Consider the following 93,085-nt stretch of genomic DNA (forward strand, 5'->3'; position numbering starts at 1 on the left):
CAATAAATCAGATTTGGGTGGCGGAGACGGAGGGATTCGAACCCTCGGTACCGGATTTACCAGTACGACGGTTTAGCAAACCGTTGGTTTCAGCCACTCACCCACGTCTCCGGATCGCAGCGGCGAGGGCGCGCTATAGCGAGGGGCGGGGGGTCGGCAAGCGCCCTCGGCGGTCCCCGCGCGCAGCGGTTTGGAATCGGTTCACCGCAAAACGGACTCGGATCATCGCCGGTTCATTGCGAGGGGGGCAGGCATCGATTCTCTTGACGGATGGGTGCGCTCGGCGGGGATCGCCGGGTGCCACACAGGGACGGGAATCGTATTATGGGGATTTCGAGAACGGCACGCGGATTGCTGCTCGCGGGCGTGGTGGCGCTGACCTTGAGTTCCGCCGGATCGGCGCAATCGCTCCAGCCCATCGACCCGAACCAAGGCCTGAACAGCGACATCGCGGCCCCCGCGCAGTCCGCGGCCGCGGCGCCGGGCGCCGACTATGCAACGCCGGTCGGCAGCGAGGCGGGAACAATTCCCGCATTGCCTGCCGAGTCGCCGCCGTCGTCGCCCGCCTCGCCTGCGTCCCCCGCAACGCAGGTTCAGGGCGCGACCTATCACAAGGACGACGTCATCGGCGCCGCCGAGGGGGTTTTCGGCAAGGGCGCCGAGGGCCTAGCGCGGATGATAGAGGACCTGCTCAAGAAGCAGGGCGAGCCCAACGGCTATATTGTCGGGCGCGAGGCGGGCGGCGCGTTCGTAGTCGGCCTGCGTTACGGCTCGGGGACACTATATCACAAAGTCGAGGGCCAAAAGCCGGTCTACTGGACCGGGCCGTCGGTCGGGTTCGACGCAGGAGCCAATGCGGGCAAGACTTTCGTGCTGGTTTACAACCTCTACGACAGCCAGGACCTTTACAAGCGGTTCCCGGCGGGCGAGGGGCAAGCGTATGTCGTCGGCGGGCTCAACGCCAGTTACATGCGCCAGGGCGACGTAGTCCTGATCCCGATCCGCATGGGAGTTGGCCTGCGGCTTGGAGTCAACGCAGGCTACATGAAGTTCAGCAAAACCGCCAAGTGGATGCCATTCTAACGACCGTCACAGCGGACGGTATCGTTCGCTAGGGTCGCAAGGTGCGTCGGACGGGTTCGCGTGGCGGATAACCTTTCGCAATATACAACCACCCGGTTGTCGCGGCGCGGTATGGGGGCTATGCGCGCGCCGCCATGCTCGACACCCTGACCCAGCAACCGCCCGACGCGCTGCTCGCGCTGATCAAGCTCCACAACGCCGATCCGCGGACCGACAAGATCGATCTGGGCGTCGGAGTCTATCGCACCGGGCAGGGCGACACCCCGGTGTTCGCCGCGATCAAGGCGGCCGAGGCGCGGCTGCTCGAGACGCAGGACACCAAGGCCTACCTTGGGCCAGAGGGCGACATGGGCTTCGTCCATGCGCTGATGCCCTACATTTTCGGTGGTGACGATCCGACACTCGGTGGCCGGATTGAGGGGATGCAGACCCCTGGCGGTACCGGCGGGGTGCGGCTGGCGCTGGGTTTGGCCAAGAAGGCGGGCGTCGGCAGAGTATGGATGGGCACGCCGAGCTGGCCCAACCACGCACAGATTCTCGCCGATCTGGGCCTCGAACTGAAGCCATTCGCGCACTCCGGGTCCGATGGCGCGGTCGATATGGATGGTCTGCGTGGCGCCATTGTGGCAGCCGAGCCGGGCGATGCAATCCTGCTCCACGGTTGCTGCCACAACCCGACCGGGATCGACTATATCCCCGCGCAATGGGACGAGATCGCTGGGCTGCTGGCCGACAAGGCGCTGCTCCCGGTGCTCGACCTCGCCTACCAAGGTCTCGGCCACGGGATGGACGAGGATGCCTATGGCGTTCGCCGGGTGTTGACCGCGGTGCCCGAGGCGCTGGTCGCCTACAGCTGCGACAAGAATTTCGGGCTGTATCGAGACCGGGTTGGCGCATTCTATATCATGACCGCGGCGGACGGGCAGATGAGCGCTGCGCTCTCGAATGGTCACGCGCTGGCCCGCGCCAACTGGTCGATGCCGCCTGATCACGGCGCCGCCGCGGTGCGGATGGTACTGGAAGACACCGCGATGACCGAGCAGTGGCAGGACGAACTCGACACGATGCGCGCCCGGATGCGCCAGGTGCGCGCGCGGTTGGCCGAATCCGGCATCGTCGGCGGGATCGACTTGCGTCCGGTAGGGAGCCAGAACGGGCTGTTTTCGGTGCTCAAGCTCAACGCCGAGCAGATCATGCGGCTGAGGACCGATCACGGCATCTACATGGCCGGATCGGGCCGGATCAACATCGCCGGACTGACCATGGGCAACATCGACGCGTTCGTCGTCGCACTGGCGGCGGTAACCGCTTAGTATGGACCGGCAGCCGACGCTCGAAGGGGAGCGGCTGCTGCTTAGGCCGTTGCGTGCGGACGATTGGGAGGCGCTGTTCGCAGTCGCGTCGGACCCGCTGGTGTGGGAAGTACACCCAGCGCGTGATCGCTGGAAGGAGCCGACATTCCGCGCGTTCTTCGCTGACGCGCTGGCCAAGGGCGGGGCGCTAGTGGTGATCGACAAGACGAGTGGCGCGATCATCGGCTCCTCGCGGTTTCAGAGCCACAATGAGGAGCAAGGCGGATCGGTCGAGATCGGCTGGACGTTCCTGGCGCGCGCGTACTGGGGCGGTGACTATAACCGCGAGATGAAGCGGCTGATGCTGGCGCACGCGCTCGCGGCGGTCGAGCGGGTCCATTTCATCGTCGGCGAAGACAACATCCGCTCACGCCAGGCGATGACCAAGATCGGCGGCGTGCTCGACGACTGGACCGAAACCCGCGAAATGGCCGGCGGCCCGGTGCGGCACGTGCGGTTTACGATCGATCGGGCCGCGTTCGCGGACGGGCCACTCAACGTCCGCCACACCGACTGACTTCCACGTCCGCTCATGTCGAGCGAAGTCGAGACACGTGAAGTCGGCGCGTGATGTCTCGACTTCGCTCGACATGAGCGGCGCTGGGAGAAGTGACTGGCGTCAAACCGCCCGCAAGCTCTCCATGCGCTTTAAATAGCGTGCCAGCACGTCGATCTCGAGGTTGACCTTGCTCCCTTTGGTCAGCCCGCCGAGTGTGGTGACTTCGCCGGTGTGCGGGATCAGGTTGAGCGCGAAATGGCAGGTGCCGTCCGCTTGGTCGGCCACTTCGTTGACCGTCAGCGATACCCCGTCGACGGTGATCGAGCCCTTGGCGGCGAGATAGGGCGCAAGCTCGGCGGGGGCGGAAATGCCGACTTTGATCGAGTCGCCCGCCGGGCAGGTGCCGAACACTTCGCCGACGCCGTCGACGTGGCCGGTGACGATGTGCCCGCCCAGCTCGTCGCCCAGCCTGAGCGCCTGTTCAAGGTTGAGCCTGGCCCCCGCGTGCCAGCGCGGCGCTGTGCGGGACACGCTCTCGTCCGAGACATCGACCGCGAACCAAGCGTCTCCGGCCGTGCCGCCGCGGTCGACCACGGTTAGGCACACGCCCGAGCAGGCGATCGAAGCGCCGATCGCGATCTGCGCGGGATCGTAGGGGCAAGCGACCGTCAGGCGCAGGTCGCCGCGCTGCTCGACGCTGGCGACGGTGCCGATCGCGGTGACTATGCCGGTGAACATGCGCTTTCTCTTAGATGGCCAGCGGCCCCGAGCGCTCGTAGACTTCGAGCGTGTCGTTGCCAAGGCGGCGGATGTCGGTCTGCCTCCAGTCGGCTGCGTCGGCGAGCGCCGTCGCCGCCAGATCGGGCAGGGCGGGCCCGTCGCCGCCTACCACAAGCTGCGCCCGGTAGAGCATCAGCCGGTCTGCCAGCCCCGCGTCGAGGAACGCGCGCGCGGTGGCCGCGCCGCCCTCGACCATCAGCCACTGCGCATTGGTGCCGCCAATCGCGGCGGGCGAGGCTACCGCGCGCCAGCCATCCCGCGCCGAGTCACGCGTCAACAGCCAGCGTTCGGGGCTGCGATCCTCGATCCCCGGCAGACGGACGTCGAGCCGCGGCGCGTCGGCGCGCAGGGTGCCGCCGCCGACCAGGATCGCATCCATCTTCGCGCGCCAGGCGTGGACGTGGGCGCGTGCGATCTCGCCGGTCAACCATTGGCCTTGGAGGGGGGTAAGGCGGCAGTCTTCGGACAACGCGAGCTTGAGCGAGACGTGAGGGCGGCCGTGCCGGGTGCGGGTCAAGTATCCGGCGAGGCTATCGCGGCACGCCGGGGAATCGATCGTAGCGACCGCGATCCCCGCCGCCGCGATCCGCGCGAGGCCTTGCCCCTGGGTGCGGGGGTCGGGGTCGCCGCAGCCGATCACCGCCCGCGCCACACCCGCTGCCGCGACAAGGTCGGCGCAGGCCGGTCCGCGCGGGCTGTCGTGCGCGCACGGCTCGAGGGTGACGTAGAGCGTCGCGCCACGCGCGGCTTCGCCCGCCATGGCCAGCGCCACCGCTTCCGCATGGGGCCGTCCGCCCGGCTGAGTGCAGCCGCGTCCGACCACGCGGCCATCCTTGACCACGATCGCCCCTACCGCGGGATTGGGCCGGCTTAGCGGCCTGCCGCGTTCGGCCAAGCGGGCGGCGGCGGCGAGCCAGTCGCGGTCGGATTTCTGTTCGGTCACACCCCCTCAAACCGCTCTCCCCGAGCGATGTCGAGGGTTTATTCAAGCGTGATGCAATACTGCGACGGGCGCGTCCGCGCCGATGTCCCGCCCGATCCCTCGACTTCGCGCTGGATCATCGGAAAAGGAGTTGTGCCGCGCTAATCGTTGATGCGCGCCACCCGCGCCTTGGGCATGCCATTGCCCGCGGCTTTGGCCGCCGCTTCCGCTTCGCGCTCCGCCTTGGCCTCGGCCTCAATCTTATCGACGTCCATCCCCGAGACCCGGCCCAGCGTTTTGTACATCTGGCGGATGCGTTCTTGGCTGGCGGCTTCCTCAGCCTCCGCGGCGCGCGAGGCGTTGGTCGCGGCGATGTTGCCGGCGACTATCTCGGCCTCGCTGCGGTTGGGATCGAAGCTTTGCACATAGGTGATCTGCGGCGGGCGCGGCAGCCCCGCGCCCCCCTTCCTGCCACATCACCGAGAACAGCCCTATGGTGACCATCGCCGCGACCGCCATGATCTTGAAGCGGTGCGGGTGGGGCCTGGCCAATTCCCTGCTGAGATCGCCCAGCGCGGCGAGGGGGTTGATGCGGCGGAGGATGCGGTGGAACAGCGACATGGCGCCAAGATAGGGGCTGGCGGCTGTGCGCGCCAGATGCCGTGTCAGCCGAACGGGGCGTAGAGGTTGCGGCCTTCGCGCTTGAGCCAGCGGTTGGCGGCAGGCAGGTCGCCGTCGTAGATCGCGTCGAGAAATGCGTGGAAACCAGATCCATGGTCGAAATGGACCAAGTGAGCGACCTCGTGCGCGACGACCGAGCGGCGGACGAAATCGGGGGCCATGACCAACCGCCAGTTGAGCCTGACCACTCCCCCACTGGTGCAACTCCCCCAGCGCCGCCGGGCGCGGGAGAGCAGCACGCGCGGGGCGGCGACATCCGCGGCGGCCGCGAACGCGGCGACGTCTTCGCCGAACAGCCGCAGCGCCTCCGCCTCGAGCCACCGCTGCAAGCGTCGCTGGAGCGACTCTTGCGGGCCTCCGAGCAGGATCGCGCCGTCATCGAGCACCGGACGGCGCGGCGCCCCGGACGACCAGGCGACGGTCAGGCGCTCACCCCGATAGGCCAGGGCTTCGCCCACCTCCGGCGCGGTTCGCGGAGGAACAGCGGCAAGCTGGCGCGCGAGCCAGTCGCTGCGCTCGCGAGCGAAAGCGAGTGCCTCGCCGCTGCGGCCCCACGGCGGCATCGTGATCCGCGCCTCGCTGCCGTCGGGGGCGATCCGCAGCGTCATCCGCCGCGCGGTGCGCAAGGTGCGGATTTTCACCGGCAGTTCGCGCCCGGCGATAGTCAGACTGCGCCGTTCGGAAGGGGCAACAGGGCGCGGCTTGCCCCCGCGGCGCAGCCAATCGATCATCCGACCGGCTCGGTCGATACGATGTGGTCTTCGAGCGGCCCGGCCACCACTTCGCTCACCGCGCGGCCGCGCACGGAAATGCCTTCGCGGTGAACCGCCTCGCGATCCCCACATTCAAGGTAATGCCACGCTGGCAGCGGCTGGTCCTCCGCGCGCAGGCGATAGGCGCAAGTCTTAGGCAGCCAAGGCACCTCTAGCACCAGCCGCGGGGTCAGGCGCAGGCAATCCGGGACTTGCGCCTTGCGGTGGCGGTAGTCGGAACAGCCGCCTGTCTTGAGATCGAGCAGGCGGCAAGCGACGTTGGTGCGATAGATCGCGCCCGTGTCCTCGTCCTCCAGCTTGTGCAGGCAACACTGGCCGCAGCCGTCGCACAGCGCTTCCCACTGGGCGCGGGTCAGGCGGTCGAGCGGCTTGTCCCAGAAGCGCGGTTCCTTCATTTCGTCCATTTGGCGATGCTTTCGGCGACGGCGTCCGGGGTCTGATCGATCGGCAACAGCGCCAGTGGCTTGCCCTGCGGGTCCATCAGGTAGGCGACGCGCGAATGATCCATCAGGTAGCCGCCGTCTTTGGTCGGTTCGCCCTTGCTGTAGAACGCCTTGAACATCTTCGCGGCCTCGGCGACCTGCGTCTCACTGCCGGTCAGGCCGATCAGCTGGGGCGAGAACGCCGCGGCGAATTCGCCCACCGCCGCCGGGGTGTCGCGGGCCGGATCGATGCTGACGAACAGCGGCTGGACTCGTGCCGCGACCTCGGGCTCGGCCTTGGCGAATTTGGCGTAGCCCTGCATCAGCTTCTGCACGTCCAGCGGGCAGGCGTCGGGGCAAAAAGTGTAGCCGAAATACACGATCCGGTATTTGCCCGCGAAATCGTGAAAGCGGACCGGCTTGGCGGCCTTGTCGACCAGCGCGAAGTCGCCGCCGATTGCCGCGCCTTCGAGAGGCGGTGGCTCGGATTGGCCGGGGGAGCAGGCGGCGAGGGCGCAGAGCAGCGCAGCGGCAAGGGCGGCAAGGGGGCGAAGCATGGCGCGGCGGTTCATGCTCTGCTAACGGCGGCTGGGCAAGGGACGACTCCCTTTGCGGCTGGGCATTTTCAGGAGGTTGGGGTGCAATTGCGGTGGCGAATCGCGGCTTTGGCGCTGGCATTCGGGGGCTTTTCGCTCGCGCTTCCCGCGCACGCGCAATTTTCGACGGGCTACAAGTTCCTGGAGGCAGTGCGCAAGAAAGATGGCCAGGAAGTCACTGACATGCTCGCCACCCCTGGCAGCACCCTGGTCAACACCAAGGACATTTCGACTGGAGACAGCGCGTTGCACATCGTTGTGGCGCGCCGCGACCTGACTTGGGTGCAGTTCCTCGCGGCCAAGGGCGCTAACGTCAATGCGCGTAACAACAAGGGGGAAACCCCCCTTCAGCTCGCCAGTAACCTGGGGTTTTCCGAAGGCGTAGAGTTGTTGCTCAAGCTTGGCGCGCGTGTGGATGAACCCAACAGCACCGGCGAAACGCCGCTGATCGCGGCAACCCATCGCCGCGACGGGGCTCTGGCGCGGGTGTTGCTGAAGGCAGGGGCGAGCCCCTCGCGCAACGACAACTCCGGGCGCTCGGCGCTCGATTATGCCACGCTCGACGGCCGTAGCAATCCGGTGCTGGCGGAGATCGAGAACGCCGCCAAGGCCGCTGCTGGCAAGCCCAAGGGGTCTGCTTACGGACCGAAATTCTAGCGTGGCGATTTCAGCCGATCTCACGCTCGACGAATTGCGGATAGCTCTGGCTCCCGCCATCGCGGATGCCGCAGTGTTCGACGGATGGACGCCGCTGGCGGTGGCCAATGCGGCCGAGAGCGAAGGGGTCGACGCGGAAGTCGCCAAGTTCGCGTTCAAGGCCGATGGCTCATCATCGGCGATGGTGCTGATCGGGGCGTGGATCGCGGCGATCGACCGGGCGATGGCCGAAGCGCTCCCGCTCGAAACGCTGGCGCCGCTCAAGATCCGCGAGCGCATCCGCCGCCTGGTCCAGTTTCGGCTCGACGCGGTGGCGGGGCAGCAGGAAGCGCTGCGCCGCGCGCTGGCAATCATGGCGATGCCGCAGAACGCAGCGCGGGCGCTGCGGCTGGGCTGGAAGAGCGCCGACGCGATGTGGCGCCTGGCGGGCGATACCGCGACCGACTACAACCACTACACCAAGCGCATGACCCTGGGTGCGCTCTATGCTTCGACCTTGACGGTGTTCGCGCAGGACGAGAGCGAGGGGTTCGCCGACACCAAGGCGTTCCTCGATCGCCGGATCGACAACGTCATGCAGTTCGAGAAGGTAAAAGCACAGGTGCTGCGGCCCGACGCAGAACGGTTCAGCCCGGCGCGGCTGCTCGGGCGGTTGCGGTACCCTGCGCGGTGATCGTGCTTCTCCCGTAAGGGGAGAGGGGTACCTTGACTCCTTGGTCACCAGTTAATGAGAACCAGTTGCAATTAGCCTTGCCATCTGCCACGCGTGGCGCGTGCAGCTCGATGAACTCCCCCTCGGCCAGCCGGCGCGGATTACCGCGGTGGATTGGGCGCAGCTGGTACCCGAAGAGGGGCAGCGGCTGCGTGCGCTGGGAATCGACAGCGGGGCTAAAGTCACGCTGGCCTATCGCGGAGTGTTCGCGGGGCGCGATCCGCTGGCGCTGGAGATCGGGCGGATGACGGTGGCTTTGCGCCGGATTCATGCGCACGCGATGACCGTCGAAGCCGTCTGACCTCGTGACCCGCGCCATCCGCACCGCCGCGCTGGTCGGCAACCCCAACGCCGGTAAGAGCGCACTGTTCAACGCACTGACCGGCGCGCGGCAGAAGATCGCCAACTATCCGGGCGTCACCGTCGAACGCAAAGCGGGGCGGATGCTGCTGCCTTCGGGCGAGCCGGTCGAACTGGTCGATCTGCCGGGCAGCTATGGTCTAGATGCCACCAGCCCAGACGAGGAAGTGACGAGGCGGGTCATCCTCGGCGAGATGGTGGGGCAGGCCCGGCCCGATGCGCTGATCGTCGTGCTCGATGCCTCGAACCTCGAGCAGCACCTCGTCCTCGCGCAAGAGGTTATCGCGCTGGGGTTGCCGACGGTGGTCGCACTCAACATGATTGACCTCGCCGAGCGCGACGGACTGGTGCTTGATCCCGCTGCGCTCGAAACCGCGTTGGGGGTGTCAGTGATCCCGACCGTCGCGGTGCGCCGCCGCGGCCTGACCGAACTCGCTGCCGCGATCGCCGAGGCCGAGCGCCGGGCGACCGAGCCCCTCCACCCGCGCCCGCACCTCGATCTCACCGAGCGACGGATGGAGGCGCATGCCATCGCCGAGGGTGCGATCCTTTCGGAGACCCGCCGCCATCGGCTGCATTCGCGTATGGACCGGGTGCTGCTCCACCCGTGGCTGGGGCCGATCATCCTGTTCGCACTGCTGTTCGTGATGTTCCAGGCGGTGTTCGCCGGGGCGACTCCGTTCGCCGACGCTCTGGAGGCCGGGGTCGCCTGGATTTCCGGTCAGGTGCGCGCGGTAATTCCGCCGGGTCTGGCGCGCGACCTGCTGACCGACGGAGTGCTTTCGGGCGTCGGTTCGGTGATCGTCTTTTTGCCGCAGATCCTGATCCTGTTTTTCTTTATCCTGGTGCTCGAGGCGACCGGCTATATGGCTCGCGCGGCATTCCTGATGGACCGGCTGATGGCCGGCGTCGGCCTCTCGGGCCGCAGCTTCATCCCGCTGCTGTCGAGCTTCGCTTGCGCGATTCCGGGGATCATGGCGACGCGAAGCATAGCCGATCCGAGGGACCGGCTGACCACGATCCTGATCGCTCCGCTGATGACTTGTTCGGCGCGGTTGCCGGTCTATGCGGTGATTATCGCGGCGTTCATTCCCAATCGCTCGGTCGGGGCTGGGGTCGGACTGCAAGGCTTGGTACTGTTCGCGCTTTACGTGATCGGGATCGTCGGCGCGATGGCGGTGGCGCTGGTGCTGCGCCGTTCGGTGACCAAGGGCGCAGCGAGCGGCTTCATCATGGAGCTGCCCAAGTACCAGCTGCCCACGGTCAAGGACCTCGTCCTCGGGTTGTGGCAGCGTGCGTGGATCTTCCTGCGCCGCGCGGGAACGATCATCTTCACCGTCACCGTGGTGCTGTGGCTGCTGCTCAACTTCCCCCGCGCCGCGCCGGGCGAGGATCAGGTCGATGCCAGCTTGGCGGGCCATCTCGCCAACGGTCTCGCGGTGGTGGTCGAACCGATCGGCTTCAACCGCGACATCGCGCTCGCGCTGATTCCGGCGATGGCCGCGCGCGAGGTGGCGGTGTCCTCGCTCGCTACGACTTACGCCGTCGCCGCGAGCGACGAGGCGCAGACCGCGCAGAAGCTGGGCGACCAGCTCAAAGCCCGCTGGACCCTCCCGACCGCGCTCGCCTTCCTCGCCTGGTTCGTCTTCGCGCCGCAGTGCATGAGCACGATCGCGGTAACCCGGCGGGAAACGAATGGGTGGAAGTGGCCCGCCTTCATGTTGGCATACCTGTTCGGGCTGGCTTACGTTTTTGCCGGCCTGACATACTGGACCGCGGTGGCAATCGGTCTGTGATCCCCGTGCAAAACGTGGCGCTACCGGTTGGCGGAAGGCCGGCAGGGGCCTACATCGCGGCGGGAATCACTAACTGGAGCGCGGTCGCGCTCGGACTTTAGGAGCGCGAGCAATGGCGGGCAGTCTGAACAAGGTCATGCTGATCGGCAACCTCGGCGCGGACCCCGAGGTCAAGAGCTTCCAGAACGGCGGCCGCATCGCCAACTTGCGCATCGCCACCTCCGAGAACTGGAAGGACAAGGCCACCGGCGAGCGCAAGGAACGCACCGAGTGGCACAGCGTGGTGCTCCAATCCGACGGGCTGGTCGGGGTCGCCGAACGCTATCTGCGCAAGGGATCGAAGGTTTACATCGAAGGTCAGCTACGCACCCGCAAGTGGCAGGACGCCTCGGGCAACGACCGCTATTCGACCGAAGTTTCGGTCGGCGGGATCGGTGGGGTGATGACCATGCTCGACGGCGCGCAAGGCGGTGCAGGAGGCGGCGGTGGCGGCAAGTCGGGCGGCGACTGGGGTGGCGGCGGATCGTCAGTCGGTTCGCGCGGCGGCAGTGGCGGCTGGGGTAACGAGAGCGGCGGCGGTTCGTCGGGCGGCGGCTCGCGAGGCGGCGGTGGCGGTTTCGCGGACGATCTCGACGACGATATTCCGTTCTGAGGGCACAACTCGGCTATATACCCAACGCCGCTCGACACGTGCGGGGAGGTTAGTTGGTGTCGCGCTTGAGCGCAGCCAGCGCCGCGAACGGCCCGCTGCTGGCCTCGTCGGCCAACCCCGCGTCCTGGCGCACCCGATCCGCATTCGGGCCGGTCGCGTAGGGATCGATCGCCAGCGCCAGCGTTTGCGCCAGTTCCTCGCCGAGATCGAACCGAGTGCCTTCGTAAGAAATCTCGTCACAGGCGTCGGAGTCGATCTCCAACTCGACTTCCGGTTCCATCGAGCCCGTTTCGGGAACGAAGCGCAAGGTAACCGGCTCGTCCACCCGGGTCGCGAAGGGTTCATTCGAAATCGCGCACATTTGCGTGATGTCGGCGGTGATCCGCCCTGCCACGTCGATCGTGGGCCCGTCGCGTTGCATTTCGATCTCGGCCTCGAACCGTTCGATCGATTCGATTCCGATGCGCTTGGCCAGCGCGACGCGCTCGGCGGGATCGGCTTCGAGTCTGAGCGAACCATGCGGCAGCCCGCGGATGTCCACCCATCGCGAAAACTCGGGCGTCATGCGGTCAGCGTTCCTTCGAGCAGCGCCTCGTATGGTATGCGCTCGACCACAGCGTGAAAGCGCAGCAATTCTGCGGCCAGCGGCTCGGCATCGGCACCCTCGACCAAGGTAACGTTCCGCCCCACGGCCTCGGGCAGCGCCGCGCCGCCCACCGGCAGTGCGTCACGCAAGGCCCCAATCCGTCCGCCCAGCGTGGCCATGAGCTTGCCGACGTGTTTGCCGACCATCAGGTCGCCCACGCCCGACTGACGCAGTTGCGAGTCCATGTCCTCGATGAACAATTCGGTCAATGCGACCGAACTGGCGTTGTCGCCCTCGCGCTCGATGCGCAGCAGGACGATCGCCAGCACCAGCGTGATCATGTCGAACCGGCCCTCGATCGTGTCGGCGACGCTGCAATCGCGGTACCAGCGCTTGTCGCGCGCCTCGGTGACCACTGCGTGCCACAGCGCCAGGCGTGGCGGCAGGATGGGGGCAGGGCGGAACAGGCGTTGGAGCAGGTTCATGGCATTCCCGTGGAGCGCGATCATTCAGCGCCAATTCAACCGCCATGCGGCCTTGTCGTAACAGGGCCGAACCCCTAAAGGTCGCCCGCAGAACGATATAGGGTCGCGTTCGCCTCACGCCAAGCTGCGTGGCGGGCGGTCCCAGCGGAGATTTCGATGCGCCTTTCAGGCCGACTTGTTTTGGGAACCGGCGTGCTTGCGCTCGCGTCCGCTTTCACTGGCGGCTGCGCCAGCATCAAGGATCATCGCGGCTATTATGCCGATGCAACGCTGATCGCTTCGGTCCAGCCGGGCGTCGACAACAAGCAGTCCGTCGAGAAGACGCTCGGCCGCCCGACCTTCACCAGCGAGTTTGGCACGCCTTCGTGGTACTATGTCGCAACGAATACCTCGCAGGCTCCGTTCGGCCGTCCGCGGACCACCGAACAGTCGATCCTGAAGGTAAACTTCGATCCCGCGGGCAACGTCAGCGCGGTCAATCTGACCGGTAAGGAAAAGGTCGTCCGGCTCAGCCCCGATGGCGACAAGACCCCCACGTTGGGCCGCGAACGCAGCTTCTTCGAGGATCTCTTCGGCAATATCGGCGCGGTCGGCGCGGGCGGCGGCGCGCCACAAGGCGGCGTCGACGGCGGCGGACCGAACGGGAGCTGATTTGGCGGGTGGCTTGAAAAGGCGCGCCCTCAACTCCCATATCCGCCCCCATGGACGGAAACCGGGCGAGCCACGGCCTCGAACAGTGGCACGGCACCACCATCATCGGGGTCAAGATCGGCGAGCGCACCGTGATCGCGGGCGATGGTCAGGTCTCGATGGGCAATACCGTTATGAAGCCCAACGCCCGCAAGGTGCGGCGGCTGCATGACGGCAGCGTGATCGGCGGGTTCGCCGGCGCGACCGCCGATGCGTTCACCTTGTTCGAGCGGCTCGAGAAGAAGCTGGAAGCGCATCGCGGCCAACTGATGCGCGCTGCGGTCGAGCTGGCCAAGGACTGGCGGACGGACAAGTACCTGCGCAACCTCGAGGCGCTGATGATCGTTGCCGACAAGGACGTGCTGTTGATCCTCACCGGCAACGGCGACGTGCTCGAACCCGAAGGCGGAATAGCGGCGATCGGCAGCGGCGGTAACTACGCACTGTCGGCCGCGCGGGCGCTTGTCGAGTACGAAACGGATCCCGAAAAGCTCGCCCGCCGGGCGATGCGGGTGGCGAGCGAGGTGTGCGTCTTCACCAACGATCGGGTGACGCTGGAAGAGATTTCCTGACCCGAGCTATCGAATTATTCCCGCTCATGTCGAGCGAAGTCGAGACACGCCGCGTGACATCCCTCGACTTCGCTCGGAATGAGCGGGCCTTTTGGACGACGAAATGAAAGACAACCTCACCCCCAAAGCCATCGTCGCCGCGCTCGACGAGCATATCGTCGGGCAGGCGGACGCCAAGCGCGCGGTCGCGGTGGCGTTGCGCAACCGCTGGCGGCGCCAGAAGCTGAGCCCCGAGCTGCGCGACGAGGTGACGCCGAAGAACATCCTGATGATCGGCCCCACCGGCTGCGGCAAGACCGAGATCAGCCGCCGCCTGGCCAAGCTGGCCGAAGCGCCGTTCGTCAAGGTCGAGGCGACCAAGTTCACCGAGGTCGGCTACGTCGGGCGCGATGTCGAGCAGATCGCCCGCGATCTGGTCGAGGAAGCGATCCGGCTCGAAAAGGAGCGCCGCCGCGAGGCGGTGCGCGAGGCCGCTTCGAGTGCGGCGATGGACCGCCTGCTCAAGGCGCTGGTTGGCGACGGCGCTTCGGAGGCGACGCGCGAGGCTTTCCGCCAGCGCATCGTCGAGAACGCGATGAACGACACCGAGGTCGAGATCGAGGTCGAGGACGCGCCATCGATGCCGTTCGACGTGCCCGGGATGGGCGGCAACGTTGGCATGATCAACCTGTCCGACATGATGGCCAAGGCGATGGGCAAGAACAGCACCAAGCGCCGCAAGCTGCGCGTGCCCGAGGCGTGGGACAAGCTGGTCGACGAGGAAGCCGAAAAGCGCATGGACCAGGACGACGTCGCTCGCGTCGCGCTGGCCAACGCCGAGACCAACGGGATCGTCTTCCTCGACGAGATTGACAAGATCGCAGTGTCCGACGTGCGCGGCGGATCGGTCAGCCGCGAGGGAGTCCAGCGCGATCTGCTGCCGCTGATCGAGGGCACAACGGTGGCGACCAAGTACGGCCCGATGAAGACCGACCATGTGCTGTTCATCGCCAGCGGCGCGTTCCACGTCGCCAAGCCCAGCGACCTGCTGCCCGAACTGCAAGGGCGGCTGCCGATCCGGGTTGAGCTCGCCGCGCTCACCGAAGAGGACTTCGTCCGCATCCTCTCTTCAACCCGTGCCAACCTGGTCGAACAATACCGTGCGCTGCTCGCTACCGAGAACGTTGCGCTGGCGATCGGCGAAGACGCGATCCGCGAGGTCGCCGCGATTGCCGCGCAAGTAAACGAGGCGGTCGAAAACATCGGCGCGCGGCGCTTGCAGACGGTAATGGAGAAACTGCTCGAGCAAGTCAGTTTCGAGGCCGAGGATCGTCAGGGCGAAACCGTGACGGTCGATCAGGCCTATGTCCGCGAGCGCCTCGCGGTGCTCGCCAAAGACAGCGATTTGAGCCGCTATATCCTGTGAGTCGCTACGCCTAGTCCGCGATCTCCTTAGCCAGTTCGAGCACTTGTGCGGCCCACTCGGGACGGCAGATCAAAAGGTCGGGGATATAGGTGTCGGGCCGGTTGTAGACGAGTGGGCTGCCGTCGACCCGGCTGACGTGGAGGCCGCAAGCCGTCGCCACGGCGGCGGGCGCGCATGAATCCCATTCGTGCTGGCCGCCGGTGTGGAAGTAGATCTCGGCTTCGCCGCGCACGATCGCCATCGCCTTGGCCCCGGCGCTGCCCATCGGCAGCAGCTGCGCGCCGAGTGCGTCGGCAATCGCCAGCGCCGCGCTCGGGGGGCGGGTGCGGCTGACGACCATGCGCGGCACGGGGGAAGCGGCAGGCAATTGCGGCGGCCGGTCGGTGCTTAGGAGCAAGCCCAGGCCGGGTAACGCCACTGCGCCGACCGCCGGCGCACCTTCGATCGCCAGGGCGACGTGGACCGCCCAGTCGCTCCGGCCTTCGCCATACTCGCGCGTGCCGTCCACCGGGTCGATGATCCACACCCGTGGGTTAGCCAGCCGCTCCAGGTTGTCCTTTTCCTCCTCCGAGAGCAGCCCGTCGGCGGGGCGCTGCTCGCGGATCGCGTGGACCAGGAACTGGTTGGCGGTCTGGTCCCCGGCCTTGCCCAGCGCCTTGGCCGAGAGCGTCCCCGACTTGCGCACTTCTAGCAGCAGCTTGCCTGCAACATCGGCGAGATGCGCCGCGAGTTCGGCATCAGTCATTGCAAACTACCCCCCAACCGCTCGCGTCGAGCTCGTCTACGCCGCTCGACACGAGAGGACGGTGGGTTGCAAGATTCACTTCAGCGGCATGATCTGGCGGACGATGAAATCGGCGGCTTCTTGCGGGGTCATTGCCACCGTGTTCACCGTAATCTCCGGAGCTTCCGGCGCCTCATAAGGGCTATCGATCCCGGTGAAGTTCTTGAGCGCTCCCGAGCGGGCCTTTTTGTAAAGTCCCTTCACGTCGCGAGATTCGGCCACTTCCAGCGGGGTGTCGACGAAAATCTCAATGAATTCGCCCGCGGGCAACATCTTGCGGACCATCTCGCGTTCGGCTCGGAACGGGCTGATGAACGCGGTCAGTACGATCAGTCCGGCGTCGGCCATCAGCTTGGCGACCTCACCCACGCGACGGATATTCTCGATGCGGTCGGCCTCGGTGAACCCCAGGTCCTTGTTGAGTCCGTGGCGGACGTTGTCGCCATCGAGCAGGAAGGTGTGGCGGTTCATCAGGGCGAGGCGTTTCTCGACCTCGTTGGCGATGGTCGATTTGCCCGATCCCGAAAGCCCGGTGAACCACAAGACGCGCGGCTTCTGGTTCTTGAGATCGGCGTGCGCATCGCGCCCGATGTCGGTGGCCTGCCAGTGGACGTTTTGCGCCCGGCGCAAGGCAAAGTTGAGCATCCCCGCGCCGACGGTGCGGTTGGTGATCTTGTCGATCAGGATGAACCCGCCGAGCGTGCGGCTGTCGACGTAAGGCTCGAAGACCACCGGCTTGTCGGTCGCAAGCTCGACCACGCCGATCGCGTTGAGCTCGAGCGTCTTGGCGGCGAGGTGCTCCAACGTGTTGACGTTGATAACGTATTTCGGCGCCTGCACTGTCGCCGAAACCATCTGGGTACCCAGCTTGATCCAATAGCCCCGCCCGACGTGCATCGCCGCGTCGTCCATCCATACCAGCGTCGCCTCGAACTGGTCGGAGACTTCGGGCGGGGCGTCGGCGGCGGCGATGACGTCGCCGCGCGAGCAATCGACCTCGTCGGCAAAGCACACCGTGACCGATTGCCCGGCGACAGCCTCGTCGAGATCGCCGTCCAGCGTCACCACCCGCGTGATTGTGCTGGTCTTGCCCGAAGGCAGCACCCGCACCGCATCGCCGGGCTTGACCGAACCGCTCGGGATCAGCCCCGAAAAGCCGCGGAAGTCGAGGTTGGGGCGGTTGACCCACTGCACCGCCAGCCGGAACGGCTTGCGCTGGTCGGCCTCGTTGTCGAGTTCGACCGTCTCGAGATGCTCGATCAGCGGCTTGCCGCAGTACCACGGGGTGTTGGGTGAGGGGGCGGTGATATTGTCGCCCTTGAAGCCCGAGATCGGCATCGCGACGAAGCCGGCGAGGCCGATGTCGCGCGCGAACGCGGCGTAGTCGGCGACGATCGCCTCGTACCTTGCCTGGTCGTAGTCGATCAGGTCCATCTTGTTGACCGCCAGCACCACGTGCCTGATGCCGAGCAGCTTGGCCAGATAGCTGTGCCGCCGAGTCTGGACGAGCACCCCCTTGCGCGCATCGATCAGGATCACCGCGAGATCGGCGGTCGAGGCGCCGGTGACCATGTTGCGGGTATACTGCTCGTGCCCGGGGCAGTCGGCGACGATGAACTTGCGCTTCTCTGTCGCGAAAAAGCGATAGGCGACGTCGATGGTGATGCCCTGCTCACGCTCGGCAGCGAGCCCATCGACAAGCAGCGCGAAATCGATCTCCTGACCCTGCGTGCCGACGCGCTTGGAGTCGGCGGTGAGCGCCTCGAGCTGGTCCTCGAAGATCATCTTGGAATCGTACAGCAGCCGCCCGATCAGGGTGGACTTGCCGTCATCGACGCTGCCGCAGGTGATGAAACGTAGCAGCGACTTGTGCTGGTGCGTTTCGAGATAGGCGTCGATGTCCTCGGCGATGAGCGCATCGGTGCGATAGACGGTCTCACCATCGGCCATCAGAAGTAGCCCTCCTGCTTCTTCTTCTCCATCGACGCGTCGCCGCCGTCCTTGTCGATGATCCGGCCCTGGCGTTCGGACGTGGTGGTCAGCAGCATTTCCTGGATGACTTCGGGCAAGGTCGCCGCTTCGCTCTCGACCGCGCCGGTCAGCGGGTAGCAGCCCAGCGTGCGGAAGCGGATCGAGCGTTCGACCGGGACTTCACCGGGCCGCAGCGGGAAGCGGTCATCGTCGATCATCAACAGCATCCCGTCGCGCTCCACGGTCGGACGCTTCGCGCTGAAATAGAGCGGGACGATCGGAATCTCCTCGAGGTGGATATATTGCCAGATGTCGAGCTCAGTCCAGTTCGAGATCGGAAACACCCGGATGCTCTCGCCCTTGGCCTTGCGGGCGTTGTAGAGATTCCACAGTTCGGGGCGCTGGTTCTTGGGGTCCCAGCCGTGGTTAGCGGTGCGGAAGCTGAAGATGCGCTCCTTGGCGCGGCTCTTCTCCTCGTCCCGGCGGGCTCCGCCGAACGCCGCATCGAACCCGTACTTATCGAGCGCCTGCTTGAGTCCCTCGGTCTTCCACATGTCGGTGTGGAGCGGGCCGTGATCGAAAGGGTTGATCCCACGCTCACGCGCCTCGGGGTTCTGGTAGACGAGGAGCTCCATGCCGGACTCCTTCGCCATCCGGTCGCGCAGTTTGTACATCTCCTGGAACTTCCACGTGGTGTCGACGTGGAGCAGTGGAAACGGCGGCGGCGAGGGGTAGAACGCCTTGCGCGCCAGGTGCAGCATCACCGCCGAATCCTTGCCGACCGAGTACAGCATCACCGGATTCTCGGCCTCGGCCACCACCTCGCGCAGGATGTGGATACTTTCGGCCTCAAGCCGCTCGAGATGGGTCAGGGTGCGGGTCATGCCGGGGGCTCCTGTCAAAGCGCGGCGCGACCTGCAAACAAGACATTGTTGGGCCAGGCCAGTCTCAGCCTTGGACCCGCGGCACATTGACAGGACCGCCGGACGCCGCGCATTGGCCAGAAGCCGCGTCCAGCCGAGGGTTTTGCATGTTCAACGCAATCGTGATCGACAAGACCGGGGACGAGCAATCGGTCAGCCTGACCCAAGTCGACGAATCCCGCCTGCCTGAAGGCAACGTAACCATCGACGTCGCTTGGTCGACGCTCAACTACAAAGACGGCCTGGCGATCACCGGCAGCTCTCCGGTGGTGCGCAAGTTTCCCATGGTGCCTGGAATCGATTTGGCGGGGACGGTTCGATCGTCGGATCATCCCGAATGGAAGTCGGGCGACAAGGTCGTGCTCAACGGCTGGGGAGTGGGCGAGGTCCACTGGGGCGGACTGGCCCAGGTCGCGCGATTGAACGGCGACTGGCTGGTGCCACTGCCCGAAGCATTTTCGGCCAGGCAGGCGATGGCGATCGGCACCGCCGGCTATACCGCCGCGCTGTGCGTCGATGCCCTGGTCCAGGCGGGGGTGACGCCGGGTCATGGCGAAATCCTGGTGACCGGCGCGACCGGCGGGGTCGGCAGCGTCGCCGTCGCCTTGCTCAAGCGCGCGGGCTACGCCGTCGCCGGATCGACCGGCAAGGCAAGCGAAAGCGACTATCTGAAGCAACTCGGCGCCGATAGCGTCATCGACCGCGCGGAGTTGTCCGAACCCGGCCGCGCCCTGGGCAAGGAACGCTGGGCCGGGGCGATCGACTCGGTCGGCAGCCACACCCTCGCCAACGTCTGCGCCCAGATCCGCTACGGCGGCGCGGTCGCGGCGTGCGGGCTGGCGCAAGGGGCGGACTTCAAGGCGACGGTCATGCCCTTCATCCTGCGCGGGGTGCGTCTGCACGGCGTGGACAGCGTGATGGCGCCCAGGCCCTTGCGGCTTGCAGCATGGGCGCGGCTGGCGCGCGATCTCGACCCGGCACTGATCGAGGTGATCGCGCACGAGATCGGGCTGGCCGAGGCGATTGCCGCCGCCGCAGATCTGCTGGCCGGAAAGGTCCGCGGGCGGGTCGTCGTCGACGTCAACCGCTAGCGAGGCGACCGATATGTCCGACGCCGTTCTCTACGAGTTGCGCGAAGCGGGGATCGCGGTGCTGACGATCAACCGCCCCGAGCAGCGCAACGCCCTGTCGCGCGAGGTTCGCGAGGGCCTGCGCGCGGCGTGGGCGCGATTCGAGAGCGATCCCGCCGCGCGGATCGCGATCCTGACCGGCAGCGGCGACAAGGCGTTCTGCGCGGGCGGCGATCTCAAGGAAATGGTCGAGACGAGACTCAAGATTCCCCCGCGCGACATGTTTCCGGTGCCGTACGAAAACCTGACCCTGAGCAAGCCGACCATCGCCGCGGTCAACGGCGTGGCCTTCGCCGGCGGCTGGATGATCGCGCAGGCCTGCGATCTGTGCGTGGCCAGCACCACGGCCAAATTCGCGATCACCGAGGTCAAGGTCGGACGCGGCAGCCCGTGGGCCGCGCCGCTGATCCATATGATCCCGCAGCGCATCTTCATGGAGATAGTGCTCACCGGAAAGCCGATCACCGCCCAGCGCGCCTACGAGGTCGGGCTGGTCAACCGCCTGGCGGAACCCGCCGAGTTGATGAATGCCGCCCTGGAACTCGCGCGCGAGGTGATCGAAGGCGCGCCGCTCTCGGTTGCCGCGGCGCGCGCCACCGTGATGCTCGCCACCGAAATGGGCCGCGCCGAGGCGCTCGAGGCGGCATGGGCGGCGCACGCAACCGCCTACAACAGTGCAGACGCCCAGGAAGGCCCGCGCGCCTTCGCCGAAAAGCGCAAGCCCGAGTGGCAGGGCCGCTGATCCGGAAATCGCCACGGGTCTGACAGGGCGCATAAGCGTGCCCGAATATTTTTTCTAAACTTCCTTTTCGTCAGCCCGATCCTGCTCGTGCTGGGGGTGGTTCCCCCGGTTCTCCGTGACCTACTACGGCTAAGGCCAATCAATTCACGCGATAGCGGACCTGTATCGAAAACTTGCCCGCCCCCGCGAAGCTACCGGCCGGACGGACGCGGAAGTGGGTGATTGCCGCATCGCAGCCGTCGCTGTCGAGCGTGGGCACGTAGGTCCAGGTCACCGCATTGTCGCGCGAGAATTCTAGGCTGTCGCCGGCATCGCCTAGCGCGACGTACCCGTAAGTCAGTGTCGAAGCGGGATTGCCTTCGACAAAACGAACGGGCCCGCCGCCGGGCGGAGCGATGTCGGTCAGGCACAGCTTGGTGTTCACCGGGGTCTGATCCGATACCAGGACGCTGTTCGCATCCATCGTGATCGCATTCGGATTGGTGACCGCGATCGTGTACTGCGCGATCGAGCCGGGGATGGCGAACGGGTTGACGGTGCCATTGACCGGATCGCTGTAGATCACGCTGGCCTTGGTCGCAGCGAGCGGGATGAGCGCAGCTTGATTGTAAGTTGCGGTGGCGACGGGAGTCGTCGCCTGTCCGAAGTGCGCCTGGGCCGTGTTGGCATACGAGCCCGCGGCTGCCGGCCGGTTGGCGGTATAGATCAGCGTGACCGAGCCGCCCGCCGGAATGGCATAGCTCTGACCGAGCTTGCCAATGAAGGTCAGGGTGCCGGTAGCGCCCGCGGCGGGCAGGCTGCTCGAGTTGGCGGTAGTCACAGTACCTCCGGTCGATAGCGCCGCGAAGCTGATCCCCGCCGGAAGGACATCGACGATCTTGTCGATCACGCTGGCATATGGTGAGGGATTGCTGACCGTAACCGTATAAGTCAGCGGGCCGGTGCTGCCGTTGATTCCAAGGGCTGGTGAGACCGACTTGGTGATCGTGAAGGGGTTGGTCGCACCCGGATAGCTGACCGAGATGCTGCCGGTGCCATCATAGTTCCCTGTGTACTTGATATTGGTATTGCCCGAGGTCTGCACCGCATAGGGCCGCGCGACCGTGCTGGTGTTGGCGCATCGATATTGAAAGCTGAACCGAACGGTGATGCGATAGCCATTGCCGGTCTGCGCGATCGGTTGAGTAAAATAGAGCCGATCCTTGGTCCCGACCGGCGCGCCTGCCACATTGGACACGAGAACCTCGGATCCGACGAGGCGGAAGCAGGCGGCGTTGAAGGCCTGTCCACCCGCGGGCTGGAGGAAGTACTCGTCGAGCGCCGACGTTCCGCCAAAATCGTAGGCGGCATCGAAATACACCGTCTGTCCCACCACGGCGCCGGGACCCAGAGTCGAGGACAGCACGTTGCCTCCCGCGTTCGCGCTGATCGCCTTGCGCAGCGTGAGCAGCAGCGGGGTCGATTGGGTTCCGAGGCTCGAGCTGATCTGCACGCTCGGCGTCGCCGTGGCATTCTCGGTACAGCCGTAACCGGTAAACCAGTAGACCCCGATGCTCTCGCCCGGTCCGAGCGCGCCAAGCGCCTGGCTCGATGCCTGGCCTCCCGCCAGGTAAACGTTTGCGTTCAGCCCGGAGAGGGTCGCGGTGACCGAACCGACCGTGCTCCCCCCGGTATTGGTGATCACTCCCCCGACGTACATCGAGGTCGGCCCTTTGGCCGGGCACTGGTTCGAATCGAATATCATCGATTGCGAATTGGTCAGCGCGTTGCCGGTCCGCAGATCGAAGGTCAGCGCGGCGTGCGCGGGGTTCGCGGAGGTGAGGGCAAGCAGCCCGAGCATCGCTGCGACAACGCGCCGCGCCAAGGTCGGCCCGCTCATCGGCCCAGCCCCAGGAAGTCGAGGCTGTTGGAGTCCAACTTGAGTTTCATCGTGGCGAACAGGCCCTTCCCGGTGCTCCGCGAGGCGCCGAAGTCGCGGTCGCGAAAGCCGCGGGAGTTGTAGCCGACCGCGAACAGCATGTCCTTGGCCGGGACGAAGCCGATCTGCGGGCCGAAGGCAAAGCTGGTCGTATGGTCGGCAAGGCTGGCGCGGACCGTGGCGCTGCCGCCGATCTCGAAGCGCTCGCCTAGACCGATCCGCGCATCGAGCCCGCCGAGCAGCGAGGTGCCCTCCAGCGCGAAGCCCTGGTATGTGTCCAAGTTGTGCCGCACGCCCAGGAACAGGCCGAATTCGGAGCGCTGGATCCGCGCGTCACGATCCCGGCCATAGGGAGTCCAGTTGGTCGAGAGGCTGCCGATCAGGCGGCGCGAACGGGCATCGCCACTGACAGTCAGCGCGGTGCGTCCGGCGGGGCCGATCCCACCTGCCAGCGCACCGACGACCTCGTCGCTGCGATATTCCACCTTGGCGAGGACCGCGAATTGCGCGTCCGCCGGGCGGTGGGCCGCGCTGATCGCGCCGTCGAACACGGTGGTCTCCGCGCCCCCGGTGGCTTCGGCATGGGTGTAGGTAAAGCCGGTTCCGACGACGCTGCCTTCGCCGAGTTGGCGGATCGCCCCGAAGGTGACGCCCGTGCGATCGGCCGTGTCGGCGTCGCGGTATTCGGCGCGCGCGGTCGCGCTCCACAGTCCGGCGCGATAGGTCGCGCCCACCGTGATCGCGGTGAAGTTCTCGGTCAGGATGCCGCCTTCGCCCAAGTAGCCGCCGCTGACGACCGGATGCCCGGGGTTGAGCACCCTGCTCGCATCGAACCCGCCAAGCACGCGGTTGCCGTCGAGCGAGGCGTCGACCTTCAACCGCGTGGTTACTGGCAGCGATTGGGCCAGGCCGAACGCGGCGAAGCTGCGCCGTCCCTGCTCGGCGATGGCCTGTTGGCCCAGCGTCGAGACGAACCGTGCGCCGTCCCATGGGGCGATCTCGAGCCCGACCCTTGCGGTGCGGGCATCGATCGCGTCGCCCTCGGCGATCTCGTAGGTGCCGATCAGCTTCATGTCGCGCCGCACCTTGTAGCGCGCGCCGATGCGGTGGCGGGTGGGTAGGTCGATCGAATTGGTATCGCTCAGTGCGATCGAAGTTGTCGCGTCGATTTCCAGTCTGTTGTCGAGCAGGCGCTGGGTTCCGCCGGCTTCGAGCACGGTCGAGGCGGCATGGGCGCCGTCGGCGAGGCGATCGCTGAAGTGGCTCGCGCCGAGGTGGACGTCGGTGCGGCCGCGGCGATAGTCGGCCCGCAGCGCCACCGCCTGGCGATGCGCGGCGTCGGTCAGGCTATCGTCGTACCAGGCGCTGCCGGTTACCGACAGGGGCTCGCCCAAGCTGACGCGTGCATCTGCACCCAGCTTGCGGCGGCCGCGCTCGGCGCCGTTCTGCTGGCCCAGGCCGAAATCGGCATCGAGCGAACGGGCGTAGGCAAGGATGTCGACTTGGCCGGTGTGGTGCTCGGCCTCGATCAGCCAGGCCATTGCGCTTGTTCCCGCCGAGCGGCTGGCGGAGAGCTCGGCGCGCAGTTCGGTGGTGGCGGTGATCCGGGCTCTGACGTCAGCGGCGACGAGGTCGGTGCGCGGGCCGTCGCCTCTGTCGGTGATGGCCGTGGCGCCGACCCGCACGGTGCCACCGGGCGTGGTGTAGTCGGCGCGCAGCCCGGCATTGGTCTTGCCACCGGCCAAGTCGTCGATCTCGTAGTCGATCACGATGAATTGCGGGTTCAGGTCGCCGTCGCGGCTCAGCACCGGTTCACTGAAGCGAATAGTGCCCGAAGGCAGGTCGATGTCGTAGTCGACGAAGCGAGTCAGCACGCGCTGATCGATCACCCGTTCCGAGCGGAAGCGATCGCGGCGCTCGATCGAGACGATCTCGCTGTTGGCAATGATCGCGCGGCTCGACAGGCGATAGGGACCGGACAGCCCATTGCCCTGGATCTCGTCGCGGCGATGACGCGAGGCGACTTTGGCCGCAAAGGCGGCGGCATGGACCCCGCCGCGCTCGCCCTCCGCCTTCACCCCCGTGACGGTGCGCTGGTAACGGGCAAGCTGGGTCTGGTCGAAGCCGGTGTCGAAATCGCCATACAATGCATAGAACGCACGCGCCTCGATCCGGACATACAGCTTGTGGCGCGAAGCGGCATCGAACCGGCGGTCCGAACCGTCGGCGAACACTGTATAATACGCCGACGGGTCGATCGTGCCGAGCAGGCGCTGGTCGGCGCGGTCCTTGGCGCTGTCGTAGGCGACCGTCAGCAGCACGCTGCCCAGCACGCGGCCCTTGGCGTAGAACGCAACCCGCGCGTTCTTACCCAGGTCGCTGTCGAAATGGCCTTTGCGCTCCATCCGGTCGGCGACGGTCTGCGAACCCAGCGCGCCCTCGGCCAGCCCCACCAGCATCCATTTCTGGTCGCCCGGCGTCACCCAGGTCTCGAGCGTCTCGCGGCGTCGGACTTCGCCGTCGGTAAAGTTGAATTCGATCTTGAGCGCGCCGCTGACCATCGTCGGCGCAAGTTCGATCAGTGCGATCCCGTCGTCGCCCTTGACTGTCCAGTGCGGTGCGGCGCGGTCGAGTCCGGAAAGCTGGCGCGACTGCATGGCGTCGAGCGCCTGTGCACTTTCGTAGGGCGCGGCGATGGAAAAGTCGCCCGAGATGCCGGCGTGGACCGGGCGGCCGTGGCGATCGAGCATCCGCACCGCGAGCACCGGACGTGTCGCGCCGTCGGCGATGAGTTTGGAGGCCGCGGCGACGATTTCGGCGCGGGCGGGGGTCGCGGTGAAGTGGACGTCTCGGGAGAGCGTCGCGACGATCGCGCCGCTGGAGTCCTTGATCCGCGCGGTCAGGAGGGTGCTGTCACCTTCGAGCGGGATGCCGCGCCAGATGCTGACGGCGTAAGTGTTGCTCGGCGAGGATTTGGTGCCGTCGAACAACAATTTCTCCGCGGGCTTGCCGTCGACGCTCAGCTCGACCGTGTGGCCCGCGCGATGACGGATCGCGACGCGAATCGCAGGGGCGCGTGGATTGTAATCGGGCGCGGGGAAGATGAAATCGTCGGGGCCATCGCCGAGGCCGACGAAATCGATCTCGGCGCCAGCGGCTACCGGATCGGAAACCAATTTTTCCACTGTAACATATGATTTTAAGATCCTATCTTCATCCAATACTGCAGCAAAATCCGCGACGACGAGGCTACCGCCTCCTCCGGTGACAAAACGCGAGCTGGCGGAGCCCGCGCTGCGGCTCGAGCGGGTGCAATCGACTAAGCGGCTGGCTTTGCCGGGTAGGGTTAATTCTTGGGCCTGTGCGACGTGGGTACCTGGGGGTAGACCTTCGAAGTGATAGCGACCATCGGCATCGGTGACCGCGAAGCTACCATCCTCGAGGACCACGCGGACCCCGGCGATGCCTTCGCGCGGTCCATCAAGCGAGCAGGCGCCGCGGGTGATCCGCCCGATCAGGGTCACGCGCCCGGCGATCGTTTCGCGCTCGATCAACAAATTGGCACTGGCGGTGGCCTGGTTGCCCCGCGCGTCGGTGGCGACCGCGCGATTGAGCGCCTGGCCAGGAGGCGCATCGCCTCGCACGCTCATCGCGTAGGTAACAGTGCGCGTCGCGCCGGGACCCAAATCGCCGAGCGCGACCGTCAGGCTGCCGCCATCGGCGGTTATCTGGACCGCGGCAGGCGCTGCCGCGCCGTCGATGCGAATCGAATCGCGCCTCAGCCGCAACCAGCGCGATGGCGTATCGACCAGCGAAACCGCTCGCTTGGTGCGTTGGCCGTCCGTGTTCGTGGCGACAAGCGTGTAGAACACCGGGTCGCCCGGTTGGGCGCGAGACCGTGACGCGGTCTTGCTTAGCGTCGCGGCATGCCCGGGCCGATCGACCGGCACGTCGATCCGCACGGGCGCCGGCGACGCCAGCGCAAAGCTGCCGCCGAACGAGCCGTCGACGATGAGCAGTGGTTGCCCGCCAGGGCGGGTCAGCCCTGAAAGTTGCGCACGGGTTGCGGTCGATGGTGCCGTGTAGGGCGCTAGCGGTTCGGCAACCAGGCGATACGTTCCGAGGGGGAGCGAGCGGAAAGCGATACTCGCCGGGGGCCATGGCGTATGAATTGCCCGCGGCGTCGCGCACCGGTTGGCCCGTGACAACGCTCGCGGGCCACGGTGTCACCCCGTCCTCGGCAAACACGGTCGCCGGGGCACCGGTAACGGTGTCGATCAGGGTCACCCGAACGCCATCGACCGGGGAACCGTCCTCGCTGTCGAACACCAGCCCGAACGGATCGGCGAGGACGTCGACCGTTGCGGTTGCGATGGGCCGAATTCCGCCCGCAAGCGTTGCATCGATCGAAATCGTGTCGCCGCCGCTCAAGCCGAGAAGGCAATCGCCGCTCGGGGATCGCGTGGCAATGGTCGGTATCGAGCCGGTGAAAATTCCGCTGTCGGCTGCGGTCTCGAAGACGGTGAGCACTTCGCGATCGCCGTTGCTGGCGGTCACGCCCGCCAAGATCGTCTCGATCGCCGACGAATCGCGATTTCCGGCGGGTGCGGCGAGGCGGAAGATCACCTGCTCGCCGGCGCGGATCGAGGTGGTCGCTTCAACCGTGACGAGTTGGCTGGGTCCTGCCCGCGCAGCGAGCGGCGAGAGCGCGGTCCCGCGGCACAGGGGAGCGGCGAAGCGCGTCGCAGCGCCCGCCCCCGGCACGATATGAAGCGTTTCGATCGCCGCCGACACCGGGCGGACGGCGATGCTTACAGTATTGGAATTGCTCGACCTTGCCTGGCCCGCGCTGATGTAGGTCGCGTTCGCTGTGTTATCGATCGTCTGCGCTTGCGCCAGCCCCGCGGCCACGAACAAAAGCGCCCCGGAGAGCGCTGTCAGGATCGTGCGGAAGATCGAGACCGGCGCCATCGTCGTGCAGGCCTGCAGCCGAGAAGCAAACCCCTCGGTCGCGGGCCGGTGCCGGCTTAGTTGATCGTCGCGCGAAACAGCACGGTGCGGGTCGCGCTGGCGGCAACGGTTGGGATCGTCCCGCTAACCGTTGTGCCGGCGAACGAGCCCGCGACCGCTCCGTCGGCGAGACACACGTTCGAGCCATTGACGGTGCCATCGACCTTGATCCCGAAGCTGCTTAGGTAGGTCACCTCGGACGGCAGCGCATCGGATATCCCCACGTTGGTCGCCGAAGCGTTGCCTGCGGCGTTCGCTACGGTGATGCAGTATTCGATGACTGCACCGGGAATGTACTTGGGATTTGTCGTGCCATTCAGCGGGTCGCTGACCAGCGTACTGCGTTTGGTGATGGTCAGCGCAGCGGCGCTGACGGTGTAGTCGTCCTTGGCCGAATACGCAGCGTCCCGCGTCGCGTCGCTAGCGCCCGCACCGTCGGCGAAGACGGTGTCCATGCCCCCGGTGTTGCCCGTCGTGGTCTCGGTCAACGCCGCACCCTGCGCGGCGGCGGTACCGCTCTCGCGACCAGTTGCGGTCAGCGTGACCGCGGCGACGGCGCCGGTGGTCTGTCCCAACGGAATGTCGCTGACGACGAACACCGTCTTGCTCGCGTCGGCGGCCAGTTCGTCGAGGTAGGTGACCAGGATGTCGCCAGCGTTGAAAGTGCCCGAGCTGTCGGTATCGACATAGATCCTGACGTTCGTGGCATCGAAGCTATCGGTGTTTCCGTGTGCACCGGCGCCGCCGGTTTGCTGCGCCACGGCAAGCGCGAAGTCGAGCGTGGCGTTGGACAGGTTGGTGACCTGGAACGTGGTCACGGCGGCTGCTTGACCGGGGCTGACGGTCGTCGTCGTGGTCCCGACCTCGGCGACCGTCACGTTGACCTTGCGATCGACGGTGAAGGTGTCCGACGCGGTTTGGGCGGTCTGCGAAACGCCCCCGACCTGGTAGTTGACTGTGACCGTGTTGGTCACCGAAAGGCCCGCGGCCGTGCCCGCGGCGAGCGCCGGACTTGCCCCCAACAGCAACGATAGCGTCGCCGCGCTGCCAAGCAGTTTCGTATTATTATTCATGGCTTGTTGCCCTTTTGTAACACGATCTAAAAGGTTGATCGCTTCCCCCCGGGCCGCGAGCTATTCGACGATGGCGTGATAGGCGACGGCACCGCTCGATCCGGGTGCGATCGTCGCCAATGTCCAGCGAACGTGAGTGACATCGGCCGCCTGGGCCGCGCGGGCGACGCCTTTGGCGTTCTTGACGGTCAGCGCCGCGAGCTTGCCCCACGATTTACCGCCATCGACCGAGACGGTCAGGCGCGCGGCATCGGACGCGGAGACCGCGATTCCTTCGGGCACCGGATTGGTGACCACGAAGTTCTGGACCGGAGACCCGCTATCGTTGCGATAGCTCGTCGAGAAGACCAGACGATTGCCGGGCACGACCACCTTCGGCAGTGCCAGCACGGTTTTCTCGACCCCGTTGACGACCGTCGTCGTTTCAACCTTCACATCGCCCGTGAGCACCATCGCACCAGCCGCGGCAAGGGCGGCCGCGGATGATGCGGTCACGATCGCGCCTGAGACGAAGAAGGCAAGCGAAAGCTTTGTCATCGTTCAGTTCCTCAGTTTATCCGGACTTTGAAGGCGACCGTCTTCGCGGAGCCTCCCGCCAGCGTGCCGATGCCCACCGCGATGCCCGCGGGCGATGCCTGTCCGGCGTCGCCGTCGGTGGAATCGCTTAGGGGCGCGCCGTCGAGAGTGAGCGTGCCGGGCTGATAGGTGGTGCCTGCCGGGATGGCGTCGGTGACATTGAGGTTGCCCGCGGCCCCCGCGCCACTGACCGTGGCCAGCAGCGAATAGGTAACTACCGCGCCCGGCACCGGCTGTTGGGTGCCATAGGGATCGAGGATCGTCGCCGACTTGGTCAGGTTGACCGTCGCAAGCCGCGCGATCTCGGTCGCCAGCGCGTCGTCGAGCGCGGTCGAGGTGCCGACCACCGCATCTCCGCCGCCGTCGCCCTGGCCGGAAAAAACCGTACCGGGAGTGCCGCTGCCGGTTTTGGCGGTCGCGCTGAGCCGTACCTGGCCGGTCTGGCCATCGGTGGCACTACCCGGCAGGGTGGTCAGGACAAAGACGGTCAGCGAGGTGTCGGGGGCGAGCGCCGCTGTCGGCGCGCCCGTGGCCAGAATGACGTCGGTGCCCGCGTCGTAGACCCCATTGCCGTTGGTATCGTAGGCGATCGATTGGACGCCTGGATCGAAGCCGTTGCCCGAAATCGCCGGATCTGCCCCGAGATCGAAGGCTTCAGGGCCATTACCAGTATTGGTCACGCGGTAGGTCAGCACCGTGGTGCCGGCCGCCGCGGCTGTCGGGTTCGCGCTTAGCGAAGTGACCGCGACGTTGAGCAGCTCGTCGACGCGGACGGTGACGGTGTTCGACTGGATCGAGACGCTGGCCGCGCCGCTGTCGTAAGTGGCGGTTGCGGTGTTGGCGATCTGGGTTCCGGCGACCACTCCGGCCGCATGCGCGGCGGAAGCTCCCATGGAAGCTGCGAGCAGGAGGGATGCGGCGGTCAGCCGAAAGGGCGCGGTTGTCATGCCGCGTTAAATGACAGGTAATGGTTAGGACAGCGTAAACGATACTTCGCACGCGGAGTCGCGACGCTTCGCATCGACACGCGCCAAAAGGCGGATTCAATCCTGTTCAAGCAAGCGAGAAAACTGCAATGGAGACTTAAGCATTCGTCCTTTCGGAACTTTATGACCAAACTGCTGGATCGTTGACAGCCGCTTTGTAGCTTTGCGCGCTTAAGCCGTCGTTCTCGCGCGCATACGTAATTTCCCTCACGTTCCGTTCCGCGGTCCTCCCGAAGCCGGACGGCCGCCCCGGCGGGTCACCATTTCTCCGCAAACGGCCGGATTTCCTGCTCGAACGTCCAGGCGTCGACCGGTTGCCGGTGGAGCGACCAGTAGGCTTCTGCGACCGCCTCGGGCCGCATCAACTGGCCCGGCTCGAGCGCGGCTACCGCCTCGTCTCCGGCACGCTCGCGCAGGCGCTCGCGGACCCATGCGGTGTCGACCCCGGCGTCGATGATCAAATGGGCGACGTGGATGCCCAGCGGCCCAAGCTCGCGTGCCGCGGCCTGAGCGACCGCGCGCAGGCCGAATTTTGCGCTGGCGAAGGCGGCATAGCCCACGCCGCCGCGCAGGCCGGCGGTGGCACCAGTGAAGAAGATCGAACCGGCCTTGCGCGCGAGCATGTGCCGGGCCGCTTCCCGGCCAGCCAGGAATCCGCCGAAACAGGCCATTTCCCATACCTTGCGGAACACGCGTGAGGTGGTCTCGAGCAGAGGGAAATTGACGTTCGCGCCGACGTTGAAGATGCACACCTCGAGTGGGGCGGTTTCTTCGGCCGCGGCGAGGAATGCGACAACTTGCACCTCGTCGCGGGCATCCAGCGCAGCGGTGACGATTCGGCCTCCGCCGGTCTCGATCTCCTGGCGCAGCGGCTCCAGCTTGTCGCCGTTGCGGCGTCCGGCGAACACGATATAGCCCTCGGCGGCGAAGCGCCGAACGATGGCCGCGCCGATGTAGTCGCCCGCGCCGATGACCGCGACACTGGCGTTGCGTGGAGCCGTCACCCCGTCAGTCCGCCCGGCCCAGCGCTATGAAGCGTGTCAGGTGGTAATCCTCGTCGCCCAACTGGTGATTGATCAACACCAGCCGCTTGGCGAAGTGGGTCATCGCCAGTTCCCAGGTCATCCCGATTCCGCCGTGGAGCTGGATCGCCTCTTCGGCGACGAACGTGCCGGTCTTGCCGACGGTATACTTCGCCGCGGAGAGCACGCGTTCGCGATCCGCACCGTTGCGGTCCAGCGCGGCGGCGGCGTTGATCACCGCCGAGCGGGCCTGCTCGATCTCGAGCAAGACCGTCGCCATGCGATGCTGGAGCGCCTGATTGCGCCCGATCGGCTCGCCGAACTGGACGCGCGTGCGCAAGTATTCGACCGTTGCATCGCGGATCACCTCCATCAGGCCGATTCCCTCGGCGCACAGCGCGACCGTGCCAGCCGCCAGCGCTTCGCCGATCAGCGCGCCGCCAGCGCCTTCGTCGCCGACCAGCGCCGAGGCGGGCAGGGCGACGCCGGCCAGCGCGATCTCCGCCGCGCGGCCGCCATCGACGCAAGGGTAGGGGCTGAGGGTCAGCCCATTGGCATCGGCGGGCACCAGGAACAGCGAGACCCCGGCGGGATCGTCGTCCGCGCCCGACGTGCGCGCGGAGACGAGCAGGGCGGCCCCTTCGGCATCGCGGACGACGCTCTTGGCGCCGTTGAGCACCCAACCGTCGCCGTCGCGCACGGCGCGGGTCGTGACATGGGCGCGATCGTACCCGGCGTCCGCTTCGTCATGAGTGAAGGCGACGACCTGCGCGCCGGTCACGACCGCTTCCAGCTCTTCGCCGCGCCCTGCGACCGCGAGCGCACGTCCGCTCATCAGCGCGCTCAGAACCGGTGCGGGAACCAGTCCCCGGCCCAGCGCTTCGAACACCACCATGATGTCGAACCCGCTGCCCCCGAAACCGCCATGCTCCTCGCCGAACAACGCCCCGATGGCGCCCAGTTCGGCGAATTCGGACCACACCGCGGGGTCGTAGCCTGGCGCGGTCTCAGCGAGCCGCGAACGGCTTAGGGGATCGATCCGATCGGCGATGAACCGGGCCAGTGTGTCGGCCAGCATCCGGCGCTCGTCGGAATACGAAAAATCCATTTCATCAGACCTTTACAGCTGAAGAATCATCTTCGATATGATGTTCTTCTGGATCTCGTTCGAGCCGCCGAAGATTGAAAGCTTGCGCAAGTTGAAGTATTGTGGGGTCACCGCCGCCGCACCTTCGGGGCCGACTGCTTCGCCGTTGAAGCCCTCCTCAAGCGCCTCGGGCATGAACGGCTGCGCGTGGGGACCCAACGCGCGGCGGGTCAGCGCGCTGATCTCCTGGCGCAGTTCGGTGCCCTTGATCTTGAGCATCGAGCTTTCCGCTCCCGGTGCGCCACCGCCTGCAACCGCGGCGACGACGCGCAGTGCGGTGGTTGAAAGATTGGCCAACTCGATCTCGGCGCGCGCGATCCTGGCGGCAAATAGCGGATCGTCGAGCAGAGGTTGGCCATTGCGCCGCGCCTTCCCGGCGATCGAGCGCAGCCAGTTCAGCGCAGCGGTCGAAGCCCCGACCGAGGCCATCCCGGTGCGCTCGTAGGTCAGCAGATACTTGGCGTAAGTCCAGCCACGGTTCTCCTCGCCGACCAAATTGGCCACTGGCACTCGGACGTCGCTGAAGAACACCTCGTTGACCTCGTGCCCGCCATCGAGCGTGATGATCGGGCGGACTTCGATGCCGGGGCTGGCCATGTCGATCAGCAGGAACGAGATGCCCTCCTGCCGCCGCTCGCTCTGCCCGGTGCGGACCAGCGCGAACATCATCGTCGCGTGCTGGCCCAGCGTGGTCCAGGTCTTCTGGCCGTTTACGACGTAGTGGTCGCCGTCTCGAATTGCGCGTGTTTTCAACGCGGCAAGGTCGGAACCTGCGCCGGGTTCCGAATAACCTTGGCACCACCAGTCCGACCCGTCCTTGATCCGTGGCAACCAGTGCGCCTTCTGCCCCTCGCTGCCGTACTTGAGCAGCACCGGTGCGAGCATGTTGATCCCGAACGCCAGCGTGCGCGGGGCGTTTGCGAGTGAGGATTCTGAGTTCGACGATATAGCGTTCGACCACCGACCAACCGGTCCCGCCCCATTCGACCGGCCAGTGCGGCACCAGCCAGCCTTTGCGGTTCAGGATCGCGTGCCATTCCTCCTGCTCGGCCTTGTCCAGGTGCTGGCCGAGGCGGATCTTCCGCGCGAACGCGGCGGGCAACTCGGTTGCGTAGAAATCGCGCACTTCGCTGCGGAAGGCCTCTTCGGCGGGGGTGAATTCCAGGTCCATCGTCGCTCTCCCTGGCACTACCGTAGTGGCTGAAATGCCGGTTGCAATGCGCAACGCTTGCCGCCCATGGTGCGAGTCTTGATCCGGAGAGAGCCTGTGGTGAGCGTCCAGTTCCTGTTCGATTTCGGCAGTCCCAACGCTTTCCTCGTCCACCGGGTGATCCCGGCGATCGCGCAGCGGACCGGAGGGAAGTTCGACTACGTCCCGATCCTGCTCGGCGGGCTGTTCAAGCTCACCGGCAACCAGTCGCCCGCGACCGCCTTTGCGGGGATCAAGAACAAGCCCGAATACAACCAGTTGGAGATGCGACGCTTCATTTCGCGCCACGGCATCGCCGATTTCGTTTTCAACCCGTACTTCCCGATCAACACCCTGCAACTCATGCGCGGCGCCGTGGCAGCCCAGGAACTCGGTCTCGCCCAGCGCTATGGCGATGCAATCTTCGACGCGATGTGGACCAAGGGCCTCGACATGGGCCAGCCCGAAATCGTCGCGGCCGAGTTGGCCGGGGCGGGGCTTCCCGTCGAGCAACTGTTGAGCCTGTCGCAGACGCCCGAGGTGAAACAGCGCCTGCTCGACAACACCCAGGCCGCGTTCGCCAGCGGCGCTTTCGGCAGCCCGAGTTTCCTGGTCGGCGACGAACTGTATTTCGGCAAGGACCGCCTGGGCGAGGTCGAAGAGGAAATCGTCCGGGTATCGGCGCAGGGCTGATGGTGCCGGCTGCAGGAATAGAACTCGCGTCCAGCCACGTAAATTGGTGTCTATAGGAGTCCATAAAAGGCACGCAATATCGTGCATTTCTGGGTAAGCGGTCCATACACGTCTATTGACAGCTAGCGAAAGGACGCCGATTGTGTGGGAACTGACGTGGGTTCCGGCGGAGACGATCTATGGGCAAGCTTACCGATCTGAAGGTCAAAAGCGCGAAGCCCGGCGTTCACGGCGATGGCGCGGGACTCTACTTGAGGGTCAAGCCTAGCAACGCGAAGAGCTGGGTCCTTAGGGTTCAACACATGGGTCGGCGGGAGGACATTGGGCTTGGCGGATACCCAGCCGACCTGTCCTTGGGCGAGGCTCGCGAGAAGGCTGCCCGGTTGCGAAAGCTGGCACGGGCGGGCGTCGATGCGCGGGCCGAACGTGACCGCGCGAAAGTGCGCATCCCCACCTTTGCCGAGGCGATGCTCGAAGCCCATGCCGAATTGTCAAAGGGGTCAGGCTGGTCGTCGAAGACCGCTGTGGATTTCAAGAAATCCCTCAACGATCATGTCGTGCCGCGGATTGGAAATACCCGCATCGATTTCGTGCATTCCGATCAGATCATTGCCGCGCTCTCTCCAGTTTGGACGGTCAAGCCTGAGCTGGCCAAGAAGCTTCGCATCCGAATTATGCAGGTGCTCCAGTTCGCCAAGGCAAAGCGCTGGCGAACCGACGCCCTACCGCTGCCGAGGGAAATCAGCGGCGGTCTCGCGAAGCAAGCCCCCGGCAAAAATTACGCGGCGATGCCGTTCGCCGATGTTCCCAGCTTCGTCTCGGGCGAACTCTCCAAACAAGAGACGCCCGGTCGGCTGGCTCTCCTCTTCACGATACTGACTGCCGCTCGCAGCGGCGAAGTCAGGTTCGCTCGCTGGGATCACATCAACGTCGACGCTCACACGTGGACACGCCCGGCAGACCTCATGAAAATGAAGACTGCGCATGTCGTGACGTTGTCAGAGGCCGCCGTGGCGGTACTAGGCCGCGCTGCCGAACTTTATGGCCGCGAAGGCCTGATCTTTCCCGGCGCGACCAAGGGCAAGCCCCTGAGCGATATGACGCTTACGCGCGCCATGCGGCTCGCCGATCGCCAGGAGACAGTGCACGGTTTCCGCAGTGCCTTCCGCGACTGGGCCGCGGAGAAGATGCCGACCGTCCCGGCCATGGTCGCCGAGATGGCGCTGGCGCATAAGGTCGGCACGGCGACCGAGCAGGCTTACCTTCGCTCCGATCTTCGCGACATGCGGCTCTCCCTGATGAACGCTTGGGGTCGCTTCGTTGCTCCATCGCTATCGCCGGGCGGGAGCAACGTGGTCGAGATGTCGTCTGCCGCGGCGGCCTAGGGCCGGAGTTCTTACTGCGAGCAGATCAGGGTCGCCCCAGATCTAAGGAGCGGTGGCATGAAATGGAACTGGATGGTGGCCGGCACTGCATGGGCGGGCATCGTCGCGCTAGCGTGGTGGCTCGCTGATCGGCGGATTGAGCGCGACTTATTCGGCAACGCCGAAAGCGTGGCTCAAGTCGCGACCCGCGATAACGTGCTGATATGGGGAGGCTCGATCCCGCTGGCGCTGTTCGTCCTGCTCACTATCGCGGGGCGCGCTCGGATGATCCAGCCCGGCCTTCGCTGGCCGCGGCGCCGTTCCGCCAGCCGGGGGCTATTGCCGTTGGAACGCACAAAGACCTAGGTACTTAAAGCGAGTCGGGGCAGAGTCCTCCAAATGGCAGGGCGGAGCTCGCCCTAGCCTGCAACTCTTCGTCGGGCGCGTGCCGGCCACGCCAGTACAATTTTGGCGACACGGCGGAGGCTTCAGCCCCCGACCCACTGATATGCAAATACGGAGCGGATGGCCCCGTCCGTGATACAGGATTTGCGCGCATGACAGTATCTGGGCCGATGCATCGGTATTCTGTACCGCCTGACTAGGCCGCGATCGTGTAGGCGGGTCAACACGCGGTTTGCCGATGAAATGGGAATGCAACCGGTGCAAACGAAGTCTCGCAGCACGAGGACGCATTCCGCTTCGACCAGCATCTTGATCACGACGTCTTGCACGTAGGGCTCGTTCAGCCAGCCCGATAAGTTGGCGGCCTTACCGTGCACTGCCGCCTCTGAACCACCGCATTAGGCGCGCCAGGCGGGCGCACAACCAAGTCCAAGGCGTTGCGAGCGCCTGGCGCCAGCTTTCCTCCCTTGCGGCTCGCTCTGCCGCCAGGATCGCGCCACAGACCTTTAGGGAGCGGGGCTCCACGGAGCGTCGGGTAGGCTTGGCCGGCGGTAGATAATAGAACGCGCCGGGCAGGGCGTCGGCCCCGTCATCTCCGTGAACCGGCGTCGCGATTGCCGCGTAGGGGTCGCTCATTGTCGCACCCGGGGGGCGCCATCCATGCCCACGAAGCGAGCGCCGACCGGAAGCCGAGCGGCTTCCTCAACCGACAGCCGATTGCCGCTCGCTGCACTGCGCGCGGCCTCCTGCTTTTGCCACGCCCCGCGTTGCTTGTGGGCCTTGATCGAATTGGCCACCGCATCGACGGCGTTGCCGGAACGCTGAAAATTGTATGCCGCGCCGGCGCGAATGCTGGTCTTCATTGCATCGGTCGGATTGAGCCCCGACACCTCGAGCTGGTTCTTGACCTCTTCATCGACCATATCCTGCTCTTTGGATGTCATCCGCTTCGGCGGCTTGTCTGCTGCCGCGGCGGCAGCGCCACCCTTGCCGGGCTTCGCGGGAGCGACCGTGTTCTGGAGCGAAAAGTGCCAGCCGCCCAACGGCTTGCCGTTCGGGCCGCGCTTGCCGCGCTCGTCCCGCGCGTCGATGACGCGGATGCCGGGGTGGTCGCGCTCATACTTGGCGGCCGCCTGCTCGACAGTGCATCCTGGGATTGGGTCGAAGTCGTAGCCCTGCACGCCCGGCTTGTTGCCAAGGTGGTCGGAATTCTCGACGCCGCCGACTGCGCGATTGTGCTCGACCGAGCGCCACCCGCTGTTCATCTTCGTGCCAGGGAACGACTGCGCGATCGTGTCGAACGACGGCGCAGGCCCGACGCTCTTGGCGTCGACGGCATAGCGGCGATCGCCCGACGTGGTGACGGTGCGGAAGTTGCTGGCACGCGCGCTGCTGTCCGCCGCGTAGCGGCTAGAGCCCGCCTGGATATTGGCGACCGGGACGTCGTCGCGGTTGTTGATGGTGGCGACACCGAGCGCGGTCTTATTCTTGGCGTCGTAGCCCTGCGCGGCAATCTCGTCGGCACGCTCGGGGGTGATCGCGAAAGCCGCGCCTGGCGTGTTCCCCTGCGCGATAAGCCCGCGCCGCGCCATCTCGTCACCGCCGAAGAAGCTGGCGAGCGATCCGACGATCTTGGTCGGGTCGACCTTGTCGCCGTTCATCTGCGCCATCGACGCGATCAGCGGGCCGAGATTGCTGCGGAACTGCTCGTCGTCGGTCGGGACCGGCGGGCGCGTCCCGACGCCATCGAGAAACGTCGGATCGTCCAGCGACGGCACGGCCTGCGGCGGCGCCTGAAGCCGGGCGATCAATTCCGGCAAGCCCTGCTGCGCGGCGTTCGCGGTGTCGAGCACGGTGGCCTGACTGCCATAAACGCGCGCGTGGGCGCGGTTCTCCTCCGCCTGCGCGGCAAGAGCGTCAGCCTTCGCGCGTTCCTGCGCTTGCTGCGCGGCAGCCTGCGGATCGCCGAAGATCGCGCGGACCAGGCTCGAGCCGATGGCCGCGGTGGGATCCTGGTAGTGGAAGTTCGGGGCGCGGGGCATCGGCAGTCTCCTATGGGCGAGGCAACGGACAGGTGAGGTCGATCGTGGGTGTTGCCGGCGCGGCTTGCTCCTTGCCGCGCCGACCCAGGTCGCCCGCTACCGGATAAGGATAAGTCCGCGTCGTCCGGTCGTCTTTTCCCAACGTCGCCGCGCATCCCACAGACCCTCTCCTTGGCGCAGGTGCACGGTGTGGTTGGAAACGTAGTCGGGGCTGATCGATAATTTTCTGGTCATGGTTGCTCCACCGGCGGTCGATCGCTGTTAAGTAAGAGACGACGGGCTGGAAGCCGTCTTCTCTCTTAAGCGGCAACGGCAATGGCAATTGCATTGATTTCAATGGTTTAGCCTGCCTGCCGCATCCGACGTTGCCGCCGCCTCTGGCAACGCCAAATCTCCTTAAGTCGTTGAATTTCCGCGACCCGCGATCCCTGCTCCCGCCGGTTGCCGCATTGCCAAAATGGGGGCTGGCAACGCTGCAACTGCTTGGGGGGTTAGCTCTAGTTGGCACCTTGCTCGTCCTCAGGGGGCGCGATAATCTGCAACCCGTCCGGCCCATCGCAAATCCGGCCAGAGGCTATGAGTGCGGCCACCGCGTTTCGGATTGCGCCGCGGGAAAGATCTGCCAGCTCCGGAAGTTTCGCTTCCCACAGTTCCGACTTGCCAGTCCTGCGGACGATTTGCCCATGCGCGACGCGGGTTCTCAGAACCCCCAACACCCGCGCAGCGTCAGCTTCCATCGAACGGGACACGGGGGCCGGCGACTCGCTGGCGATAGGCTCAAGCCGCAAAGTAGCCGAGTTCCTCTTGAACAACTTACCTTGTTTCACGGGCGCCCAGAGCGCTTGAGATGGCGGAAAATTCTGTTTGACGATCCCGACCATGGTCGTTTCGAGACCACGATCGAGCATGCCAATCACAATTCTCGCTCGATCGATGCTGGCGCCGCCGCCCCGCGTCGCCCAGTCGAAGTCTCCCAAGGAGGTAAGCTTCCGTTTTGATTTAACGACGTGGTGCGCGAGCAGTACCCCGCATCCCTTGCGAACAATGAAGTCATTGAACCTATTGTAGAAGCTCGATAAATCTGAGTTGTCGGTCTCGCGCCCTTCGAGAAACACTGTCACTGGCTCGACAATAAGGAGAGCGATTTCCGGTATCCGCTCAATGATTTTGAATACGTAATCGAGTGTCTTACCGCGAGCGTCGATGACGAACCCACAAGCCGGGCCGTGTTCTTCCTCGAAATAAGACTCGCGGTCACTGATGATGCTCTCGGCGTCTTCGCCGCTCACGGTTACCACCACTCCACGTGCCGAGACCGCAGTACCGAGAAACATGCGTGGCGCGTCGCTTTCGCTATCAATCACAGCCGCCAGCTCGGTCAGGAGCGTAGATTTTCCGGTCTCGTGCTCAGCTACCAGGAGTCCTAGCGCTCCTTTGGGGACCAGGCCCGGCACGAGCCACTCAATCGGCTGATTGCCGGTCGTGCGCTCTTCGGCGGAACCAACCATGCCGAACAGCTCAATATCGCCGCCGGATCGGGTCCATCGCTTCATAATTCTCGCGAGTGTCGAGCCCGGAAGGCACCGTCGGGCCAGCCAATCGTCGCGCTCCTCGGCCGGCAACGGCGCCAGCTCGCTGTTGACCTCGTCGCACCACAGACCAGGCGCGATGCCTTGGCGAGCAGCGTTGAAAAGTATTGTCGCATTGATGGGCCGGACGAAGGGGCGAACTGTTAGCTCCTTGCCGGGCATCGCGGCGAGCTTGACGGTGAATTCCGGGAAATCCCCGAGAGCGACAAGATCTTCGGGGGCGTCGTCCTTACGGTGCACGACGTAGAATTCGGGGCCGCCTCCGAAGTCGTCGCGCTGGCCGTCCAATAGGCTCTCCGCGAGGTTTCCGGCGCACATGAGCCCCAGGCTCGCATAGTGGGAAACCCACGGTCTGAGCGCGGCCAGGGCTTCCAACTCTACCTGCTTGATCAAGAGGGCGTTCGTTTCGTCGTCGTCGTGCAGGTCCCAACCCTGCGGATCGTGCCAGCTTTCGATTTCGCCAGAGCCGTCTTCAAAATTGATCCCAATGCCCAGCACATGGAAGTCCTCGTCGGGCTCCGCGAGGGCTGCCTCCGCGGCGACGAAGCGCTCCATGTCGAAGGCACCCCGCGTTGTCGGGCCAACATCGTCCCTCACGCCGCAATCGCCTTGATTGGCAGCGCCGCCAGCCACCGATCTTGCTCGACCCGCGCGATGAGGGTGCGGCGCCCGGCCTTGCGGGCGACCAGCCGACCGGCCGCAAGCTCGACGTAGAGTTGCGCCCGGCATATTCCGAGCCGCTTGGCGGCCGCGGCCGGATCGTCCGCAATAGGCTCTACCAAGTCCAAGTTCATCGCTGTCACGCTCCAGCCACTGTGTGTGGCAACGCATAGGCAACGTTGGAATGAATGAGAATACGATGTCGGAACTAACGTAGTGGTCGTAACTTCCTAAGTCTTGGAAGATCGCCAGATATTTATTTTCGTTACGCTCCACGAAATCTCGTCATATATCCAGAGCGGGATGATAGTTACTACAACTTGGGGGAAATAGGGTTCGGCGCCAGAAAATTAGAGCGGGACGCCGGGATCGAAAATGGCGGTGCGCTCGCGGGTGGGGTCGGGGGGTGGGCCGGGCCGCGCGGTGACAGCAGCCACCCTGCCAGGCCAGCCGCCCCGCCACCTCGGGAGCGCGCGGCGCCTGTGCTCCGTCGCGCCACGCGCCCCTACCGTCCTCACCGCCCCTCTAGCCATGCCGGGGGGCGAAACGGCCTGGCAAGCGCACCATGAAAATAAATGTCGTACCGCTCCGGGCAGATAGTTGGCCGCTTCTTCCGATGTGTCGGACGGTCCTCGCGCGACGGCCTCTGCCCAGCCTCAGTAGGTTCCGATAGGCTCCGCTTTGTTGGCTGGCGTCGGTCGGCATAGCCAGGTTTGACAGACGATCTGTAACCGCTTCACCGTCCGCCTGGCGCCGACCTACGGCGCGCAGGAGCACCGACATGACCGCAACCATCATCCAATTTCCGACCTACGAAGAGCGCGACGCCACCGAGTTCGAGCGCTTTGGTACGTCCAGTTACACACGGGCCAACGACGAAGGCCGCGCGCTCTTGTGTGAAGCGTGGGCGTCGAAGGATCGCTCGCCGTTGGGGGTGCGTGTTGCTGCGTTCACCGGGTTGGTCGAGCGGCTGGCGATCGGCAGGCCAGAGATGGTCGAAGAGTTCGTCGTGATCGATGGCGTGGGCAAGTTCGAGCTGCGCGCCATCCCGCCGCTGCTGGCGGCGATGCTCGCGGCGGCATAGCGTTAGGAGCGGAGCCCCGCCCCAAGCCGGGCTGGGCGCACCCGTGGCTTCGCGTCGCGCCGCGCGGGCGGAGGCCGGCTTCTGGATGGTCCTATCTTAGGAGCCAGCAGTTGTTTTTATATAACTGAAACGATGCAGTTTTTACGATGGATCAGTTGCTGGCTCCCACAGAAGCGCCCACTTCATTGCATCTATAAGGGCGCCAAGCAATCTGGCTGCTCAAAGAGATTGCTGCCGAGACGGTCGGTGCGCGGCTAAGGGGCCCCAAAATTCCCGGTTGCCGAGTGGACCGGCAGTGACGAAGAACGCGAAGCGCGGTTACAAAGGCACGCAATAGGCAGAGAGCGCGCCAGACCCGTGAATGGACCCGTCCGGTCCAATGGTGACTTGATTTTGCCGAGCGATTGCTTGCCGGGCTCGCTCGCACTGGGCTGCGTTCGGATAGTTAATCCGTGTCATGTTGCGTGGGCCCGTGATGATCAGCGTGTAGGCCGCTTTGAGCCGGTGCTTCGTTACCGACTCCCGCTCCGCCACGGGGGTGAGTGCAACCGCCAGGGCAAGCACCATGCTCATTCATCACCTCGTCGTCCGCCAACGGCCGCGCGATCCTGATTGAGTGCAAACAGCCTGGCAAGGATTTCATCATCGGAAAGCGGCCCAGCGCGCCAGTCATCACCCCAGCCGTAGGCATCGGCAACCGCCTGGTCGAGCGCGGCGTGGGCGTTGGCGAGCCACTGCGGGCGGGCGTTGTAGAGGTTGGTCAGGGTGCGCTTCTTCAGCTCCTTCGCCGCCGCATCGCCCACCGGCACGATGCGGTCCGGATAGCCGGGGACGAAGTCGGGCACACGCACGATCAGGTCCGCTGGGTTGAGCCAGGCTTCCCGTAGCTCGTTCAGCCGCACCGCCGCGGCTGCGATGGCCTGCGCGCGCGGATCAGCGGCATAGGCGGCGGCGGGGAGGTCAGGGGTGAGGCCCTTGGGGAAGGGGAAGGTCTCGAAGGTCGTCGAGGGTGTATAGCGCGGGCGGTCTTCGAGCGATGTACCCATGCGCAGCGCCCAGAGTTCGTGAAATCGCGAATGCAGAATGCCGAAGCTGGTGTCGTCGTCCCGCGCGATGGCGATAACTGTTTGATGCGGCTGAACCGTCGGCGCCAGCCAAACAAAGATCCTGTGCTTCGCCACTTGTGACGTGGCTATATAGCGTGACAGCGGATCGATCGCGCCGAAGAAGGCTGCGCCGCTCCGACCGAGCCGCCACCACTTTTCGCGCCTTTGGCGGTCGTTAGATCGAAGTCGCTCAGGTTTGACCGTCTTCAAGACATACTCAAATGGAGCTTCGAACAAACTGGCTTCCGCCTCTGACGCGTCTCGAAAATTGATGACCCACTTGTTACGTGGTCTGGTCGTTAAATCCTGACCATTGCGGAGCGGCAGCAAGACAGCCGCATTGGTTCGTCCGTTTGGGTTCTGTGGCCTGCGAAGCCAGTCTCCTGCAAGACTCTCGTCTATGTCGAAGTTGCCCACGAGGACGGGTCCTTGAAAGCTAATTCCTAAGTTTGATGGAATGCGCGCGGCACTGGATGCATCTACATCTGCGGCGTCACTCCGCAGTGAGGCAGAAATCCGATGGCTAAATTGACCATCAAGCCTGCCAAATTCCTCGATCTGCAAGTCGAAGCAAACCAGCGACACCCGCACCGCTGCCCCTTCAACGGTCCACCCCTCGTCGCTCCACGCATCGAATATCCGGCCATCCTCGACAATCGGCTTGAGCACTTCGCGGTTCGCGCCGCCACGAATGCTGTTGGTGGCGACCAGCCCGGCTCGCTGCAACTTCCCTGCCACGATCATCGCCCAAGCCTTCGCGAACCAGTAGCAAACCAGATCGACGCCGCCGGGAACTTCGGGCCAAGCATTGCGCAGCGCGCGGGTGTAATCCTCGCCCAACTCGCCGATCATCTTCTTGTTGCCCAAAAACGGCGGGTTGCCGATCACCACATCGGCGCTCGGCCATTCCGCGCGCGTGCCATCGTCGTTCAGCACCGCGTCCCTGCACTCGATCGTCTCCAGCGGACGCAGGATCGGGTTCTTCGCCACGGGAAAGCCGTTGCGGTTCATCCATTGGATTTCGCCGATCCACACCGAAACCCGCGCCAGTTCCGCGGCGTAGGGGTTGAGTTCGATCCCGAGAACGCACTCCGGCCCCACCCGCGGGAAGCCGCGTGGCAGGCCTAGCGCCTCAGCATCGAGGTTGGCGCGGTGCTCGATGTCCTTGAGCGCGCGCAGCGCGACGTAAAGGAAGTTGCCTGAGCCGCATGCCGGATCGAGCACGAGGAAGTTGGCCAGACGCTCGACGAACGCGCTGTGGACCGCCTCAGCCTCGGCCAGCGCCTTGGTCCGCTTCGCCAACTCGGCCCCGCGCAGCAGCTTGTCCTTGGTCTGGCGCGGCGCGCTTTCGACCAGTGCAGTCATCCGTGCCAGAGCCTCGGCCCACTCGGCTTCCAGCGGGTCGATGATCACCGGCTGGACGATCAGCATGATCTTGGCACGGTCGGTATAGTGCGCGCCCAATTGGCTGCGCTTGGCCGGGTCGAGCCCGCGCTCGAACAACGTGCCAAGGATCGAAGGATCGATTTGCGACCAGTCACGCCGGGCCGCTTTGAGCAGTTGCTCGATGTCGTCGCCACTGACCGGCAGGACATGGTCGTCCTCGAACAGCCCGCCGTTGAACCAGTCAATCGCGGTGAAGCCGACCTTTCCGCCCTTGCTGGCCATCGCCCCAAACAGCGTCCGCGCGTTCCCGGCGAACTCATCCCGATCGCGGCGGCTGACTTCGAGCATCTTCGTGAACAGCTTGTCGGGCAGCAGGCCGACGTCTTCGGCGAACATGCAGAACACCAGCCGGTTGACGAAGTGCGCCACCTGATGGGCATCATGGCCGCGCTCGCGGAGCCGCTGGGCGAGTCCGGCGAACTCGGCGGCAGTTTCCTCGGTCAGCTCTTGGCGGGTCTTCTTTGGCTTGAACTCGTCGGGATCGGTGAATGCCGCCTTCAGCCGCTCGCGCTGCGCGGCGTCGAGCAGGTCGTCGAGCGTGAATTCGTGGACCTCCTGCACCGTGTTGGTGAAATTGGTGTGGATGCGGATGCGGTCCATGTCCGACACGATCAGCAACGGCGGGTTCTCTAGCGCGACGCTGTATTGCAGAAGCTGGTTGAACGCCGCCTTCAGGTCCTTGCGCGGCCCCTTGTATTCCCAGGCGAAGCAGCCCCGCCGCCAGACATCGGCCCAGCCGTCGCCACCGCTGGTCTTGTTCGCCCCCTTCTCGAATGCAAACCATTCGCCCAACGGATCGGCGGAGATCGGGTCCAACACACCCAGCAGCGCACACAGGTCGTTGAAGTGGCTTTGCGACGCGCTGCGCTCTTTGAGTTCGTTGCCGCGCCATTTGGCGGTGAAGGCATGCGGAGTCATCACCGAGGCTGATAGCCGCTGGACATGCGGGAGCCGAGCCCAAACCGCTTGTTGGCTTTATCCGCCTTGTTTGACGACTGAGCCCACCAGTGACCCGGGCCGAATTCAACCAAGGCGATCACACAGGCTCCGACCCCACGTCATCTGCATCCCCTTCATTGACCAAGTCATCTCCGGCCGGCAGACCGGGCTCTTCAATGTCTATGCCATAAGAGCGTATCTTCTTGGCACGCATCGGCGACTTTGCGGCGATTTTTCGGAGTGCCTTAAGAGAGGCCTCGTCGATCAACTTGCTCCCCTCGTGATGGGAGTGGGCTAGTACGCGAATTGTCTCAATTGAGCGCCGCACTTCTTTGCCCTTCAAGCTTTCAAACAAACGCTCGAAATCCTCGGGGCTTTGTTTAGCCATAAGAGCCACGTCAGCGTCGTTCCAACCGCGCCCTTCTCCGATTGACCGGAGCACGTCGAGCGGGTTTCGCTCGTCGACATAAGCTGCACGGCGCTTCTCAAAAGCTTGCCGCAGCGCCGGATCGAGCCTGTCATCTGCGCTAAAGTGATGATTTCCTATATTGAAGAACTCCGGTTTTGCATCATTATGAGCGGACACATATGCCGCTATGATCTCATCCGCCTGCTGTTCTCGGCCTTCCTCTCGAAGCACCCTGATCGCACTATTAATATTTACGGGAGTTATCGAATCAGCTTCTGAGATAGAGCTCGTATAAAGAGCGTCAAGAAATTCCCCATCGTCGACGGAAAGAGAACCGTGATACATATCCTGCCATACGCGGGTAAACTCGCTGTCGCGGGCATGAGCTTTGTGTTCAGCCGCCAGGACCAATGCCGCTTTTTTTAATTCTTCATCTTGAAAGTACCCTGCTTCAGCACCGTCTATGATTATCTCGTCGATTGAACTCACAAATGAGAATGGATAGTCAGCAACTATCTTGCGGAAGCGCTCAGTTTCCTCGTCCAGGGGTTCGCGTCCTGCCCGCATCGTCAAGCTGAGCTCATTGTAACCACGGATCAATGCCAAATTCGGAGCAATTTTTGGCTGCTGCACAGCCCAGCTGGCTAACGCCAAGGTTGCAACTGCCTCGTTCACTAGAGTATCTTCGTGGTCTGAGAGAATGTCTATTAAACGGGTTGCAAGCCGTTCTATTTTCTTAATGACTCGAATGTTGGTTATGCCGAGGTGTATAATGAGCGGGGCGAGCACTTCGGCCGTGCGGGTGGCGGTTGATAGCGCAATGCGGACGGCCTCTTCGCGCGATGGATCGAAAAGCAGCGTTGTGTCAGCAACCTTCTCTAGCTGGCGATTGAACTCATCGCGATCGTCAAGCTCCTCGTCATTGAGAAGGAGTACCACCTTGCAGGCCCGCTCCTCCTTCAGAAATGATGCGATGCCGAGGAATTCGCGGGCTCCAAGGCCAGAACCAGCGCGTTCGAGATCGTCGAGGCACACGATTTGTCGCCGCACCAGCAGGAATGCAGACTTCGCTAATAAATCAGTGACGCCCCTTCGATTGAAAGCCGCAGCGGTCCACTCGACTAACTTCCCCAACTTTCGAACCGAGTCGAGTTCTTGAACTAGATCGCGAAACGTATTTTCGTTGGCGTCCTTTCCGATATTTGCACCAGATACTGTTTTCTCGAAAACTGCATAGCGGAGGTCGTCAAGAGAGTTAAGGCCGAAGAGAGAGACATAGGCGTACCGGTCTAATTTAAGTGTCTCGGCTTGGACCGCGGAACTAAGGAATGCGCGCCAGCCATAAGTTTTGCCAACGCCCCACTTCCCCTTGATACACAGCACCTCCGGAGCATCGGTAGACAGGAACCGGCGAATTTCGTTTTCGATATGCGCTAGCGACAACCTCGTACCCCTCGATCCTGTCGCCGGCCGCGTGGACGGCTGGTACACCTTGGGCCAAATAGAAGTCAGCAGGAACAGGCAAGAGGTATCACCTAGAAACGTCGGATGCAGATTTGAGCCACGAAGCGACGGGCGACCGCCTCACGAGCAGCCAGAATGGGCACAAACTATCGCAAGACTAGGGCTCAAGTGTGGGAGCCATGCTAGTTCACCGCGAAAAACGCGTTCACTTTCAATAAGTTGATGTTCGGCAATGGTGCCGGCTGCAGGAATCGAACCCGCGACCCCCTGATTACAAATCAGGTGCTCTACCAACTGAGCTAAGCCGGCGCTTGTCGCCCCATGCGTCAGCGCGCGCCGAAGGTCCAGCCTTCGGTGTGGCGGACCGCGTCGAGACCGGGTGGGTTCCACAGCGCGGGATCGTGCGCGACGGCGCGCAGCCACGCGGCGGTAAGGATCGCGTCGGTGCTGTGATCGTCGTAGCGCGCCAGCGGAGCGTGCGGATGGCTTCCCAGTCGCACCAGTGTGGCATCAAGACTCACGCCATCGCGCAGCTTGCTGCGTCCCTTTCGCACCCCGGCGGCGCGTGCGGCGATCGAGGTGTAGATTTCGACGATCAGCGGGCCCCGTTCGGGCACCGGATCGAACGGCCACACGGGAACCCGTCCGGCGAGTCGATGGAGCACGCGCATCCCCGTCAGGCTCGACTTGCCGACTTGCGCCGCGCCAACGAGGTTGAAGCAACTGACCGGCGAGACCCCGCACAGGCGTTGGCGATGCTCGACCGCGCGAAAGCGTCCCGCGCCTCCGCCAAACCATGCTCCCTCGCGACCGCCGTGACGACGGAAATGCGGTGCGAAGTCAACGTGATCGGCGAAGGTGCTGGCACCGAGGTGAGGTTCTCCGGCGCAGGTATCGTCGACTAGCTTCCACAGGTTTCGAGCATCGCGCGGTTGAGCCACCGAGCCGGGAAAATATGCATCGGTGTCGGCGAATGGCAGCGCGGGCGAAAGGTCGAGGCCGACGATCATGTCGGTTCCGGTCTCGCCGTGCTCGATCAGCCACTCGAGGATCGCTTCGCGCGACCAGCCCCCGCCCGGCACGATGAGCGTGGGCGCGTTTTTGCCGATCTCGCACCACGCCACGGCGAGCCCCTTGGGTCGCGCCACCGCCTGTCCCGACCAGTCGACGCACGCGAACCGGCTGAACCTACGCACGCTCGCGCCGCAATTTGTCCCAGTACGCTATCCGCTCCGCGACCTGGCGCTCGAACCCGCGTTCGACCGGGCGGTAATAGGTCTGCGGCTCCATCTCCGCGGGCCAGTAGCTCGCGCCCGAAAATCCGTCGTCGGCATCGTGGTCGTAGGCGTAGCCCTGGCCGTAGCCGATGTCCTTCATCAGCTTGGTCGGCGCGTTGAGGATGTTGGCGGGGGGCATCAGGCTGCCGGTTTCCTTCGCGCTGCGCCACGCCGCCCTCTGCGCCATGTAGGCCGCGTTCGATTTGGGCGCGGTGGCGAGGTAGAGGCAGGCCTGGACGATCGCCAGCTCGCCCTCGGGCGAGCCGAGGAACTCGTAGGCGTCCTTGGCGGCCAGGCACTGGACCAACGCTTGCGGATCGGCGAGGCCGACGTCCTCGACCGCGGCGCGGGTCAGACGGCGCAGCACGAACAGCGGCTCCTCGCCGGCGACGAGCATCCGCGCGAGGTAATAGAGGCTGGCCTGCGGATCCGAGCCGCGCAGCGCCTTGTGCAGCGCCGAGATCAGATTGTAGTGGCCCTCGCGGTCCTTGTCGTAGACCGCGACGCGGCGCTGGAGGAACTGCGACAGCCCCGCCGTATCGAGCGGTTGGTCCAATCCAATGTCGAACAGCGTCGCCGCCTGGTTGAGCAGGAAGCGCCCGTCGCCATCGGCTGCGGCGACCAGCGCATCGCGCGCGGCGGCGGTCACCGGCAGCGGCTTGCCGACGTTGGCCTCGGCCTTTTCCAGCAACTGGCACAGCGCCTTGTGATCGAGCCTGTGGAGGATCAGCACCTGCGCGCGGCTGAGCAGCGCGGCGTTGAGCTCGAAGCTGGGATTCTCGGTGGTCGCGCCAATCAGGGTGACGGTGCCGTTCTCGACGAACGGCAGGAAACCGTCCTGCTGGGCGCGGTTGAAGCGGTGAATCTCGTCCACCAGCAGCAGCGTGCGCTGCCCGGCCTTGGCCATCGTCTCGGCCTCAGCGAACGCCTTCTTGAGGTCGGCAACGCCCGAGAAGACCGCCGAAAGCGAGACGAAGCGCATCCCGACGGCATCCGCGAGCAGCCGGGCGATGCTGGTCTTGCCGGTGCCCGGCGGTCCCCACAGGATCATGGACGAGAGCTTGCCCGCCGCAACCATACGCCCGATCGCGCCTTCGGGGCCGGTCAGGTGCTCCTGCCCGACGACCTCGGCCAGGGTCTGTGGGCGCAAACGGTCGGCCAATGGCGCGTCTTTGGACGGCCTATCGGCGGGCTGGTGCGGCAAATCGGCGGCAAACAGGTCGGCCATCGCGGCCCAAGATAGGCGCGATGGAAAAAATTGCATCGGGGCTTGCAGGGCGCCAATAAAGATATATCTTAGTGACATCTTAGATGCATAACGAAAGGAACGCGCAAATGCGCATGCACGGATGTTACGAAGGCCGCCGCGGACGCGGTCCGGGCTGGCCGATGCTGGCGATGATGATGGGCGGACGTGGCCGGGGTCGCGGAGGGTCCTGGGAATGGAGCTTTGGCGATGGCGCCAATGACTTTGGGCCACGCCAGCGCAGCGGCGGCCGGGGCGGGCCGCGTGGGCGGATGTTCGCCGGGGGCGAACTCCGCCTGCTGTTGCTCAAGCTCATCGGTGACGAAACCCGCCACGGCTACGAACTGATCAAGGCGATCGAGGAGCTGACCGGGGGCAACTACGCGCCGAGCCCCGGGGTGGTCTATCCTACGCTCAGCCTGTTGCTCGACGAAGGGATGATCGCGGAGAAGGCCGACGATACCCCGCGCAAGGCCTTCACGATCACCCCGGAAGGTCAGACCGAACTTTCTGACCGAGTGGACGAGGCTGAAGCGCTGGTCGCTCGGCTCATCGCGCTCAACGAGGACGACGACGCGCACCGCGCCCCACCGATCGGACGCGCGGTCGGCAACCTGTTCGCCGCGTTGCGCGGGCGCGCCCAGAGCGGGTTCGATGCCGAGACGGTCCACCAGGTCGCTGAAATCCTCGACGAAGCCGCGCGCAAGATCGAGCGGCTGTAAGCACGGCTTTCCTCGCAAGCCGGTCGCGGCGCGGGCCGACGCGATTCGCGTTGCCCGCGCCGTAGTGGTATCATGGCGCACGTGGTCGCCTGGGGAGGGGAAGCATGGCCGATTTGCTCGAAGACGGAGCGCTGCTCGAAGAAGACGGCGATCGACCCGCGGCCCCTTGGCATTTCTGGGCGGTCGCCGCGGTCGGACTGTTGTGGAACAGCTTCGGCGCGATCGACTACACCATGACCCAGCTTCGCAATCCGGCGTGGATCGGTCAGATCGACGCCGAGATGCTGGCGAAGATCGACGCCGCGCCGGTGTGGGCGACGTCGTGCTGGGCGTTGGGTGTGTGGGGTTCGTTCGCGGGGGCGGTTTTGCTTCTGGTCCGCTCGCGCCACGCCGCCGCCGCCTTCGCCGTATCTTTCGTCGCGGCTCTCGTCAGCTTCGCCTGGCAATATTCTGCGGGACTGGTGGCTAGTCCGATCCTGCCGATGGTGATCCTGGCCGCGGTGGCGTTTTTCTGGTGGTACGCCGGCAAGATGCGCACCGATGGCGTGCTGACTTAATTCAAGGCGCCGAGGCGGCCGCGCTGGGGGTGGTCACCGGCGCGCCGCTGCCGTCGTTGAGGTCGCGCGGCTCGAGGATCGCGGCGGTTTCGATCAGATCCAGCGCGCGCTGGGCGCGGACGTAGCGCTCGGCAAGCGCCAGCCAGTTGCCCGCGGCGTCATGGCCCGGCATCCGCCGGACTTCGTCGATCGCGGCTTCGGCGCGCCCGGTTTCCAGAAAGGTCCGCGCGCGCCCATAGCGCTGCTCGGGCGCGGGCGAGGGCGCGCTGGCGCGGCGGATCACGAACAGGCTCGCCAGCTCCGTCCGGACCCGCGTAACCACGTTGACGTCGCGTGGCGGCGCGACCAGCGTCGGCTCCAACGCCGCCAGTCCCTGTTCGAGCGCGTCAAGCGTCACCGGGCTGCGCGATACCTCGACCAGGGTGGTGACCGCGTTGGGTTGGGCGTTGCCGAAGCGCAATTTGAGCTGGTCTTCGAGAAATCCTAACGGTGCTCCTCGCTCGACCGCGCGTCTGGCCGCGGCGGCAATCAGGAGCCCTTCGGCACGCGCGGCATTGCCCGATGCAGCTTCGGCTTCGAGGTTGAGGCGGGTCATGCGCTGTTCGAGCTCGGCCATCCGCACGCCCAGCGCAGTTTGCGCGGATTCAAGATCCGCCGCGCTCGGGGCGGGCGTTGGGGAGGCGAACGGCGCGGTAACCGTCGCGCCGGTAGCCGGTTTGGAGGTGAATTCGATCCAGCCCAGGCGGCTCGCCGCCCAAAGGCCGCCCGCACCGCCCAGCGCGACCGCGCAAATCAGCGCTAGCACGAGCAATCTCCCGCTCGTCCGGCCTCGCGCCGCAGCGCGCGACGGCTGGTTCAGATAATCATCCAGCATTCCGTTTTTTTGCGTCCGTTTCCCCGAAGCGCGCAGTCTGACACATCCGTGCGGCCAAGGCCAGCAGTGCGCCGTCGTCCGGCCGTGCCGCGCTCGCGACGGACGCCCACCCGGAACCTGCCGCCTCCGCGATTCGTGGGCCGAGGCAGGCGAGATCGATGTTGTCGCACGCGATCCGCAAACGCCCGCACTCGGAAGCGAAATGGCGGGCTGCGGCAGCGGAGTGGAGCAGAACCACAGCGCCTTCGCCCAGCAACCTGGCGCCAGCCTCGCTCAGCGCAAGCGGCTCGGCTTGGTACACGACCACCGTCTCGACGACCGTGCCTGGCTCTGGAGACAGGGGGACATGCTCGTCTCCGGCGAGGCGGAGAACGCGGCGGCGTCCATCGCGTGCGAGCTGGGCGGTCAGATTCTGCAACCCGCCGCTGCCGATTGCCTTGACCTGGAAACCGCCATGGCGTGCGGCATCGGCAGTCGCTTCGCCCACGACGTAGGCCGGCAGCGAGGCATATGCGCCAAGTTTGGCCCCGCCGTGCCGCAAAACATTGGCGCTGCCGATCAACAGCGCATCGAAGCCGGTTGCCGCCGGACCTTCCCATGCCCTGGGAACGATCCGGAACAGCGGTTCGCCATAAGCGGGAAGCGCCAAGGCCTTGGCCGCGGCCAACGTTGCGGCGTTGCCAGGCTCCGGGCGAAAGACCAGCAGCGGCCTGGGCTTCACCCTCCCGGTCCCGCGAACAGGCGGACGATCTCGGGATCGGCGGCGGACAGCATCTCGCGGGCTAGCCGCGCCGGACCGTCCGCATCATCCGGCGCAAACCGCACCGATCGTTCGATCCGCGCCGCGCCGTCTTCGCTGAACAGCGCGGCGCGCATGTCGATTCCGTCGTCGCCATGGCGGCACAGCACCGCCACCGGGCTGTGGCAATTGCCGCCCAAAGCGGCGAGCAGCGCGCGCTCGGCCATTACTTCGGCGCGGCTCGGGGGATGATCGATCGCGCTGAGCCAAGCGTGTACCTGTAAATCCCGGTCATCCTGTGCTTTTCCAAGGATGGCGCGGCATTCAATCCCAATCGCGCCTTGCGCGGGGGCGGGCATCCAGTCGTCGCACTCTAGCGGCGTGCCGACCCCGTTCTCGCCCAGCCGCGCCAGCCCCGCGGCGGCGAGCAGGGTGACGTCGGCCTCGCCCGCGGCCAGCTTGGCGATCCGCGTGGCGACGTTGCCGCGGAAGGTCAGGACCGTCACGTCGGGCCGGGCATGAAGCATCTGAGCGGCGCGGCGCGGGGCGCTGGTGCCGACCCGCGCACCGGCCGGAATCGCGGCGATCGAGGCAGCGCCGACCAGCACGTCGCGTACGTCCTCGCGCGGCAGGATCGCGGCGATCGTAAGGAAAGCGGGACGCACGGTCTCGACGTCCTTCATCGAATGCACCGCGGCATCGATCCGGCGCTCGTCGAGCCAGGCGTCGAGTTCCTTGGTCCACAGCGCCTTGCCGCCGATCTCCGACAGGGGGCGATCCTGCACCCGGTCGCCGCTGGCGATCACCGTTACCAGCTCGACCGCGCTCTCGGGCCAGCCGTGCGCGGCGCACAACCTTGCCCGGGTTTCCTCCGCCTGAGCGAGCGCGAGCGGGGAGCGGCGGGTGCCGAGGCGGAGCGGGCGGTCGGACGAAGGGGTCATGCGCGGGTTGTGCTAATGGCCATTTCCGTTCAGGGAAAGGGCGCAATGGCGCTGATCCTCGGGATAGAATCGAGCTGCGACGAGACTGCGGCGGCGATCGTCGATACGTCCGCGCCGACGCTTGAACACCGCATCCTTGCCCAGCACATTGCCTCGCAGGACGAGGCGCACCGCCCCTATGGCGGGGTGGTTCCCGAAATCGCAGCGCGGGCGCATGTCGAGAAGCTCGCTCCGTTGATCGCGGCGACGCTGGCCGATGCAGGGCTCGACCTGTCCGACATGGACGCCATCGCGGCGACCGCAGGGCCGGGGCTGATCGGCGGGGTGATGGTCGGGCTGGTCACGGCCAAGGCGCTGGCAATGGCTGGAGACAAGCCGCTGCTCGCGGTCAACCATCTCGAAGGCCACGCCCTGTCGCCGCGGCTGGCCGATCCGGCGCTCGCCTATCCCTATTGTCTGCTGCTGGTTTCGGGCGGGCATTGCCAAGTGCTCGAGGTCCGTGGGGTGGGAGACTATCGCAGGTTGGCGACCACGATCGACGATGCCCTGGGAGAAGCGTTCGACAAGACCGCCAAGCTGCTGGGCCTTGGCTATCCCGGCGGGCCGGCGGTGGAGAAGCTGGCGAGGCAAGGGAACCCTCGCGCGATCAGATTTCCCCGGCCACTGGTGGGCTCGGGCGACGCCAACTTCTCGTTCGCCGGGCTCAAGAGCGCTGTGGCGCGGATCGTGCAGGGCGGTGGAGAGGACCCTGCCGACGTCGCCGCCTCGTTCCAGCAGGCCGCAATCGATTGCGTGGTGGATCGCACGCGCATCGCGCTGGGCGGCCTTTCCGGGATGAGCGCGCTGGTCGTCGCCGGCGGGGTCGCCGCCAATGCTGCCATCCGCGTCGCGCTCGAAGGGCTCGCGGCGGAGCACGGCCTGCGATTCGTCGCACCGCCGCCCGCCCTGTGCACCGACAACGCGGCGATGATCGCCTGGGCTGGGGGCGAGCGGCTGGCAGCGGGATACGCCGATCCGCTCGACGCCATGGCTCGCCCGCGCTGGCCGCTCGACCCGACCGCCGAGGCGGTGCGCGGCGCAGGGGTCAAGGCATGAGTGCGGCCCTGGGGGTCGTCGGAGCGGGAGCGTGGGGCACGGCGCTGGCACAGATGCTCGCGCAAGACGGCACCGATGTGCTGCTCTGGGCGCGCGAGCCCGAGGTGGTCGCGGCGATCAATGCCGAGCACCGCAATCCCGTGTTCCTGCCAAGCGCGAGCCTGTCGCGAAGCATCGTCGCGACGGGCAATCTGGGCGACCTCGCCGATACCCCGACCGTTCTGTTGGTGACCCCCGCGCAACATCTCGGCCGCATCCTCGCCGAGCTGCCGCGCACGGAGGAATGCGACCTGGTGCTGTGCTCGAAGGGGATCGAAGCGGGCAGCGGACGCCTGATGGCCCAGGTTGCGCACGATGCCGCGCCCGATTGCCGCCTGGCAGTGCTCTCCGGCCCGACTTTCGCGCACGAAGTCGCCGCCGGGCTACCGACTGCGGTGACGCTGGCCTGTGCGGGAGGCGAGGAGCAGTGGGGGCGGCTGTCGGTCGCCATGGCCCGGCCCTCGTTCCGGCTCTATTATTCCGATGACGTCACCGGCGCGGAGATCGGCGGCGCGGTCAAGAACGTGCTGGCGATCGCCTGCGGGGTGGTGGACGGGCTCCAGCTCGGCCAGAACGCGCGCGCGGCGCTGATCAGCCGCGGCTTTGCCGAAATGCTGCGTTTCGGGCTGGTTTTGGGGGCGCGGGCGGAGACGCTTTCGGGGTTGAGCGGGCTGGGCGATCTGGTTCTGACCTGCTCGTCGACCGCGAGCCGCAACTATTCGCTGGGCAAGGCGCTGGGCGAGGGCGCGGCGACGGCCGACGTCCTGGCCAACCGCAGCACGGTGGCCGAGGGCGCGCACACCGCGCCGGTGCTCGCCGGAATCGCCGTCGATCGGGGGATCGACATGCCGATCGTCGCCGGGGTCTGCGCGCTGCTCAAGGGTGAAGCACCCGCGCGCGAGGTCGTGGCCCGCCTGCTCGCCCGTCCGTTGCGCGCCGAACGGGGCGATTGAGCTTGGTCGAGACGCCCCAGGCTTCCGGTCCGCCTGTCCCCGGTTCCACCGACATCGCCGCGCTGGCCAAGGGTGGGCGCACGAACTTCCTCGGCTTCCTGTTGCGCCTGGCGGCGCGCCTGCCGTTCCTGTTCATCGCCGGGCGGCTCTACGGCAAGGAAAACCTCGGCCGTTTTGCATCAGCGGTCGTCGCAGTGGAAATCGCCGCGCAGATCGCCACCCTTGGCCAGAAACGTGGGTTGGCCCAGCTGCTTCAGAAGGACGATCGCGCGGCCGCCTGCATCGTCGCTGACGGACTGTTCGTGAGCCTGGGCGTCTCACTTGCACTGGCCGCGCTGCTTTACGCCTTTCCGGTGGTGCTGTTTCCCAGCGGTACGGTCGATCCGATCGAGCGGCTGCTGCCGCTGGTGATCTTCCCGATCGCGGCCGGCGACATTGCGCTGGCCGCGCTGGCGTTCCGCTATGACATCGCCACTACCGTCCGCGCGCGTTCGTTGGTCGAGCCGTGGGTGCTGTCGATCGCGGCGGGGACCTTGTGGTTTGTGATCCCGCAAACCGGGATGGTCGCGGCCTATTTCCTGTCGATCACCGCGGCGATGCTGGTGGCGATGGTCGCGCTGGTCAAAAGCTATGGCATGCCCCGCGACTGGCAGCCGCATCCGCTTATCCTCGGCCGCCAGGCGCTGCTCAACTTGCCGATCGCCGGGGCCGATCTGGTCGAATCCGGAACCCGCAAGATCGACATCCTGTTGCTCGGCATGCTGACCAACCCGTCGATCGTCGGGGTCTATTGGGCCGCGCAGCAGGTCGCCAGCCTGCCGCAGAAGCTCAAGACGAGTTTCGAGCCGATCCTGGGGCCGGTGATCACCAGCAGCCTGAAGACCAAGGATTACGGGGCCATCGCAAAGCAGGTTTGCCAGGTAGGTTTCTGGATCACCGCCGCGCAGGCGGGAATCGCCCTGGCCTTGGGAATCCCCGGCGTGGGCGTGATGGGCCTCGTCGGTCGGGATTTCGTCGGCGGGACCGGCGCGCTCAACCTGCTGCTCGCGGCCGAAGTGGCCGCAGCCACCGCGGTGGTTGCCGAAGCCGCGCTGATCTATGTCGCGCCCGTCCGCAATCTGGCAATCTCGATCATAGCCATCGTGATCCAGGCGGGCCTGACCGTGCTGCTGATCGACGCCGCCGAACTTTGGTCGCTGCCCCCCGTTGTACAAGGCCGCCGCGGCCGCAGGTGCGTTGTTCGTCGCGCTGGCGTTCTCGTCGGTCGCCAAGGCCTTGTTGTTGCGCGGCATTCTCCAACACTCGATCACCAACTGGCGCTGGGCGCTGATCTGGGCGACGGTCCCGGCGGTGCTGGTCGGTTGGGTCGTTACGCGCCTGCCCGAGTGGGCCGAGCTCATTTTCGGCATCCCCGCGATCCTGTTGGCCTATGGCGTGGTGATCTGGCGGCGCGGCTTCGGTCCCGAGGACCGGGTGCTGTTCAAGCGCGCCAAGGGCTGAACCGCGCAACGGTTCGTCGCGGCTGAGCACCATTCAGTCGGCATTCACGGGCAAAACCGTGTCTTCCCGTTCGTCACGTTCGGGAAGGGACAGACCGATGCGAATCGCGCCAATCGTATCCACCACCCTGCTTGCCGTTATCCTGGCGAGCTGCGCCACGCGATCGTCGAACAACGACAGGATCGTCATGACCGGAGACAAGGCGGGCGAGGGCGAGGTGGCCGGCAACGAGCCACTGCCGCCGCTCCCATCGCCGGCACCTCCCCCTCCGCCAGTCTACGCCGCCGATGCGAGTGCGAACATGGTCGTCTCCGGGCAGGCGCAGGTCCAGCCGAACCTGCAATCCGCCCCGGTTACAGTCACCGCGCAGAAAGTCGCGCGCGATTTCCGCGCCGAGCGCGGCAGCAAGCTGGCCCTGCCCACTCCCGCCTATGTTCCCTCGGTCGTCGTTCCGGCCAACCCTGGCCGAGAGCGCTATGACGGCAGGACGGTGTCGCCGGTCCATCTCGCCGCTTCCGATCCGGTTTCGACTTTCTCCGTCGATGTCGATACCGGCGCCTACGCCAACAGCCGCCGCTTCCTCAGCCAGGGTCAGCTGCCCCCGGCGGACGCGGTGCGCACTGAGGAACTGGTCAACTACTTCCGCTACGATTATCCGCTGCCCGCCACGCGCGAGACGCCGTTCAGCGTGACCACCGATGTCGCTGCAACGCCGTGGAACCCGGCCACCCGGCTGCTGCGCATCGGCCTTCGCGGGTATGACCTGCCGCGCAGTGCGCGTCCGCCCGCCAACCTCGTGTTCCTGGTCGATGTCTCGGGATCGATGGGCGAGCCCGAGAAGTTGCCGCTGGTCAAGACCGCGCTGGCTGGGCTTGCCGACCAGATCGGTCCGCAAGACAAGGTCTCGATCGTCGTTTACGCGGGGGCGGCCGGACTGGTGCTCCCGGCGACCGGTGACAAGCGCGAGATCGTTTCCGCGCTCGACCGGCTCTCGGCGGGCGGATCGACCGCTGGCGGGGCCGGGCTTCAGCTCGCCTACCAGGTGGCGCGCGACAACTTCATCAAAGGCGGAGTCAACCGCATCCTCCTTGCCACTGACGGCGACTTCAACGTCGGGGTCAGCGACAGCAAGGCGCTGATCGCGATGGTGGAGAAGGAGCGCGATGCGGGCGTCACCCTGACCACGCTCGGCTTCGGGCAGGGCAACTACAACGAGGCGATGATGGAGCAGGTCGCCGACCACGGCAACGGCAACTACGCCTATATCGATAGTGCGCTCGAGGCGCGCAAAGTGCTGGCCGAGCAGATGAGCTCGACGCTTGTTCACGATCGCCAAGGACGTGAAAATCCAGGTCGAGTTCAATCCGGCCGCCGTCGCGCAATACCGCCTGCTCGGGTACGAAAACCGCGCGCTCCGCGAGGAGGATTTCAACAACGACAAGGTCGATGCGGGCGACATTGGTGCCGGGCACCAGGTGACCGCGATCTACGAGATCGTGCCACGCGGCGCCCAAGGCTGGCTCGACCCGCATCGCTATTCTGATCCGGGAAATAGATTTGAAGCGAAACCGCGCGAACTGGCCTTCGTCAAGCTGCGCTACAAGTTGCCTGACGACACCACCTCGAAGCTGATCGAACGCGCGGTTCCGGCGGCTCTGTTGGCCAGCGCCGGAGCTCCGCGGGGCGACATGGCCTTCGCCACCGCAGTCGCCGCGTTCGGGCAGAAGCTGCGCGGCGATCCGCTGCTGGGCAACCTGACCTATGCCGGAATCGCCGCGCTCGCCGATGGTCAGCGCGACTATTACCGGCAGGAGTTCGCCAAGCTGGTCGGCATCGCCGGATCGCTGGATACCCGCGGCAACGATGTCGCGGTGCGCTGACCGGCGAACGGCGTTTTGAACCAGAACCCGCTCATGTCGAGCGAAGTCGATCCATGGCGCGCAGACGTCTCGACTTCGCTCGACATGAGCGGAGGTTGTTGCTTGAAGGCCGGTGACAATTACAGGTGGCGGACAGAACGATGCCTCAGTTGAGTTCGAGCGAAGCGCTGATCCTCGGCGCGATACTCGCGTTGGTGCTGCTGGTCGCGTGGCGGCTGCTGCGGCGCAAGCCAGAGCGGGTGCGCGCCGATACGGCCGACGTTCTCACCCCCGGATCCGCCCCCGCCGCGCGCAACACGTTGCTGGTCGATGCGCCGCCCGTGGTCGTATCGCCACCTGCAGCCGAGCTCTTGGGCGGGGTGGCCGAAGTGGTCGCCGCGGCGGTGACTTCCGCTGAAGCGGCCGGCGATGGCGACGACCTGACCCGGATCAAGGGACTCGGACCCAAGATCGCCACGCTGCTGCGCAGCCTGGGCGTCACCCGGTTCGACCAGATCGCGGCATGGGGCGAGGCGGACATCGCCCGGATCGATCCCCAATTGGGCGCCTTCCAGGGCCGCATCGCGCGCGACAACTGGGTCGAGCAGGCGGGCTATCTGGCCGCGGGCGATGTGGCGGGGTTCGAAGCACGGTTCGGCAAGGTCTGAGCCGCGGCGGAAACGCATTCGCTCACCACCGCCCCCGCCACGCCCATCGGCGGGAGAATCAGTTCGCCGCCCCCCGGCACGGTGGCCTTGAGCCCTGCGCCGAGCAGCACCTCGGCCCGCGGATCGGCGGCGTCGAGAATGCCGCGCCAGACATACCCCTGCTTGCCGATCTTCACCGCGCTCACCGGTAAGCGCAAAATGCCTTTCGATCCCTGGATCGCGAACAGCGCCTGTGCTCCCTTGTCGGCGGCCGCGAACCGCACGATCAACAGCCGGGCGGCGTGCTTCTCCCACCCCTCGCACGAGATCGCGAGCAGGGCCGGGGCGTCGGCCGGACCGAACCACGCCGCCCTGGCCGACTGCGCATGGGTCCAGCCGGCAGGACCCGTCGCCACTGGCGCTTTGGCGGCAGCCGACACCGTCGCCAACGGAACGCGGATCGGCTCATCCTTGCCCGCATTGCCCTTGCCGCAGTCGGCAAGAGCGAGCGACGTCAGAACGGCGGCACAGGCCAACGCTCGCGCGATCACCTCCCCCATTTCATCTTGCTCGCCTTCCCGAACCGCCCCTTTCGCGTCCCCGGCTTGCCTTCGTTGCTTCGCCCCACCTTGGGCGCTTTCGCTTGCTCGTGCGCCTTCGGCAAACCGAGTTCGTCCGCTTCCAGGCGCCGGATTTCATCCCTCAATCGCCCTGCCTCCTCGAACTCCAGGTCGGCGGCCGCCGCGCGCATTCGCTTTTCCAGATCCTCGATGTATCCGCGCAGGTTGTGGCCGACGAGGTTGTTGCGTTCGGGGTCGTCGATTTCGACCAGCACCCCGTCGCGGCTCGCGGTATGCGCGACGATGTCCTGGATACCGCGCTTGATCGTCGCCGGGGTGATGCCATTGGCGAGGTTGAACTCGTGCTGCTTCTGGCGGCGGCGATCTGTCTCCGCGATGGCGCGTTCCATGCTGCCGGTCATCCGGTCGGCGTAGAGGATCACGCGGCCCTCGACATTGCGCGCGGCGCGGCCGATCGTCTGGATCAGGCTGGTTTCGCTGCGCAGGAACCCTTCCTTGTCGGCGTCGAGGATGCAGACCAGCCCGCATTCGGGGATGTCGAGCCCTTCGCGCAGCAGGTTGATGCCGACCAGCACATCATAGACCCCCAGCCGCAGATCGCGGATCAGCTCGATGCGTTCCAGCGTTTCGACGTCCGAGTGCATGTAGCGCACCCGCAGCCCGGCCTCGTGCATGAACTCGGTAAGATCTTCGGCCATCCGCTTGGTCAGCGTGGTGACGAGCGTGCGAAAGCCCATCGCGGCGGTCTTGCGGCATTCCTCGATGCAGTCCTGGACCTGGTCCTCGACCGGCTTGATCTCCACCGGCGGGTCGATCAGCCCGGTCGGGCGGATAACCTGCTCGGCGAAGATACCGCCCGATTGCTCCATCTCCCAACCGCCCGGCGTGGCCGAGACCGCGACGGTCTGCGGTCGCATCGCGTCCCATTCGTTGAAGCGCAGCGGACGGTTGTCGATGCAGCTGGGCAGGCGAAAGCCGTATTCGGCCAGGGTGATCTTGCGGCGGTGGTCACCCTTGGCCATCGCCCCGATCTGCGGCACCGTCTGGTGGCTTTCGTCGACGAACAGCAGCGCGTTTTCCGGGAGGTATTCGAACAGCGTCGGCGGTGGTTCGCCGGGCAGGCGGCCGGTGAGGAACCGGCTGTAGTTCTCGATCCCCGCGCAGCTTCCGGTGGCAGCGATCATCTCGAGGTCGAAGTTGGTGCGCTGCTCGAGCCGCTGGTGCTCGAGCAATTTGCCCTCGGCCTCCAGTTCCTTGAGCCGCTCGGTCAACTCGAAGCGGATCGCCTGCGCCGCCTGCTGGAGCGTTGGGCCGGGGGTTACGTAGTGCGAGTTGGCGTAGACCCGAACCGAATTGAGGCTGGCGCCCTTCTTGCCGGTCAGCGGGTCGAACTCGGCGATGTCCTCGATCTCGTCGCCAAAGAAGCTGATCCGCCAGGCCATGTCCTCATAATGCGAGGGGAAAATCTCCAGGCTGTCGCCGCGCACACGGAAATTGCCGCGCTGGAACGCGGCGTCGTTGCGTTTGTATTGCAGCGCGACGAGCTTCCTCACGATCTCGCGCTGATCGACCGTCGCGCCTTTCTTCAGGTCGAAGATCATCGCGGAATAGGTCTCGACCGAGCCGATGCCATAGAGGCACGAGACCGAAGCGACGATGATGACGTCGTCGCGTTCGAGCAGCGCGCGAGTGGCCGAATGGCGCATCCGATCGATCGCCTCGTTCACCGAGCTTTCCTTCTCGATGTAAGTGTCGCTGCGGGGCACGTAGGCTTCGGGCTGGTAATAGTCGTAGTAGCTGACGAAATACTCGACCGCGTTGTCGGGAAAGAAGCTCTTGAACTCGCCATAGAGCTGCGCGGCGAGAATCTTGTTGGGCGCTAGGATCAGCGCCGGGCGCTGGGTCGCCTCGATCACCTGGGCCATGGTGAAAGTCTTGCCGCTGCCGGTCACGCCGAGCAGCACCTGGGTCTGATCGTCAGCCTTGATCCCTTCGATCAGGTCCGCGATCGCGGTCGGCTGGTCGCCCGCGGGCTGGTATTCGGAGACGATCTTGAACCGCTTCCCTCCGTCGGCCTTGTCCGGCCGGGCGGGCTTGTGCGGAACGAAAGCGGCGCTGGTGTCGGGCTCTTCCAGCCCGCGACGAATGACGAGTTCGGCCATGCCGGCGATATGGGCGTTCCGCGTTGGTTCCGCAATCTTCCACGGCGCTGGACGCCAAACGGCGTGCGAAACTCTGTGACCTTTGCAGGATTTGTTCCGCAATAAACCCCTGTTTCAGAGGCTTTTTTGCCGGGAACCGCGTTGTCCGGCGAGACCGGAGTTGTGACCATTCGCGGTGCGCTGGCTGGAGAGGCGGCGCGCTCGTCCGGCCAGCCCAAGCGGGCCTCGATGCACCAATGCCGACGATGGGAAAGAGCGGCGGCGACCCTGCGCGCAATCGGCGGCCGTAGGAAAGTAGAATCCTTGCGCTAGGCCCCCTCGATCACGAAAATCTCGCCGTCGTAATCGACGATGTAGAGGTTTCGCCGTTGGTCCTGGCCAAAGCTCGCGATGTTGCCGATTGCCCCGGCGTCGGGGGTGAAATCGGCGTTGCGCAGGGTGAAGCTGGAGGCCGCGAACGTCTGCCCGAACACCAGGCTGGTCGCGGGGATGCTCCACAAACGGCCGCGGACGAAGTCGCCGAAAATGTATTGGCCCTGCAAGCTCTCGACCGGGCCGCGATAGACATACCCCCCGGTGACCGAATCGCCCTGCACGGGCCCCGTGCCATGGGCGTATTCGGCGACCGGAGGAACGGCATTTGGCGGCGGCGTGCCGTTGAACGTGCGCGTGCCCTCGAGCCGCGCCCAGCCGAAGTCGAGGCCCGGGCGGTTGGGCGGAATCAGGTCGATCTCCTCGATCGCGGCCTGGCCGACATCGCCGAGATAGAGGTTGCCGGTGGCGGGATCGAAGCTGTTGCGGAACGGATTGCGCAAGCCAAACGCGTAGACCTCGGGCGCGCCGCCGCTGGTGGCGAATGGGTTGCTAGCGGGGATGGCATAGTCGCGCGCCGGATCGGCCGGGAAAGCGTCCGAAGCGACGTCGATCCTCAGCATCTTGCCGAGCAGCGAGGCGGTGTTCTGCGCGTTGTTTTGCGGATCGCCGCCGCTGCCGCCGTCTCCGCTGGCGATGTAGAGGAAACCGTCGGGGCCGAACTCGATCCATCCGCCATTGTGGTTGGCGAAGGGCTGGGCGAAGGTCAGGATCAAATCTGCGGTCGCCGGGTCGGCCTGATCGCGGTTGGCGGCAAACGTACGGTAGCGGCGGACCTCGGTGTCGCCCGCCAGGTTGGTCAGATAGACGAAGAATGTCCCGCTGCTCGCGAAGTCTGGCGCGAGTGCCAGCCCGATCAGACCGCGCTCGCCGTCGCTGCTGATCGTCCCGCGGATATCGAGGAACGGGGTTGCCGCGATCGCACCGGTTGCGGGATCGAGGATGCGGATGCGACCGGCCTGCTCCACCACCAGCACTCGTCCCGAATTGTCGGGAATGCCGGCCAGATAGAGCGGCTGGACGAAGCCCGTTCCCGCACGCCGCACCCGGAAGGTGCCGCCCCCGGCGTCGGTCACGGTCACCGCGACGTCGAGCGTCGTCTGGGCGCGGCCATCCGAGACGCTGAGCTGGAGGCGGTAGACGTTGTCGCGGTCGGAATCCGCCGGCGCCTCGAAATCGGGCGGGGTACGGAACGCGAGTTGTCCGCCCGACGACAGGGTGAACTGGGCGGCGTCGGCCCCGCCGGCGATGGCGAACGTCAGGGGGACCGTTTTGCGCATCGCTGGCGGCGGCGGTGTAGACCGCGCCGGCGGTATTTTCGAGCACGGTGACGCTCGCCGCCGAGGTAAAGGTGGGCGCGGTGTTGGCGGGCAGCGCAGGTGGCGCGCTTCCGCCTCCGCCGCATCCGGCCAGGGCGGTCGTCGCGATCAGGGCTACGTGGCGGACGAGAGTGGTGGCGGTCGTCATCGTGCGCTCCATCGCCCCGCTCGGACGTCAGCGTAGCCGCTTCCAACCGAACCGAAAAGACTCTAGCCTGCTTCGCGACGGACGCTGCGCGCTATGCCCGGCGAAGGGAGAAATGTTGATGATACGTTCGTTCACGCTGCCCAGCCTGGCGCTTGCCGTTCTTGCGCTCGGCGCCTGCGACAAGGCCGACAAGGGCCCCAAGTCGATGGAGCAGGCCAAGGCCGAGGCGGCGCAACTCGAGCGGCCCGATCCGGGCCAGTACAAGCAGACCACCAAGATCACCAAGTTCGAGGTGCCCGGCGCGCCGCCCGAAATGGTCGCGCAGATCCGCAAGATGATGCAGGGCCAAGGCGCCAACCTCGAATACTGCCTGAGCAAGGCTGACACCGAGAAGGGCTTTGCCGAGATGTTCAAGAAGGGCGCGCAGGGCGATTGCAAGTACGATCGCTTCGACGCCTCGGCCAACACCATCGACGCGATCATGACTTGCAAGGCGGGCGAGGGTGGATCGGCTAAGATGACGATGAACGGCACGGTCAGCCGCACCGGCAGCAAGGTCAACGTGAACGTCGAGCAGAGGAACGACAAGTCGCCAATGGGCAACGCAAACATCGCGATGGAGCTGGAAACGACCCGGATCGGCGATTGTCCGGCGGGTCCGGCGAAGAAATGACCGGCCGAAAAATGACGGTTATGTGAAAGCGAGACAGATTTGTGAAACTTTAGGCGGAGTTGTGCTTATTGGTCGGTGATGGCCACTTTCGCACTTCCCCGTCGGCGCTCGTTCTCGCTATCGGCATGGCCGGCATTGGCCGCCTTTCGCGCCGAGGTGGTTCGCCGTTCGGCGCTCGCACGGCGTCCGCAGCCGGCCGGTGTCGTGCCGCCGCCGCGACGCCTGATGTTCGGAGAGCTGCGTTCCGGGTTGGAATCGTGGTTGGCGTGGCGTCGCTCGCCGGTGCCGATGACACCGGCCTCCGCCGCCGGGCTCCCGGTCATGCTGTTGCCCGGGTTCGCCACCCACCCGGCGCGGATGTATCGGATGCGCCGGGGTTTGCGCGCGGCGGGCCACTGGGTCGAGGACTGGGGTCTGGGCTGGAACCTGGGCGGCACTCCCGAACAGCTCGATCGCCTTTGCGCGCGGATCGAGGAGGCGGCGGCGCGGCAAGGTCGGCCGGTCGCGCTCGTCGGGTGGAGCCTGGGCGGGCTCTATGCGCGCGAAGCGGCCAAGCGGGTGCCGCACGCGGTCGCCATGGTGGTGACCATGGGTACCCCGTTCTCGGGCGATCTTCACGCAAACAACGCCTGGCGTGCCTATCACTGGATCACCGGGCACGACGTGGCCGAACCTCCGGTCCCGGGCGACTACGCGGTCAAGCCGCCCGTCCCGACGATCGCCCTGTGGAGCGCGCGCGACGGGATCGTGGCGCCGCGCGCGGCGCGCGGGCGGGCAGGCGAACGCGATGCCGCGGTCGCGGTGCGCTGCACCCACCTCGGGTTCGCCAGCCACCCCCGTGCGGTGGAGACGGTCGCCGATCAGCTAAGCCGCTTCGCCGGCGGCTGAGCTGGAGCCCGCGACAGGGAAGGCCGCTGTTTTCGCATTTGCAGCACGCAATGACTTGACAGGCGGCTGTCGCTTGGCCGTGATGGCGCGATGGGGCTCAGCCATTGACCAGACCGTCGGTTTACGACGAGATGCACGATGCCGATGGCGGCATCCACCCCGCCTATGCCGAATACTGCAACTGGTTCGAACAGCAGGATCGCGCGGTCCTGCGGCGCAAGGCGGGTGAGGCCGAACGGACCTTTCGCCGTACCGGCATCACCTTCAACGTCTATGGCGAGGACGACGCCGAGGAGCGGCTGATCCCGTTCGACATGATCCCGAGGATCATTTCGGCGCGCCAGTGGCGCAAGCTGGAACGCGGGATCGAGCAGCGGGTGCGCGCGCTCAACGCGTTCCTCCACGACCTGTACCACCGCCAGGAGATCGTCCGCGCCGGGCGCCTGCCCGAGCCGCTGCTGCGCGGGAACGAGGCGTTCCTGCCGCAGATGGTGGGGTTCACCCCGCCGGGCGGGGTCTATACCCACATCGTCGGGATCGACCTGGTGCGCACCGGCGAAGACGATTTCATGGTGCTCGAGGACAACGCCCGCACTCCCAGCGGGGTGTCGTACATGCTCGAGAACCGCGAGACGATGATGGCGATGTTCCCCGAACTCTTCACCCACGTGCGGGTGCGCGACGTTTCGGACTACCCGCGCCGCCTTGCCCGCAGCCTGGCCGCCTGCGCGCCCGCGGCCGCCGCGGGGCACAACCCGGTGGTCGCGGTCCTGACCCCCGGCATCTACAATTCGGCCTACTTCGAGCACGCCTTCCTCGCCGATCAGATGGGCGCCGAACTGGTCGAGGGCAGCGATCTGCGGGTCGAGGGCGGACGCATCGCGATGCGCACCACGCAAGGCTACCAGCCGGTCGACGTGCTCTATCGCCGGGTCGATGACGAGTGGCTCGATCCGCTGACCTTCAACCACAGGTCGGTGCTCGGCCCGTCGGGGATCATGGACATCTACCGCGCCGGGGGAATCACCCTGGCCAACGCGCCGGGGACGGGCATCGCCGACGACAAGGCGATCTACAGTTTCATGCCCGAGATCGTCGAGTTCTACACCGGCGAGAAGCCGATCCTTCACAACGTTCAGACCTGGCGCTGCGCAGAGAAGGATTCGCTCGCCTACGTGCTCGATCACCTGGCCGAACTGGTGGTCAAGGAAGTCCACGGTTCGGGTGGCTACGGGATGCTGATCGGGCCGACGTCGTCGGCCAAGGAGATCGAGGCGTTCCGCGCCAAGCTCAAGGCCAAGCCCGACAACTACATCGCCCAGCCGACGCTGGCGCTATCGACGGTGCCGACCTTCGCCCGCTCAGGCCTCGCTCCGCGCCACGTCGATCTGCGCCCGTTCGTGCTGGTCTCGCCGCGGGGGATCGAGATCACCCCGGGCGGGCTGACCCGGGTGGCGCTGAAGAAGGGCAGCCTTGTGGTCAATTCGTCGCAAGGCGGGGGCACCAAGGACAGCTGGGTGCTGGAAGACTGATGTTTCTTGCTCGCCATCGGAAGTCGGGGCGCCGGGAGATGCCTCGATGCTAGGTCGCACGGCCAACGGCATCTTCTGGCTGTTCCGCTATCTCGAGCGGGCTGAGAACACCGTGCGGCTGCTCGATGCGGGGTTCCGCATGGCGCTGACCCGCAATGTCGCCACCAGCGAGGAAGAATGGCGCTCGGTCATCGTCACGATCGGCCAGCGAGCGGCTTACGAGGCGAGGAATGGCACTTACGCCGGGGTCCAGGTGTTCAACTGGATCCTGCGCGACAAGAACAATTCCGAAAGCGTGCTGCGAATGATCGAGGCCGCGCGGACCAATGCCCGGATGGTCCGCGCCGGTCTCACCCGCGAGGTGTGGGAGGCGATCAACGAGACCTGGATGCGCTTGTCCGACGCGCTCACCCGCCCAGTCCGCGAGAACAGCCTGGGCGGTGTGCTCGACCTCGTCCGCCGCCAGTCGACCCAGGTGCGCGGGGCCATGGACGGTACCATGCTGCGCAACGAGATCTACAACTTCGCCCGGCTCGGCAAGTTCATCGAGCGTGCCGACAACACCGCGCGGATCCTGGACGTGAAGTACTACGTGCTGCTGCCCGCGGTCTCGTACGTCGGATCGAGCCTCGACAATGTTCAGTGGGACAACGTCCTGCGCTCGGTTTCGGCCGAGCGCGCGTATCGCTGGCTTAATGCCGGGCGGATGGACCCGCGCTCGATCGCCGAGTTCCTGATCCTCGATGGCCGGTTTCCGCGCAGTTTGGCGTTCTGCTACTCGAAGATAAGCTCGAACCTCGCCAGCCTCGAACGCGATTACGGCAATGCGATGCCGTGCCACGCAATGCTGGCCGAATCCGCCGGGTTGGTCGGCCAGGGGCGGATCGAGGAAATCTTCGAGACCGGCCTCCACGAATTCATCGGCGGGTTCATCGCCCGCAACCAGGCGCTGGCCGCGCAAGTCCAGCGCGATTACCGTTTCACCGAATAAAGACAAAAGGCCGCACCTTGCTTCTCACGATCGATCACCAGACCAGGTACCGTTTCGACGAACCTGTTGCGCACGGGCTTCAGCGGTTGAGGTTGACCCCGAAGGCGACCTCTGGCCAGTCGATCCTCGATTGGGAGATGACGCTGCAAGGCGCCACGGTGGAGGCCGAGTACGAGGATCAGAACCACAACCGGACGACGCTGATCGCGCTCGACCAGGGAACGCGAGAGTTGACCGTCACCTGCCGCGGCGCAGTGCGGACGGCAGACCAGGCCGGGGTCATTGGCCGCCATGCCGGGCACCTGCCGCTGTGGCACTTCCTCGACAACACCGCCGCGACGCGGCCCGGCCCGCGGATGCGCGCGCTGGTTTCCTCGCTGCCGGTCGAGGACGACCACGTCACCACTCTGCACAGGATGTCGGCTGCGGTGATTGCTACGGTGGAATATGCGGCAGGCCACACCGACGCCGAGACGTCCGCAGAGGAGGCCTTGGTCGGGGGGCGGGGAGTCTGCCAGGACCACGCCCAGATCTTCGTCGGCTGCGCACGGATGCTGGGGATTCCGGCGCGTTACGTCTCAGGGTACCTGATGATGGACGACCGGATCGAACAGGAAGCGAGTCACGCCTGGGCGGAAGCGCACATCGACGGGCTCGGCTGGGTCGGATTCGACGTTTCGAACGGGATCAGTCCCGATCCGCGCTATGTCCGCGTCGCCACCGGTCGCGACTACCGCGAGGCGGCGCCTGTCACCGGAATCAGCTATGGCGGGGGCGATGCGTCGATGCACGTTCGGCTTGCAGTCGAACGGCAGCACGTGGAACAGTAGCCGCCGAGGGCATTCGGACGGGTGGAGAGTTGCGATGACCTATTGCGTGGGGATGACGCTCGACAAGGGCCTGGTGATGATGAGCGACACCCGCACCAACTCGGGCGTCGACAATATCTCCGTGTTTCGCAAGATGTTCCACTGGTGCGTGCCGGGCGAGCGGATCGTGGCGATCATGACCGCGGGCAACCTCGCGACCACTCAGGCGGTGATCAGCCAACTCGAGGAGCGGACCAAGGCCCCCAACGAACGCCGCCCTTCGGTGCTCGAAGCGGCGACGATGTTCCAGGTTGCGACCCAGGTCGGCAACCTCCTCAACGAGACGATCCGCTCGCGCCAGATGTCCGACGGACAGGGCGGGGGGCCGCGCTTCACCGCCTCGATCATCGTCGCCGGGCAGATCAAGGGCATGGAGCCGCGGCTTTTCATGATCTATCCCGAAGGCAACTTCATCGAGGCCAGCTTCGACACCCCGTTCTTCCAGATCGGCGAGACCAAGTATGGCCGTCCGATCATTCTGCGCGGCTACGACCGGGCAATGAGCTTCGAGGATGCGGTCAAGCTGATGATGGTCAGCTTCGATTCCCACGCTGGCCGCAAACCTGTCCGTCGGCCTGCCGCTAGACCTGCTGGTGATCGAGCGCGATCGTTTCGAACCGCTCCAACAGCGCCGCATCTTGGCGAACGATCCCTATTTCAAGTCGATTTCATCCAGCTGGGGCAAGGCGTTGCGCGACGCATTTCATTCGCTGCCAGACTATAGTTTCGAGGACACGAAGGACGTGGTCGCCGTGGAATAGGGGAAATCGTCTAGGGGATCGCTCCGTAATGGAGGTAATATGATCCCGCTGGTTCCGTTCGTTGGTGCCCGATGATACGTATAATTACCTAGTTTATGTGTCCATTTTCACGCTGATCGCGCTGGCACGACCCCACGATCTGGGGTCGAATCCGCTCATGACCACGCGACTACCCATCCATGTGCTGGACAGCGACCATGGCCGCCGGGCCCAGATAGCGCGTTGCGCTTACGCGCTGGGACATCACGCCGAGGTCTATTCCGACCCCGCCGAACTCGCGTCCTTCGCTCCTGAAGGCGGGGTGGTGGTGGCGCTGGAAGAGGCCATGCGCGGAGGAGTGTCGGGCCTGATGGGCCTGCTGAACCGCGAAGGCCGCTGGCTTGCGGTCATCGCGACCAGTTCCAATCCGACGATCGCCAAGGCGGTCGACGCGATCAAGCAGGGCGCCATGGACTATCTACCCCTGCCGCTCGACGAAGGCGACTTGTCGCTGGCGATTGAAAAGGTTGCCGCCGAAGCGGAGCTTCGTCGTTCGCGGCACTTGCGTCAGACCGCGGCGCGATCGCGCCTCGCCAGGCTTTCGGGCCGCGAGCGCGAGGTCGTGGAGCGCATGACGCTCGGTTTGACCAACAAGGAAATCGGGCGGGAGCTGGATATCAGCCCACGAACTGTTGAAATCCACCGCACCAATGCCCTGACGAAGCTCAACGCAAGGCACAGCGCCGAGGCGATAAGGCTCTGCTTTGAGGGCAGCGACGATTCCCCCAGATATCAGTCAGCCCTGTCCGCGTAATACGATATTCATGAGTTGTGCCGAGATGAGGACAAAAGTCCTCGCCTCGGGAACGCTTGGAGCCTGCGCGACTTTAACGGGGAGGGATGCTGTCGGGGGCAAGAAGTCGGCTCATGGTTTCACCATCGCCATGACCCGTTTCGGTGGCGAAAAGCCGGTGAACGACCGGTCGCGGGTGCGGGCCGACGATCCGCCTGGAATGCTGCTCAGTCTGCGGACCTTGGCGAGGGCCATGCTCGCGCTAACCGACCCGGCCGCCGCTCGAGCCGATGCTCCCCAGCTTACCTCGGAGCGCCGCCAGTGGGGTGCTTTGGCGCGCAGCCTGCATCATGAACGGGCCCGGCGGGCAAACTTCCTCCCGCCGGAGCTGTTCGGGGAACCCGGTTGGGACATACTCCTCGACCTCGCTTTCGCGGCCCAGGCTAATGAGCCGCGCTCGATCAAATCGGCCTGCCTCTCCTCGCACGTGCCAGAGGCGACCGCGTTGCGTTATATCGATTTGCTCATACGTCTTGGGCTCGTCGAGCGCACCGCCGACAAGATAGACCGGCGCCGAAAGTTCGTTCGGCTGACCGAGCTGGGTGAACGCAATATGCGCGACTACCTCGCTTCGATGCCCCCGATCGGAGATCAAGGAGAAGACTTGATCCGCTACCTCGCCCAACTCGGCTGACGCACCTTCCGATCGATCCTGCTTGACTTGGTGCGGCGCAGCACTAGGGCCGCCGACGGGCCACGCGGTCCCAACGCCGCGCGTGCTCTCTGCAAGGAGAGACTACATGACTGCACCTAAACCGGCGCGCCTTCCGGCGCGTCCGTTCTTCTCTTCGGGTCCCTGCGCTAAGCCGCCCACGTGGTCCCCCGAGAAACTTGCGACCCAATCGCTCGGTCGCTCGCACCGCGCCAAAATCGGCAAGACGCGCCTGCAATATTGCATCGACCTGATGCGCGAGGTGTTACGATTGCCCGACACCCATCGGATCGGCATAGTCCCGGGTTCCGATACCGGTGCGTTCGAGATGGCGATGTGGACGATGCTGGGCGCGCGCCCGGTCACCACGCTCGCCTGGGAAAGTTTCGGCGAGGGCTGGGTGACCGACGCCGCCAAGCAGCTCAAAATCGACCCCACGGTGATCCGCGCCGACTATGGCCAGTTGCCCGATCTGGCGCAGGTCGACTGGTCGAACGACGTGTTGTTCACCTGGAACGGCACCACTAGCGGCGTACGCGTTCCGAACGCCGACTGGATTCCTGCGGACCGTGAGGGGTTGAGCTTCGCCGACGCGACCAGCGCGGTGTTCGCCTATGACATCGATTGGGCAAAGATCGATGTCGCGACCTTTCGTGGCAGAAGGTACTGGGCGGCGAGGGCGCGCATGGGGTGCTGATCCTCGGCCGGCGCGCGGTCGATCGGCTGGAAACTTATATTCCGGCTTGGCCGTTGCCTAAGGTCTTCCGGCTCGTCTCGAAGGGCAAGCTCACCGAGGGCGTGTTCAAGGGCGAAACCATCAACACCCCGTCGATGTTGGCGGTCGAGGACGCGATTTTCGCGCTTGAGTGGGCCAAGGGCCTGGGCGGGTTGCAGGGCCTCAAGGCGCGCTCGGATGCGAATGCAGCTGCGCTCGACGCGATCGTGGCCGGGTGCGATTGGCTCGGCCATCTCGCCGCGGATCCAGCGAGCCGATCGAAGACTTCGGTGTGTTTGACCGTCGCGGGCGCGGACGAAGACTTCATCAAGAAGTTCGCCGCGCTGCTCGAAGGCGAGGGCGCCGCCTTCGACATCGCCGGCTACCGCGACGCCCCTCCGGGCCTGCGCATCTGGTGCGGCGCGACCGTCGATACCGCCGACCTCGAGGCGCTCGGGCCATGGCTCGACTGGGCTTATGCTTCGCTGAAATCGGACTGACCCGAACCCCGTCACCCTGAACTTGCTTCAGGGTCCAGCTCTCCCAACCGACCATCGCTCGCGATCTCGCGAAGAATGCTGAAACAAGTTCGGCATGACGGTTGGTTTTGTCGATTGGACAACATCATGACCACCACCAAACCCCGCGTACTCATTTCCGACCAGATGGACCCCAAGGCCGAGCAGATCTTCCCGCGAGCGCGGCTGCGACGTCGATGTGATCACTGGACAGACCCCCGAACAACTCGGGGAAATCATCGGCCAGTACGATGGCCTGGCGATCCGTTCGACCACCAAGCTGACCAAGGAGCTGATCGCCAAGGCGACCAACCTGAAGGTTGTCGGTCGAGCGGGAATCGGAGTCGACAACATCGATATCCCCGCCGCCTCGGTGAAGGGGATCGTGGTGATGAACACCCCGTTCGGCAATTCGATCACCACCGCAGAGCACGCCATCGCGCTGATGTTCGCGCTCGCTCGCCAGCTGCCTGAAGCTGACGCGAGCACGCAGGCGGGCAAGTGGGAGAAGAACCGCTTCATGGGCGTCGAGGTCACCGGCAAGACGCTGGGCCTGATCGGCGCGGGCAACATCGGCAGCATCGTCGCCAGCCGGGCGCTCGGCCTCAAGATGAAGGTCGTGGCGTTCGATCCCTTCCTCACGCCTGAGCGCGCGGTGGAGATGGGCGTCGAAAAGGCCGATCTCGATACGCTGCTGGCCAAGGCGGACTTCATCACGCTGCACACCCCGCTGACCGACCAGACCCGCAACATCCTCAGCCGCGAGAACCTCGCCAAAACCCGGAAGGGTGTGCGGATCATCAACTGTGCGCGCGGCGGCCTGATCGATGAGGAAGCGCTCAAGGACGCGCTCGATTCGGGCCATGTCGCGGGCGCGGCGCTCGACGTGTTCGCCAAGGAACCGGCCAAGGACTCGCCGCTGTTTGGCACGCCGAACTTCATCTCGACCCCGCACCTCGGCGCCTCGACCGACGAGGCGCAGGTCAACGTCGCGATCCAGGTGGCCGAGCAGTTGTCCGATTACCTCGTCCATGGCGGGGTCACCAACGCGCTCAACATGCCAAGCCTGAGCGCGGAGGAAGCGCCCAAGCTGCGCCCTTACATGGCGCTGGCCGAGAACCTGGGCAGCCTGGTCGGCCAGCTCGCCCACGGCAACCTCGACAAGATCTCGATCGAGGTCGAGGGCGCCGCCGCGCAGCTCAATCCCAAGCCGATCACCGGAGCCGTCCTGGCCGGCCTGATGCGGCGCTATTCGGACACGGTGAACATGGTCAACGCGCCGTATCTCGCCAAGGAGCGCGGACTCGACGTTCGCGAGGTGCGCCACGACCGCGAGGGGGTGTACCACACGCTGGTCCGGGTCTCGGTGGAGACGAGCCAAGGCACGCGTTCGGTCGCTGGCACGCTGTTCGGCAACACTCAGCCTCGTCTGGTGGAGATTTTCGGAATCGGGATCGAAGCCGAACTCGAGGGGCACATGCTGTACATCGTCAATGAGGACGCTCCGGGCTTCATCGGCCGGATCGGAACGCTGCTCGGCGAAAGCGGCATCAATATCGGCACCTTCAACCTCGGCCGCCGCGAGGCTGGGGGCGAGGCGATCCTGCTGCTTTCGGTCGATCAGGCGATCCCCGAGACCGTGCTCGACGCGGCGTGCAAGTTGCCAGGGGTGAAGACGGTCAAGGCTCTGGCGTTCTAGGGCGCGTTGCGGCAGGGGCGGCGGCCATGGACGAGAGCGATCCCGATCTGCTGCCCGAGGGGCTCGAAGACCGGTTGCCCGGCGAGGCCGCGACCGGGCAGCAAGTCATGCGGGCGATGCTGGCGGCGATGGATGGCCATGGCTACGACCGGGTCAGCCCGCCGCTGATCGAGTTCGAGCGGAGCCTGGCCGGGCGCATGAGCGGGATCAGCACGCGGCGGATGTTCCGCTTCGTCGATCCCGCTAGCCTGCGCACGCTGGCGCTGCGCAGCGACATCACCCCGCAGGTCGGACGGATCGCCGAGACCCGGCTGGCGAATGCGCCGCGGCCGCTGCGGCTGTGCTACGCTGGTCCCGTGGTGACGATCCGCGGTGATGGGCTGGATCCCGCGCGTGAACGGCTCCAGGTCGGGGCGGAGCTGATCGGTCGCGATACCGTTGCAGCCGCCGCCGAAGTGGCCGGACTGGCGATTGAGGCGCTGGCCGCGGCGGGCGCAACCGGCATCTCGATCGATTTCACGCTTCCCGATCTGGTCGATACGCTGGCCGTTGAAGCGATGCGGCTGGCGCCAAGCAGCGTCGCAGCCGTACGCCGCCAGCTCGACGCCAAGGACGCCGGAGCGCTCGTCGCGGCCGGCGGCGAGGCCTATCTTCCGTTGCTCTATGCGGCGGGGCCGTTCGCTTCCGCCATCGACAAGCTCGCCGCGATCGACGCCGGCGGCGCGCTGGCCAGCCGCATCGCGGGCCTGCGCGAGATTGCCGCAAGGCTGGACGGCGCGGCGCGGGTCACGCTCGATCCGACCGAACGCCACGGCTTCGAATACCAGAGCTGGGTCGGCTTTACGCTGTTCGCCGAGGGCGTGCGCGGCTCGCTCGGGCGCGGCGGCACCTATCGCATCGGCCGCGAGGATGGCGAGGGTGAGGTCGCGACTGGGTTCTCGCTCTATCCAGACGGTCTCGTCGGGGTTGTTGCAGGAGAAGCAGCACGCAACGCGCTGTTCCTCCCGCTGGACCACGATCGCGAGGCTGCGGCGCGACTCCGGGCAATCGGCTGGCGGACGGTTGCCGCGCTCGACGCGAAGGATGACGGGGCAACGCTCGGCTGCAGCCATCGGCTGGAGAACGGTGAACCCAAAGCGCTTTAGCGCGCGAATGCCGTGCGCAAGAACCCGTCGAGCGCGACCGTCGGCGCATATCCGGGATCGCCGAGGCGACGGTTGATCTCCATGTGCCCGGCCAAGCCCGTACCGGCAAACCCCTCGCGCGCGACGTTCGTCCCGCCCGCCCGCAGCGCCTTCTCCAAAGCTTCTCCCTGTCGCGCGCCATCCGGGCGCATCACGTGGAGCAGCAGGGAACCGAGGCGCATTGGGGGCCGCCGCCTGAAGCGTGGGCGATAGCGCCCGCTGGCGGGCGGGATCGGTGCCGAACGCCTGGCGATAGGTCTGCTGCATGATCCGCGGCCCGTCGCTCATTTGAGCGGGGACGTCGTAGGCGGCGCCGTCGATCGGAACGATCCCGGCAAGGTCCCGCGGTGATAGGCCCGCTCCCTTGAGGTAGGAGGCATCGGTGCCGACCAGCGCGACCAGGTGCGCTCCGGCGCTGTGACCCATCAGGACAATGCGCTTCGGATCGATCCCCAGCGCGGCGGCACGGTCAATCAGGACGCGCAGCGCTGTGGCGATGTCGGCGGCCTGATCCTCGACCCGCGCGGCCGGGACCAGACGGTAGTCCAGCGAGGCGAAGGCATAGCCTTGCGCGGTCAGGTGGCGCTGCTTCAACGAGCCGCGGTCCATCGTCCGGCTGCCGCGCTTCCAGCCCCCGCCGTGGACGAACACCACCAGCGGGGCGCGGCTGGCTTTGGGGTCCTGGGGCGGATAGAAATCGAGCTGCTGAAGCGGATCGGGCCCATAGGCGAGGGTGCGCATCGCCGGGTTCGGCGCAAGGGCCTCGGCACGCGCGGGCGCTGGGGTACCGGGAATGCCCAAGATCGATCCGGCGAGGAGGGCTGCGGCGGTCACGCCGAGCAGCGTCAGCCGGTGTCGCATCGCGATGCTCCCGTCGTTCATGACCGGCAGACTAGGGTGCTCTCGGCGCGGGACGAGTCGCAAGATGTCGTTTTTTGTATCGGAGTGTGAGGGCGCCTAGCTGCCGTGCAGCGTCGCTCCGGATATCGTACGCGCAAATGAGGCCCGGAATCGCTCCCGAGCCCCACTCTCGCTCACACGGCGCACATCCGATTTGGCGACTGCCGTTCCCGGGTGGGAGGTGACGGATCGCTTTCGATGTTCTCCGGCGATCGCTCGCCGCGCCACCTAGGCCGCCCCCGGTCCGCTGGCGCGTTCCGGCGACTATCCGTCGCAACCTTTCCGGCGGTCCAGAAGGACCGGCAATCATCGTTCGTAGCGCCATCGCGGGCGTAGGATCATTTCCCCGGGGCGCGATGCCGAAGCATCGCGCGGTTCCCGGAGGAAAGATCCGGACAGTCGCACAGGCATTGCCTGCTTTCGCCGCGGTCCGGGATCAAGCCGAAGCCCTTTCCCGTCGTCTGCGTCTGCCGACACTGTTGGCGCTCGCTTTCGCCGCGGTCCGAAGTCGAGCCGAAGCCGTTCTTCGTCGTCTGCGTCCACCAGCACCGGCGACTACCCTGCCGACTTTTCGCTCCCGCGCGTTACTCCGTTTCCATTCGGTCCGAGGACCTTCCGGCGCGGTGTCGCAGCGTTCGCTAAAGTCGCACCGGTTGCAAAAATCCTGTCTGCTTTTCAAGAGCTTGCGCCCCGATCCGCAGTGGTTTTCTTGCTTCCGACCCATGAATGCTGCGCCTCGAATCCGAGTCGCGCAAGCACTATTTATCCCTGTTATCCACAGGCCCAACCGGAGCGGTGGATAAGTGTGACGGATCGATTACCGATCTCTCTGGGCCAAGAGGCGCAAGCGGAGCGCGTTCAGGCGGATGAACCCGGCCGCATCCTTCTGGTCGTAGGTCCCGGCATCATCCTCGAAGGTGACGTGGCGCTCCGAATAGAGGCTGTCGGGGCTGTTGCGCCCGACCACCTGCGCCAGCCCCTTGTAGAGCTTGAGCCGCACCGTGCCGGTGACCTTGGCCTGGCTGTGGTCGATCGCCGCCTGCAGCATCTCGCGCTCGGGCGCGAACCAGAAGCCGTTGTAGATGAGCTCAGCGTACTTCGGCATCAGCTCGTCCTTAAGATGCGCTGCGCCACGATCGAGCGTGATCTGCTCTATGCCGCGGTGGGCGCGCGCATAAATCTCTCCGCCGGGCGTCTCGTACATTCCGCGCGATTTCATGCCCACGAAGCGGTTCTCGACCAGATCGAGCCGCCCGATTCCGTGCTTGCGGCCCAGGTCATTTAGTGCGCTGAGCAACGCAGCGGGCGACAATGTCGCGCCATTGAGAGCTACCCCATCGCCGCGCGCGAAATCGATCGTGATGTATTCGGGCGTATCCGGCGCGTCCTCGGGGTTGACCGTGCGCGAATAGACGTAGTCGGGCACCTCGTCCCACGGGTCCTCGAGCACTTTGCCCTCGGACGAGGTGTGAAGCAGGTTGGCGTCGGTCGAGAACGGCGATTCGCCGCGCTTGTCCTTGGGCACCGGGATCTGGTGCGCCTCTGCCCAGGCGATCAAGGCGGTGCGACTGGTCAGGTCCCATTCGCGCCACGGCGCGATCACCTTGATGTCGGGGGCAAGCGCGGCGACGCCCAGCTCGAACCGGACCTGATCGTTGCCCTTTCCGGTGGCGCCGTGGGCGACCGCGTCGGCTCCGGTTTCGCGTGCGATCTCGACCAGCCGCTTGGCGATCAGCGGCCGCGCGATGCTGGTGCCGAGCAGATAGTCGCCTTCGTAACGCGCGTTGGCCCGCATCATCGGGAATACGAAATCACGGACGAATTCTTCGCGCAAGTCATTGATATAGATATGTTCGGGCTTGACCCCCATCAGCACCGCCTTGGCCCGGGCCGGTTCAAGCTCGCCTTCCTGGCCGAGATCGGCGGTAAAGGTCACCACCTCGCAGCCGTAGGTGACCTGCAGCCACTTGAGGATGACGCTGGTGTCGAGGCCGCCGGAATAGGCGAGGACGACCTTCTTGATTTCGGACATGGGCGAAATTCCGCAGTTTCGTTCGCGGCGCCCCCTATGGCATGGTGGCGCACGCGGCAAGGGAAGCGGCGATGGCCGCATTTTCCGCGGATTTAATCGCGCGATTGAATTGCCCGGTGGCTTCCGCCAATACCGGGCGATGAGCACCGGCCGACGGCAGACCATCCGCATTCCCATCGCCGACGGGCTGACCCTCGCGGCCGACGTCGCCGGTCCGCCTGGCGCTCCCACCGTCATCCTCGGCCATGGCGGCGGTCAGACCCGCCATTCGTGGGACAAATGCGAGCTCCAACTTGCCGAGGCGGGCTATTTCGCGATCAACTACGATCTGCGCGGCCACGGCGACAGCGACTGGTCGCGCGACGGCGAATACACGATGGAGGCGCGCGCCGACGACCTCGCTCATGTCGCCGCCCTCGGATCGCGGCCGTTTGCGTTGGTCGGGGCCTCGATGGGTGGGGTCACGGCGCTGGTCGCCGCGACGCTGGGGCTCCAGGCCTCGGCGATCGTGCTGGTCGACATCGTGCCCAAGATGAATCTCGCGGGGGCGGACAAGGTGCGCGGCTTCATGGCCGCCAGCCCGAACGGATTCGCCACGCTCGAAGAAGCGGCCGACGCCATCAGCGCCTATTATCCCGAGCGCCCGCGGCCCAAAGACCTCTCGGGTCTGCACAAGAACCTGCGTTTGGGGATGACGGGCGCTATCGCTGGCATTGGGACCCGTGGATGATGAACGATATGCGCGGCGATCCGCGCCGCCTGCTGGGCATCATGGACGCCGCCGACTGGACCGACCGCATTCCCACGCTGCTGGTGCGTGGAATGAAGAGCGACATTGTCGACGAAGATGGCGTGGCCGACCTGCGCCGCCGCATCCCCGCGCTCGAAGTCGCAGACATCCGCGGCGCCGGGCACATGGTGGCGGGTGATCGCAACGACGAGTTCAACGCCGCAGTGATCGAATTCCTGCGCCGGGCGATGCCCGCGAGCTAGCCTTCCAGCTTCAGCAGACGCGCGATTCCGCTCACCAGATCGCGATTGAAGGCCTGGCTGATCGCAGCCTCGGCCACCATGTTGAAAGCGTGGATTGCGCCGGGGTAGCTGTGCAATTCCACCGGCACCCCCGCATCGACCAGCCGCCGCGCGTAATCGAGGTCCTCGTCGAAGAATAGATCGAGGCTCCCCGTCAGCAACAGCGTGGGCGGCAACCCGGCCAAGTTGTCGGCAAGCGCGGGCGAGAACCAGCCTTTGCGCGCGTCTTCGGCGGCATAATCGCCACGCAGCGCCTCCCAGCCGAACCGGTTGGAATGCCGGGTCCAGACCCATTCGCCGGTCGAACGGTTGTTCCAGCGGCACGCAGCGCCACCAGTCCGGTGATCGAGCATCGGGTAAACCAGCACTTGCGCCGCGAGTTTGGGCCCGTCTGTGTCGCGGGCCATCAGCGCGGTCGCGGCGGCCAGCCCGCCGCCTGCGCTCTCGCCGATGATCGCAATCCGCGCGGGATCGATGCCCAGCCCCTCCGCCGCTGAGGCCATCCACGCTAGTCCGTCGAGGCAATCCTGCTGCGGGCCGGGAAACGGCGTTTCGGGCGCGAGCCGATATTCGACCGAGACCACCGGAATTTGCAGGGCGGCCGCCATCGCCGAGGGGCCGAACTGCATATCCTTGGCGGTGCCCAGGACCATGCCCCCACCGTGGATGTGAAAGAGCGCCGCGCGTTTCTGCGTGCCGGGGTTCGGATCGAAGCAGTAGAGCTCGATCTCGCTGCCATCGGCGCGACGCGCCCCGCGAATCGTCGCCGCGAGCGGCGGCGCGCCGAGATCGACGAACCTTCCCGCCGACTCCGCGCGTGCCTGATCGAGCGTCGCGCGGTCGAATTCGCGGAACGGCAGGGCCTCGACGATGGGCCAGACTTCGGGATCGACCAGGTGGCGGGTATCCATCGAATTTTCTCTCCCGGTTGCTCATTTACTGCTGCTCCAGCGGGCCATTGTCCAGCCGCCGGGGTGCGACTACGGCGCAGACGATGGATCAGGACCGCATTCTACCGCTCGAAGGCATCCGCAACTTCCGCGACTATGGCGGTTACGCCGCCGCCGACGGCGCAAGCGTCAGTCGAGGGGTGCTGTGGCGCTCGGGACACCACCATCAGGCAACGCCCGCCGACCTGGCGAAGGTCGCCGCACTCGGCCTCGACGCGGTGATCGATTTGCGCGGCGACAGCGAGCGCAGCGCCTTCCCGTGTTTGCGCCACCCCGAATTCACCACCGAGGTGCTGTTCGCGCCGGGCGAGACCGCCGGGCTGGCGGGCGCGGCGGCGCACGAGGCGGCGGGAGAGGGCGTCCGCACGGGCGGCGAATCGCGCGCGGCGATGGTCAACCTCAACCGGGGGATGCCGTGGCGACCGGTACTGGTCGCCTCGATGAGGCTCTATTTCGCCGCGTTGGCCGAGGGACGGAAGCCGATCCTGCTCCACTGCGTCGCGGGCAAGGACCGCACCGGCCTTGCCGCATGGCTCACCCATCACGCGCTGGGCGTGCATCCCGACGACGCGATGGCCGACTACCTGCTGACCAACGTCGCCACCAATCTGAGCGAGCGGATGGCGCTGGGGGCGGAGACGGTGCGCGCGCGCTATGGCCCGCGGATGGACGACGAAGCGGTCCTGGCGCTGATGTCGGTCGCGCCCGAATACATCTCCGCCGGGCTCGATGCGATCCGCGAGCGGCACGGTACATATGACGGCTACCTCGAGGAAGTGCTCGGCGTGGGTCCGGCGCAGGTCGCGGCGATCCAGGCAGATCTGTTGGTTTAGCCGACCCCGTCTGGGGGAAAATGCGCGGTCGCGATTCGTAATTCCGCCATGGCGCGCTTATCTCGCCCCCTGCCTCAAGAACTTGGCGGGGAACCATGACCACTCATACCACGCGCATGCTGATCGTCGGATCGGGACCGGCGGGGCTTTCCGCCGCGATCTATGGCGCGCGCGCTGGGTTTCAGCCGATTGTCGTCCAGGGCCTCCAGCCTGGCGGGCAGCTCACGATCACTACCGACGTCGAGAATTATCCCGGCTTCAAGGACGTGATCCAGGGCCGTGGCTGATGGAACAGATGCAGGCGCAGGCCGAGCATGTCGGCACGCGGATGCTTTGGGACACGATCGTCTCGATCGACCTCAACGCCCTCCGTTCCGCGCGATCGGCGACAGCGGCGACGTCTACGAGAGCGAGACCCTGGTCATCGCCACGGGCGCGCAGGCCAAATGGCTGGGCGTGCCGGGCGAGGTCGAGCTGGCGGGCAAGGGCGTTTCGGCTTGCGCGACCTGCGACGGGTTCTTCTATCGCGGCAAAAAGGTCGCGGTGATCGGCGGCGGCAACACCGCTGTCGAGGAAGCGCTGTACCTGACCAACCATTCGCCCGAGGTCACCCTGATCCACCGCCGCGACAGTTTGCGCGCCGAACGCATCCTTCAGGACAGGCTGTTCCGCACCCCAACGTCCGCGTGCTGTGGAACCAGAAAGTCGATCGCTTCCTCGGCGATCCCTTGGCGGGTGGGCTGACCGGGCTGGCCTTGACCGACACCGTCACCGGCGCGGCGAGCACTTTCGCCGCCGACGGCGCGTTCGTCGCGATCGGTCATGCTCCCGCGACCGAGTTGTTCAACGGCAAGCTCGCGATGGACGCCTCGGCTATCTGCTGGTCGAGCCGGGCACGCCCAAGACCGCGATCCCCGGCGTGTTCGCCTGTGGCGACGTGATGGACCCGGTCTACCGCCAGGCGGTGACCGCGGCGGGCACCGGCTGCATGGCCGCGCTCGACGCCGAACGCTTCGTTGCCGAGCGCGAGTTCGCGGCCCAGCGAATGGTGCAGGCGGCGGAGTAGTCGTTCAGCCGAGTGCGTCGAGCACGCGCTTCAGCAACCATGCGCGCGCGGCCTGATCCGCGAAGCTGTGCGAGGCGCTGGCGAGGCGGGCAATGCGTCCCGTCGTCCCCCCACGCCGCCGTGAACAGTTGCGCGGTGCGGTCGCGCTCGGCGAGGAGAATGTCCACCGGGCCGCCGAACTGCGCCAGCCCCTCGCGCATCTGTTCGGCCAGCGCCGATTTGGGCGCGGTGGCGGCGGCTTGGCGCAGGCCGGTGGCCAGCTTGCGCAGATCGATCGCACCGCCCAGAAGCCGTTTCCACGCCGCCGGATCGGCGAACTTGGCGGCGTAGCGGCGGCGCAGTGCGGCAGAGCCTGAGCCGCGCGATCCTCGCCTTCGACCGTCCACGGATTGGCAAGGACCAGCGCGTCGATTTGCAGGCTGGCGGCGAACAGCATCGCGCGCCGGCCGCGTCGCAATTGCCGAAACCGGCGATCTTGCGCAGCCCCGGCGCGGCCGTGCGGAACGCGGCGATGGCCGCGGCGATATCGTCGCGGGTTTCGTGGAAGTCCCGATTCACTCCCGCACTGTCGCCGACGCCGCGGCGGTCGTAGCGAAACACCGGGTGGCCCGCGGCGACTTGCGCGGCAAGCTGGGCTTGACCCGCCCAGGACCCGGACGCGGATCTCGTTGCCGCCGCTGACGATCAGCAGCCCGAACGGACCGGGCGCGGCATCGAGCGTGCCGAACAGCACGTCATCGCCGCAGGCGAATTCCACAATCCCGCCTCATCGCGCGAGGTCCGCGACGATCCGCGCGCGGCGAGCGCAGCCGACAAGTCCGCACATCCTCGCCCGGTTCGCTGCGCAGCCGCAACGCGCTGCCGCCCAGGTCGTCCAGCGTGAGGATGACGTGGGGCCAACTCGGGGAAAGCAAGGCGATTTCGAGATCGCCGATCATCGCCGCGCCCAGCCGGTATCCGGCGAGCTCGATCCCGGCTTCGGCGCCCGCCTTCGAGCAGCCCCTCCATGGTCTCCGCCAGCCCTTCCTCGCGCGCGCTCACGGTTCGTGCGCGCAACATCGGGCGCAGAACCTGGGGGCCGTCGATCGGTTCGAAGCGCCAGCCGGGCAGCGTGCCGGGGGCGACCAACGCACCTCCGCGCAGGCTCAGCGCATGGGTCGCGCCAAGTGCGCGGCGGCGGCTGCGGTGGCATCGCGCCAGGTGCCGATGTTCTGGGCGTCCAGCGCGGCAAGGCTCTCATTGCACCCTGGCAGATCGAGGCAGCACGCTGGCGATCCTCGCGCCTGCCAGCGTGCGCATCGTCTCGACCAGCATCCGCCTGGTGCGATTGAATTCCTCGAACAAAGCCGGGACGATCAGGATCCGTGCCGCGGCATCCGTCGGACCCGTGACAACGCGAACTCCTCGCCGCTCCCCGCCCGGCGCCGCGCAGGGCCAGGCGACGATCCTCACGCGGCTTTCGTCATTTGGCCCGCTTGGCTTTCGCGAAGGCCAGGAGATTGCCGGAAAGTCTCGAGCAGTTCGCCATCGACTTCATCATCGTCGATGACGATGTCGAGGCGATCTTCCATTTCGGTCAGAAGGCCGGCCACTGCCATGGAGTCGAGTTCGGGCAGGGGCGCCGAACAGTCCGGTATCCGCAGCGAACGCCGCGACCTGGGCCGCCCTGCAAGCCGAGCACGTCGCGCAGGATCGAGCGGAGCACGGCGTCGGTATCGCCGTGGGTCCGATGAGCGGTATTTTTGGCGCAAGGGGTTCTCCCGTCCCTGTTCGCGGCGCGCTCTACAAACGCCGTGCCGCAGAGCGGCAAGGGGAAGCCTGGGCCGCGCAGGCGGTCGCGGAGCAGGTATGGCCAGCTTCGCGGGTCCAGCGGGCGATGCATGTCGAGGCGGAGCATCGCGCGCGCGCGCTCCATCCAGTCGCGCTTGTAGCCATCGTCGCCGCTGCCGAAGTCGATCGTACGGACCCCCGTCGCGGTCGATGACGTGGGCGAACAGTGCGTGGCTGAGCAGGGTGCCGGGGAGTGGGCCTTGGCGTCTTCGACGTGGGCGAGCTTGTGTATGTAGGCGGTGCCGTTATCGACGGTCCACAGTTGAGCGGCGACGGGGCGGCCGTCGATCCGCGCCACCCCCAACCGCAACGTGCCTGCCGCGCCTTCTTCCTCGGCAAGCGGCGGGAGAAACGCGGGGCTACCCTCCTCGGGCTTCCAGCTTTGCGCGTAAACCGCCTCGTAATCGGCCCACTCGGCGTTGATCGAAGCGGTCGACGATGTGCAATTCGGCCAGGCCTTTGGCGCCCTTGCGGCGAACGGTTTCGCGCAGACGCCCGGGGCGAGCGGCCCAGTATTCGGCGAAACTGCGCCCGGCGAGTTCGACCCGGTGGTTGACGTCGGCCTGCTCGGCGCGGACGTTCCAGCCCGCGGCGGCGGGCGGCGGCGGTGGGCTCGGCGTCCGCCTGGGCGAGCGGTTGAAGGGTGATCCGCCGGGCCTTGCGCGCCAGATCGCGGGTGAGGGCAGGGAGCAAGGCTTCGCCACCAGCGGCGAACACCGGGCGCGCCCAGAAGCTGTACCAGTTGCCGAGGCTGCGCAGATGCCCGCTGCCGGGCCGGTGCATCAGCGCCAGCGCACAACGCGCCTCGCCGTCGCTCGCCAGCGCCAGCAGCGGCTTCTCGTCCGGCAGGCACAGGTCGTTCAACGCGCTCCACCACGCCAGCCGATCGAACGGCGCGTGCTGGTTCTCGCGGCCGAGCGCCTTGGTCCACGCCGCTTGCGCCCCGGCGGGATTAGCTAGATATTGGACGCTTGCCATTAGCCGCGCCTCGTCATCGTCCTTCCTTACCGGGCAGCCTGATCATCGAAGCCGTTCCGCCCGCGCTGCCACTCGATCGTCTGGTGCTTCGCGGAGCGGCACCGATGCGCCCGCGCTGCTGCTGCGTTCGGGGCCTTTAAGCTATGAGGCCTTAAGAGCGGGTGTCGCGAAGCTAGCGGGCTGGTTAGGCACGGTCGTCCGTGAACCCGGCGCGCGTGTGGCCTGCTGGCTGCCGAAGACCGAGCTGGCCTGCCTGATGCCGCTTGCCGCGGCGCGGGCCGGACTGGTCTATGTGCCGATAAACCCGCTGCTCAAGCGCGCGCAAGTGGCGCATATCCTTGCGGACAGCGGGGCGATGTTGCTGATCGCCAATGCCGCGCGGCTGGCGACGCTCGAGCCGGGCGATCGCGCCGGAGCCGAGATGATCGACGAACGCGACGCCTGGGCGGGGGTGGAGGACGCGTCGCCGCTGGGCGATCCATCGCGCCACGATCCGGCGCAGCTAGCGCAGATTCTCTATACCAGCGGATCAACCGGCAAACCCAAGGGGGTGATGTTGAACCACGCCAACTTGTGGTTCGGCGCAGTCAGCGTGGCCACTTATCTCAAGCTGGCGCCGCACGATCGGCTTCTCGGAGTCATGCGCTGAGTTTCGATTACGGCCAAAATCAGCTACTTGGAGGGTGGTGCGTAGGTGCTTCGATAGCACCGCTCGATTACCTGACCCCGCGCGACGTGGTGAAGACGGTCGCCCGCGAGGCGCTGACGACGCTGGCGCGATCCCGCCGTTGTGGGTCCAGCTGCTCGAGCAGGATTGGGGCGATGCAGGAGCGACGCTGCGGCGGCTGACCAACACCGGCGGCGCGCTGACCGTCGATCTCGTCCGCAAAGTGCGCGCGCTTTCCCCAAGCCGATCTCTACGCGATGTATGGGCTGACCGAGGCATTCCGCTCGACTTACCTCGATCCGGCGCTGATCGACGCACCCGACTTCGATCGGCACCGCGATCCCTTTGGCGGGAAGTGATGGTGGTGGCCGACGACGGAAGCGAAACCATCGCCGGCGAGGAAGGCGAACTGGTTCACGCCGGGCCGCTGGTCGCAAGGGTATTGGAAGACACCGAACGCACCGAACGCTTCCGCCCCGCACCGAGCGCGGTCGCGCCATGGGGGGGATCGCGGTGTGGTCGGGCGATCGGGTGCGCGATGGCGACGGATTACTCCATTTTGCGGGGCGGCGCGATGCGATGATCAAGACTTCCGGGCAACCGGGTCAGCCCGCAGGAAGTCGAGGACGCGGCGCTGGCCACCGGGCTGGTCGTAGAGGCGGTGGCGCTGGGTTTGCCCTGATGCCCGGCTGGGTCAGGCGATCCACCTCGTCGCGCGCGCCGCGCCGGGCGCGGACCCGGGAAAGCTTGCCCCCGGGCGCTCACCGCTGCCTTGCCCAATTTCGATGGTTCCCCCCAGGCGATCCACTGGGCGAGGCGATGCCGCTGAATCCCAACGGCAAAGGTCGATCGCGCGGCGCTTTCGCAGGAACTATCGCGGGACCGGGCGGCATGAGGCCGCTTGGCCCGATTCCCGACGGCTTCGCGGCGATCGACGGCGAGCTGGCATCGACGGACGCACCGCCGGATCGTAGGTCGCCGAGGCCGGGCGACACCCCGTTGTCGTCTATTCGCGTACGTTGGTGGGGGAGCGGGTGGCCCGGATGGTGACGCGCGATGCCCGGACGGTTGGCGATCCATTATGTGGTCAAAGCAAACCCTACGGCTCACTTCTCGAATTCATGTCAGGTCAAGTCGATGGCTTCGACATCGCCTCGGCGCCGGGCGAGTTGGCGATCGTCGCGGCGGCCGGGATCGACCCGGCGAGAGTCAGTTTCGCGGAGCCGGGCAAACGACGCGGAGCCCGCGGCGGCGATCACGGCCGGGATCACCATCAACCCCGAATCGCTCGCCGAGACGCATCGCGCGCCTGGCGATCGGCGAGCGCCTCGGCGAGCCGCCGCGGCTGGCGGCGCGGGTCAACCCGGACTTCGACCTGAAAGGGTCGGGCGCATGAAGATGGGCGGCGGCGCCAAACCGTTCCGGGGTTGACGCGGGAGAAAGTGCCGAAGTGATCCGGACCGTGCTTGCTTCAGGCGCGGAGTGTGGCGGGGCTTGCACATCTTTGCGGGGCAGTCAGGGCGCTCGACGCCGCCGCGATCGTGAGACCCAGGCGCGCCCTGGCCTTGGCTGCGCGGTTGACTGAGCAAGTGGGCGCCCCGCTGCCAGCCTGCAATCTAGGCGGGGGTTCGGCATTCCCTACTTCCCGGGCGATACCGATCTCGATGTCGCAGTAGCATCGGGGCGGCGCTGGAGGATGAATTTTCGTCGCTGCCGCAAGTCCTCGTGGACACTGATTTTCTGCATCGAACTGGGTCGCTGGCTGGTCGGGCCGGCCGGGCCTATCTGACCCGGATCGTCGACCGCAAGCAAAGCCACGGCGAGGTGTTTCTCGTCACCGACGGCGGGCTGCCACCAGCTCGCCGCCAGCGGGAACTTCGGGCACGGTGGTCCGCCGCAACTATCCCGTCGCCATCGCCAGCCGGTTCGGCGCGCCGGTCGAAGAAGAGGCCAGCGTCGTCGGATGCCTGTGCACCCCACTCGACCGTCTGGCCGACAAGGCCGGCTTCCCGCGCGCCGAAGTCGGCGATCTGGTCGCGGTGTTCTGTGCTGGGGCCTACGGCGACTGGCCAGCCCGGCGCAGTTCCTGGGACAGGGCCGGCACGAGAAATGCTACTCTGACGGGGGAATAACCCTCCTCGCCGTCGCCGATCCAGACAGCCAACAAGGCTAACGGTATCTTCACCACTTCTGGGCATATCAAGAGGTTGAAACGGTGGCTGGCGGACCGCGGGTTCTGCGGGGCGCCGGCGTGCGCCTGACGAGGGACCTTGTCGATGAATTGCTTCGTTTTGCTGCCGGTTTGGCACAGTCTGGCGCTGGGCGGGTGCGCGGGCGCGTCCGCCGGACCCCAGCTCCCCCGCCGCATTCGTCGCGACGCAGTAGGGCCCGGGCGAGGAATATGTGATCGGCCCGCTCGACGAATTGACCGTACTTCGTCTGGCGCAACCCCCGGAGCTGGGCGCCAAACGCGTCCAGGTCCGCCCCCTGACGGGCGCATCACCACGCCGCTGATCACCGACATGCCCGCGGTGGGCAAGACTCCGTCGATGCTGGCCGAGGACGTCAAGCTCAAGCTTTCGCAGCATTCATCCAGGATCCGATCGTCTCGATCATCGTCAACAAGTTCGCGGGGACGTTCAGCCAGCAGGTCCGCGTCGTCGGCGCCTACCGAAAAGCCTGCCTCGCTCCCGCGTTCCGCGCCAACATGACGCTGCTCGACGCGATGACGCGGTCGGCGGGCTCAGCGAATACGCTGCGGGCAACCGCGCTCGCCTGATCTGCTGACCGTGATACCGGCAAGCAGACGGGAAATACGCCGCGCATCGCCGACCCGCTCAAGAAGGGTACCAGCAAGGCCACGTCGGGCTGCCGGGCGATGTGGATCATCATCCCCGAGAGCACCTTTTTGAGCGCTGGGCCGACGATGAATCCGATCCCGACCGAATCCAGGGTCGCGGCCTACGGTGCGTGGCAACGCCGCTGGCTGGCGCTGGGCATCGCCTGGGGTGGCAATGCCTGGCTGGTTGGCGGTGGCGTTCTTCCCCAACAGTTGCGACCGAAGGCGCGAATTCGTCCAGCTGACGATGTGCTCGCCGAGCAGATCGGGATTGACCCAACGATGCCCGCCGCGAACTTCAGCGCGTGCGTGCCAGACGCTGACCAGCGTGGTCAATCTCGAGAAGGTCGTGCGCGCCACGCGGATCGGCGAGACCGTGGCCGACCGTCGCCAGATGGAGTGCTGCGGTCGTCGCAGGTTGAGCAAGGAAAGTGACCGTCGCCCCGGATCAGGACAACCTGTTCGAGATCACGGCCGTTTCCGGCGACAGCAATCTGTCCGACCTCCAGAACTCGTGGCTGGCGCAGGATATCGTCCAGAAGATGATCGACACTTCCGCGAGGAAAACCTCGGGCGGTCGCGGCGAGATGAAGGGCAATGCTGGCCTCATGGATCAAAGGAAGTCGAAAATCGTGAGTGCGGAGTTTCGAAGTAGCTGAGTAGAAGCGCATGACGCCTGCGCGCAGAACGCCGAATCGACTCGGATCCGGCGCGCGGCCCAGCGGCAGGAAGCCGCGCGGTCCGAGATGCGCGCGGCATCGACGCCGACATCGCCGCCGGTCAGGGAGCGCGTTTGCCGCGATCGAGGGACAGCTCAACGGCACCCCGGCGACGATCCAGGCGCTGGTGGCGGGATCCGCGAGGCGCCGGGCCAGGCCCAGGCTCAACTGCCGGGCTGCGTTCGCGCGGCCTGACCGACAGCCATCCAGACGTGATCGCGGCGGAGGAACCAGATCGCCCTGCTAGCTCGCCAGGCGGCGGGCGACTGCAGCGGCGGCGCACCAAACCCCGCCTATTCCTCGCTCCAATCGATCAAGGCCGAGCGCCAGGCCAACCTTCAGGCACTGCCTGCGCCGGGCTTCGCTCCAGGGCGAGATGGGCTTGCTTTTTGCGGGCGCCGCGGGCGAGCCGATGGTTGCTGCGGAAAGCGCGCGGATCAAACCGCGACTACGACGTGCTCAAGGCGCAATACGACAAGCTGCCGCAAGATCGCGAGAACGCGCCTGCGCGGGCAGGTCGAAAGCGAGACCAGCGCGGTCAGTTCCAGGTCATCGATCCGCCGACGCCAGCAAGCCGGTCGCGCCCAACCGTCCGCTGCCGCTGTCTGCGGTGCTGGTCATCGCGATCGGCGCGGGAATCGGCAACCTCGGTTGCCGCCAGCCGGTGTAGCCGAAGCAGGATTGCGGGTTGCTGGGCTGTCACGGGCCGGTGCTCGCCTGATCTGGCAGACGATCACGATGCCGCGCGAGATCAACCGGCGGCGGATGAAGTGGTTCGCGGGCGGTAGCGCGGCGCTGGGCGGGGTGTTCGTGCCCTGCTGGCGGTCGAGCTGGTTCAGCGCAGCATGGTGGCCTGATGCCGGAGCATGCTCGCTTCCCGGCGCTCGAAGAGCGCTCGCTGCTCGAACGCGTCGCGCCGGGCCTTGCCTCTTCGCCGCGCCACCGGTCCCGAAGCTGCCCGCGACGCCGCAGCCGGACCTGGCGGTTCTGCGCTTGCGCGGGGGTGCGCGCCATCGTCCTTACCGGTGCTCGTCACCCGATTGACCGTGAGGGCCTGCGCGCCCGTGGATTCATCGTCCCGGCGATCTGCGACCGCGCTGCTTTCGGGAGGAGTTCCGTCTGGTGAAGCGCCAGATCATGCTCGCCGCGGCGGAATCGCGCGGGGGATCGGCGCGCTGCACGGCGAACGGATATTGATCGCGTCGTCCCACACCGGCGAGGGCAAACCCGCGTGCTGTCAACCTGGCGCTGGCGATCGCCGCCGAAAAGGACCAACGAGGTCCTGCTGGTCGACGCCGATTTCGCCGTTGGGCAGGTTCGACGCTGGGCCTCGCCCAGCGGGCCAGGTCTGATGGACGTGTTGGCGATCCTGCGCGGGCGGTCGAGATTGCGTGCTAGGGAACCGATGTTGGCCTTCATGTCCTGCCAGCCGGCCGGACGACCCATTCGACACCGAATTCTAGCGGCGTCGCGGGCCGCCCAGGTTTTCGAGCGTCTTTCCGCCCAATCGCGTGATTATCTTCGATTCCTCACTGGTGCTAGCTGCTTCGCCGGGCCGCGGAGCTGGCCTCGATCGTCGGTCAAGCGCTGGTCGTGGTGGTGCGTGAGCGCACCGGGAAGCGGCGCTCAAAGACACGATTTCGCTGCTTTCGGGCTGCGAGGACACATCGTTACCACCAACGGTCCAGTTTTCGCCGACCGGGCGGCGCTTCGGTTCGTACTACGGATACGGCGGATGACGACGATCCCGCGCATGGTCGCGCGGGCCATGCTGCTCAAGCGGATTGCCTGCCGCCCAGCGCCCGCGCAGGCGACGCCAGGCCAGGGACGTTGCGCTAAGGAGCAGACTCCCAGCGCGAAAAGCCGCAACTTCAGGCGGTGCGCGAACCTCAGTCATACCGTATCTGGAGGTGTCGCAGGCCGCCCGCCGAGCTCGCCGGGCAGCGGACGTACCACCTACACCCAACCTCGCCGCGGGCGGGATGCACAGATCGCCGGGCGCAAACGTAACTGGCGCTGTCTCGCTGCGCCAGAGCGGTGCACGCTGGGGCAAGGGCGATCCCGACGGCGACGCGGTCATGGACCTGCTCGCGTCGCCAGCCAGATCGTGCCGGGTAGGTTGCGGATCGATGCGGCGCGCCGGCGGCGCGCACCCGATCGATGGCAGCGGCGGTGCCACAATCCCCTGGTCTCGGCAGGCACAGTTCGAGCCAGATCTATTCGTTCTACGCCGGGCCGACGCTGACGACCCACGCCGGCGACGTGGCGCTCGCGTCCCATCGCGCGGGTTACACCGCGGGTCGAGGGACCCGCACAAGGGGTTTTCGCCCGGCTCCGGGCATCCCGGCGGTCGACATCGTCGATGACACGCTCAGCCAGATTGCCACGGTCTCCGCCGGGTTTCATCCGGCGACATCCTGCCGCTGGGGTCACCCGCCTCGTCCGGCTGGGCGCGCGAAGACATCTCGAACCTCGATCAGCGGATCGACCAAAATAAGGGCGGTTGACTCGTCCTTCCGATCTCTGCTCGACGTCGCGTTGGTCGCGGGCGTCGGCTACGAGGACGTCGAGAGATTTCCAGCCGCGACGTGCTGGCGGTGATGTCGGCTTGCTGGCCGTCGGCTGGGCTGGAGCCGCTCGCGCCCCGACAAGTCGGCCCCGCGCCAGCTCGCCTACGACGTCGATGGGCTGATCTACGATGCGGGGGTGATGTGGCGTCCGTCGCGGCGCACCGCGCTCGAGGCGCACGTCGGCAGCGTTATGGCAGCATCGAGCGTGTACGGCCTCGTTCGCCTATGCGCCCGGGACGCGCGCAGTTCACTCAACGTCTCGGTCTACGACAACGTCTTCTGGCCCGGCGGCACCGTAAGACGCGCGCCGGGAGGATCGAGCACCGACTTCGAGACCTCGCGCAATCCGCTGGACCGCGATCTCAACGGATGCGTGATCACCCGCCAACGGGGCACCCGCCTCAATTCCGCCCTGAGTTCGGTCACCGCAGCCACGTTCCGCGCGCGCGGTGACCGTGAGCTACAACCTCACGCTCGGCCGGATCAGCGCCGGGATCGGCGTGGGCTACGACCGGCGCAAGTTCGCCGCGCTGGCACCGTGCTGGCGGTTGCCAATGGGTGATCGACGAGAAGTTCTTCGTGGGCTATTCGGCGCCCGGCCTGGATCAGCGGTCCTCGCTCAGCGCCAATGTCTACGCCAACTGGTTCCAGATGCGCTGTCCGCTGCCGGGACGCAACTGCGCTCGGCGCCAATGCCGCGTATTTCCGCACCCAACTGACCGTCTGGCGCCACCGCCGCAGTGGGGATCGACGATCGAGCGCGAGGAACCGTTCATCGACCAGTGGGGCGCGTCCGCGCTCGTCGGCCTGCGCTAACCCCGTGACCGGAGACTTGAGATGCACGAGGAATTCTAATGAGTTTTCCGGGCGGCCGTTCCAGCTCACCCCTGATCCCGAATTTATTTCGAGAGCGCGACGCATCGCAAGGCGCCGTCGTACCCAAGGCGGTGGCCTGGCCCAGGCGAGGGTTTGCCGTCGTCACCGGCGAGGTCAGCGCGGCAAGTCGACGCTGGTCGCGTGCATTCGATGGCGACGATCGACTGCGCACGGCAAACCGCGGGGGCAGATCGTCACTTGGCGCCTGGATGGATCGGAGATGATCCACGTCGCGGCACAGTGCTTCGCTCTGACGTGGTGGGCAGGGACAAGGCCTCGGCACTCAGCGATCGAGCTGTTCCTGCACGGCGGCCCGCCGGACGGCGCTGCCTGCTGCGGACGAAGCGCAGAACCTGAGCATTGAGGCGCTGAAGAGCTGCGGATGCTGTCGAACTTCCAGCTCGGCCACCTCGCTGCTCCAAACTCTGCTGCTCGGTCAACCCGAGTTTCGCAGCGTTTGGCGCACAGCGACGCGCTGGAGCAACTGCGCCAGCGAGTGACCGCCAGCCACCATCTCGAGTACGGAACTCAGTGAAGTCGGTTTGCGGTAGAACATTGTTCGTTTCCAGGTGCCGGTTGGTGGTAATCCGGAGATCGGACCCCGGGCTTTATCCGGAACTTGCCCGCGCGACCGACGGCGCGCCGCGCCGCGTCAACCAGATCAAGGCGCGGCTTCTGCCGCTGCCAGCCGCCGAGCAGTTCGGACGATCCGGCGATGCTCGACGCCGTCCTGGCTGACCTCAAGTGGGACAG

General features: G+C 66.0%; 84 protein-coding genes, 2 tRNA genes and 10 pseudogenes. 51 read left to right on the top strand and 45 right to left on the bottom strand.

Annotated features, from left to right (window positions below; genetic code table 11):
• Window positions 1-18 precede the first annotated feature (18 nt).
• Window positions 19-111: transfer RNA gene (locus tag GKE62_RS17930), tRNA-Ser, on the bottom strand.
• 213 nt (window positions 112-324) lie between these two features.
• On the opposite strand from GKE62_RS17930, the gene GKE62_RS17935 reads away from it, so the two are divergent.
• From GKE62_RS17935 to GKE62_RS17945, 3 genes are all read left to right on the top strand, one after another.
• On the top strand, window positions 325-1,083 hold the full coding sequence (locus tag GKE62_RS17935; protein ID WP_154693416.1) for a DUF1134 domain-containing protein: 759 nt from the start codon (window positions 325-327) through the stop codon (window positions 1,081-1,083).
• Window positions 1,084-1,217: 134 nt separating this feature from the next.
• Entirely contained in the window at window positions 1,218-2,396 is a 1,179-nt protein-coding gene (locus tag GKE62_RS17940; RefSeq protein ID WP_154693417.1) for an amino acid aminotransferase, read from the top strand.
• A gap of 1 nt (window position 2,397) precedes the next feature.
• Window positions 2,398-2,952: a GNAT family N-acetyltransferase gene (locus GKE62_RS17945; RefSeq protein ID WP_154693418.1), complete on the top strand. Its 555-nt coding sequence runs from the start codon at window positions 2,398-2,400 to the stop codon at window positions 2,950-2,952.
• A 102-nt stretch (window positions 2,953-3,054) separates the two neighbouring features.
• Here GKE62_RS17945 and GKE62_RS17950 read toward each other — a convergent pair whose 3' ends face one another.
• The 6 genes from GKE62_RS17950 to GKE62_RS17975 all read right to left on the bottom strand — a co-directional run bounded on the left by GKE62_RS17950 (window position 3,055) and on the right by GKE62_RS17975 (window position 7,084).
• Complete coding sequence (locus GKE62_RS17950; protein ID WP_154693419.1) at window positions 3,055-3,672, bottom strand: riboflavin synthase; 618 nt, start codon at window positions 3,670-3,672, stop codon at window positions 3,055-3,057.
• Window positions 3,673-3,682: 10 nt separating this feature from the next.
• Window positions 3,683-4,657, bottom strand: a complete 975-nt coding sequence (ribD, locus tag GKE62_RS17955) for a bifunctional diaminohydroxyphosphoribosylaminopyrimidine deaminase/5-amino-6-(5-phosphoribosylamino)uracil reductase RibD (RefSeq protein ID WP_154693420.1) — start codon at window positions 4,655-4,657, stop codon at window positions 3,683-3,685.
• Between the two features lie 140 nt (window positions 4,658-4,797).
• The gene (locus tag GKE62_RS17960) at window positions 4,798-5,061 is read right to left on the bottom strand and encodes a hypothetical protein (protein WP_154693421.1); all 264 of its coding nucleotides are present in this window, start codon (window positions 5,059-5,061) and stop codon (window positions 4,798-4,800) included.
• A 240-nt stretch (window positions 5,062-5,301) separates the two neighbouring features.
• Window positions 5,302-6,048, bottom strand: coding sequence for a M48 family metallopeptidase (locus tag GKE62_RS17965; RefSeq protein ID WP_154693422.1), 747 nt, complete (start codon window positions 6,046-6,048; stop codon window positions 5,302-5,304).
• The gene (locus tag GKE62_RS17970) at window positions 6,045-6,485 is read right to left on the bottom strand and encodes a YcgN family cysteine cluster protein (RefSeq protein WP_230206805.1); all 441 of its coding nucleotides are present in this window, start codon (window positions 6,483-6,485) and stop codon (window positions 6,045-6,047) included. Before GKE62_RS17970 ends, GKE62_RS17965 begins: the two co-directional genes overlap by 4 nt.
• Window positions 6,482-7,084, bottom strand: coding sequence for an SCO family protein (locus tag GKE62_RS17975; RefSeq protein ID WP_154693424.1), 603 nt, complete (start codon window positions 7,082-7,084; stop codon window positions 6,482-6,484). Before GKE62_RS17975 ends, GKE62_RS17970 begins: the two co-directional genes overlap by 4 nt.
• A 93-nt stretch (window positions 7,085-7,177) precedes the next feature.
• Here GKE62_RS17975 and GKE62_RS17980 point away from each other — a divergent pair, with 93 nt between their 5' ends.
• From GKE62_RS17980 to ssb, 5 genes are all read left to right on the top strand, one after another.
• On the top strand, window positions 7,178-7,765 hold the full coding sequence (locus GKE62_RS17980; protein ID WP_230206806.1) for an ankyrin repeat domain-containing protein: 588 nt from the start codon (window positions 7,178-7,180) through the stop codon (window positions 7,763-7,765).
• Between the two features lies 1 nt (window position 7,766).
• Window positions 7,767-8,438 (top strand): COQ9 family protein, encoded by a 672-nt coding sequence (locus GKE62_RS17985; RefSeq protein ID WP_230206807.1) that lies wholly within the window; start codon window positions 7,767-7,769, stop codon window positions 8,436-8,438.
• 100 nt (window positions 8,439-8,538) lie between these two features.
• Window positions 8,539-8,778: a FeoA family protein gene (locus GKE62_RS17990; RefSeq protein WP_154693426.1), complete on the top strand. Its 240-nt coding sequence runs from the start codon at window positions 8,539-8,541 to the stop codon at window positions 8,776-8,778.
• A gap of 4 nt (window positions 8,779-8,782) precedes the next feature.
• Window positions 8,783-10,633, top strand: coding sequence for a ferrous iron transporter B (locus tag GKE62_RS17995; protein ID WP_154693427.1), 1,851 nt, complete (start codon window positions 8,783-8,785; stop codon window positions 10,631-10,633).
• A 112-nt stretch (window positions 10,634-10,745) separates the two neighbouring features.
• Window positions 10,746-11,285, top strand: a complete 540-nt coding sequence (gene ssb / locus GKE62_RS18000; RefSeq protein ID WP_154693428.1) for a single-stranded DNA-binding protein — start codon at window positions 10,746-10,748, stop codon at window positions 11,283-11,285.
• A 49-nt stretch (window positions 11,286-11,334) separates the two neighbouring features.
• Here the strand turns inward: ssb and GKE62_RS18005 are convergent, their stop codons facing one another.
• Together GKE62_RS18005 and GKE62_RS18010 are read right to left on the bottom strand one after the other, a co-directional pair.
• The gene (locus tag GKE62_RS18005) at window positions 11,335-11,850 is read right to left on the bottom strand and encodes a DUF177 domain-containing protein (protein ID WP_154693429.1); all 516 of its coding nucleotides are present in this window, start codon (window positions 11,848-11,850) and stop codon (window positions 11,335-11,337) included.
• Entirely contained in the window at window positions 11,847-12,380 is a 534-nt protein-coding gene (locus GKE62_RS18010) for a ubiquinol-cytochrome C chaperone family protein (RefSeq protein WP_230206808.1), read from the bottom strand. The genes GKE62_RS18005 and GKE62_RS18010 overlap by 4 nt, the downstream gene beginning before the upstream one ends.
• Before the next feature lie 168 nt (window positions 12,381-12,548).
• Here GKE62_RS18010 and GKE62_RS18015 point away from each other — a divergent pair, with 168 nt between their 5' ends.
• From GKE62_RS18015 to hslU, 3 genes are all read left to right on the top strand, one after another.
• Window positions 12,549-13,007 (top strand): outer membrane protein assembly factor BamE, encoded by a 459-nt coding sequence (locus tag GKE62_RS18015; RefSeq protein WP_370516026.1) that lies wholly within the window; start codon window positions 12,549-12,551, stop codon window positions 13,005-13,007.
• A 50-nt stretch (window positions 13,008-13,057) separates the two neighbouring features.
• Entirely contained in the window at window positions 13,058-13,618 is a 561-nt protein-coding gene (gene hslV / locus GKE62_RS18020; protein ID WP_154693431.1) for an ATP-dependent protease subunit HslV, read from the top strand.
• A gap of 103 nt (window positions 13,619-13,721) precedes the next feature.
• Window positions 13,722-15,023 (top strand): ATP-dependent protease ATPase subunit HslU, encoded by a 1,302-nt coding sequence (gene hslU / locus GKE62_RS18025; RefSeq protein ID WP_154693432.1) that lies wholly within the window; start codon window positions 13,722-13,724, stop codon window positions 15,021-15,023.
• 10 nt (window positions 15,024-15,033) lie between these two features.
• On the opposite strand, the gene GKE62_RS18030 is transcribed toward hslU, so the two are convergent.
• The 3 genes from GKE62_RS18030 to cysD form a co-directional block, all read right to left on the bottom strand.
• A complete protein-coding gene (locus tag GKE62_RS18030) occupies window positions 15,034-15,768 on the bottom strand; it encodes a 3'(2'),5'-bisphosphate nucleotidase CysQ (protein WP_154693433.1) in 735 nt (244 codons plus the stop codon).
• A 75-nt stretch (window positions 15,769-15,843) separates the two neighbouring features.
• Window positions 15,844-17,757 carry a sulfate adenylyltransferase subunit CysN gene (gene cysN, locus GKE62_RS18035; protein WP_154693434.1) on the bottom strand — a complete coding sequence of 638 codons (1,914 nt, stop codon included), beginning with the start codon at window positions 17,755-17,757 and terminating at the stop codon, window positions 15,844-15,846.
• Window positions 17,757-18,662 (bottom strand): sulfate adenylyltransferase subunit CysD, encoded by a 906-nt coding sequence (cysD, locus tag GKE62_RS18040; protein ID WP_154693435.1) that lies wholly within the window; start codon window positions 18,660-18,662, stop codon window positions 17,757-17,759. Before cysD ends, cysN begins: the two co-directional genes overlap by 1 nt.
• Before the next feature lie 146 nt (window positions 18,663-18,808).
• On the opposite strand from cysD, the gene GKE62_RS18045 reads away from it, so the two are divergent.
• The gene (locus GKE62_RS18045; protein ID WP_154693436.1) at window positions 18,809-19,792 is read left to right on the top strand and encodes an MDR family oxidoreductase; all 984 of its coding nucleotides are present in this window, start codon (window positions 18,809-18,811) and stop codon (window positions 19,790-19,792) included.
• Window positions 19,793-19,805: 13 nt separating this feature from the next.
• Window positions 19,806-20,573 carry an enoyl-CoA hydratase/isomerase family protein gene (locus GKE62_RS18050; RefSeq protein WP_154693437.1) on the top strand — a complete coding sequence of 256 codons (768 nt, stop codon included), beginning with the start codon at window positions 19,806-19,808 and terminating at the stop codon, window positions 20,571-20,573.
• Between the two features lie 139 nt (window positions 20,574-20,712).
• On the opposite strand, the gene GKE62_RS18055 is transcribed toward GKE62_RS18050, so the two are convergent.
• Together GKE62_RS18055 and GKE62_RS18060 are read right to left on the bottom strand one after the other, a co-directional pair.
• Window positions 20,713-22,452 (bottom strand): DUF11 domain-containing protein, encoded by a 1,740-nt coding sequence (locus tag GKE62_RS18055; protein WP_154693438.1) that lies wholly within the window; start codon window positions 22,450-22,452, stop codon window positions 20,713-20,715.
• On the bottom strand, window positions 22,449-26,699 hold the full coding sequence (locus GKE62_RS18060) for a hypothetical protein (RefSeq protein WP_230206809.1): 4,251 nt from the start codon (window positions 26,697-26,699) through the stop codon (window positions 22,449-22,451). Before GKE62_RS18060 ends, GKE62_RS18055 begins: the two co-directional genes overlap by 4 nt.
• 254 nt (window positions 26,700-26,953) lie before the next feature.
• Here GKE62_RS18060 and GKE62_RS19290 point away from each other — a divergent pair, with 254 nt between their 5' ends.
• The gene (locus tag GKE62_RS19290) at window positions 26,954-27,262 is read left to right on the top strand and encodes a hypothetical protein (RefSeq protein WP_230206810.1); all 309 of its coding nucleotides are present in this window, start codon (window positions 26,954-26,956) and stop codon (window positions 27,260-27,262) included.
• 256 nt (window positions 27,263-27,518) lie between these two features.
• Here the strand turns inward: GKE62_RS19290 and GKE62_RS18065 are convergent, their stop codons facing one another.
• From GKE62_RS18065 to GKE62_RS19915, 7 genes and pseudogenes are all read right to left on the bottom strand, one after another.
• Complete coding sequence (locus tag GKE62_RS18065) at window positions 27,519-28,574, bottom strand: hypothetical protein (RefSeq protein ID WP_154693439.1); 1,056 nt, start codon at window positions 28,572-28,574, stop codon at window positions 27,519-27,521.
• 60 nt (window positions 28,575-28,634) lie between these two features.
• The gene (locus tag GKE62_RS18070; protein ID WP_154693440.1) at window positions 28,635-29,111 is read right to left on the bottom strand and encodes a hypothetical protein; all 477 of its coding nucleotides are present in this window, start codon (window positions 29,109-29,111) and stop codon (window positions 28,635-28,637) included.
• A gap of 11 nt (window positions 29,112-29,122) precedes the next feature.
• Window positions 29,123-30,043, bottom strand: coding sequence for a DUF11 domain-containing protein (locus GKE62_RS18075; RefSeq protein WP_230206811.1), 921 nt, complete (start codon window positions 30,041-30,043; stop codon window positions 29,123-29,125).
• Window positions 30,044-30,393: 350 nt separating this feature from the next.
• The gene (locus tag GKE62_RS18080; RefSeq protein ID WP_154693442.1) at window positions 30,394-31,140 is read right to left on the bottom strand and encodes an SDR family NAD(P)-dependent oxidoreductase; all 747 of its coding nucleotides are present in this window, start codon (window positions 31,138-31,140) and stop codon (window positions 30,394-30,396) included.
• A gap of 4 nt (window positions 31,141-31,144) precedes the next feature.
• Complete coding sequence (locus GKE62_RS18085) at window positions 31,145-32,266, bottom strand: acyl-CoA dehydrogenase family protein (protein ID WP_154693443.1); 1,122 nt, start codon at window positions 32,264-32,266, stop codon at window positions 31,145-31,147.
• A gap of 12 nt (window positions 32,267-32,278) precedes the next feature.
• The gene (locus GKE62_RS18090; RefSeq protein WP_370516027.1) at window positions 32,279-33,190 is read right to left on the bottom strand and encodes an acyl-CoA dehydrogenase family protein; all 912 of its coding nucleotides are present in this window, start codon (window positions 33,188-33,190) and stop codon (window positions 32,279-32,281) included.
• 112 nt (window positions 33,191-33,302) lie between these two features.
• Window positions 33,303-33,476: pseudogene (locus tag GKE62_RS19915) on the bottom strand (pimeloyl-CoA dehydrogenase large subunit); the annotation flags it as partial.
• 99 nt (window positions 33,477-33,575) lie between these two features.
• Here GKE62_RS19915 and GKE62_RS18095 point away from each other — a divergent pair.
• The 3 genes from GKE62_RS18095 (at window position 33,576) to GKE62_RS18105 (ending at window position 35,917) form a co-directional block, all read left to right on the top strand.
• Window positions 33,576-34,187: a 2-hydroxychromene-2-carboxylate isomerase gene (locus tag GKE62_RS18095; protein ID WP_230206812.1), complete on the top strand. Its 612-nt coding sequence runs from the start codon at window positions 33,576-33,578 to the stop codon at window positions 34,185-34,187.
• Between the two features lie 179 nt (window positions 34,188-34,366).
• Complete coding sequence (locus tag GKE62_RS18100; protein WP_154693445.1) at window positions 34,367-35,572, top strand: site-specific integrase; 1,206 nt, start codon at window positions 34,367-34,369, stop codon at window positions 35,570-35,572.
• 57 nt (window positions 35,573-35,629) lie between these two features.
• Window positions 35,630-35,917 (top strand): hypothetical protein, encoded by a 288-nt coding sequence (locus GKE62_RS18105; RefSeq protein ID WP_154693446.1) that lies wholly within the window; start codon window positions 35,630-35,632, stop codon window positions 35,915-35,917.
• Window positions 35,918-36,588: 671 nt separating this feature from the next.
• Here the strand turns inward: GKE62_RS18105 and GKE62_RS18110 are convergent.
• The 3 genes from GKE62_RS18110 to GKE62_RS18120 form a co-directional block, all read right to left on the bottom strand.
• A complete protein-coding gene (locus GKE62_RS18110) occupies window positions 36,589-37,998 on the bottom strand; it encodes a D-Ala-D-Ala carboxypeptidase family metallohydrolase (protein WP_154693447.1) in 1,410 nt (469 codons plus the stop codon).
• Between the two features lie 497 nt (window positions 37,999-38,495).
• Window positions 38,496-40,142, bottom strand: a complete 1,647-nt coding sequence (locus GKE62_RS18115; RefSeq protein ID WP_195908524.1) for an AAA family ATPase — start codon at window positions 40,140-40,142, stop codon at window positions 38,496-38,498.
• Window positions 40,143-40,180: 38 nt separating this feature from the next.
• Window positions 40,181-40,381, bottom strand: a complete 201-nt coding sequence (locus tag GKE62_RS18120; protein WP_154693449.1) for a DNA-binding protein — start codon at window positions 40,379-40,381, stop codon at window positions 40,181-40,183.
• A gap of 647 nt (window positions 40,382-41,028) precedes the next feature.
• Here GKE62_RS18120 and GKE62_RS18125 point away from each other — a divergent pair.
• Window positions 41,029-41,331: a hypothetical protein gene (locus tag GKE62_RS18125; RefSeq protein ID WP_154693450.1), complete on the top strand. Its 303-nt coding sequence runs from the start codon at window positions 41,029-41,031 to the stop codon at window positions 41,329-41,331.
• A gap of 569 nt (window positions 41,332-41,900) precedes the next feature.
• Here the strand turns inward: GKE62_RS18125 and GKE62_RS18130 are convergent.
• The 5 genes from GKE62_RS18130 to GKE62_RS18150 form a co-directional block, all read right to left on the bottom strand.
• Complete coding sequence (locus GKE62_RS18130) at window positions 41,901-44,801, bottom strand: DNA methyltransferase (protein WP_154693451.1); 2,901 nt, start codon at window positions 44,799-44,801, stop codon at window positions 41,901-41,903.
• Window positions 44,802-44,919: 118 nt separating this feature from the next.
• On the bottom strand, window positions 44,920-46,674 hold the full coding sequence (locus GKE62_RS18135; RefSeq protein WP_154693452.1) for a hypothetical protein: 1,755 nt from the start codon (window positions 46,672-46,674) through the stop codon (window positions 44,920-44,922).
• A gap of 254 nt (window positions 46,675-46,928) precedes the next feature.
• Window positions 46,929-47,004 (bottom strand) — tRNA-Thr (locus GKE62_RS18140).
• Between the two features lie 17 nt (window positions 47,005-47,021).
• Entirely contained in the window at window positions 47,022-47,891 is an 870-nt protein-coding gene (locus GKE62_RS18145) for a hypothetical protein (protein ID WP_154693453.1), read from the bottom strand.
• Window positions 47,884-49,200 carry a replication-associated recombination protein A gene (locus GKE62_RS18150; protein WP_154693454.1) on the bottom strand — a complete coding sequence of 439 codons (1,317 nt, stop codon included), beginning with the start codon at window positions 49,198-49,200 and terminating at the stop codon, window positions 47,884-47,886. Before GKE62_RS18150 ends, GKE62_RS18145 begins: the two co-directional genes overlap by 8 nt.
• 107 nt (window positions 49,201-49,307) lie before the next feature.
• Between GKE62_RS18150 and GKE62_RS18155 the strand changes: the two genes are divergently transcribed.
• On the top strand, window positions 49,308-49,940 hold the full coding sequence (locus tag GKE62_RS18155) for a PadR family transcriptional regulator (protein ID WP_230206813.1): 633 nt from the start codon (window positions 49,308-49,310) through the stop codon (window positions 49,938-49,940).
• 104 nt (window positions 49,941-50,044) lie between these two features.
• On the top strand, window positions 50,045-50,497 hold the full coding sequence (locus tag GKE62_RS18160; protein WP_154693455.1) for a hypothetical protein: 453 nt from the start codon (window positions 50,045-50,047) through the stop codon (window positions 50,495-50,497).
• 1 nt (window position 50,498) lies between these two features.
• On the opposite strand, the gene GKE62_RS18165 is transcribed toward GKE62_RS18160, so the two are convergent.
• The 3 genes from GKE62_RS18165 to hemC are packed head-to-tail and all read right to left on the bottom strand — an operon-like array spanning window position 50,499 to window position 53,051.
• Window positions 50,499-51,302 (bottom strand): hypothetical protein, encoded by an 804-nt coding sequence (locus GKE62_RS18165; protein WP_230206814.1) that lies wholly within the window; start codon window positions 51,300-51,302, stop codon window positions 50,499-50,501.
• A 58-nt stretch (window positions 51,303-51,360) separates the two neighbouring features.
• Window positions 51,361-52,092 carry a uroporphyrinogen-III synthase gene (locus tag GKE62_RS18170; RefSeq protein WP_154693457.1) on the bottom strand — a complete coding sequence of 244 codons (732 nt, stop codon included), beginning with the start codon at window positions 52,090-52,092 and terminating at the stop codon, window positions 51,361-51,363.
• Window positions 52,089-53,051 carry a hydroxymethylbilane synthase gene (hemC, locus tag GKE62_RS18175; RefSeq protein WP_154693458.1) on the bottom strand — a complete coding sequence of 321 codons (963 nt, stop codon included), beginning with the start codon at window positions 53,049-53,051 and terminating at the stop codon, window positions 52,089-52,091. Before hemC ends, GKE62_RS18170 begins: the two co-directional genes overlap by 4 nt.
• 45 nt (window positions 53,052-53,096) lie before the next feature.
• On the opposite strand from hemC, the gene tsaD reads away from it, so the two are divergent.
• Genes tsaD through GKE62_RS18190 form a run of 3 tightly spaced genes read left to right on the top strand, consistent with a single transcriptional unit; the run spans window position 53,097 to window position 56,664 of the window.
• A complete protein-coding gene (gene tsaD / locus GKE62_RS18180; protein ID WP_154693459.1) occupies window positions 53,097-54,146 on the top strand; it encodes a tRNA (adenosine(37)-N6)-threonylcarbamoyltransferase complex transferase subunit TsaD in 1,050 nt (349 codons plus the stop codon).
• Complete coding sequence (locus GKE62_RS18185; RefSeq protein WP_154693460.1) at window positions 54,143-55,138, top strand: NAD(P)H-dependent glycerol-3-phosphate dehydrogenase; 996 nt, start codon at window positions 54,143-54,145, stop codon at window positions 55,136-55,138. Before tsaD ends, GKE62_RS18185 begins: the two co-directional genes overlap by 4 nt.
• A 2-nt stretch (window positions 55,139-55,140) precedes the next feature.
• Window positions 55,141-56,664 (top strand): lipopolysaccharide biosynthesis protein, encoded by a 1,524-nt coding sequence (locus GKE62_RS18190; RefSeq protein ID WP_370516028.1) that lies wholly within the window; start codon window positions 55,141-55,143, stop codon window positions 56,662-56,664.
• Window positions 56,665-56,671: 7 nt separating this feature from the next.
• Here the strand turns inward: GKE62_RS18190 and GKE62_RS19295 are convergent, their stop codons facing one another.
• Window positions 56,672-56,827, bottom strand: a complete 156-nt coding sequence (locus GKE62_RS19295) for a hypothetical protein (RefSeq protein ID WP_230206815.1) — start codon at window positions 56,825-56,827, stop codon at window positions 56,672-56,674.
• Between the two features lie 112 nt (window positions 56,828-56,939).
• Between GKE62_RS19295 and GKE62_RS19300 the strand changes: the two are divergent.
• The 3 genes and pseudogenes from GKE62_RS19300 to GKE62_RS18200 all read left to right on the top strand — a co-directional run.
• A pseudogene (locus GKE62_RS19300) lies at window positions 56,940-57,860 on the top strand (VWA domain-containing protein); the annotation flags it as partial.
• A 118-nt stretch (window positions 57,861-57,978) separates the two neighbouring features.
• The gene (locus tag GKE62_RS19305; protein WP_230206816.1) at window positions 57,979-58,518 is read left to right on the top strand and encodes a YfbK domain-containing protein; all 540 of its coding nucleotides are present in this window, start codon (window positions 57,979-57,981) and stop codon (window positions 58,516-58,518) included.
• A 140-nt stretch (window positions 58,519-58,658) separates the two neighbouring features.
• Window positions 58,659-59,165, top strand: coding sequence for a hypothetical protein (locus GKE62_RS18200; RefSeq protein ID WP_154693461.1), 507 nt, complete (start codon window positions 58,659-58,661; stop codon window positions 59,163-59,165).
• Here GKE62_RS18200 and GKE62_RS18205 read toward each other — a convergent pair.
• From GKE62_RS18205 to GKE62_RS18215, 3 genes are all read right to left on the bottom strand, one after another.
• On the bottom strand, window positions 59,111-59,704 hold the full coding sequence (locus tag GKE62_RS18205) for a hypothetical protein (RefSeq protein ID WP_154693462.1): 594 nt from the start codon (window positions 59,702-59,704) through the stop codon (window positions 59,111-59,113). The two genes, GKE62_RS18200 and GKE62_RS18205, sit on opposite strands and share 55 nt — an antisense overlap.
• Complete coding sequence (gene uvrB / locus GKE62_RS18210; protein WP_154690472.1) at window positions 59,692-61,887, bottom strand: excinuclease ABC subunit UvrB; 2,196 nt, start codon at window positions 61,885-61,887, stop codon at window positions 59,692-59,694. The genes GKE62_RS18205 and uvrB overlap by 13 nt, the downstream gene beginning before the upstream one ends.
• 308 nt (window positions 61,888-62,195) lie before the next feature.
• Window positions 62,196-63,539 carry a sorbosone dehydrogenase family protein gene (locus tag GKE62_RS18215; RefSeq protein WP_154693463.1) on the bottom strand — a complete coding sequence of 448 codons (1,344 nt, stop codon included), beginning with the start codon at window positions 63,537-63,539 and terminating at the stop codon, window positions 62,196-62,198.
• Window positions 63,540-63,844: 305 nt separating this feature from the next.
• On the opposite strand from GKE62_RS18215, the gene GKE62_RS18220 reads away from it, so the two are divergent.
• The 11 genes and pseudogenes from GKE62_RS18220 to GKE62_RS18270 all read left to right on the top strand — a co-directional run bounded on the left by GKE62_RS18220 (window position 63,845) and on the right by GKE62_RS18270 (window position 75,001).
• On the top strand, window positions 63,845-64,399 hold the full coding sequence (locus tag GKE62_RS18220; RefSeq protein WP_195908525.1) for a DUF3617 domain-containing protein: 555 nt from the start codon (window positions 63,845-63,847) through the stop codon (window positions 64,397-64,399).
• Between the two features lie 288 nt (window positions 64,400-64,687).
• Window positions 64,688-65,287: a triacylglycerol lipase gene (locus GKE62_RS18225; RefSeq protein ID WP_230206817.1), complete on the top strand. Its 600-nt coding sequence runs from the start codon at window positions 64,688-64,690 to the stop codon at window positions 65,285-65,287.
• A 131-nt stretch (window positions 65,288-65,418) separates the two neighbouring features.
• The gene (locus GKE62_RS18230) at window positions 65,419-66,819 is read left to right on the top strand and encodes a circularly permuted type 2 ATP-grasp protein (protein WP_154693814.1); all 1,401 of its coding nucleotides are present in this window, start codon (window positions 65,419-65,421) and stop codon (window positions 66,817-66,819) included.
• Window positions 66,820-66,865: 46 nt separating this feature from the next.
• Entirely contained in the window at window positions 66,866-67,810 is a 945-nt protein-coding gene (locus GKE62_RS18235) for an alpha-E domain-containing protein (RefSeq protein ID WP_154690475.1), read from the top strand.
• Window positions 67,811-67,827: 17 nt separating this feature from the next.
• On the top strand, window positions 67,828-68,640 hold the full coding sequence (locus GKE62_RS18240; protein WP_154690476.1) for a transglutaminase family protein: 813 nt from the start codon (window positions 67,828-67,830) through the stop codon (window positions 68,638-68,640).
• 34 nt (window positions 68,641-68,674) lie between these two features.
• A pseudogene (locus GKE62_RS18245) lies at window positions 68,675-69,440 on the top strand (proteasome-type protease).
• 64 nt (window positions 69,441-69,504) lie between these two features.
• Window positions 69,505-70,233, top strand: a complete 729-nt coding sequence (locus tag GKE62_RS18250; protein WP_230207103.1) for a response regulator transcription factor — start codon at window positions 69,505-69,507, stop codon at window positions 70,231-70,233.
• A 130-nt stretch (window positions 70,234-70,363) separates the two neighbouring features.
• The gene (locus GKE62_RS18255) at window positions 70,364-70,906 is read left to right on the top strand and encodes a winged helix DNA-binding protein (RefSeq protein WP_195908527.1); all 543 of its coding nucleotides are present in this window, start codon (window positions 70,364-70,366) and stop codon (window positions 70,904-70,906) included.
• Window positions 70,907-71,012: 106 nt separating this feature from the next.
• Window positions 71,013-72,139: pseudogene (locus GKE62_RS18260) on the top strand (phosphoserine transaminase).
• Window positions 72,140-72,265: 126 nt separating this feature from the next.
• Window positions 72,266-73,856 (top strand): annotated as a pseudogene (serA, locus tag GKE62_RS18265) (phosphoglycerate dehydrogenase).
• Between the two features lie 26 nt (window positions 73,857-73,882).
• Window positions 73,883-75,001, top strand: a complete 1,119-nt coding sequence (locus GKE62_RS18270; protein ID WP_154690481.1) for an ATP phosphoribosyltransferase regulatory subunit — start codon at window positions 73,883-73,885, stop codon at window positions 74,999-75,001.
• On the opposite strand, the pseudogene GKE62_RS18275 reads toward GKE62_RS18270, so the two are convergent.
• Window positions 74,998-75,901 (bottom strand): annotated as a pseudogene (locus GKE62_RS18275) (alpha/beta hydrolase). The gene GKE62_RS18270 and the pseudogene GKE62_RS18275 sit on opposite strands and share 4 nt — an antisense overlap.
• An 856-nt stretch (window positions 75,902-76,757) precedes the next feature.
• A complete protein-coding gene (locus GKE62_RS18280) occupies window positions 76,758-77,972 on the bottom strand; it encodes an argininosuccinate synthase (RefSeq protein WP_154690482.1) in 1,215 nt (404 codons plus the stop codon).
• A 139-nt stretch (window positions 77,973-78,111) separates the two neighbouring features.
• On the opposite strand from GKE62_RS18280, the gene GKE62_RS18285 reads away from it, so the two are divergent.
• Both GKE62_RS18285 and GKE62_RS19310 read left to right on the top strand, forming a co-directional pair.
• Entirely contained in the window at window positions 78,112-78,702 is a 591-nt protein-coding gene (locus tag GKE62_RS18285; protein WP_230206818.1) for an alpha/beta fold hydrolase, read from the top strand.
• Window positions 78,702-78,965 carry an alpha/beta fold hydrolase gene (locus GKE62_RS19310; RefSeq protein ID WP_230206819.1) on the top strand — a complete coding sequence of 88 codons (264 nt, stop codon included), beginning with the start codon at window positions 78,702-78,704 and terminating at the stop codon, window positions 78,963-78,965. Before GKE62_RS18285 ends, GKE62_RS19310 begins: the two co-directional genes overlap by 1 nt.
• Here GKE62_RS19310 and GKE62_RS18290 read toward each other — a convergent pair.
• Window positions 78,962-79,915, bottom strand: coding sequence for an alpha/beta hydrolase (locus GKE62_RS18290; RefSeq protein ID WP_154690484.1), 954 nt, complete (start codon window positions 79,913-79,915; stop codon window positions 78,962-78,964). The two genes, GKE62_RS19310 and GKE62_RS18290, sit on opposite strands and share 4 nt — an antisense overlap.
• An 83-nt stretch (window positions 79,916-79,998) precedes the next feature.
• On the opposite strand from GKE62_RS18290, the gene GKE62_RS18295 reads away from it, so the two are divergent.
• Complete coding sequence (locus GKE62_RS18295) at window positions 79,999-80,787, top strand: tyrosine-protein phosphatase (RefSeq protein WP_154693465.1); 789 nt, start codon at window positions 79,999-80,001, stop codon at window positions 80,785-80,787.
• 95 nt (window positions 80,788-80,882) lie between these two features.
• Window positions 80,883-81,853, top strand: a pseudogene (trxB, locus tag GKE62_RS18300) (thioredoxin-disulfide reductase).
• Here trxB and GKE62_RS19920 read toward each other — a convergent pair.
• From GKE62_RS19920 to GKE62_RS19320, 4 genes and pseudogenes are all read right to left on the bottom strand, one after another.
• Window positions 81,739-82,239: a hypothetical protein gene (locus tag GKE62_RS19920; protein WP_370516120.1), complete on the bottom strand. Its 501-nt coding sequence runs from the start codon at window positions 82,237-82,239 to the stop codon at window positions 81,739-81,741. The pseudogene trxB and the gene GKE62_RS19920 overlap by 115 nt on opposite strands.
• Window positions 82,240-83,089: 850 nt before the next feature.
• Window positions 83,090-83,305 (bottom strand): hypothetical protein, encoded by a 216-nt coding sequence (locus GKE62_RS18640; protein ID WP_195908528.1) that lies wholly within the window; start codon window positions 83,303-83,305, stop codon window positions 83,090-83,092.
• A gap of 10 nt (window positions 83,306-83,315) precedes the next feature.
• Window positions 83,316-83,558, bottom strand: a pseudogene (locus GKE62_RS18315) (phosphopantetheine-binding protein).
• A 276-nt stretch (window positions 83,559-83,834) separates the two neighbouring features.
• Window positions 83,835-84,107 (bottom strand): annotated as a pseudogene (locus GKE62_RS19320) (GNAT family N-acetyltransferase); the annotation flags it as partial.
• A 128-nt stretch (window positions 84,108-84,235) separates the two neighbouring features.
• On the opposite strand from GKE62_RS19320, the gene GKE62_RS18645 reads away from it, so the two are divergent.
• From GKE62_RS18645 to GKE62_RS19930, 3 genes are all read left to right on the top strand, one after another.
• Window positions 84,236-84,643, top strand: a complete 408-nt coding sequence (locus GKE62_RS18645; RefSeq protein ID WP_195908725.1) for a hypothetical protein — start codon at window positions 84,236-84,238, stop codon at window positions 84,641-84,643.
• Window positions 84,606-85,310 (top strand): AMP-binding protein, encoded by a 705-nt coding sequence (locus GKE62_RS19925; RefSeq protein ID WP_370516029.1) that lies wholly within the window; start codon window positions 84,606-84,608, stop codon window positions 85,308-85,310. Before GKE62_RS18645 ends, GKE62_RS19925 begins: the two co-directional genes overlap by 38 nt.
• Window positions 85,311-85,692: 382 nt before the next feature.
• Complete coding sequence (locus tag GKE62_RS19930) at window positions 85,693-85,911, top strand: hypothetical protein (RefSeq protein ID WP_370516030.1); 219 nt, start codon at window positions 85,693-85,695, stop codon at window positions 85,909-85,911.
• Between the two features lie 541 nt (window positions 85,912-86,452).
• Here GKE62_RS19930 and GKE62_RS19325 read toward each other — a convergent pair.
• Window positions 86,453-86,602 (bottom strand): hypothetical protein, encoded by a 150-nt coding sequence (locus tag GKE62_RS19325; protein ID WP_230206820.1) that lies wholly within the window; start codon window positions 86,600-86,602, stop codon window positions 86,453-86,455.
• 612 nt (window positions 86,603-87,214) lie between these two features.
• Between GKE62_RS19325 and GKE62_RS19330 the strand changes: the two genes are divergently transcribed.
• From GKE62_RS19330 to GKE62_RS18355, 6 genes and pseudogenes are all read left to right on the top strand, one after another.
• A complete protein-coding gene (locus tag GKE62_RS19330; protein ID WP_230206821.1) occupies window positions 87,215-87,460 on the top strand; it encodes a hypothetical protein in 246 nt (81 codons plus the stop codon).
• Window positions 87,461-87,604: 144 nt separating this feature from the next.
• Window positions 87,605-88,236 (top strand): annotated as a pseudogene (locus GKE62_RS19335) (polysaccharide biosynthesis/export family protein); the annotation flags it as partial.
• Window positions 88,237-88,598: 362 nt separating this feature from the next.
• The gene (locus GKE62_RS19340; protein ID WP_230206822.1) at window positions 88,599-88,826 is read left to right on the top strand and encodes a hypothetical protein; all 228 of its coding nucleotides are present in this window, start codon (window positions 88,599-88,601) and stop codon (window positions 88,824-88,826) included.
• A 2,232-nt stretch (window positions 88,827-91,058) separates the two neighbouring features.
• Window positions 91,059-91,487: a hypothetical protein gene (locus GKE62_RS18345; protein WP_154693467.1), complete on the top strand. Its 429-nt coding sequence runs from the start codon at window positions 91,059-91,061 to the stop codon at window positions 91,485-91,487.
• Window positions 91,488-91,595: 108 nt separating this feature from the next.
• Window positions 91,596-92,018 (top strand): hypothetical protein, encoded by a 423-nt coding sequence (locus GKE62_RS18350; RefSeq protein ID WP_154693468.1) that lies wholly within the window; start codon window positions 91,596-91,598, stop codon window positions 92,016-92,018.
• Window positions 92,015-92,272, top strand: a complete 258-nt coding sequence (locus GKE62_RS18355; RefSeq protein ID WP_154693469.1) for a hypothetical protein — start codon at window positions 92,015-92,017, stop codon at window positions 92,270-92,272. The genes GKE62_RS18350 and GKE62_RS18355 overlap by 4 nt, the downstream gene beginning before the upstream one ends.
• Before the next feature lie 343 nt (window positions 92,273-92,615).
• Here the strand turns inward: GKE62_RS18355 and GKE62_RS19500 are convergent, their stop codons facing one another.
• Complete coding sequence (locus GKE62_RS19500; RefSeq protein WP_255453387.1) at window positions 92,616-92,741, bottom strand: hypothetical protein; 126 nt, start codon at window positions 92,739-92,741, stop codon at window positions 92,616-92,618.
• Between the two features lie 170 nt (window positions 92,742-92,911).
• On the opposite strand from GKE62_RS19500, the gene GKE62_RS18650 reads away from it, so the two are divergent.
• Window positions 92,912-93,070, top strand: a complete 159-nt coding sequence (locus GKE62_RS18650) for a hypothetical protein (RefSeq protein ID WP_195908529.1) — start codon at window positions 92,912-92,914, stop codon at window positions 93,068-93,070.
• Window positions 93,071-93,085 lie beyond the last annotated feature (15 nt).

It is taken from the genome of Novosphingobium sp. Gsoil 351 (assembly GCF_009707465.1).
Classification (GTDB): domain Bacteria; phylum Pseudomonadota; class Alphaproteobacteria; order Sphingomonadales; family Sphingomonadaceae; genus Novosphingobium.

Excerpts from the sequence above, each read along its gene's own strand:
- GKE62_RS19310 (WP_230206819.1), top strand. The coding sequence starts at position 78,702 with ATGAACGATATGCGCGGCGATCCGCGCCGCCTGCTGGGCATCATGGAC.
- tsaD (WP_154693459.1), top strand. The coding sequence starts at position 53,097 with ATGGCGCTGATCCTCGGGATAGAATCGAGCTGCGACGAGACTGCGGCG.
- GKE62_RS18005 (WP_154693429.1), bottom strand. The coding sequence starts at position 11,850 with ATGACGCCCGAGTTTTCGCGATGGGTGGACATCCGCGGGCTGCCGCAT.
- uvrB (WP_154690472.1), bottom strand. The coding sequence starts at position 61,887 with ATGGCCGAACTCGTCATTCGTCGCGGGCTGGAAGAGCCCGACACCAGC.
- GKE62_RS18085 (WP_154693443.1), bottom strand. The coding sequence starts at position 32,266 with ATGGATTTTTCGTATTCCGACGAGCGCCGGATGCTGGCCGACACACTG.
- cysD (WP_154693435.1), bottom strand. The coding sequence starts at position 18,662 with ATGACCCGCACCCTGACCCATCTCGAGCGGCTTGAGGCCGAAAGTATC.
- GKE62_RS18350 (WP_154693468.1), top strand. The coding sequence starts at position 91,596 with ATGTGGCGTCCGTCGCGGCGCACCGCGCTCGAGGCGCACGTCGGCAGC.
- GKE62_RS17970 (WP_230206805.1), bottom strand. The coding sequence starts at position 6,485 with ATGAAGGAACCGCGCTTCTGGGACAAGCCGCTCGACCGCCTGACCCGC.
- GKE62_RS18050 (WP_154693437.1), top strand. The coding sequence starts at position 19,806 with ATGTCCGACGCCGTTCTCTACGAGTTGCGCGAAGCGGGGATCGCGGTG.
- GKE62_RS17975 (WP_154693424.1), bottom strand. The coding sequence starts at position 7,084 with ATGAACCGCCGCGCCATGCTTCGCCCCCTTGCCGCCCTTGCCGCTGCG.
- hslV (WP_154693431.1), top strand. The coding sequence starts at position 13,058 with ATGGACGGAAACCGGGCGAGCCACGGCCTCGAACAGTGGCACGGCACC.
- ssb (WP_154693428.1), top strand. The coding sequence starts at position 10,746 with ATGGCGGGCAGTCTGAACAAGGTCATGCTGATCGGCAACCTCGGCGCG.
- GKE62_RS18010 (WP_230206808.1), bottom strand. The coding sequence starts at position 12,380 with ATGATCGCGCTCCACGGGAATGCCATGAACCTGCTCCAACGCCTGTTC.
- GKE62_RS18215 (WP_154693463.1), bottom strand. The coding sequence starts at position 63,539 with ATGCGCAAAACGGTCCCCCTGACGTTCGCCATCGCCGGCGGGGCCGAC.
- GKE62_RS18065 (WP_154693439.1), bottom strand. The coding sequence starts at position 28,574 with ATGAATAATAATACGAAACTGCTTGGCAGCGCGGCGACGCTATCGTTG.
- GKE62_RS18270 (WP_154690481.1), top strand. The coding sequence starts at position 73,883 with ATGGACGAGAGCGATCCCGATCTGCTGCCCGAGGGGCTCGAAGACCGG.
- GKE62_RS18115 (WP_195908524.1), bottom strand. The coding sequence starts at position 40,142 with ATGGAGCGCTTCGTCGCCGCGGAGGCAGCCCTCGCGGAGCCCGACGAG.
- GKE62_RS18280 (WP_154690482.1), bottom strand. The coding sequence starts at position 77,972 with ATGTCCGAAATCAAGAAGGTCGTCCTCGCCTATTCCGGCGGCCTCGAC.
- GKE62_RS18205 (WP_154693462.1), bottom strand. The coding sequence starts at position 59,704 with ATGGGGGAGGTGATCGCGCGAGCGTTGGCCTGTGCCGCCGTTCTGACG.
- GKE62_RS18160 (WP_154693455.1), top strand. The coding sequence starts at position 50,045 with ATGGCCGATTTGCTCGAAGACGGAGCGCTGCTCGAAGAAGACGGCGAT.
- GKE62_RS18075 (WP_230206811.1), bottom strand. The coding sequence starts at position 30,043 with ATGGGAGCTTCCGCCGCGCATGCGGCCGGAGTGGTCGCCGGAACCCAG.
- GKE62_RS18185 (WP_154693460.1), top strand. The coding sequence starts at position 54,143 with ATGAGTGCGGCCCTGGGGGTCGTCGGAGCGGGAGCGTGGGGCACGGCG.
- hemC (WP_154693458.1), bottom strand. The coding sequence starts at position 53,051 with ATGACCCCTTCGTCCGACCGCCCGCTCCGCCTCGGCACCCGCCGCTCC.
- GKE62_RS17940 (WP_154693417.1), top strand. The coding sequence starts at position 1,218 with ATGCTCGACACCCTGACCCAGCAACCGCCCGACGCGCTGCTCGCGCTG.
- GKE62_RS18290 (WP_154690484.1), bottom strand. The coding sequence starts at position 79,915 with ATGGATACCCGCCACCTGGTCGATCCCGAAGTCTGGCCCATCGTCGAG.
- GKE62_RS18100 (WP_154693445.1), top strand. The coding sequence starts at position 34,367 with ATGGGCAAGCTTACCGATCTGAAGGTCAAAAGCGCGAAGCCCGGCGTT.
- GKE62_RS18155 (WP_230206813.1), top strand. The coding sequence starts at position 49,308 with ATGCGCATGCACGGATGTTACGAAGGCCGCCGCGGACGCGGTCCGGGC.
- GKE62_RS18055 (WP_154693438.1), bottom strand. The coding sequence starts at position 22,452 with ATGAGCGGGCCGACCTTGGCGCGGCGCGTTGTCGCAGCGATGCTCGGG.
- GKE62_RS18090 (WP_370516027.1), bottom strand. The coding sequence starts at position 33,190 with ATGCTCGCACCGGTGCTGCTCAAGTACGGCAGCGAGGGGCAGAAGGCG.
- GKE62_RS18220 (WP_195908525.1), top strand. The coding sequence starts at position 63,845 with ATGATACGTTCGTTCACGCTGCCCAGCCTGGCGCTTGCCGTTCTTGCG.
- GKE62_RS18255 (WP_195908527.1), top strand. The coding sequence starts at position 70,364 with ATGACCCGTTTCGGTGGCGAAAAGCCGGTGAACGACCGGTCGCGGGTG.
- GKE62_RS17950 (WP_154693419.1), bottom strand. The coding sequence starts at position 3,672 with ATGTTCACCGGCATAGTCACCGCGATCGGCACCGTCGCCAGCGTCGAG.
- GKE62_RS18230 (WP_154693814.1), top strand. The coding sequence starts at position 65,419 with ATGCACGATGCCGATGGCGGCATCCACCCCGCCTATGCCGAATACTGC.
- GKE62_RS18120 (WP_154693449.1), bottom strand. The coding sequence starts at position 40,381 with ATGAACTTGGACTTGGTAGAGCCTATTGCGGACGATCCGGCCGCGGCC.
- GKE62_RS18285 (WP_230206818.1), top strand. The coding sequence starts at position 78,112 with ATGAGCACCGGCCGACGGCAGACCATCCGCATTCCCATCGCCGACGGG.
- GKE62_RS18295 (WP_154693465.1), top strand. The coding sequence starts at position 79,999 with ATGGATCAGGACCGCATTCTACCGCTCGAAGGCATCCGCAACTTCCGC.
- GKE62_RS18200 (WP_154693461.1), top strand. The coding sequence starts at position 58,659 with ATGCCTCAGTTGAGTTCGAGCGAAGCGCTGATCCTCGGCGCGATACTC.
- GKE62_RS18105 (WP_154693446.1), top strand. The coding sequence starts at position 35,630 with ATGAAATGGAACTGGATGGTGGCCGGCACTGCATGGGCGGGCATCGTC.
- GKE62_RS18225 (WP_230206817.1), top strand. The coding sequence starts at position 64,688 with ATGACACCGGCCTCCGCCGCCGGGCTCCCGGTCATGCTGTTGCCCGGG.
- GKE62_RS18110 (WP_154693447.1), bottom strand. The coding sequence starts at position 37,998 with ATGCCCCGCGCCCCGAACTTCCACTACCAGGATCCCACCGCGGCCATC.
- GKE62_RS17965 (WP_154693422.1), bottom strand. The coding sequence starts at position 6,048 with ATGATCGATTGGCTGCGCCGCGGGGGCAAGCCGCGCCCTGTTGCCCCT.
- GKE62_RS17935 (WP_154693416.1), top strand. The coding sequence starts at position 325 with ATGGGGATTTCGAGAACGGCACGCGGATTGCTGCTCGCGGGCGTGGTG.
- GKE62_RS18045 (WP_154693436.1), top strand. The coding sequence starts at position 18,809 with ATGTTCAACGCAATCGTGATCGACAAGACCGGGGACGAGCAATCGGTC.
- GKE62_RS19295 (WP_230206815.1), bottom strand. The coding sequence starts at position 56,827 with ATGACGATCCTGTCGTTGTTCGACGATCGCGTGGCGCAGCTCGCCAGG.
- GKE62_RS18150 (WP_154693454.1), bottom strand. The coding sequence starts at position 49,200 with ATGGCCGACCTGTTTGCCGCCGATTTGCCGCACCAGCCCGCCGATAGG.
- cysN (WP_154693434.1), bottom strand. The coding sequence starts at position 17,757 with ATGGCCGATGGTGAGACCGTCTATCGCACCGATGCGCTCATCGCCGAG.
- GKE62_RS18130 (WP_154693451.1), bottom strand. The coding sequence starts at position 44,801 with ATGACTCCGCATGCCTTCACCGCCAAATGGCGCGGCAACGAACTCAAA.
- GKE62_RS18030 (WP_154693433.1), bottom strand. The coding sequence starts at position 15,768 with ATGACTGATGCCGAACTCGCGGCGCATCTCGCCGATGTTGCAGGCAAG.
- hslU (WP_154693432.1), top strand. The coding sequence starts at position 13,722 with ATGAAAGACAACCTCACCCCCAAAGCCATCGTCGCCGCGCTCGACGAG.
- GKE62_RS19325 (WP_230206820.1), bottom strand. The coding sequence starts at position 86,602 with ATGGTGATCCCGGCCGTGATCGCCGCCGCGGGCTCCGCGTCGTTTGCC.
- GKE62_RS18070 (WP_154693440.1), bottom strand. The coding sequence starts at position 29,111 with ATGACAAAGCTTTCGCTTGCCTTCTTCGTCTCAGGCGCGATCGTGACC.
- GKE62_RS18235 (WP_154690475.1), top strand. The coding sequence starts at position 66,866 with ATGCTAGGTCGCACGGCCAACGGCATCTTCTGGCTGTTCCGCTATCTC.
- GKE62_RS18125 (WP_154693450.1), top strand. The coding sequence starts at position 41,029 with ATGACCGCAACCATCATCCAATTTCCGACCTACGAAGAGCGCGACGCC.
- GKE62_RS17945 (WP_154693418.1), top strand. The coding sequence starts at position 2,398 with ATGGACCGGCAGCCGACGCTCGAAGGGGAGCGGCTGCTGCTTAGGCCG.